Source organism: uncultured Sneathiella sp., assembly GCF_963973085.1.
Lineage (GTDB): Bacteria > Pseudomonadota > Alphaproteobacteria > Sneathiellales > Sneathiellaceae > Sneathiella.
The window spans coordinates 625,643-740,431 of sequence record NZ_CAXAXA010000001.1 but is presented as its reverse complement, the minus strand read 5'-3'; the positions used below and the strand labels follow the sequence as shown (position 1 = coordinate 740,431).

108 protein-coding genes and 1 pseudogene (2 of these 109 only partly in view) are annotated in these 114,789 nt (G+C 52.4%); 58 read left to right on the top strand and 51 right to left on the bottom strand.

Annotated elements, in window-relative coordinates:
- On the bottom strand, nt 1–941 hold the 5' portion of the coding sequence (locus tag AACZ19_RS03465; protein WP_339631165.1) for a type IV toxin-antitoxin system AbiEi family antitoxin. It extends 160 nt beyond the left edge of the window; only the first 941 of its 1,101 coding nucleotides appear in the window; the start codon lies at nt 939–941; the stop codon falls past the left edge of the window.
- A 641-nt stretch (nt 942–1,582) separates the two neighbouring features.
- Entirely contained in the window at nt 1,583–2,281 is a 699-nt protein-coding gene (locus AACZ19_RS03460; protein WP_339631163.1) for an IS6 family transposase, read from the bottom strand.
- 380 nt (nt 2,282–2,661) lie between these two features.
- Here AACZ19_RS03460 and AACZ19_RS03455 point away from each other — a divergent pair, with 380 nt between their 5' ends.
- Nucleotides 2,662–3,393, top strand: a complete 732-nt coding sequence (locus AACZ19_RS03455; protein ID WP_339631161.1) for a transglutaminase family protein — start codon at nt 2,662–2,664, stop codon at nt 3,391–3,393.
- A 91-nt stretch (nt 3,394–3,484) separates the two neighbouring features.
- Nucleotides 3,485–4,294: an enoyl-CoA hydratase/isomerase family protein gene (locus tag AACZ19_RS03450; protein WP_339631159.1), complete on the top strand. Its 810-nt coding sequence runs from the start codon at nt 3,485–3,487 to the stop codon at nt 4,292–4,294.
- An 82-nt stretch (nt 4,295–4,376) separates the two neighbouring features.
- Here the strand turns inward: AACZ19_RS03450 and AACZ19_RS03445 are convergent, their stop codons facing one another.
- The 7 genes from AACZ19_RS03445 to AACZ19_RS03415 all read right to left on the bottom strand — a co-directional run bounded on the left by AACZ19_RS03445 (nt 4,377) and on the right by AACZ19_RS03415 (nt 13,223).
- The gene (locus tag AACZ19_RS03445; protein ID WP_339631157.1) at nt 4,377–5,333 is read right to left on the bottom strand and encodes a hydroxymethylglutaryl-CoA lyase; all 957 of its coding nucleotides are present in this window, start codon (nt 5,331–5,333) and stop codon (nt 4,377–4,379) included.
- Nucleotides 5,330–7,345: a biotin carboxylase N-terminal domain-containing protein gene (locus tag AACZ19_RS03440; RefSeq protein ID WP_339631155.1), complete on the bottom strand. Its 2,016-nt coding sequence runs from the start codon at nt 7,343–7,345 to the stop codon at nt 5,330–5,332. Before AACZ19_RS03440 ends, AACZ19_RS03445 begins: the two co-directional genes overlap by 4 nt.
- A gap of 11 nt (nt 7,346–7,356) precedes the next feature.
- A complete protein-coding gene (locus AACZ19_RS03435; RefSeq protein WP_339631153.1) occupies nt 7,357–8,964 on the bottom strand; it encodes a carboxyl transferase domain-containing protein in 1,608 nt (535 codons plus the stop codon).
- Nucleotides 8,965–9,045: 81 nt separating this feature from the next.
- A complete protein-coding gene (locus tag AACZ19_RS03430; RefSeq protein WP_339631151.1) occupies nt 9,046–10,206 on the bottom strand; it encodes an acyl-CoA dehydrogenase family protein in 1,161 nt (386 codons plus the stop codon).
- Nucleotides 10,207–10,238: 32 nt separating this feature from the next.
- The gene (locus AACZ19_RS03425; RefSeq protein ID WP_339631149.1) at nt 10,239–11,015 is read right to left on the bottom strand and encodes an enoyl-CoA hydratase/isomerase family protein; all 777 of its coding nucleotides are present in this window, start codon (nt 11,013–11,015) and stop codon (nt 10,239–10,241) included.
- Nucleotides 11,012–12,193 carry an acyl-CoA dehydrogenase family protein gene (locus tag AACZ19_RS03420; protein WP_339631147.1) on the bottom strand — a complete coding sequence of 394 codons (1,182 nt, stop codon included), beginning with the start codon at nt 12,191–12,193 and terminating at the stop codon, nt 11,012–11,014. Before AACZ19_RS03420 ends, AACZ19_RS03425 begins: the two co-directional genes overlap by 4 nt.
- A gap of 265 nt (nt 12,194–12,458) precedes the next feature.
- Entirely contained in the window at nt 12,459–13,223 is a 765-nt protein-coding gene (locus AACZ19_RS03415) for a glucose 1-dehydrogenase (protein WP_339631145.1), read from the bottom strand.
- Between the two features lie 131 nt (nt 13,224–13,354).
- On the opposite strand from AACZ19_RS03415, the gene AACZ19_RS03410 reads away from it, so the two are divergent.
- From AACZ19_RS03410 to AACZ19_RS03370, 9 genes are all read left to right on the top strand, one after another.
- Complete coding sequence (locus AACZ19_RS03410) at nt 13,355–14,680, top strand: TetR family transcriptional regulator (RefSeq protein WP_339631143.1); 1,326 nt, start codon at nt 13,355–13,357, stop codon at nt 14,678–14,680.
- Between the two features lie 220 nt (nt 14,681–14,900).
- Nucleotides 14,901–15,782 (top strand): SDR family oxidoreductase, encoded by an 882-nt coding sequence (locus tag AACZ19_RS03405; RefSeq protein ID WP_339631141.1) that lies wholly within the window; start codon nt 14,901–14,903, stop codon nt 15,780–15,782.
- A gap of 50 nt (nt 15,783–15,832) precedes the next feature.
- Nucleotides 15,833–16,624 carry an ABC transporter ATP-binding protein gene (locus tag AACZ19_RS03400; protein WP_339631139.1) on the top strand — a complete coding sequence of 264 codons (792 nt, stop codon included), beginning with the start codon at nt 15,833–15,835 and terminating at the stop codon, nt 16,622–16,624.
- Complete coding sequence (locus tag AACZ19_RS03395; RefSeq protein ID WP_339631137.1) at nt 16,614–18,554, top strand: AMP-binding protein; 1,941 nt, start codon at nt 16,614–16,616, stop codon at nt 18,552–18,554. The genes AACZ19_RS03400 and AACZ19_RS03395 overlap by 11 nt, the downstream gene beginning before the upstream one ends.
- Entirely contained in the window at nt 18,555–19,442 is an 888-nt protein-coding gene (locus tag AACZ19_RS03390) for a branched-chain amino acid ABC transporter permease (RefSeq protein ID WP_339631135.1), read from the top strand.
- Between the two features lie 3 nt (nt 19,443–19,445).
- Nucleotides 19,446–20,519: a branched-chain amino acid ABC transporter permease gene (locus AACZ19_RS03385; protein ID WP_339631133.1), complete on the top strand. Its 1,074-nt coding sequence runs from the start codon at nt 19,446–19,448 to the stop codon at nt 20,517–20,519.
- Nucleotides 20,520–20,527: 8 nt separating this feature from the next.
- A complete protein-coding gene (locus AACZ19_RS03380) occupies nt 20,528–21,352 on the top strand; it encodes an ABC transporter ATP-binding protein (RefSeq protein WP_339631131.1) in 825 nt (274 codons plus the stop codon).
- A 38-nt stretch (nt 21,353–21,390) separates the two neighbouring features.
- Nucleotides 21,391–22,653 (top strand): ABC transporter substrate-binding protein, encoded by a 1,263-nt coding sequence (locus AACZ19_RS03375; protein WP_339631129.1) that lies wholly within the window; start codon nt 21,391–21,393, stop codon nt 22,651–22,653.
- 146 nt (nt 22,654–22,799) lie between these two features.
- On the top strand, nt 22,800–23,996 hold the full coding sequence (locus AACZ19_RS03370; RefSeq protein WP_339631127.1) for a hypothetical protein: 1,197 nt from the start codon (nt 22,800–22,802) through the stop codon (nt 23,994–23,996).
- Nucleotides 23,997–24,175: 179 nt separating this feature from the next.
- Here AACZ19_RS03370 and AACZ19_RS03365 read toward each other — a convergent pair.
- Nucleotides 24,176–24,863: pseudogene (locus AACZ19_RS03365) on the bottom strand (IS6 family transposase).
- Nucleotides 24,864–24,989: 126 nt separating this feature from the next.
- Between AACZ19_RS03365 and AACZ19_RS03360 the strand changes: the two are divergent.
- Nucleotides 24,990–25,451 (top strand): IS6 family transposase, encoded by a 462-nt coding sequence (locus AACZ19_RS03360; RefSeq protein WP_339631125.1) that lies wholly within the window; start codon nt 24,990–24,992, stop codon nt 25,449–25,451.
- Between the two features lie 94 nt (nt 25,452–25,545).
- On the opposite strand, the gene AACZ19_RS03355 is transcribed toward AACZ19_RS03360, so the two are convergent.
- From AACZ19_RS03355 to AACZ19_RS03340, 4 genes are all read right to left on the bottom strand, one after another.
- On the bottom strand, nt 25,546–28,065 hold the full coding sequence (locus tag AACZ19_RS03355) for a thiamine pyrophosphate-dependent enzyme (RefSeq protein WP_339631123.1): 2,520 nt from the start codon (nt 28,063–28,065) through the stop codon (nt 25,546–25,548).
- Nucleotides 28,066–28,335: 270 nt separating this feature from the next.
- A complete protein-coding gene (locus AACZ19_RS03350; protein WP_339631121.1) occupies nt 28,336–28,827 on the bottom strand; it encodes a hypothetical protein in 492 nt (163 codons plus the stop codon).
- 536 nt (nt 28,828–29,363) lie between these two features.
- On the bottom strand, nt 29,364–29,567 hold the full coding sequence (locus AACZ19_RS03345; protein ID WP_339631119.1) for a hypothetical protein: 204 nt from the start codon (nt 29,565–29,567) through the stop codon (nt 29,364–29,366).
- A gap of 75 nt (nt 29,568–29,642) precedes the next feature.
- The gene (locus AACZ19_RS03340; RefSeq protein ID WP_339631117.1) at nt 29,643–30,170 is read right to left on the bottom strand and encodes a DDE-type integrase/transposase/recombinase; all 528 of its coding nucleotides are present in this window, start codon (nt 30,168–30,170) and stop codon (nt 29,643–29,645) included.
- A gap of 360 nt (nt 30,171–30,530) precedes the next feature.
- Here AACZ19_RS03340 and AACZ19_RS03335 point away from each other — a divergent pair, with 360 nt between their 5' ends.
- A complete protein-coding gene (locus AACZ19_RS03335; RefSeq protein ID WP_339631115.1) occupies nt 30,531–31,703 on the top strand; it encodes an MFS transporter in 1,173 nt (390 codons plus the stop codon).
- A 213-nt stretch (nt 31,704–31,916) separates the two neighbouring features.
- Here the strand turns inward: AACZ19_RS03335 and AACZ19_RS03330 are convergent, their stop codons facing one another.
- Together AACZ19_RS03330 and AACZ19_RS03325 are read right to left on the bottom strand one after the other, a co-directional pair.
- On the bottom strand, nt 31,917–32,552 hold the full coding sequence (locus AACZ19_RS03330) for an IS6 family transposase (RefSeq protein ID WP_339631113.1): 636 nt from the start codon (nt 32,550–32,552) through the stop codon (nt 31,917–31,919).
- Nucleotides 32,553–32,613: 61 nt separating this feature from the next.
- Complete coding sequence (locus AACZ19_RS03325; RefSeq protein ID WP_339631111.1) at nt 32,614–33,222, bottom strand: TetR/AcrR family transcriptional regulator; 609 nt, start codon at nt 33,220–33,222, stop codon at nt 32,614–32,616.
- Between the two features lie 213 nt (nt 33,223–33,435).
- Here AACZ19_RS03325 and AACZ19_RS03320 point away from each other — a divergent pair, with 213 nt between their 5' ends.
- From AACZ19_RS03320 to AACZ19_RS03295, 6 genes are all read left to right on the top strand, one after another.
- A complete protein-coding gene (locus tag AACZ19_RS03320) occupies nt 33,436–34,995 on the top strand; it encodes a long-chain fatty acid--CoA ligase (RefSeq protein WP_339631109.1) in 1,560 nt (519 codons plus the stop codon).
- A gap of 33 nt (nt 34,996–35,028) precedes the next feature.
- The gene (locus AACZ19_RS03315) at nt 35,029–36,210 is read left to right on the top strand and encodes a lipid-transfer protein (RefSeq protein ID WP_339631107.1); all 1,182 of its coding nucleotides are present in this window, start codon (nt 35,029–35,031) and stop codon (nt 36,208–36,210) included.
- A 68-nt stretch (nt 36,211–36,278) separates the two neighbouring features.
- Complete coding sequence (locus AACZ19_RS03310) at nt 36,279–36,722, top strand: MaoC family dehydratase N-terminal domain-containing protein (RefSeq protein ID WP_339631105.1); 444 nt, start codon at nt 36,279–36,281, stop codon at nt 36,720–36,722.
- Nucleotides 36,723–36,730: 8 nt separating this feature from the next.
- Entirely contained in the window at nt 36,731–37,150 is a 420-nt protein-coding gene (locus AACZ19_RS03305) for a MaoC family dehydratase (protein WP_339631103.1), read from the top strand.
- 29 nt (nt 37,151–37,179) lie between these two features.
- On the top strand, nt 37,180–38,004 hold the full coding sequence (locus AACZ19_RS03300) for an SDR family NAD(P)-dependent oxidoreductase (RefSeq protein ID WP_339631101.1): 825 nt from the start codon (nt 37,180–37,182) through the stop codon (nt 38,002–38,004).
- A 22-nt stretch (nt 38,005–38,026) separates the two neighbouring features.
- Complete coding sequence (locus tag AACZ19_RS03295) at nt 38,027–38,791, top strand: enoyl-CoA hydratase-related protein (RefSeq protein WP_339631099.1); 765 nt, start codon at nt 38,027–38,029, stop codon at nt 38,789–38,791.
- Between the two features lie 144 nt (nt 38,792–38,935).
- Here AACZ19_RS03295 and AACZ19_RS03290 read toward each other — a convergent pair whose 3' ends face one another.
- The gene (locus AACZ19_RS03290) at nt 38,936–39,445 is read right to left on the bottom strand and encodes a MarR family winged helix-turn-helix transcriptional regulator (protein ID WP_339631098.1); all 510 of its coding nucleotides are present in this window, start codon (nt 39,443–39,445) and stop codon (nt 38,936–38,938) included.
- Between the two features lie 303 nt (nt 39,446–39,748).
- On the bottom strand, nt 39,749–40,540 hold the full coding sequence (locus AACZ19_RS03285) for an SDR family NAD(P)-dependent oxidoreductase (RefSeq protein WP_339631096.1): 792 nt from the start codon (nt 40,538–40,540) through the stop codon (nt 39,749–39,751).
- A gap of 566 nt (nt 40,541–41,106) precedes the next feature.
- Here AACZ19_RS03285 and AACZ19_RS03280 point away from each other — a divergent pair.
- From AACZ19_RS03280 to AACZ19_RS03225, 12 genes are all read left to right on the top strand, one after another.
- Nucleotides 41,107–42,297 (top strand): ABC transporter substrate-binding protein, encoded by a 1,191-nt coding sequence (locus tag AACZ19_RS03280; protein ID WP_339631094.1) that lies wholly within the window; start codon nt 41,107–41,109, stop codon nt 42,295–42,297.
- A 76-nt stretch (nt 42,298–42,373) separates the two neighbouring features.
- Nucleotides 42,374–43,231, top strand: a complete 858-nt coding sequence (locus AACZ19_RS03275) for a branched-chain amino acid ABC transporter permease (protein ID WP_339631092.1) — start codon at nt 42,374–42,376, stop codon at nt 43,229–43,231.
- Nucleotides 43,228–44,175 (top strand): branched-chain amino acid ABC transporter permease, encoded by a 948-nt coding sequence (locus AACZ19_RS03270; protein ID WP_339631090.1) that lies wholly within the window; start codon nt 43,228–43,230, stop codon nt 44,173–44,175. The genes AACZ19_RS03275 and AACZ19_RS03270 overlap by 4 nt, the downstream gene beginning before the upstream one ends.
- Entirely contained in the window at nt 44,172–44,936 is a 765-nt protein-coding gene (locus tag AACZ19_RS03265) for an ABC transporter ATP-binding protein (protein WP_339631088.1), read from the top strand. The genes AACZ19_RS03270 and AACZ19_RS03265 overlap by 4 nt, the downstream gene beginning before the upstream one ends.
- Nucleotides 44,933–45,634, top strand: a complete 702-nt coding sequence (locus AACZ19_RS03260) for an ABC transporter ATP-binding protein (protein ID WP_339631086.1) — start codon at nt 44,933–44,935, stop codon at nt 45,632–45,634. The genes AACZ19_RS03265 and AACZ19_RS03260 overlap by 4 nt, the downstream gene beginning before the upstream one ends.
- A gap of 17 nt (nt 45,635–45,651) precedes the next feature.
- The gene (locus tag AACZ19_RS03255) at nt 45,652–46,890 is read left to right on the top strand and encodes a thiolase family protein (protein ID WP_339631084.1); all 1,239 of its coding nucleotides are present in this window, start codon (nt 45,652–45,654) and stop codon (nt 46,888–46,890) included.
- A 21-nt stretch (nt 46,891–46,911) separates the two neighbouring features.
- Nucleotides 46,912–48,462 carry an AMP-binding protein gene (locus AACZ19_RS03250; protein ID WP_339631082.1) on the top strand — a complete coding sequence of 517 codons (1,551 nt, stop codon included), beginning with the start codon at nt 46,912–46,914 and terminating at the stop codon, nt 48,460–48,462.
- Between the two features lie 73 nt (nt 48,463–48,535).
- Nucleotides 48,536–50,068, top strand: coding sequence for an AMP-binding protein (locus tag AACZ19_RS03245; protein ID WP_339631080.1), 1,533 nt, complete (start codon nt 48,536–48,538; stop codon nt 50,066–50,068).
- Between the two features lie 425 nt (nt 50,069–50,493).
- Nucleotides 50,494–50,895, top strand: coding sequence for a 4-carboxymuconolactone decarboxylase (pcaC, locus tag AACZ19_RS03240; RefSeq protein ID WP_339631078.1), 402 nt, complete (start codon nt 50,494–50,496; stop codon nt 50,893–50,895).
- A 10-nt stretch (nt 50,896–50,905) separates the two neighbouring features.
- Complete coding sequence (gene pcaH / locus AACZ19_RS03235) at nt 50,906–51,646, top strand: protocatechuate 3,4-dioxygenase subunit beta (RefSeq protein WP_339631076.1); 741 nt, start codon at nt 50,906–50,908, stop codon at nt 51,644–51,646.
- On the top strand, nt 51,646–52,260 hold the full coding sequence (pcaG, locus tag AACZ19_RS03230) for a protocatechuate 3,4-dioxygenase subunit alpha (RefSeq protein WP_339631074.1): 615 nt from the start codon (nt 51,646–51,648) through the stop codon (nt 52,258–52,260). The genes pcaH and pcaG overlap by 1 nt, the downstream gene beginning before the upstream one ends.
- Nucleotides 52,261–52,325: 65 nt before the next feature.
- Nucleotides 52,326–53,384: a 3-carboxy-cis,cis-muconate cycloisomerase gene (locus AACZ19_RS03225; protein ID WP_339631073.1), complete on the top strand. Its 1,059-nt coding sequence runs from the start codon at nt 52,326–52,328 to the stop codon at nt 53,382–53,384.
- An 86-nt stretch (nt 53,385–53,470) separates the two neighbouring features.
- Here AACZ19_RS03225 and AACZ19_RS03220 read toward each other — a convergent pair whose 3' ends face one another.
- Nucleotides 53,471–54,298 carry a helix-turn-helix domain-containing protein gene (locus tag AACZ19_RS03220; RefSeq protein WP_339631071.1) on the bottom strand — a complete coding sequence of 276 codons (828 nt, stop codon included), beginning with the start codon at nt 54,296–54,298 and terminating at the stop codon, nt 53,471–53,473.
- 163 nt (nt 54,299–54,461) lie between these two features.
- Here AACZ19_RS03220 and pobA point away from each other — a divergent pair, with 163 nt between their 5' ends.
- Nucleotides 54,462–55,643 carry a 4-hydroxybenzoate 3-monooxygenase gene (pobA, locus tag AACZ19_RS03215; protein WP_339631069.1) on the top strand — a complete coding sequence of 394 codons (1,182 nt, stop codon included), beginning with the start codon at nt 54,462–54,464 and terminating at the stop codon, nt 55,641–55,643.
- A gap of 151 nt (nt 55,644–55,794) precedes the next feature.
- Complete coding sequence (gene fahA, locus AACZ19_RS03210; protein ID WP_339631067.1) at nt 55,795–57,132, top strand: fumarylacetoacetase; 1,338 nt, start codon at nt 55,795–55,797, stop codon at nt 57,130–57,132.
- A gap of 273 nt (nt 57,133–57,405) precedes the next feature.
- On the opposite strand, the gene AACZ19_RS03205 is transcribed toward fahA, so the two are convergent.
- From AACZ19_RS03205 to AACZ19_RS03190, 4 genes are read right to left on the bottom strand one after another with little or no spacing between them, the layout of a single operon-like run.
- Nucleotides 57,406–57,711 carry an antibiotic biosynthesis monooxygenase gene (locus AACZ19_RS03205; protein WP_339631065.1) on the bottom strand — a complete coding sequence of 102 codons (306 nt, stop codon included), beginning with the start codon at nt 57,709–57,711 and terminating at the stop codon, nt 57,406–57,408.
- 2 nt (nt 57,712–57,713) lie between these two features.
- A complete protein-coding gene (locus AACZ19_RS03200) occupies nt 57,714–58,388 on the bottom strand; it encodes a class II aldolase/adducin family protein (RefSeq protein WP_339631063.1) in 675 nt (224 codons plus the stop codon).
- Nucleotides 58,385–59,677, bottom strand: a complete 1,293-nt coding sequence (gene otnK / locus AACZ19_RS03195; RefSeq protein ID WP_339631061.1) for a 3-oxo-tetronate kinase — start codon at nt 59,675–59,677, stop codon at nt 58,385–58,387. The genes AACZ19_RS03200 and otnK overlap by 4 nt, the downstream gene beginning before the upstream one ends.
- Before the next feature lie 18 nt (nt 59,678–59,695).
- Nucleotides 59,696–60,796, bottom strand: a complete 1,101-nt coding sequence (locus AACZ19_RS03190; RefSeq protein WP_339631059.1) for an isocitrate/isopropylmalate family dehydrogenase — start codon at nt 60,794–60,796, stop codon at nt 59,696–59,698.
- A 400-nt stretch (nt 60,797–61,196) separates the two neighbouring features.
- Here AACZ19_RS03190 and AACZ19_RS03185 point away from each other — a divergent pair, with 400 nt between their 5' ends.
- The 8 genes from AACZ19_RS03185 to AACZ19_RS03150 all read left to right on the top strand — a co-directional run bounded on the left by AACZ19_RS03185 (nt 61,197) and on the right by AACZ19_RS03150 (nt 71,362).
- On the top strand, nt 61,197–62,219 hold the full coding sequence (locus AACZ19_RS03185) for a TRAP transporter substrate-binding protein (RefSeq protein ID WP_339631057.1): 1,023 nt from the start codon (nt 61,197–61,199) through the stop codon (nt 62,217–62,219).
- A gap of 79 nt (nt 62,220–62,298) precedes the next feature.
- Nucleotides 62,299–62,844, top strand: a complete 546-nt coding sequence (locus tag AACZ19_RS03180; RefSeq protein ID WP_339631055.1) for a TRAP transporter small permease — start codon at nt 62,299–62,301, stop codon at nt 62,842–62,844.
- Nucleotides 62,841–64,124: a TRAP transporter large permease gene (locus tag AACZ19_RS03175; protein WP_339631053.1), complete on the top strand. Its 1,284-nt coding sequence runs from the start codon at nt 62,841–62,843 to the stop codon at nt 64,122–64,124. The genes AACZ19_RS03180 and AACZ19_RS03175 overlap by 4 nt, the downstream gene beginning before the upstream one ends.
- A 10-nt stretch (nt 64,125–64,134) precedes the next feature.
- Complete coding sequence (locus AACZ19_RS03170) at nt 64,135–65,112, top strand: SMP-30/gluconolactonase/LRE family protein (RefSeq protein WP_339631051.1); 978 nt, start codon at nt 64,135–64,137, stop codon at nt 65,110–65,112.
- Complete coding sequence (locus AACZ19_RS03165) at nt 65,105–66,133, top strand: Gfo/Idh/MocA family oxidoreductase (protein WP_339631049.1); 1,029 nt, start codon at nt 65,105–65,107, stop codon at nt 66,131–66,133. Before AACZ19_RS03170 ends, AACZ19_RS03165 begins: the two co-directional genes overlap by 8 nt.
- Before the next feature lie 68 nt (nt 66,134–66,201).
- On the top strand, nt 66,202–66,897 hold the full coding sequence (locus tag AACZ19_RS03160) for a GntR family transcriptional regulator (protein WP_339631047.1): 696 nt from the start codon (nt 66,202–66,204) through the stop codon (nt 66,895–66,897).
- Between the two features lie 46 nt (nt 66,898–66,943).
- Entirely contained in the window at nt 66,944–69,709 is a 2,766-nt protein-coding gene (gene ppc / locus AACZ19_RS03155; RefSeq protein ID WP_339631045.1) for a phosphoenolpyruvate carboxylase, read from the top strand.
- Between the two features lie 246 nt (nt 69,710–69,955).
- Nucleotides 69,956–71,362: a CoA transferase gene (locus AACZ19_RS03150; protein ID WP_339631043.1), complete on the top strand. Its 1,407-nt coding sequence runs from the start codon at nt 69,956–69,958 to the stop codon at nt 71,360–71,362.
- A gap of 56 nt (nt 71,363–71,418) precedes the next feature.
- Here the strand turns inward: AACZ19_RS03150 and AACZ19_RS03145 are convergent, their stop codons facing one another.
- The 9 genes from AACZ19_RS03145 to AACZ19_RS03105 form a co-directional block, all read right to left on the bottom strand.
- Complete coding sequence (locus AACZ19_RS03145) at nt 71,419–72,312, bottom strand: CoA ester lyase (protein ID WP_339631041.1); 894 nt, start codon at nt 72,310–72,312, stop codon at nt 71,419–71,421.
- Nucleotides 72,309–72,761 carry a MaoC family dehydratase gene (locus AACZ19_RS03140; RefSeq protein ID WP_339631039.1) on the bottom strand — a complete coding sequence of 151 codons (453 nt, stop codon included), beginning with the start codon at nt 72,759–72,761 and terminating at the stop codon, nt 72,309–72,311. The genes AACZ19_RS03145 and AACZ19_RS03140 overlap by 4 nt, the downstream gene beginning before the upstream one ends.
- 33 nt (nt 72,762–72,794) lie before the next feature.
- Nucleotides 72,795–74,000, bottom strand: coding sequence for a CoA transferase (locus AACZ19_RS03135; RefSeq protein ID WP_339631038.1), 1,206 nt, complete (start codon nt 73,998–74,000; stop codon nt 72,795–72,797).
- 19 nt (nt 74,001–74,019) lie between these two features.
- On the bottom strand, nt 74,020–74,415 hold the full coding sequence (locus tag AACZ19_RS03130; RefSeq protein ID WP_339631037.1) for a Zn-ribbon domain-containing OB-fold protein: 396 nt from the start codon (nt 74,413–74,415) through the stop codon (nt 74,020–74,022).
- Nucleotides 74,412–75,584, bottom strand: a complete 1,173-nt coding sequence (locus AACZ19_RS03125; protein WP_339631035.1) for a thiolase domain-containing protein — start codon at nt 75,582–75,584, stop codon at nt 74,412–74,414. Before AACZ19_RS03125 ends, AACZ19_RS03130 begins: the two co-directional genes overlap by 4 nt.
- A 44-nt stretch (nt 75,585–75,628) precedes the next feature.
- Complete coding sequence (locus tag AACZ19_RS03120; RefSeq protein WP_339631033.1) at nt 75,629–76,795, bottom strand: acyl-CoA dehydrogenase family protein; 1,167 nt, start codon at nt 76,793–76,795, stop codon at nt 75,629–75,631.
- Between the two features lie 58 nt (nt 76,796–76,853).
- Nucleotides 76,854–77,693, bottom strand: a complete 840-nt coding sequence (locus AACZ19_RS03115) for an IclR family transcriptional regulator (RefSeq protein WP_339631031.1) — start codon at nt 77,691–77,693, stop codon at nt 76,854–76,856.
- A 67-nt stretch (nt 77,694–77,760) separates the two neighbouring features.
- Complete coding sequence (locus tag AACZ19_RS03110) at nt 77,761–78,534, bottom strand: SDR family oxidoreductase (protein ID WP_339631029.1); 774 nt, start codon at nt 78,532–78,534, stop codon at nt 77,761–77,763.
- Between the two features lie 221 nt (nt 78,535–78,755).
- Nucleotides 78,756–79,781, bottom strand: coding sequence for a helix-turn-helix domain-containing protein (locus tag AACZ19_RS03105; protein ID WP_339631028.1), 1,026 nt, complete (start codon nt 79,779–79,781; stop codon nt 78,756–78,758).
- 345 nt (nt 79,782–80,126) lie between these two features.
- Here AACZ19_RS03105 and AACZ19_RS03100 point away from each other — a divergent pair, with 345 nt between their 5' ends.
- Nucleotides 80,127–80,342, top strand: a complete 216-nt coding sequence (locus AACZ19_RS03100; RefSeq protein WP_339631027.1) for a hypothetical protein — start codon at nt 80,127–80,129, stop codon at nt 80,340–80,342.
- Here the strand turns inward: AACZ19_RS03100 and AACZ19_RS03095 are convergent.
- Genes AACZ19_RS03095 through AACZ19_RS03085 form a run of 3 tightly spaced genes read right to left on the bottom strand, consistent with a single transcriptional unit; the run spans nt 80,339 to nt 82,283 of the window.
- Nucleotides 80,339–80,809: a hypothetical protein gene (locus AACZ19_RS03095; RefSeq protein WP_339631025.1), complete on the bottom strand. Its 471-nt coding sequence runs from the start codon at nt 80,807–80,809 to the stop codon at nt 80,339–80,341. The two genes, AACZ19_RS03100 and AACZ19_RS03095, sit on opposite strands and share 4 nt — an antisense overlap.
- Before the next feature lie 10 nt (nt 80,810–80,819).
- On the bottom strand, nt 80,820–81,974 hold the full coding sequence (locus tag AACZ19_RS03090; protein ID WP_339631023.1) for a HigA family addiction module antitoxin: 1,155 nt from the start codon (nt 81,972–81,974) through the stop codon (nt 80,820–80,822).
- Between the two features lie 12 nt (nt 81,975–81,986).
- Nucleotides 81,987–82,283 (bottom strand): type II toxin-antitoxin system RelE/ParE family toxin, encoded by a 297-nt coding sequence (locus tag AACZ19_RS03085; RefSeq protein WP_339631021.1) that lies wholly within the window; start codon nt 82,281–82,283, stop codon nt 81,987–81,989.
- 109 nt (nt 82,284–82,392) lie between these two features.
- On the opposite strand from AACZ19_RS03085, the gene AACZ19_RS03080 reads away from it, so the two are divergent.
- From AACZ19_RS03080 to AACZ19_RS03060, 5 genes are all read left to right on the top strand, one after another.
- A complete protein-coding gene (locus AACZ19_RS03080; protein ID WP_339631019.1) occupies nt 82,393–83,274 on the top strand; it encodes a DDE-type integrase/transposase/recombinase in 882 nt (293 codons plus the stop codon).
- Nucleotides 83,275–83,277: 3 nt separating this feature from the next.
- Nucleotides 83,278–83,499, top strand: a complete 222-nt coding sequence (locus tag AACZ19_RS03075) for a hypothetical protein (protein ID WP_339631017.1) — start codon at nt 83,278–83,280, stop codon at nt 83,497–83,499.
- A gap of 445 nt (nt 83,500–83,944) precedes the next feature.
- Nucleotides 83,945–85,348: a hypothetical protein gene (locus tag AACZ19_RS03070; RefSeq protein ID WP_339631015.1), complete on the top strand. Its 1,404-nt coding sequence runs from the start codon at nt 83,945–83,947 to the stop codon at nt 85,346–85,348.
- 125 nt (nt 85,349–85,473) lie between these two features.
- Nucleotides 85,474–86,238 carry a hypothetical protein gene (locus AACZ19_RS03065; protein ID WP_339631013.1) on the top strand — a complete coding sequence of 255 codons (765 nt, stop codon included), beginning with the start codon at nt 85,474–85,476 and terminating at the stop codon, nt 86,236–86,238.
- Between the two features lie 157 nt (nt 86,239–86,395).
- Nucleotides 86,396–87,931, top strand: coding sequence for an acetyl-CoA acetyltransferase (locus AACZ19_RS03060; RefSeq protein ID WP_339631011.1), 1,536 nt, complete (start codon nt 86,396–86,398; stop codon nt 87,929–87,931).
- Nucleotides 87,932–87,995: 64 nt separating this feature from the next.
- Here the strand turns inward: AACZ19_RS03060 and AACZ19_RS03055 are convergent, their stop codons facing one another.
- The gene (locus tag AACZ19_RS03055) at nt 87,996–88,499 is read right to left on the bottom strand and encodes an Lrp/AsnC family transcriptional regulator (protein WP_339631009.1); all 504 of its coding nucleotides are present in this window, start codon (nt 88,497–88,499) and stop codon (nt 87,996–87,998) included.
- 71 nt (nt 88,500–88,570) lie between these two features.
- Here AACZ19_RS03055 and AACZ19_RS03050 point away from each other — a divergent pair, with 71 nt between their 5' ends.
- On the top strand, nt 88,571–89,407 hold the full coding sequence (locus tag AACZ19_RS03050) for a PhzF family phenazine biosynthesis protein (RefSeq protein ID WP_339631007.1): 837 nt from the start codon (nt 88,571–88,573) through the stop codon (nt 89,405–89,407).
- A gap of 44 nt (nt 89,408–89,451) precedes the next feature.
- Here the strand turns inward: AACZ19_RS03050 and AACZ19_RS03045 are convergent, their stop codons facing one another.
- From AACZ19_RS03045 to AACZ19_RS03000, 10 genes are all read right to left on the bottom strand, one after another.
- Nucleotides 89,452–90,519 (bottom strand): TauD/TfdA family dioxygenase, encoded by a 1,068-nt coding sequence (locus AACZ19_RS03045; RefSeq protein WP_339631005.1) that lies wholly within the window; start codon nt 90,517–90,519, stop codon nt 89,452–89,454.
- A gap of 209 nt (nt 90,520–90,728) precedes the next feature.
- Nucleotides 90,729–91,355: a hypothetical protein gene (locus tag AACZ19_RS03040; protein WP_339631003.1), complete on the bottom strand. Its 627-nt coding sequence runs from the start codon at nt 91,353–91,355 to the stop codon at nt 90,729–90,731.
- 302 nt (nt 91,356–91,657) lie between these two features.
- Nucleotides 91,658–92,449, bottom strand: coding sequence for a TIGR03084 family metal-binding protein (locus tag AACZ19_RS03035; protein WP_339631001.1), 792 nt, complete (start codon nt 92,447–92,449; stop codon nt 91,658–91,660).
- 17 nt (nt 92,450–92,466) lie between these two features.
- Nucleotides 92,467–93,624, bottom strand: a complete 1,158-nt coding sequence (locus tag AACZ19_RS03030) for an acyl-CoA dehydrogenase family protein (protein WP_339630999.1) — start codon at nt 93,622–93,624, stop codon at nt 92,467–92,469.
- Nucleotides 93,625–93,666: 42 nt separating this feature from the next.
- Nucleotides 93,667–94,029 (bottom strand): MaoC family dehydratase, encoded by a 363-nt coding sequence (locus AACZ19_RS03025; protein ID WP_339630997.1) that lies wholly within the window; start codon nt 94,027–94,029, stop codon nt 93,667–93,669.
- Between the two features lies 1 nt (nt 94,030).
- The gene (locus tag AACZ19_RS03020; RefSeq protein ID WP_339630995.1) at nt 94,031–94,417 is read right to left on the bottom strand and encodes a hypothetical protein; all 387 of its coding nucleotides are present in this window, start codon (nt 94,415–94,417) and stop codon (nt 94,031–94,033) included.
- A gap of 10 nt (nt 94,418–94,427) precedes the next feature.
- Nucleotides 94,428–94,826, bottom strand: coding sequence for a Zn-ribbon domain-containing OB-fold protein (locus tag AACZ19_RS03015; RefSeq protein WP_339630994.1), 399 nt, complete (start codon nt 94,824–94,826; stop codon nt 94,428–94,430).
- A 2-nt stretch (nt 94,827–94,828) separates the two neighbouring features.
- On the bottom strand, nt 94,829–95,980 hold the full coding sequence (locus AACZ19_RS03010; protein WP_339630992.1) for a thiolase family protein: 1,152 nt from the start codon (nt 95,978–95,980) through the stop codon (nt 94,829–94,831).
- A 13-nt stretch (nt 95,981–95,993) separates the two neighbouring features.
- A complete protein-coding gene (locus AACZ19_RS03005; RefSeq protein ID WP_339630991.1) occupies nt 95,994–96,809 on the bottom strand; it encodes an enoyl-CoA hydratase/isomerase family protein in 816 nt (271 codons plus the stop codon).
- A 4-nt stretch (nt 96,810–96,813) separates the two neighbouring features.
- On the bottom strand, nt 96,814–97,950 hold the full coding sequence (locus AACZ19_RS03000) for an acyl-CoA dehydrogenase family protein (RefSeq protein ID WP_339630990.1): 1,137 nt from the start codon (nt 97,948–97,950) through the stop codon (nt 96,814–96,816).
- 190 nt (nt 97,951–98,140) lie between these two features.
- On the opposite strand from AACZ19_RS03000, the gene AACZ19_RS02995 reads away from it, so the two are divergent.
- The 3 genes from AACZ19_RS02995 (at nt 98,141) to AACZ19_RS02985 (ending at nt 101,189) form a co-directional block, all read left to right on the top strand.
- Nucleotides 98,141–98,674, top strand: a complete 534-nt coding sequence (locus AACZ19_RS02995; RefSeq protein WP_339630988.1) for a TRAP transporter small permease — start codon at nt 98,141–98,143, stop codon at nt 98,672–98,674.
- Nucleotides 98,667–99,974: a TRAP transporter large permease gene (locus tag AACZ19_RS02990; protein WP_339630986.1), complete on the top strand. Its 1,308-nt coding sequence runs from the start codon at nt 98,667–98,669 to the stop codon at nt 99,972–99,974. Before AACZ19_RS02995 ends, AACZ19_RS02990 begins: the two co-directional genes overlap by 8 nt.
- A 72-nt stretch (nt 99,975–100,046) precedes the next feature.
- Nucleotides 100,047–101,189, top strand: a complete 1,143-nt coding sequence (locus AACZ19_RS02985) for a C4-dicarboxylate TRAP transporter substrate-binding protein (RefSeq protein ID WP_339630984.1) — start codon at nt 100,047–100,049, stop codon at nt 101,187–101,189.
- Nucleotides 101,190–101,232: 43 nt separating this feature from the next.
- Here AACZ19_RS02985 and AACZ19_RS02980 read toward each other — a convergent pair whose 3' ends face one another.
- On the bottom strand, nt 101,233–102,018 hold the full coding sequence (locus AACZ19_RS02980) for an IclR family transcriptional regulator (RefSeq protein WP_339630982.1): 786 nt from the start codon (nt 102,016–102,018) through the stop codon (nt 101,233–101,235).
- Between the two features lie 294 nt (nt 102,019–102,312).
- Between AACZ19_RS02980 and AACZ19_RS02975 the strand changes: the two genes are divergently transcribed.
- From AACZ19_RS02975 to AACZ19_RS02950, 6 genes are read left to right on the top strand one after another with little or no spacing between them, the layout of a single operon-like run.
- A complete protein-coding gene (locus AACZ19_RS02975) occupies nt 102,313–103,302 on the top strand; it encodes a thiamine pyrophosphate-dependent dehydrogenase E1 component subunit alpha (RefSeq protein ID WP_339630980.1) in 990 nt (329 codons plus the stop codon).
- 2 nt (nt 103,303–103,304) lie between these two features.
- Complete coding sequence (locus AACZ19_RS02970; RefSeq protein WP_339630978.1) at nt 103,305–104,279, top strand: alpha-ketoacid dehydrogenase subunit beta; 975 nt, start codon at nt 103,305–103,307, stop codon at nt 104,277–104,279.
- A gap of 18 nt (nt 104,280–104,297) precedes the next feature.
- Nucleotides 104,298–105,083, top strand: a complete 786-nt coding sequence (locus tag AACZ19_RS02965; RefSeq protein ID WP_339630976.1) for an enoyl-CoA hydratase-related protein — start codon at nt 104,298–104,300, stop codon at nt 105,081–105,083.
- Between the two features lie 2 nt (nt 105,084–105,085).
- Nucleotides 105,086–106,297 carry a dihydrolipoamide acetyltransferase family protein gene (locus AACZ19_RS02960; protein WP_339630974.1) on the top strand — a complete coding sequence of 404 codons (1,212 nt, stop codon included), beginning with the start codon at nt 105,086–105,088 and terminating at the stop codon, nt 106,295–106,297.
- A 14-nt stretch (nt 106,298–106,311) separates the two neighbouring features.
- Entirely contained in the window at nt 106,312–107,484 is a 1,173-nt protein-coding gene (locus tag AACZ19_RS02955) for an acyl-CoA dehydrogenase family protein (protein ID WP_339630972.1), read from the top strand.
- Nucleotides 107,485–107,516: 32 nt separating this feature from the next.
- Nucleotides 107,517–109,007 (top strand): AMP-binding protein, encoded by a 1,491-nt coding sequence (locus AACZ19_RS02950; protein ID WP_339630970.1) that lies wholly within the window; start codon nt 107,517–107,519, stop codon nt 109,005–109,007.
- 105 nt (nt 109,008–109,112) lie between these two features.
- On the opposite strand, the gene AACZ19_RS02945 is transcribed toward AACZ19_RS02950, so the two are convergent.
- Nucleotides 109,113–109,970, bottom strand: a complete 858-nt coding sequence (locus tag AACZ19_RS02945; protein WP_339630968.1) for an alpha/beta hydrolase — start codon at nt 109,968–109,970, stop codon at nt 109,113–109,115.
- A 103-nt stretch (nt 109,971–110,073) separates the two neighbouring features.
- Between AACZ19_RS02945 and AACZ19_RS02940 the strand changes: the two genes are divergently transcribed.
- A complete protein-coding gene (locus tag AACZ19_RS02940; RefSeq protein WP_339630966.1) occupies nt 110,074–112,524 on the top strand; it encodes an FAD-dependent oxidoreductase in 2,451 nt (816 codons plus the stop codon).
- A 98-nt stretch (nt 112,525–112,622) separates the two neighbouring features.
- Here the strand turns inward: AACZ19_RS02940 and AACZ19_RS02935 are convergent, their stop codons facing one another.
- The 3 genes in view from AACZ19_RS02935 to AACZ19_RS02925 are tightly spaced (at most 15 nt apart) and all read right to left on the bottom strand, a layout consistent with a single transcriptional unit that may run on beyond the window.
- Entirely contained in the window at nt 112,623–113,111 is a 489-nt protein-coding gene (locus AACZ19_RS02935; protein ID WP_339630964.1) for a universal stress protein, read from the bottom strand.
- 15 nt (nt 113,112–113,126) lie between these two features.
- Entirely contained in the window at nt 113,127–114,410 is a 1,284-nt protein-coding gene (locus tag AACZ19_RS02930; protein ID WP_339630962.1) for a TRAP transporter large permease, read from the bottom strand.
- Nucleotides 114,411–114,422: 12 nt separating this feature from the next.
- A protein-coding gene (locus AACZ19_RS02925; RefSeq protein WP_339630960.1) for a TRAP transporter small permease crosses the window boundary here: on the bottom strand, nt 114,423–114,789 show its 3' portion. Its footprint extends 218 nt past the window's final position; 367 of the gene's 585 nt are visible here — the last part of the coding sequence; its start codon lies off the right edge, out of view — the gene reads right to left on this strand; its stop codon occupies nt 114,423–114,425.

Genomic DNA, 114,789 nt, shown 5'->3' with positions numbered 1-114,789 from the left:
TCGAGATTGGCACCTTCATTCACGGGCTTTGCTTCCAGTTCTGCATACAGATCGCTCACCCGGCTGCTGTATGCCAACCGACACGTCACCCGCGAAACGGAGGTAAGAAACGGCGCATAGGTCTGTGCCGCACTTTGCTCCGTCAGCGCATAATTCAGTCCAAGCTGTTCGCAAATATCCGAGAAGCGGTGCGCAATATCGTCAGGATTGCTACCCGAGACGTAGAAACGGCGATGTGGTTGTTTCCGCGTTGCGGCCAGTGTTTGCTTTTGCCACTCATCCAGCAACGCACCGGGATCAGTGAGCCGTCTCTCCTTGGACGGCCCTTGACCTCTCACCGTCAGCCACTCAAAGCGCTCGAGCGCTGACAGCGTTTCAGAGGCCGTTGCAGGGGAGACCTCCGCAATCTCCGCGAGCTCCTTCACGCCGAACCATTCTTCGTGTCGGATCAGCAGCGCATGCAGCACCTGAGAGCGTTTGCCTTTGAACAGTCCCCGGACTGATTTTTGAAGCGTCTTCGGGGGCGGCTTTTCAATAAGGACGTATGCACCGCGGGCTGGGATGAAGAGGCTTCCCCCAGTGTCGAAAAATCCACAATTTTCGCTCTTCAGAAGATCCTTGGCACCCGGCGAGATTGATTCGGCCGCCAGAAGAGGCACAACTTGCTGTTTGCGATCTGAGGGGCCTGCGGCCATATAACGGTCGAGCAGCCAGAGAACCTGTTGCGCATCGCGCGGATAGACCGATTTCTTGATTTCAATGAGTAGGAGGTAGCGCTTACCTCCTGCGGTGAACTCAATCTCGGCGTCGATTCCACGGTCACCGTGGGCCGCCGGTTGCATTACCGGCTCATGAGCGTCCACGTCCGGCAGCTCCCGAAGGGCCTTAAGAAGCCTTTCGATCGTTTCCATTTCAAGCTTGTAGCCTTCAAAAGTCGCCATATTTGCCGCGTTCTCTGTTCAGTGAATATGCCTAAAATAGAGAATATTCGTGAAAATGTCAATATTCACTGTCCGGCGAATATGCCTTATTTTCCGACTTTCAGCCAGCCAAAATCCGTCCCTAGCGCCATTTCTGGGCTATCACAGGTCTATGCTCGTAAGAAAGAGGGAGTGGGCGCGTCCGGCGGGGCTGAACCGGGCTCTACTACCGCATCCGGCGCTCCCAAATCTCAAGTCCAAGCCATTGACAGGTTCCGAAAACGGAACTTAAATAAGGCGGACGGTATCTAGGCCGCGCCTCTCAGGAGAGAAAGATGTCGGCTATGGAAGCATCATATGCGGTTGTTTGTTCCTATCTTGGCTTAACGGCCCGCGACCTTGCCGAGGTCGGCGATTTCTCCGAAAGGTTCGCCCGAGACCTTCTCGCAGGTCGCAGACCTTTTCCAAAAGACGTACAAAGCAAGCTTGTGGAGTTGCGGCGATACGTAGCCATGATCCTTGAGGCTATGTATCAAGACGTCGTATCAGGAGATACGACCATCTACATTTATCGGACGAACCAACAACTACGGTGTTCGCCGGTTGGGCGGTGTTGTCAGAGGAAAGTTGTTAGGCGAAGTAAAGAGGAAAGATGACGATCCTTAAGCGGCAAGCTGACGCCACTCCATAAGAGCGGCTTCACGTTTCAACTTGAAATTTTCGTGGCTATGGAGATGACGTTCGTGATTGAAATAGTTGTGGATTGACGAGTGAATAGAGACAAACTTCTGTAATGATTTTGTACTCCTGAATTTGATCATCGCGCGTTCTCGTCGGCGGAACGGTTGATACGAATTTTCAGCCCGGTTGTTCAGCCATCGACCAGTTTCCTGATGATCCGAATTGCCTATTTCTTTCATTGCCGCTCGATAGGAGCGAAGTTTATCCGTCACAATAATCTTCGGGCTGCCATATCGTTTCATGGCTTTCTTCAGAAACTTCAAGGCAGCGCTGCGATTGCGCCGCTTAGATACGAAGGCTTCAAGAATTTCACCTTCGTGATCAACGGCTCTCCAAAGATAATGGATCTCGCCATTGATCCGCACGAAAACTTCATCCAGATGCCATCTCCACTGAGATGAGTTATGGAAGGAAACGGAGCGGGCTTTTCTGATTTCTGTCGCAAACACTGGCCCGAAACGATTCCACCATGCTCTGACTGTTTCATAGCTGACGTCGATGCCCCGCTCATGCAGGAGGTCTTCCACTTGACGCAATGAAAGCGGATATCGAACATACATCATAACGGCCAGACGGATGATTTCTGGAGACGTTTTGAAATAACGGAATGGATTTTTCATGAGGCAACCGTAATTTTAGCGTCATATAAGCTCAAGCAGTTTTCCTCTGACAATGCCAACCCGAGGTGTGGTCCGGGCTTACAGCCCGATAATGTGACAGGGTATCGATCCATCGGACTCCATCAAGGCCAGCGGTCATCGGCACCGCGTAAACAGGCCGGATAGATGACTGCAAACCCACAGTGCCAACAAATCAGAAAACTCTTGCATTTCAGGAAGCGTCCATAGATGACAATGCCGTCATTGGCACTCAATTTCTTCGTTATGGAGCAAAATAATTTTACTGAAAAAGTCTCTATCAGATTGACAGATACATATTAGTACAGTAATCTAACAAATGTTAGAAATATTTCTATATTTCATTTGAATTAGGAATGAGAATGCCGTCACATATTGATACCCACCCGGTCGAGGCTGCGGAGTTTCTGTCGCCGGCGGAATTTGTGAATAGCGACGCACCTGAAATTCAAGCTTATGTTGCGGAGGCATTGAAGGCTCTGTCTGAAGATGCATCCGTTACCGAAAAGGCAATCCTGTTGTTCGAGACGGTACGCGATGGCCTACGATATGATCCTTATAATTTGCCCCTAGAACCCGATCTCTATCGTGCCAGCGCTATTGCCAAAAGCGACTCAGGATTCTGTGTTCCGAAGGCAATTTTGCTCGCTGCCTGTCTCAGGGCGGCTGGGATACCGGCAGCCCTTGGTTTTGCGGATGTTCGCAACCACCTCAATACGCCAAAGTTGGCGGAATTGATGGGGACGGATATTTTTATCTATCATGGCTATGTACAGGTCTGGCTGGATGGGAAGACGTACAAGATAACGCCCGCCTTCAATTCGAGTATGTGCGATCACTTTGGCGTCAAGCCGTTAGTGTTTGATGGCAAGTCGGATGCGCTTTTCCACGAGTTCAATCAGCAGGAGCAGCGCCATATGGAATATGTGAACGATCGCGGCCTGTTCAAGGATATCCCGATTAATGAATTCCTGAAGGAGTTTTATACGATCTATCCGGGGTTGATAGCCTATAATCAGGGTCGCGCCGAGAAAATGTATTCAGACGAAATTGATGACGAATTTACAACCGGCAACGAGGACGCCAAGGCATGAAATTGTCACTGACACTGGAATGTAACTAAACTCCGGCGGGCGCTTTAGGCCTACCTAGAGAACAATAAATCTTAAAAAGGAGACATCCAGAATGACTGACCGCTATGCTGCCTATACTAAACTGAGGTTCGACTATCCAGCCGAACGAGTTTTACGTATTACTTTTGATCGGCCTGAAAGCTTTAATTCCGTTGATGCCGAAACGCATACTCAGATGACGGATATCTGGCGGGACATCGATCGTGATCCGGACATAAACGCTGTTAACGTAACGGGCGCAGGGAGGGCATTTTCTGCGGGTGGTGATTTCGGGTTGATCGAGAAAATGACGGGTAATTTCGATGAGATCATGAAAACCTGGAAGGAAGCGAAGGATCTCGTTTACAATATTATCAATTGCAATAAGCCGATCATTTCTGCAATTAACGGTCCTGCAGCCGGGGCAGGACTGGTCGTCGGTATTCTGGCCGATATTTCGATCGCGGGTAAGCGCGCGAAAATTGTTGATGGCCACCCCCGGCTCGGCGTTGCGGCCGGCGATGTAGCTGCAATCGTCTGGCCACTGTTATGCAGCATGGCAAAAGCCAAATATTACTTGCTGACCTGCAAGCCGGTATCGGGTGAGGAGGCAGAGCGTATTGGCCTTGTTTCCATGTGCGTTGAAGATGAAGAATTGCAGGAAACAGCGCTAGGTATCGCAACGGACCTTGCCAATGGTTCTCAAAGCGCAATCCGCTGGACAAAATATTCGCTTAATAACTGGCTGCGTCAGGCAGGACCGATCTTTGATGCGTCTACTGCGCTTGAAATGCTTGGCTTTATGGGGGATGACGTGAAAGAAGGGGTTGCCTCGCATCGCGAGAAGCGGGCCCCGAATTTCCGCAAAGACTGTCCGATCTAGGCACTGTTCGAGAATCAATGCCGATTTTTCGGCCCGGTAACGGGTAATTTCCGATTTCCGGGCCGTTTGTTTGTGAAGGCGCCTAATCTTTACGGTATTTATCGAGGCCGCCGGAATGCATCACCCGGCCCATCAGTGGCGCGCTGATGATCGCCTCGGCGCGGCGGGAGGCGATGATCAGCCTGTCGAGATCGATGCCGGTTTCGATGCCGAGCTCATGGCAGAGAAACACCGCATCCTCGGTGCAAACGTTGCCGGCGGCGCGGCTGCTGCCATGATCGGCGAAGGGGCAGCCGCCCAGCCCGGCGACGGAACTGTCGAACAGATCCACCCCCATGGACAGCGCCGCCTGCAGGTTGGCAATCCCGAGCCCGCGGGTATCGTGAATATGCATGCCGATGCGGGCCTCTGGCGCAAGGTTGCGCAAGGCTCCGATCATCCGCTTGACGCTGTCCGGATTTCCCCAGCCCATAGTATCGGCAAGTATGAGGTCCGGGACGGGGATTTCCTCCTCCGCCGCGAGGTTTAGGATAAAGCGAAAATCATCGAGAATGCGTTCTTGCGGAATATTTCCTTCGAAATTGCAACCAAACGCCGCCATCACATAGGCCCGTTCAACCGGTAGGCCTTCCTGCTTGTAAAGCCGGACCCAGTCGCGCTGCTTCTCTCGCATTTCCATCGCCGACAGATTGTTGTTCTTGCGGCTGAAACTGTCGGAGGCATAGAAGAGAAGCTGCGCCTTGATATCGACGTTATGGGCGCTGAGCGTCTTGCGAAAGCCCTGCTCATTCAGCCAGAGCGCGGTATATTTGACGCCATCTCTGCGCCGGATGCGTTTGAACAGCTCCCTCGTATCCTGCATCTGGGGCACATATTTCGGGCTGACGAAGGAGCCGACCTGGATATGTTTGAGGCCCGTTTCGCTGAGCAGATTGATCAGTTCGATGCGTTCCTCAATGGGGTATATTGTCTTTTCAATCTGAAAGCCCTCACGCGGGCCTTCTTCGTGGAATTCAACGAATTTCGGATAATCACTCATGCCTCGGCCTCTTCCTTTTCCGCGATTTCAACGATGGCCTGCCCCCGGTCGACCATGGCCCCTTCGGTGACCGAAATATTACGGGCCCGACCCGTTGTTGCTGCCTTGATGGATATCTCAAGCTTCATGGATTCCAGAATGGCGACGGTATCGCCAATCTGAACGTCGTCCCCCTCCGAGACAAGCACCTTGATCATCAGGCCGGTCAGCGGGGAGGTCAGGATCCGCTCCGCCCCCACATCGCCGGATGCAAAGGCAAGCGGCGGTGCCGCCTCAAAAAGATGGCAGGCGTCGTTCGTTCCGATCTCGACCAGCGTATTTCGTACTTTCGCGCGCACGATCAGGCTCTCCCCGGCGTGGGTCACCCGCCAGCTTTGTGGACCGATCTTCTCGGCGGACAGGGAAAGCGGCGTATCCTCGGCATCATAGACAATAAAATGGCCACCCCGGTGGATGGGCGTTACACGGAGGTCACACGCCGTCTCGCCAAGCCTTGCAAGGCTGACACGTTGGCAGGCCTCAGTCAGATCATCGCCGAGCCCGAGCCGCCAGCCGGTAAAGACATCGCGGTTCCGCCACGGATTGCCGTCATCATCCCGCCGTCTCTGCATCACATAGAGAACAGCCGCGAGCGCTTCGAATAACCGGCTGCGGGGATCGGCAGTTGTGCGGGTCAGTTCCTCAAGATGGGCGTCGATCCAGCGGGTGTGAACAGCCATTCCGGCAAAATCCGTATTTGACACGAGCGCCGACAGAAAGGCGCGGTTGGTCTCAACGCCCGCAACGGCAGTGCGGCGGAGAGCGCGGGCAAGCTCAATCAGCGCCGTCGCCCGGTCCGGGGCATGGACGATCAGCTTGGCGATCATCGGGTCATAAAAGGAGCTGATGCTGTCGCCTTCCTCAACGCCGCTGTCGAGGCGGATGTCGTCGGGGAGTGAAAGATGTGTAATGTCGCCCGTCGAGGGCGCGAAACTCTCGCCGGGATCCTCGGCATAGAGCCGCGCCTCGATCGCATGGCCGGTGCAAGTGATATCCTGCTGCGCGAGGGCAAGCCCGCCGCCTTCCGCAATTTTGAGATGGAGCGCGATGAGATCGAGACCGGTAATCGCTTCGGTCACCGGATGCTCCACCTGAAGGCGGGGGTTGACCTCAAGAAAGAAATATTCTTCCCCGGGGACCAGAAATTCGACAGTGCCCAGCCCCCGGTAATTCAGGCTTTCCCCGAGTCGGACCGCATCCGCCGCCATCCTGTCCACCAACGGGCGCGGCAAACCGAAGGCAGGCGCTTCTTCTATGACCTTCTGGTGACGGCGTTGCAGGGTGCAGTCGCGTTCAAAAAGATGCAGGACCTTGCCGTCGCCATCACCGATGATCTGGATTTCCACATGGCGGGCATCGGTGAGAAAACGCTCAAGAATCAGTCCTTCCGAGCCGAAGGTCGAGCGTGCCTCACGCAGCGCACCTTCGATATCCGCCACCAGCGTCGCCTTGGCTCGGACCAGCCGCTGGCCGCGTCCGCCGCCGCCGCCGACCGCTTTCAGCAATACGGGAAGGCCCATGCGCAGAACTTCCGCGCGAATGACGTTGGGGTCCGATCGGGCACCTTCGCTTCCCGGAATGACGGGAATATTCGCGGCAATTGCCGCCTCCTTGGCGCTCGCCTTGTCGCCGAACCGTTCCAGTGTTTCGGCGGTCGGACCGACAAAAATCATTCCGGCGGCCTCCACGGCACGGGCAAACTCCGGATTTTCGGACAGAAAGCCATATCCCGGATGAATGGCGTCGGCGCCGCTGCGCTGTGCGGCGTCCAGAACGGCAGCGATATTGAGATAGCTTTCGCTCGCCGGACCCTTGCCGATCAGGATCGAGCGGCCGATCTCGCGCACATGGCGGGCGGTTCTGTCTGCCTCGGAGTGAACGGCAATCGGGGTTATTCCTAGGGCGCGGGCTGTTCTCGCAATCCGGCAGGCGATTTCACCGCGGTTGGCAATCAGCAGGGTTTTAATTTTCATTCTTTTCCCCATCAGAAGCGGAAGACGCCGAAATTGGTGTCCACCTTCGGCCTGCGGACGGCGACATCAAGCAGGAGGGCGAGGACGTCGCGGGTCTCGCCCGGCTCGATCACCGAATCAACCCAGAGGTTGGAGGCAAAGTTGTAAGGATCCTGAAAGGTCTGATACTCCTTCCGGATCGGCGCCTTGAAGGCTTCTTCTTCCTCCGGCGCCCAGCTCTTCCCTTCGCGGTCATTGATCTGGCTGCGTACCTGGGCGAGGACGCTGGCGGCCTGCTCCGGCCCCATGATCGCCGCCCGCCCGCTTGGCCAGATGAACATGGCATCCGGCTGAAACGGCCGCCCGAGCATGGCGAGATAACCCGCGCCGTAGGAGCCGCCGGTGATGACGGTGAATTTCGGTACCCGCGCCGAGGACATGGCGGTGATCATCTTCGCGCCCGCCTTGGCGATGCCCGCCTGTTCCGCCTCCCGCCCGACCATGAAGCCGTTGACATCGGCAAGGAAGAGGAGGGGGATATCGCGCTGGACGCAGAGATTGATAAAATGCGCTGCCTTCAGCGCCGATTCAACGAAGAGAACGCCGTTGTTCGCAAGCACGCCGACCTCATGGCCGTGAATGCGGCCCCAGCCGGTCATCAGCGTATCGCCATAGAGTGGCTTGAACTCATGAAATTCGCTGCCGTCGAGCAGCCTCGCAACAACCTCGCGATTGTCGGTCGGTACTTTCGCATCGCGGCTGACGATCCCGTAAATTTCCTCGATCGGGTAGGCGGGCGCCTTCGGCGTCGCCGGGGTTTTACGCGGCAGCGCCGCTTCACCAAGATGCAGGACGATTTCCCGCGTGAGGGCGAGGGCATGAGCATCGTTTTCCGCGAGATGGTCGGTCACGCCGGACACGGAAGAATGCATTTTCCCGCCGCCGAGGGTTTCGGCATCGACTTTCTCCCCCGTCGCGGCAAAGGTCAGCTCCGGCCCGCCGAGATACATGAAGCCCTGACCGCGCACGATCACCACCTCATCGCAGAGGGAGGGGATATAGGCCCCGCCCGCCGTGCACGGCCCCATGACGACGGCGATCTGCGGGATGCCGTCGCCGGACATCCCGACCTGATTGTGAAAGATGGAGCCGAACTGCCCTTCATCGGGAAAAATATTCTCCTGATCAGGCAGGAACGCGCCGCCGCTATCGACCAACGTGATGACGGGCAGGCGGTTGTTCCAGGCAATGCGCTGTGCCCGCACATGTTTCTTTGTCGTCATGCCGAAATAGGTCCCGCCCTTGATCGTCGCGTCATTGGCGATGATCATGCAGTGACGGCCGGAAACCATGCCGATCCCCGTGATAATGCCCGCACCCGGCGGCACGTCGTTATACTTGCCAAGCCCGGCCAGCTCCCCCAGCTCCAGAAACGGAGTGCCGGGGTCGATCAACCGCTCGACCCGTTCGCGCGGCAGCATCTTGCCTTTGTCGGTATGACGGGCACGGATCTTCTCCGGCCCGCCGATACGCTGCTCGCGCCGCAACGCATGAAGCTCGTCGATCCGGTGGCGATAGTGAGCGTCATTCTCGGCGAATTCGGTCGTCGCCGTATTGAGAGTAGTTTTCAGGATCGTCATGATTTGTTCGTATCTTCTCGCAAATGAGGGTGGCGCTTCACGTCCCGAAGGCGCCTGAACCCTGAAATCGTCCGTTTTATTCTAGTAGGAGCGCGGCAGCCCCATGACCTTTTCGCCAATGAAGCTAAGGCATAGCTCCCGGTTGACGGGCGCGGTCCGCAAAAGCCGCACAAGCGGGTACATCTCGTAGATGCCGGTGTCCTCCATAAAGCCGGATCCGCCATGGGCCTGCAGGGCCGCGTCCACGGCTTCAACCCCGGCTTCCGCCGCCGCATATTTCGCCATGTTGGAGGAGCCGCCCGCGGGCAGGCCGTTGTCGAACTCCCACGCCGCACGCCGTCCCATCAGGCTCGCCATTTCAACATTCGTATAGGCCTTGGCGAGCGGATGCTGCACACCCTGATGACCACCGATCGGCTGACCGAAGACGTTGCGTTCGGACGCATAGGTGACGGCCTTGTCGAGGGCGAAGCGACCAACGCCGCAACAGATGGCGGCGACCAGAATACGCTCCGGATTGAGGGTGTCGAACAGGATGGAAAAGCCGTTGTCGATTTCGCCGACGATATCTTCGGGGCCAAGATCAACATCATCAAAGAACAGCGTCCATTGTTCCTCCGGCAGCGGTATGGAGATGCGGATGCGCTGCATATCGATGCCTTTTTTCTTGAGGTCAACGGCGAAAAGCGTGAAGCCATCGGTCTTTTTCGCGACCTGATCATGCGGCGTGGTGCGGGCAACGACAAGGCAATAGTCGGACTGATCGGCACTGGTGATGAATGTCTTTTCGCCATTGAGGGAAAAGCGATTGCCCTTCTGTTTGGCGATGGTCGTCATCTTCATCGAGTTGGACCCTGCGCCTGCCTCGGTAATGGCAAAACAGAATTTGATATCACCGCGGCAGGCCGCGGGCAGCAGTTCCCGCCGCTGGAACTCTGACCCATGTTTGGCGAGATGCGAAAGCGACATGCAGGGGCCGACGACAATGCTGAGAAGCGGAATGCCGTGATTGGAGGTTCCCTCCATGAACAGGGCCATTTCCGTGAGGCCGAGGCCTGCGCCGCCATATTCCTCCGGCACCATCAGCCCGAGGAAGCCGTCTTCGGCGATCTTCGCGAACATTTCCCGGGGAAAGGCCTTGCGGCGAGCATGTTCCAGCCAGTAGCCATTGTCGAATTTCTGCGCAAGCTGCCCGCCATACTCATAAATCTGCCGCTGCTCGTCATTCAGTGTAAAGTCCATTTTCCTGTCCTTTGCTAGCGGCCTTGCGGCGGCTAATTGAAATTGGGGGTGCGGCGGTTTTCAAAGGCATCCAGCCCCTCCGCCGTATTTGTGCCCTGAAGGTGACGGACGACCGCGCCGCGCTCCAGATCCATCGCGTCGGCGAGCGGCAATTCAATGCCGGAGCGGGCGAGCCGCTTCATGGCGGCCAGGCCGTCCCGTGATCGCTTCGCCAGGGTTTTGGCATAGTCGAGGGCACGCTCCTGCAACTCCTCATCCGCCACCAGATAATTGACGAGGCCCATAGCGACGGCATCCTCCGCCGTCAGCCAGCGCGCGGAGAACATCAGATCAAGCGCCCGGCGCAGTCCCACGAGACGCGCCAGCCGCTGACTGCCTCCCCAGCCGGGAATCAGGCCGAACTGCGCATGCTGATCGCCGAATTTCGCGGATTTTGAGGCAAAGCAGACATCGGCGGCGAGCGCCAGTTCCAGCCCGCCCGCGAGGCAAAGGCCCTGAACCGCGACGATGATGGGCAGGGGGCTCGCCTCCAGCCGCATCAGAACGTCCATTCCGGAGCCGATGAAATGATCCAGCGCCTCCGTATCTTTGAGGCTGCCCTTCACCTCGGCGAGATCAGCGCCGGTGCAGAAATGCTTGCCGGTGGAGCGGATCAGAAGGGCCCGGACCTCCGGGTTCGCTTCGAAGGCGGCGCGGGCCTTGTCGATCAGCTCATGGACTTCCAGTGACAGGCAGTTGAATTTTTCCGGGCGGTTAAGCTCGATAATGCCGACGGCCCCTTCGATAGTTGTCGTTACTGGAGATGTCACGCGGCGCCTCCTTTCGCCTGCTTGTCATATTGCAGGGCAACGCGGCCAACCTTCTCGCGAGCGATGACCAGCTTCTGGATCTGGGCCGTGCCATCGCCGATCTGCAATCCGAGAACGTCGTTATAGCGCTGATGAAACGGCAGGTCTGTGGTGTAGCCGTAATGGCCATGCAGGATGAGGCACTGATGAATGATCTCGCAGGCGGTTTTGGGCACATACCATTTGCACATGGCGGCCTCGGCGGTGTGGGATTTGCCGCTATCGCGGAGATTCAAGGTATAGTAGCAGAGCTGGCGCATCATGGTGAGCTGGGTTTCCGCTTCGGCGAGCGGAAAAGTTACGCCCTGATACTGGGCGAGGGGGGCGCCAAATGCCTCCCGCTCCTGGATATAGGCCCAGGTTTCATCGACCGAAGCCTGCGCCGGGGCGATACATTCCAGCCCGATCAGCGCACGGCTGAAATCGAACCCGGCCATGATGGTGCCGAAGGCCCGGCCTTCCGTCGCCATGAGACATTCCGGCGGGATAACCACATCGTCAAAGAAGACCGATCCGCGCCCGACGGGTTTGGTGCCGATATCGTCGAAATGGGTGCGGCTGATGCCTTTTTCAGTGAGATCGACAAAAAAGGCGCTGACCCCGTTGGAGCCAGTGGTACTGTCTTCGGTGCGGGCGAAGATGACGGCGGCATCCGCCTGATCGGCGGCGCTCATCGACGTTTTCTCACCGTTCAGCCGCCAGCCATTGGCCGTTTTCTCGGCTTTCAGTTGCAGGCTCGCCGCATCGGAGCCGCCGCGCGGTTCGGTCAGGCCGAGGCCGATGATCTTTTCCCCTGCGATAACCTTTGGCAGCCATTCCGCGGAAATATCCCGCCCGGCATGCTGCGCGACCATCCCACCCATCAGGGAGGCGAGAAGCTGGATATAACTGATATTGAAATCGCCATAGGCGATCGCTTCCGTCATCAGGCCTGCCGTTGTGTAATCCAGGCCCATACCGCCGAATTCTTCGGGCAGATCGGGTCCGATCAGGCCAAGCGCCCCCATTTCGCACACCAGTTGTCTGTTAAGGGTGTGGATCCTGGCGCGCTGGAGATAGGTGGCGGCCAGCTTTTCACGGGCAAACCGTACAGCCGTGTCACGAAATGCTAACTGGTCTTCGGTCGGTAGAAAGTTCATGCGTGGTCTCCCTTCCATGATGGGCGGGCCCATCTTTTTAAAAATCCTAACAAATGTTAGAAATTCTAGCAAGCAGTTAAAACCGGATTTTGCTGATTGTTCAAATTGATGCTTAGAAGGACGGAAAGCAGCGAATAGAAAACGGTAACATTCTAAGCGGGTCAGCAATATTCGGTGGAACGGGTGGTATAATAAATGAGCGACGGGAAATGATATTTGCCATCGCTCAGAAGTGATGCCGAAGAAGCGACTATTAGGCGACGCTTTAACCGTGCATGGTCAGTCCGCCAGAGACTGAAATTGTCTGCCCGGTAATAAAGCCTGCATCGTCGGAGCCGAGAAAGCAGACAATGCCGGGAAAATCGGCTGGCTGCGCGAGGCGTCGCATCGGTATCGCCCGCTTCAGGCTTTCGGCAATCTTGCTCCCGCCTTCTTCGCCCCCGGCAATTTCCGCAAACAAAGGGGTATCCGTCGGACCGGGGCAGACGACGTTCAGCTGGATGCCGGAGCGGGCAAGCTCCCGGGCAACTGTTTTGGTGAAAGAGATGATGCCCCCTTTGCAGGATGAATAAACAGCCTCGCCGGAGGAGCCAACACGAGCGGCGTCCGAACTGATATTGATCACCCGGCCTCCACCGTTTTTCACCATGCCGGGAAGTACTGCGTGGTGCATATGCAGCGGACCGTAGAGATTTATATCGATGACCTTTTTCCAAAGATCTACATCCGAATCAAGGAAAGAGACAATCTTGTCCCAGCCCGCGTTATTGACCAGAATGTCAACTGGGCCACTGCTTTCCACTAGCTTGACCGCCGCATCAATAGCAGCGCGATCCGTAATATTTACGATATATGAAGTGGCCCTTCCGCCGTTTGCTTCGATTAAGCTGACGGTCTCGGCAGCCCCGTCTTCGTTCACGTCAAAAACCGCAACCTCGGCGCCTTCTTCCGCGAAACGGCGGGCAATTTCCCGACCGATTCCGCTGCCACTACCGGTAATAATAACGCGCTTTCCCTTAAGTCCTCGCATTTGATCCTCTCCTGTATTAATGATTATTTATGAGTGTTAATTTGATTTTCTCTTTCAATTAAGTGTAAAATCGAATGATTGTTAGATTTATCGCATTTTTCTTTGTGTTGTCTAGAAGAAATAAGAAACCCATGAGTTCGAAACCACTTATTTCCGAACCTCTAAAGGCGTTGGTGAGCAAGTCCGAGCAGACCCGCTCCCTCATCCTCGCCGCCGCCGCACGCCTGTTTCGCGATCAGGGATATACGGCATCGACCCTGCGCAAGATTGCCGCCGCGGCGGGTATCGAGGCGGGCAGCATCTACTATCATTTCAATTCCAAGGATGAGATTCTGGACGAAGTGCTGGACTTGGGGCTGCGACAGGTTTTCGAGGCGGTAAAAGAAACACGGGCGGCATGCGAAGCGCAGGGAGAGGGGTTTAGGGAAATCTTCGCGGCGATGGTCCATACCCACTTGACCTATCTGCTTCAGGCCAGCGATTTCACATCCTCAAACATCCGGAATTTCTCGATGTTGCCGACCGCGATGCGCGAACGTCACCGGCCGTTGCGCCGCGCCTATGCCGATGAGTGGGACGATGCCCTGGGAAAAGCGCTGGCGGCAGGCAGTATCCGGTCCGATATCAAGATTGTTCCGCTTCGGCAGTTTGTAATTGGTGCGCTCAACTGGACGGTTGAGTGGTTTGATGCCAATCGTTATTCCATAGAAATTTTCTCCAACAAGGCGACGGAGTTGATTCTCGACGGCATGCTGACCGAACCGGGAAAGCCGGTTGTCGAGAAAATATTTCCCGAGGGTGATCAGGTTAATTTGCTGATGCCGGAAGGATCAAAAGCGGTACAAACTCGCTCTCACATCCTCTCTTCCGCAGCAAAGGTGATGCGCAACCGCGGTTTTAAAGCATCGACAGTGCGTCATATTGCCGATGCGGCAGGTATGGAAGCGGGCGGCATTTATTATCACTTCAGTTCGAAGAGCGAAATTCTGGATGAGGTTCTCGACCGTGGTCTTCGGGATTTATTCGAGGGCGTTGCCAAGGTGCTGGCCGATGAAACGCACTTTCCCGATCACCGCGGTCGGATCGCCGCAGCTATCCGGACTCATATGATGTTTCTTTTTGCCCGCAGCGAATTCAGTTCTGCGAACCTCCGCATATATGGCCATCTACCGGAAAAAATACGCGCCCGGCACCGGCCTATTCGTCACGATTATTCGCGGGTCTGGGATAAAAGCCTCAATATGGCAAGGGAGGCCGGTAAAATCCGTCCAGATATAGAGATTGTGCCGCTCCGCCAGGTCATGCTGGGTGCCCTGAACTGGACGGTCGAGTGGTTTGATCCGGCAGAAGGCGAGAGGGCTGGGTTTTATACACTTCAAAAGATGATTGTGATGTTGCAGACGTTGTTGCTGGATGGTATCGTTCGTCATGACGCGGATCGCGGTTCCGGCGGATAAAATGTTGTCATTATTTTTTCCAAGACATGACATTGGCTTAGGGGCGGTACAGGGAAACCCGGGAAATTCATCATGGCAAATCGGCCGCAGCACTTAAAAACAAGACCGGGATTTCATTTTCTTCTGACAATAGAAAATATAGCTTGAAGAGAATTCTAACAGGTGTTAGTTTTTATAAAAGGCGGGAGAACATCGTCTGAAAAGGGGGAAAATGGGAGAGGTGTCTGTTCGTAGTTTCGGATTTTCCGAAACTCAACTTAGGGAAAACCCGACTGTATTCAAGTCTAATCTGTTTGCCGGGCAGGTAGTTGTCGTGTCTGGGGCGGGCAGTGGTCTTGGCCGTGCAATTGCGGCCTTGTTCGCGCGCCTGGGCGCCGATCTCGCCATCTGCGGCCGCAACGCGGAAAAACTGGAGGCTGCGGCGACGTTTCTCGAAAGTTTCGGCGGCCAAGTTATGATTGCTCAACTCAATATCCGTGATACGGAGCAAGTTAACGGCTTCATTGACGATATTCATGCCCGGTTCGGACAGCTGGATATTCTGGTCAACAACGCTGGTGGCCAGTTCCCGCAGGCCGCCCTTGATTATACCCCCAAAGGCTGGAACGCTGTGATTGACACCAATCTGAATGGCACCTGGTGGATGATGCAGGCGGCGGCCCGCAAATGGGTTGAACAGAAACGGCCCGGTGCCATTGTTAATATCACCGCCGATATCTGGCGCGGCATGCCGGGGATTGCTCATACCGGCGCGGCGCGCGCCGGGGTGACCTATCTGTCCAAATCGGTCGCCGTTGAATGGGCGCCTTACGACATTCGCGTGAACTGTGTTGCTCCCGGCTGCTGTGAGAGCACGGGCTTTGCCAACTACCCGCCCGAAGGATCGGCGACGTTCAAGGATTCCAACCCGATGCGGCGTGCCGGTGATGAATGGGACATTGCGGAGGCCGTGGTCTATATGTCGGCGCCGTCCGGCAAGTTTATTACCGGGGAGGTCCTGACGGTCGACGGGGGGCAGCAGATGTGGGGAGACCCTTGGCCGACAGGCCGTCCGGAGTATTTTGAGCCCGATAATCCGCGCGCACGACAGTCGCAGGAATAACCGGGAAAAGGGAGGAACGGATATGACTTTTGACGGGGAAAATAAGTAATATGAGTTCTAACAGGGAGCGTGAGCCGTTGCTTGAATGCCGATCAGTCGAGCGTCGTTTCGGCGGTCTGGTTGCGGTGTCCGGCGTTGATCTTGATATACAACGGGGTGAAATCTTCGGTCTGGTCGGCCCGAACGGAAGCGGCAAGACAACCTTGACGAACGCCATCACCGGCTTTTATCCGCCCAATACAGGCAGCATAACGCTGAATGGCAAGGATATCACCGGGACGTCGCCGCACAAGGTTGCCCGTCTCGGCGTTGCGCGGACGTTTCAGAACCTTGCCCTGTTCAACGGGATGAGTGTTCTCGACAATATTCTGCTCGGTCGTCATATCCATATGCGTTCCGGCGTATTTCGCACGGCTTTATACTGGTGGCTGGCGCGGCCTGATGAGATGGTCAATCGCGAGATTGTCGAGGAAATGATCGAATTCCTGCAACTCGAAAGCATCCGTCATGAACTAGTGGACGGCATTCCGATCGGGCTTAAAAAGCGGGTCGAGCTGGCACGCGCCCTTGTCGCGGAGCCGGATCTGCTGATTCTCGACGAGCCGATGGCGGGCATGAATCAGGAGGAAAAAGAATATATGGCGCGGTTCATTCTCGATGCACGCGTAGAACGGGGAGTGAGTGTTTTGCTGATCGAGCATCATATGGATGTAATCGTCGGGATTTGTGACCGGATGCTTGCCCTGAACTACGGCGAGATGATTGCCAGCGGCATCCCGAAGGACGTTATCAAGGATCCCAAGGTGATCACTGCCTATATTGGAGATGGTCATGGGGAATAACATATCGACATCGCCCGTTGCGTCGCTGGACCAGACTCCGCTTGCCGGGAAAACCCTGTCGCAATTGCTGATGCGGAACGCCACCGAGCATGGAGCAGAAATTGCCATGCGCGAGAAGGATCGCGGCATCTGGCAGGAAATGACCTGGGCCGAGTATGCCGAGGAAGTAATCAAATGCGCCGCCGGTCTTGACGCTCTCGGTGTTGGCGAAGGCCGCGCAATGCTGGTGCTTGGTGACAACCGGATCCGGCTTTACGGCGGGCTGACAGCGGCGGCCATGGTGCGGGGCTTTGCCATGCCGACCTATTCAGGGGCGACACTGGCGGAATTGAAGCATTTCGCCGACGAAGCGCCCATGGCGGCTGCGCTGGCCGAAGATCAGGAGCATGTCGACAAGGTGATGGAGCTGCGCGCCGCCGGTTGCGACATTCCCTATGTCATCTATGACGAGGAGCGGGGCCTGAATGACTATCAGGCGCCGGGCCTGCTGTCCTGGACCGAGCTTTTGCAAAAGGGAGAGGAAAATCTTGCACAGAACCCGGATTTGCGGGACCGCTTGATCCATCAGTCGACACCGGACGATCCGGCGGTTTTCCTGCATTCCTCCGGCACGACAGGTAACCCGAAAGGGATTGTCCTCAGCCAACGCAACGTCATCTCCGCAGCATGGAGCGCCCGTGAAGGCGGCAGTTACGGCGAGAAGGAGGAAATTCTCGCCTATCTGCCGATGGCCTGGGTCGGCGATTATGCCCTGACCGTCGCGGCGGCCATCACCTACCGCTTTACGGTAAATGTGCCGGAACGGCAGGAGACGGTGCTGCGGGATTTGCGCGAGATCGCGCCGACCTATTATCTAGCCGCGCCGAGAAGCTGGGACAATATTCTGACCACCATCCAGGTCGGCATTGAAAACTCCACCAGGTTGAAACAATGGCTCTATCATTTCTTCATGAACAAGGCGGTGGCGGCGGAACGGCGCAAGCTTGAAAGAAAGAATGCGGGCAGTTTCGAATGGCTGTGGCGGCGACTGGGGGAATGGACCGTCTTCGGTCCGATCAAGGATCAGTTCGGTCTCAACCGTGTCGTTCATGCCTTTACCGGCGGCGAGGCGATGGGCGAGGATACCTTCGTCTTCTACCGCGCCCTCGGCATCAAGCTGCGCCAGCTTTATGGCCAGACGGAAAACAGCGCCTTTAACGCCATTCAGTCTGCGGATGAGGTGCAGCTTCATACGGTAGGCCGCCCGCTGCCCGGTGTGACAATCAATATTGCGGATGACGGAGAAATCCTGATCAAGGCCAGCAGCGTATTTGCCGGTTATTTCAATAATCCGGCAGCCACAGCCGAGGCCATCAAGGACGGCTGGCTGCATTCGGGAGACGCTGGTTATCTTGAGGAAGACGGTCATCTGGTTGTGCTGGGTCGTGTTTCGGAAGTGGTGCGCACGGCGGCCGGAGAACGGTTCGTGCCGAACTATATCGAGAACCGCCTGAAATTCAGCCCCTATATCCGCGATGCCGCGGTTGTCGGTGCAAACCGGGATGAGCTGGTGGCCATGGTCTGTATTGATTTTGAAGCGGTCGGCCACTGGGCGGAAGTCAACGGGGTGCCCTATGTGTCTTATGCGGATCTGTCGCAGCGCAAGGAAGTGGCGGCAATATTGAAGGAGGCGTTTATCCGCGTAAATGCTGCCCTTCCGGAGACATTGAAGCTGTACCGGTTTGTCAGTCTCCACAAGGAATTCGATCCGGACGACGGCGAGATTACCCGCACGCGCAAACTCCGCCGCAAGGTCGTCGAGGAACGCTATGCGCCGGTGATCACCGCGCTGTATGACGGGTCGAGCGAGGTGCATATGACGGCGATTGTGACTTATGAAACAGGGGAGACGAGCAGTGTGGAACGTACATTGCTTGTATGGGAGGTTTGAATGGACTGGATTTTTCTGGCTGAGCTTTCAGTCAATGGCGCGCTGACAGGTCTTTTATACTCATTGTTCGCGATCGGGCTTGTGCTGGTGTACAAATCCTCCTCGGTGCCGAATCTGGCGCAAGGGGCGCTGACCATGCTCGGCGCCTATATCGTGCTGGCCTTCTCGCTGAGCCTTGGCCTGCCGCTTTGGGTCGCCATTCCGATCTCAATCATCATCATGTTCTTTGTCGGTCTCGGGATCGAGAAGGTGGCGTTGCGTCGTCTGGCGGGCCGCCCGATCGTGATGATCCTGATGATGACACTGGGCCTCGATATCTTTATCCGCGGCACGACAATGGCTTTCTGGGGCGGGACCTCGCGGCCGATGGATCTGGGGGTCAGCTACGATCCCTTCTTCGCGGGGCCGTTGCTGCTCAGCCGTATTCATATGATTGGCGCGGGAGTGTCGGTCGCTCTTTTCATCGCGATTGTCTTCTTCTTCCGCAGCCGTCTCGGCATTCGCCTGCGTGCAATTTCGGACGATTACATGGCCTCATGGTCAGTCGGTATTTCGGTGGAACGCGGGGTCGGGCTCTCCTGGGCGCTTGCCTCTGTCGTTGCCGTGATCACCGGCGTCATCTGGGGCGAGATTCAGAGCGTTGACCAGTCCTTGTCACTACTGCTGCTGAAAGGATTGACCGTGGCCGTTCTCGGCGGGCTGGACAGCATATTCGGCGCGGTTCTCGCCGGAATCCTTCTCGGCATTCTCGAAAATGTCGGCGCGGCCTATCTCGATCCTCTGGTGGGCGGCGGCAGCCGCGATCTGGTGGTTGCAATTGTTCTGATTCTCACTGTCATGGTGCGGCCACACGGTCTGTTTGGCCGTCACGATATCGAGAGGGTTTAAGGCATGTTTTATCGTCAGGCCGGTATTCGGCATCGCAGTTATGTTTCTGACAGCAAGCTTTTCCCGATCCCGACGGACCGGAATCTGATCTGGTTTCTGGTTCTTCTGGGCATTGTTGCACCGTTGGTCGTCGACAGTCTTTATCTGAACAGCTATGTGCTGCCCTGGCTGATTTGGACCGCAGCGGCGCTGGGTCTCAATCTGGTGACAGGCTGGGCGGGGCAGCTTCATCTCGGCTATGCCGCCATCATGGCGGTGGGGGCCTATTCCGCTGTTCATGCCGCCCGCTTCGGTGTTCCCTGGGAATTTGCCTTGCTGATTGCTGGGGTTTCCGCCGCGGCCATCGGCACGGTTTTCTCCTTTGCAGCTATGCGGGTGAAGGGGCTCTATCTTGCGCTGACGACGCTCGCCATGCAATTCGTCATGGACTGGGTTCTCTCGCACGTACCGGCGGTCACGGGCGGGTCCCATGCCTCCCTGCAATCGCCGACCTTCAAGCTGCTAGGCCAGCCGATCACGTCTGATGCAGGGCTTTATTATGTCGCCTTCGGCTGGTGCGTGATCGTGACGATTTTCATTCTCAATATGCGCCGGACCGGTCTCGGGCGGGCGCTGGTTGCCGTTCGTGAAAAGGATTACGCAGCCGCCATTCTGGGGGTCAACAGCTTCTATTATAAGATTGTCGCATTCGCGACGTCGTCCTTCATTGCCGGGATAAGCGGCGCCCTGCTGGTCGCCACCTTTTTCTTTCTGGCGACGCCGGAACAGTTTTCGGTTAATGTTTCCATTCAGGTTCTGGCGATGGTCATCGTCGGTGGTCTTGCCAGCATTATCGGCAGCTATTTCGGTGTTGCCCTTATTCTGCTGATGCCGGGAATTACCAACAGCCTGTTTTCGGCCTTCGCCGATTATCTGGGGCTACAGCTCAATCCGGAAACCCTCGCTCATATCCCGACGGCGGTTTATGGCGCGCTGATCATCATCTTCCTGATGGTCGAACCGCTGGGGCTGGGCAAGATTTATAACAATATCCGTGATTATTTCCTGGTCTGGCCGTTTGACCAGATGAAAAAATAGGATCTGCCATGAACAGCACTAACGAGACAGAAGCCGCCAAGGATCCGATCCTGACCCTCAACAGCATTGAGGTTCTCTATGATTCCGTTCTGCTGGCGATCAAGGGTGTGTCACTGGAAGTTCCGAATGGCGGGATGGTCGCGCTGCTGGGTGCCAACGGCGCCGGAAAGAGCACGACGTTGAAAGCCATCAGTGGGCTTTTGAAGGCGGAGCGGGGCAAGGTCAGCCGCGGCGAAATCAGGTTTGATGGCCAGGTCATCGGCGATAGCCCGCCCCAGGACCGGGTCGGGCTTGGCATTTGCCACGTGATCGAGGGACGCCGGGTTTTCGAGCATCTGACGCCGGATGAAAATCTTGAAGCGGCGGCGCCGATATCCATGTCGCGGCAGAGGCTCAAGTCGGAGAAGGAGCGGATCTACAGTTATTTCCCGCGTCTCGCGGAACGGAAATCTGCGGAAGCAGGTTATCTTTCCGGCGGGGAGCAGCAGATGCTCGCTATTGGCCGGGCGCTGATGACACAGCCGCGTCTGCTGATGCTGGATGAGCCGAGCCTCGGTCTGGCGCCGTTCCTGGTTGTCGAAATCTTCGACATAATTCAGAAAATCAATCGCGAGCAGGGGCTTTCGGTTCTGCTGGTTGAACAGAATGCGGTCGCGGCGCTTAAAATCGTCAGCCATGGCTACTTGATCGAGAACGGTCGGGTGGTGATGCATGATACGGCGGCGGCATTAAAGGCCAACTCAGATATTCAGGAGTTTTACCTGGGAGGAGGTGAAGCAAAGAATTTTCATGACATCAAGCATTACAGAAGACGCAAGCGCTGGTTGACCTGATCACTCGCGCCTGTCCAGTTAAATCAATGGAGGATATAATGGTTTCGATAAGAAAATATGCAAAGGGATTGGCGGCAGGGGCTGTCTTGGGGATTGCGGCACTTTCCTCGTCCACGTCCATGGCGCAGACCGCCGACCCGATTAAATTCGGCATGTGCTATGATATCAGTAAATCTTACACGTTCGTCAGCCCGCAGATCATCCAGGCTGCCCGGGATCTCGCCGAACTGACCAATATGAAGGGCGGCATTGGCGGTCACCCGATTGAACTGGTCGTGCAGGATCATGGCAATGAACCGCAACGGGGCATTGAATGCTATGAAAAGCTGAAGCGCGAAGGCGTGTTCGTTTTTGACATGCTTTCGACTCCCGTATCCATTGCCGTGCTGCCACGCATCATGAGTGACAAGAATATTCTTCTTCAGTCCCTCGTCGGACGCGGTGACGCCATCGACGGTAGCGTTTTCAGCCAGGTTTTCCCGGTTGGCCCGACTTATTGGGGGCAGGCTGCCAACGATATCGAATATATTCGTCAGCAGAATAATGGCTCATTGGAGGGCGTCAAGGTCGCGTTTGTTTATGTCGATTATCCCTTTGGTCAGGAACCGATTGAAATCCTGAAAACCCTCGCCGAAAAAGAAGGTTTTGAACTCGGCCTATTCCCTTATCCGCTGCCGGGCAGTGATCAGTCGTCCGCCTGGACGCAGGTTCGTCGTTTCCAGCCCGATGCGATCATCAGCTGGTCCCTGTCGAAAATGCATGTGGTTGCCTCCCGTGAAATGAAGCGGAATGGCATTCCCATGGAGAAGTATATTTCCGTCAACTGGCTCAATGAAACCGATATTGCGAATATCGGTCCGGCAGAAGCCAAAGGCCTGAAGCGTGGCACGAACGTCGCGGGTGGTCAGGATATTCCGATCATCAAGGAAATCATTGCCGAACTGTATGATAAGGGCAAGGGTAACGGGGACATCAAAAGTTTACAGGACGTGTATTATAATACCGGCCTTGCCATTTACTCTGTTGCTTTTGAAGCGGCTCGTCTGGCCGTTGAAAAAAGCGGCGAACCCCTGACGGCGGCGGCGATGAAAGACGGCCTGGAAAGTATCAAGAATTATGATGCCAACGGTCTATTTGCTCCGGTTACCGTGACCGAGGACGATCATGGCGGCGGCGGCAAGACCCGCATTGAAATGTGGGATGGTGAAAAGTGGGTGCCGCAGACAGACTGGATCGGTGCCTATAACGACATCGTTTGGGAAGTCGTCAAGGAAAGCTCCAAGTCTTTTAAAACCGAGTAATTCTATCGGTTTTGCCGGGGTCATTCTTCCGGTGAATTTGGACGCGATGAGGTGCAGGAGGGCATGGTGCAGGCATGCCCTTCTGCTGCTTTTGTGAAGAGGCGGTTGTTGGCGCCACAGGCGCTGGTTAATTTGAGGATGAAATCATGATTTTTTATGATGAACTGGAAATTCGTAGTGTCGATGAGCGCGTTGCGGCTCAATCTCGGGCTTTACGTGAGATACTTGCCACGCTGCAAGGCCGGGAGGCGGACCTGGATAGAGCCGACCAGGTTCAGACCATAGAGGACCTACCTAAATTGCCGGTCTTTCGCAAGTCCGGCTTGAGCAGCAGGCAGACGCAGACGCCGCCTTTTGGGGGTATGCTGGTTTCCAACTCTACCCATGTGTTTCAATCACCTGGACCGATTTACGAGCCGGGCAGAGCCAGTCGTGATTGGGGGCGCCTCGGCCGGTTTTTGCATGCCGCCGGGATTGGCGCAGGCGATATTGTGCAAAACTGCTTTTCCTATCATCTGACCCCCGCCGGCATGATGTTCGACAGCGCGGCTCAGGCGATTGGAGCCATGGTTTTGCCTGCCGGTACGGGGCAGACGGATTTACAGGTGCGCGCGGCAAAAGATGTGAAATGTACGGCCTATGCGGGGACGCCGGATTATCTAAAGATCATCCTGGACCGGGCGGATGAACTGGGCGTTATGCTGCACTTTAAACGCGCTGTTGTCGGCGGCGGCGCCCTGTTTGCCTCGCTACGCCAGGAATATGCCGACCGCGGAATTCTGTGTCTGCAAAATTATGCGACGGCGGATCTCGGGAATGTTGCCTATGAAACCGATGCTCAGGACGGCATGATTGTGGATGAACATGTTATTGTGGAAATTGTGACACCCGGCACCGGAAATCCCGTTGAGGCGGGCCAGGTTGGCGAGATTGTCGTTACCTGCCTGAACCGGGATTATCCGCTCGTTCGCTTTGCGACCGGGGATATGTCGGCGGTCTTACCCGGACAGAGCCCCTGCGGGCGCACAAATATGCGGATAAAAGGATGGATGGGACGGGCGGATCAGGCGACCAAAATCAAGGGCATGTTCGTCCGGCCGGAGCAAGTGGCGGAACTCGTGGAACGTCATCCGGAGGTTAAAAAGGCGCGGGTCGTTGTCACCCGTCAGGGAGAAAAGGATGAAGTATCGGTGCTGCTGGAATCGGAAAAGGGGACTCTTTCCGGGCAGCGGGAAAGTATATCGGCCATTTTGAAATTGACTGTTGCCGTGGAAGTGGTTGTGCCGGGATCTCTGCCAAATGATGGCAAAGTCATTGATGATCAACGTGTTTATGATGCCTAAATTGGCTAAGCGCTGAAAAATGATTTGTCGAAGTTTCAGGTAGCGAGTTGACGCCATTCGGCATTGTCATCTATGGACGCCTCCTGAAATGCAAGAGTTTTCTGATCTGAGGCACTGTGGGTTTGCAGGCATTGTCACATTAATTTGCTATAGGCGCAGAGAAACCTCAGTGGATATATTTAGGCAGCTTTGCTTGCAGCCGTCCAAATACCAAATGCTTCAGCGCGACATTGCTTGAGATGAGATCGGTTTATTAGGTGACGTTGAAGGTAGAAGCTGTTGTAAGTCGCCGAGTGAACGTTGAGAAAACTTTGAGCAGATCCAGGAGACTTGAACCGCTGCATTTTTCGCTCTCTTCGCTGAACAGGAAGGTGCGAGTTTTCCGTTCGATCGTTTGTTGTCAGTATGCTCGGCGTTCAAGCCCAGGGTTCGAAATGCCTTGCGATACGATTTCAGTTTATCCGTTACTATCTGAGTAGGCGCATAGCCCCGCTTTTTCAATAGCTTCCGCATTAGCTTTAAGGCTGCCTTGGCATTTCGTTTCGGTTGCACAAGAAAATCCAGGACTTCTCCTTCGCTATCAACAGCGCGCCACAGAAAATGACGTTTTCCTCGGATGACGATGACCATTTCATCCAGATGCCAAATATCGTTGGGAGTAGGGCGGCTGGACCTCAGATTTCTGGCAATTGGTTCGCCAATCTTCAGAGACCATCTTCGAACGGTTTCGTAAGAAATATCCAGGTCTCGTTCCGCTAACAGATCTTCGATATCCCGATAGCTCAACGTAAATCGAGCATAAAGCCAAACGGCATACTGAATGATATGAGATGGAAATCGGTGCGGGGAATAAGAGAGATATTGCATCGAAGAAGACTAATTCAACGCCAGATCCTTTTCCACGAAGTTAATGTGACAACACCGAGCAGTGCCGCCGGCTTTGTCAGAAGAAAACTGCTTGATGGGTATTTGCTCGTTGACTAGCCTCCGAGCATGACAAAACAGAACCCCTTCCGGTATTTCAAAACCTCACCTGAGATCATCCACTTGGCCGTGATGATGTACGTCAGGTTTCCCCTTTCATTTCGCAATGTCGAAGTCCTTCTTCATGAACGAGGTATCGATATCTGTCATGAAACAGTCCGCTATTGGTGGAACAGATTTGGGCCATTGTTCGCCAATGAGATCCGGAAGAAACGTATTTTCCCTTCCCAGAATTATTCCAACTGGTGTTGGCATCTGGACGAAGTCTTCGTAAAGATCAATGGTGAAACACATTACCTGTGGCGTGCCGTCAATCACGAAGGAGAAGTTCTGGAAGACTTTGTTTCCAGGCGGCGAGATCGTAATGCTGCGTTGAAGTTCCTCAAGAAAATCATGAGCAGAAATTCGTCTCAATTCAAGCTTCAAAGAAATGCCGCACTAGCCAAGTGGCGACAAATTGGTGCGGCATAATAGTGGTGCCTTATTGGCAATTTACGCCAAACAGAAAATACTTCGCATTGGTCTGACAGCACCGAAATTAGCATTCGTGCAACAGCAATCATTGTCAGGTTACAGGTGATTTCTTCGTCACAACATTAATGTAACTATGCTCATCAAAGGGTCTATCGCTGAAAAGCGCTGTGTTGATCACGTCCTTCAAATGACGGTCATCCCAACTTTTGGGACCTGACGCCGCTGCAGGGTTTTCCGGTCGGGTCACCAAACGCCACGGGCGTCCTGAAATCTTCTCAAGCCGTGGGGAAAGCCAGTGGAAATATCCCATATTTTCGGGCTCTTCCTGGGCCCAGACCAGGTCAGCGTCCGGGTAACGCGCAAGTATCGTTTGAAGCGCTGCTGCGGGGAAAGGATAGAACTGTTCGAGCCGCAGCAACGTGACATCACTGTCCTCGGCTTCAAGCAGAACCGCAAGTTTGCCGGTGGACATGACGACACGTTTGACGTCACCTTTGCGATGAATGACGGGTACAAATTCCGCGGAGAACTCTGACAGGGCAGACTTGGCCGCGGGATGGCGGAGCAGGGCTTTCGGAGCGAGTACAACCAAGGGTTTGCGCCAGTCGGCCAGCACCTGTCGCCGCAGCGCATGAAAGAAATTTGCAGGAGTCGAAGGGTTGATGACCTGAATATTGCCGCGTGCGCAAGCCATCAGTAGCCGCTCTGGATGGGCCGTCGCGTGATCCGGGCCACCCCCGTCAATTCCGTGCGGGAGCAGCATGACCAAATTGCTTTCCAGTAGCCAGCGGTCTTCACCACAAATGATGAATTGATCAAAGATCGGCTGGCAAACGTTCAGGAAATCCCCAAACTGTGCTTCCCAAATCGTGAGGCCGGCTGTTTTGCCGGTGCTGTAACCGTACTCAAAACCAAGCACCGCGGTTTCGATCAGAGGTGTGTTGTGAATCTGCGGTTGGGTGCCAATGCCGTCGAAAACGAAATGAACCTCTTCACTCTCATTGCAGTGGATATTCATATTCCGTTGGGAAAACGCGCCGCGCACCGTGTCTTGTCCGCCAAAACGGACCGCGCAGCCCTCAGCAGCAAGAGAGGCGATTGCCAAAGCCTCGGCAGTGGCCCAATCGATGCCGGTGTCGTTTTTAAGCGCGCTTCGACGTCGGGTCAGAAATTGTTCAATCTTTGGATGCGGCCTGATACCTTCTGGCAGCTTTGTAAGCCGCATTCCAAGATCGATAAGCAGGCTGGCGGACAGGCCCGTTTTGATCGGGGTCAGCATACGTTCTGTGATATCTTTCCTCAATCCTATGGGAGCGGCGGGCTCATTAGGGCGCCAGTTCCTTGCAAGAGAAAATGCTATGTCGAGTTCCGATCCAAATTCGGTCAGGTCCGTTTCCAGCCCGTAGGCCTTGGCCAGTCTTTGCGACAGTGGCGTCATTTCGTCGATGCGTCGATACATGTGAGGTTGGGTGGACCTGGGTTCATCAATTTCGTTATGGCCGCGCCGACGGTAGCCGATACAGTCCACCACCACATCAGCCTTGAAACGGTTTCGATAGGCGACGGCAGCTTTCGCAGCCCGGCACAGCGCTTCCGGGTCTTCACCGTTTACATGCAGGATAGGAGCTTCAACCAGCTTGGCGTAATCCGCGCAGCTGCGCGAAGTGCGCGCGTCGTCCATGTCAGTTGTGAAGCCAATCTGGTTGTTCAGAATCAGATGCACTGTACCTCCCACTTTGAAGGCAGGCAGTTCAGAGAGTTGGAGCATTTCACCATTCACACCCTGCCCGGCAAAGGCAGCATCTGTATGCAAAGCGATCGGCATTACCTCATGACCGGCGTCCCTGGCGGCTCTCGCCCTGCCAAGGGCAACCGGCCCAACGATGGAAAGGTGCGAGGGATGCGGCGCAATCCATATCTGCGGTCCCATTGGCGAGCGACCCTGCCATCCGAGATGATAAGGGCTATCCGAAGAAGCACCATAGTCGTCCGGAAATTCGGGCACGCCTTGCGCGTCGGCGATAACCTGCGCCAGTGGCTTTCCAAACAGGAGTGCCATTTGGGTCAAACGTCCGCGATGCATGCCTCCAATGAATACATCGTTTATTCCAGAACTCTGAGCGGAGCGCAGAACTTCAGCCGTTAACACCAAATATCCTTCCGTACCTGCAAGTCCAAAGGTCTTGGCGGCCGGCATCCGTTTGCCGCATGTTGCCTCGAACAGTTCAGCCTGCGCGATCAGATCAATGGACTGTTGAATATTGACGGGTTCTGCCTCTGCTTCGGCCTGTCGTGACAGCCAGTCGCGCCGTTCAGTGTTCTGGATGTGACCAATTTCCCATCCGATTTTTCCGCAATAAGATAGTTGCAGGTGCTGTGCATCCGCGGGTAGAAATCCATAATCACCCGGGGTAAGGTGAACCGGTTTTAGGTTCGGGGTCAAAGAGAGCGGGTCCAGGTCCGCGGCTAACCAACCCCAGCGGCGATACGCCTCCACCATTGCCTCAAACGCCGCCCGGCGCGAGACGTTGTTCATCATCGTCTCGACAGCCGATGGATCGCCCGAGCCTAAAGCAGAACTGAAGTAAAGCGGCCTTTTTTCTGTCGTCATGTTACGCAGTCTTTTCATATATTCAGCAGCGTTATTTGGCAAACGTAGCAGGATTTCAGGAATTGTCAGAAGAAAATTGCTTGTTGCCCAATCCGTCGTTGCCTATCTTCTGTGAATGACAAAACAGACGGCATTTTCAGAGGAAAGTGGCTTGAGCAAAGGTAATTTAAGACTTACGCGCTGCCGATGAAAAATTCGTTTCGCTATTTCAATATATCACTTGGGACTATTCCACTAACCGTGAAGTTCCCTCTCAATATTCCGGGAAAATCAGACCATGCTTTTCAACTGATCCCACTGAAGGCGTAATTTTCTCGAGCCTTTGCCCGGTAAGTTTTTTCTATCCACGAAAAGGCTGCTTACCTCATAATCCCTATTGATCTTCACAATAAAAAGCTTATTGAAATTGCCTGCTAGATTAATCTCAACCGTGTCATACTTTTTGAATGGGGTGATTGTTTTTACTTCGACAAAATCGTTTCCCAAACGCGCGTCTGAGCCTTGGGCATAGTTCCGGTGAAGCTTTAATCCAAGTGAAATTGCACCAAATAGTTCACCTATATCGCCAAACACCTGGAGATGCTTGTTGGTGAGTTGATGGTATTCCTCGGCGATAGATAGCAATGACTCGAAAATTGGAACCAGTGAAAGATCTGCATCTGGATATTTAACACGCCATTCCTTGTATTGGATCTGGTTGCTGATATCTTCCCAGCTAACCCATTCCCCGTCATCCCATATTAAATCTTCATTTTCCGGCATATAACACTCTTTTTATTAGCAACAAACTATATTTCTAACGCCAAAAGATTACATATTCGTTTCCGAAAGCGATCTGGCTTCAGAAAACCTTAAGTTACTTTACTCCGGCAGTATCCAATTTAACGCGGGAGGCTAGAAACGATGATAGTTTCCCTGTTTTCGATATTTACTTCCCTGCTCTTTTAATAATTTTCCCTGTTATTTTTATTAGAGAAAATGCATAAAAACTTAATAAAAATAGGTAGTTACGGCCTGTTCCAGGTTAAAATCAGCCGAAAATGGCCAAGAATCCCTGTTTTTTCACTGTTAAACAGGGAAAATGACGGAGACGGGTTCGCTCAAGTCTGCTTCCACCACCACTAACACTGAGGCGAACCTGGATCCAGTCCAGGTTCGCCCCTGAACCCCGCAGAACCGGGGGCTTCGGGGTTATCCGGTGATGGCAGAGACACTCTATAGTAGCCACATTCTGTAGATTTCCCCATTCGTCTCTGCCGCCCTGTTTCAGGGTCCAGTTCATGGGATATTACGATGCGCTATTGATGGAAACCGAGCCGTTTTCGCTGCTCATTCCAGTCGGTCGGGAGCGGATTTATTCTTTTGAGGGATTTGACATTCAACGTCTCCGGCTGACGGCCGTAGAGAATATCCTCAATGATGGAGGGCGCCAGAAAGGCGAGGGGAAGGACCAGGGTTATCTCAGTATCAAAGACCTTTTCGCACCTGGCGATTTCCTTCACTGATCCTGCTTCCCCTGATGCCGGCATTGTCAAAGGAAAGTCGGTAGGCAATGAAAAAAGGTGAGGCGTCGTTGGTTAAGCGGCAAGCTGGCGCCATTCGGCAAGGGACGCTTCACGTTTGAACTCGAAGTTTTGGCGACTTTGGAGATGGCGTTCTTGATTGAAATGATTATGGACTGACGAGTGAATTGAGACGAATTTCTGTAATGATTTAGCGCTTCGAAATTTGATCATCGCTCGCTCCCTACGTCGGAATGGTTGATGTGAGTTTTTAGCCCTGTTATTGAGCCATCGCTTGGTCTCTTGATGGGCCTTGTTGCCTATCACTTTCATTGCAGCGCCGTATGAGCGAAGTTTATCCGTCACAATGACTTTCGGATTGCCGTATTTCTTCATGGCTTTCTTCAAGATCTTAAGCGCCGCCTTGCGATCCCGTCTCTTGGTGACAAAGGCCTTAAGAATTTCTCCTTCGTGATCGACAACTCTCCTTAGGTAATGAGTTTCACCATTGATCCGCACGAAAACTTCATCCAGATGCCATCTCCACTGAAGTGAGTTATGGAAGGAAACGGAGCGGGCTTTTCTGATTTCTGCCGCAAACACTGGCCCGAACTGTTTCGTAGCTCACGTCAATACCCCGCTCATGCAGGAGGTCTTCGACTTGACGCAGTGACAATGGATATCGAACATACATCATGACTGCCAGACGGATGATTTCAGGTGAAGTCTTAAAATAACGGAATGGATTTTTCATCGGCTGACCGTAAATCCAATGCCCCTATTGCTCAACCTAATTTCCTCTGACAATGCCGATCAGAGAAAGTGGGCATGAAGGGTAACAGGTTCACTGAGGAGCAGATTATCGGAGTCCTTTGCGAGCAGAAAGTTAACAACGCAGACGCGGCATTGAATCGATTTGTTTTTGGTGGAGCCTGTGTTTAGACTACGCTGGGGAGGGCTCGTATGAACCGTCAGACTTTAAGTATGGTCTTTCTTTTCGTCGCTACGCTCTCGGGGATGTCCCTGTGGTTCATGGCGGCAGCCATCGTCCCTGACATGGCAGCCGAGTCGGGACTTACTGAAACTGAACTCGCGTGGCTATCCAGCGTCGTTCCAGCAGGGTTTGGTATCGGCGCACTCGGCTTCGCGCTCCTCGGCCTGCCGGACCGTGTAGACCCACGCTATTTGTTCGCCTGCTGCACCTTCGCCATCGCTCTGCTAAACCTTCTTTTGCTTTCCTTGCCAATTGGTGGGCCCACGGCGATTGCGATACGCTTCGCCTCCGGGGTTCTGATGGCAGGGACATGGCCCGTGTCAATGAAAATCGCAGTCGGATGGACTATCCGTCGGCGCGGCGCGCTCATGGGCAGTCTGGTGGCCGCTTTAGTGGCTGGTCAGGCGGTGCCATATCTGCTGGCCTGGTTCGGGGGTGCCGACTGGCGGTTGGCCATTATGTTCGGCTCAGCGGTTACCGCCTTAGGCGGCGGCGCGATTCTCCTGTCCGCACTTGGCCCGCATCACGCTAGGGCCGCTGCGTTCCGGACCCGCGCCATAGCGCTGATCTGGACCGATCGGCGGATTCGTGCCGCCGTCCTCGGCTATCTCGGCCATATGTGGGAGTTCATCGCCTTCTGGGCCTGGGTCGGAGTGTTCGCCTCCGTGTCGTATTCCGCCAGCCTTGAACCTGGCGCGGCTGTGAGTTTGGGAAAGCTATCCGCCTTCCTGTGTATCCTCGCGGCGGCCCCAGCCTGCGTTCTGTCCGGGTTCATCGCTGACCGCGTGGGCAAGGGACGCGTGGCTGCAACTGCTCTCGCGGTCAGCGGGTCCGCATGCGTCCTGACCGCACTTACTTTCGGCGGACCGGTCTGGCTAACATTTATCCTATTGATTGTCTGGGGTGCGGCGGTAGTACCGGATTCGCCACAGTTCTCCGCACTCGTAGCTGATTTCGCCCCGCCCGAATTAGCTGGAAGTCTGATGACCTTCCAGGCTTCTCTCGGTTTCCTGATGACAACAGTTACAACCCAGGTGGCGCCTCAGATCGCCGATGTCCACAGTTGGCCGGTCTTAATCGGCCTTCTGGCTCTGGGCCCAGCCTTCGGGCTCTTCTTCATGCGGCCCGTCCGCCTCGTTTGAGGCAACAGCGTTTGAAACTTCCTATATGAAGTAACAGATTTGAAAAATAAGATTGTGTAATGGCATTGTCAAAGGAAAGTAGCAGCGTGTCAAAAAGGTGTTGTCCGAGGAAAATTGTTAGGCGAAGTAAAGAGGCAAGATGACGATCCTTATGTGGCAACCTGACGCCACTCCATAAGAGCCGCTTCACGTTTCAACTCAAAATTTTCGCGGCTATGGAGATGGCGCTCGTGATTGAAATGGTTGTGGATTGAAAGAGTGAATAGAGGCAAATTTCTGTAAAGACTTTGTGCTTCGAAATTTTATCATTGCTCGCTCTCGTCGCCGGAACGGTTGGTGCGAGTTTTCGGCCCGATTATTCAACCATTGTCCGGTTTCCTGGCGATCCGCGCTGCCTATATCTTCCATTGCCGCTCGATATGAGCGCAGTTTATCCGTTACCATCGCTTTCGGGTTGCCATACTTCTTCATGGTTTTCTTCAAGAACTTCAGGGCAGCCTTGCGATCCCGTCTCTTGGTGACAAAGGCCTCTAGAACTTCACCTTCGTGATCAACGGCTCTCCAAAGATAATGGATCTCGCCAATGATCCGCACGAAAACTTCATCCAGATGCCATCTCCACTGAGATGAATTATAGAAGGAAACGGAGCGGGCTTTTCTGATTTCTGCCGCAAACACTGGCCCGGACCTGTTCCACCATGCCCGGACTGTTTCATAGCTGACGTCGATACCCCGCTCATACAGGAGGTCTTCAACCTGGCGCAATGAAAGCGGATACCGAACATACATCATCACCGCTAGACGAATGATATCAGGTGAAGTCTTAAAATAGAGAAATGGATTTTTCATGTGCCGACCGTAAATCCAGCCTCAACACGGCTCAAGCCATTCTCCTCTGACAACACCTCCGTTAGTTGCGCGCGCGTAGACCTTCCAGGAAAATGGTGAGGAAATTATCGGCGATATCCGCATAGGCGTCGCGGTCCCCCTCAATATTCCAGTGCGGGACCCAGTTGAACGCCCCGAAAAGGGCCGCAGTGGCAAGTTTTGGTTCACAGGGCGCGATGGTTCCGTCTGCAACTCCCTGCTCGATCAGTTCGCGGACGGTCTGATCAAGCGCGCGCCGCCCGCTGTGGAGTATTTTCTGGCTGTCGTTGGACAGTACCCGATCCTTCGACAGGACAAGGCAGGCGCCAAACTCGTTGGAGAGCAAATCCATATAGCTTCGCATGACGATGGCGAGCCGATCCAGGGGTGGCATATCCAGGTTCTTGCTATTATCCGTGGCTTCCTGCATGAATTCGAGTGCGAGCCGACTGCATTCGAACAGGATGTCATCTTTATTTTTGACGTAATAATAAAGCGTCCGCTTGGAGACATTCAACTCGGAGGCAATATCGTCAAGCGACGTCCGGTCAAATCCGCGGGCGTTGAAGAGACGTGCCCCGGTGCGCAAAACCGCCATGCGTTTCTGCTCTCGCGGATCATCCCTGTTCAAAGTCACGTCAGTCCAAACCATCGTTCCTGCCTTATCTCTTCACCGTTATCAGTTATCCCCTAAACAACCATGCCCCGAAGGGCAAGCCTTAAAGTCTGATCAGTATAGACCATTTATATTGACATGTAACCCACTAGTGGGTTACATTGAAAAAAATTGATAAATGCGCCTTGAGTAAGGCTATAAACAGGATCGATCGGCGGCCCGGTAAAGATTTTAATGGGAGATAAAATCATGCAGTTAACCTCCACGATAAGACGGGCGGCCCAGGCGAACCCGAAAGCAATGGCGACGATCTACAAGAACCGGCAGCATAGCTGGTCAGAGTTTGTAAAGCGCACGGCGAAGCTGGCAGGCGCGCTTCAGAAAGTCGGAATGAAGCCCGGGGACCGGGTCGCCATGCTGGCGCTCAATTCAGACCGCTATCTTGAATATGTCTTCGGTGTCCTCTGGGGCGGCGGGGTTATTGTCCCGATGAACCTGCGTTGGTCACCGGCGGAAAATGCCTATTCGATTGATGACTCCGGCACGGAGATCATGTTGGTGGACGAAAATTTTGCCGGTATCATCCCAGCGATACAGGAGAAATCGAGCTGCCTGAAAACCCTGATTTTCTCCGGCGAAGGAGAAACGCCCGAGGGCATGTTAAATTACAGTGACATTATTGAGGCGGCGGACCCGGCTGAGGATGCGGGTCGGGGCGGGGAAGATCTCGCGGGTATCTATTACACCGGCGGCACGACCGGGTTTCCAAAAGGTGTCATGCTCTCCCACCGGAGCCTTTACATCAGTAACCTGTCGAACTGCCGGGAGTTCTGCATGCAGGATGGCGCCCGGTATCTGCATGCGGCGCCAATGTTCCACCTTGCCGATGGCGCAGGGTCGCTGGCTGCGACCTTTGCCGGTGGCACCCATATCATGATTCCGAGCTTCTCTCCCGCGGCCATGCTGCAGGCTTTGCAGGACCACGGGCCGACGCATGTCCTACTGGTTCCCACCATGATTCAAATGCTGGTGCAGGATCCGGATTTCGACAAATATGACACGTCGTCCCTCGAGACGATCATGTATGGCGCCTCCGCGATCAGCGAGGCCGTGCTTGTTGAGGCCATGAGCAAACTGCCGCAGACAAAGTTTGTCCAGGCATATGGGCAGACCGAGTTGAGCCCTGTGGCGACAATCCTTGCACCTGAATATCACACGCTGGAAGGGCCGAATGCCGGACGGCTTCGGTCCTGCGGCAAGGCCGTCAGCACCTGCGAATTGAAAGTTGTCGATGAGGACGGGGATGAGGTGCCAACCGGTACCGTGGGGCATATCGCGGTTAAAGGTCCGATCACCATGCTGGGCTATTGGAACAAGCCGGAGCAAACGGCGGAGTCTCTCAAGGACGGCTGGGTCTATACCGGCGATGGCGGTTATCTTGACGAGGAGGGGTTCCTTTATATCGCGGACCGGCTGAAAGACATGATTGTCTCTGGCGGTGAAAATGTTTTCTCTGCGGAGGTGGAGCAGGCTGTCACGCAGCATCCCGCCGTTGCCGAATGTGCGACAATCGGCATCCCGAATGAGAAATGGGGCGAAAGTGTTCATGCGATTGTCATCCTCCGGCCCGGGAAAACGGCCACGCAAGACGATATCATAAAGCATTGTCACAAGCTGATCGCGGGATACAAATGCCCGCGCAGTGTAGAATTCCGCACCGAGCCTATGCCTCTGTCGGCGGCGGGCAAGGTGCTCAAGAAGGATTTGCGTGCGCCCTATTGGGGGAACGCGGAAAGAAACGTCAATTAGAGCTATTCTTAAACTTTCAGGAAAGAAAAAATCATGAGCAAGAAAGTAGTTGTTGCGGGCGTCGGGATGACGCCATTTGTTAAGCCAGGTCAGAACGAAGACTACACTGTCATGGGCGGGAAAGCGATCAACATGGCGCTTAAGGATGCGGGAATTGACTATGACAAGATTCAGCAGGCCTATGCCGGCTATGTCTATGGCGATAGCACCTGCGGACAGCGCGTTCTGTATGAAGTCGGCATGACGGGCATTCCGGTTGTCAATGTCAACAACAACTGTTCAACAGGTTCCTCCGCGCTATTCCTGGCGCGTCAGGCCGTTGAATCCGGTGCAGTGGATTGTGCCCTGGCCGTCGGGTTCGAGCAAATGACCCCCGGCGCGCTTGCGGAGCACTGGACAGACCGACCAAGCCCGCTCGGCAGGTTCAACAAGCTGACGGACGAACTCACGCAGGATTTTACCTCGCCGATGGCGCTTAAAATGTTCGGTGGCGCAGGTATCGAACATCAGAAGAAATATGGCACGAAGAACGAAACCTTCGCGAAAATCCGCGCCAAGGCGAGCACCCATGCCGTTCACAACGAAAAAGCGATTTTTCGGAAAGAAATTTCCGTTAAGGATGTCATGGAATCGCCTGTGGTTGCAGGCTTCTTGACGCGGCTGCAATGCTGCCCGCCGACATGTGGCGCAGGTGCGGCAATCGTCTGCACGGAAGAATTTGCCAAAAAGCATGGGATAAACGCCGATGTTGTTATCGCCGGACAGGCCATGACATCGGATTTTGCCTCGACCTTTGGCGACAATGACATGATGCGGGTTGTTGGATATGACATGACCGCCGCAGCCGCCAATAAGGTGTATGAAATGAGTGGCGTCGGTCCGGATGATATTGATGTGGTGGAGCTTCATGACTGTTTTACCGCAAACGAGCTGATTACCTATGAGGGGCTCGGTCTGGCTCGCGAGGGTGAAGCCGAGAAATTTATCTGGGATGGCGACAATACCTATGGTGGTAAGGTTGTCACCAATCCGTCCGGTGGGCTGCTCTCCAAGGGTCATCCGCTCGGTGCAACGGGTCTTGCGCAATGTTTCGAGCTGGTGAACCAGCTGCGCGGCAATCTCGGTAACCGGCAGGTCGAGGGCGCGAGAAACGCGCTGCAGCATAATCTTGGACTTGGGGGCGCCTGCGTAGTTACACTTTACCAGTCTGCCTGAACCCTTCCTCCTACGGGGGCGTTTTGCTTTGGCGAGGCGCTCCTGACCTCTTATAAATGAGTATAACAATGATTGATCGCAGCCATATTGGGCGCGAATTCGGCGTCCACACGGCCGATATTGAGAAGGGCCGCCTCCGGTTTTTTGCAAAAGCCACCGGCGAGACCAATCCGATCTATTTTGATGAAGATGCGGCGAAAGCAGCGGACCTGCCGACCTTGCCCTCCCCGCCGACCTTCCTTTTCTCGATGGATATGGAAGTGCCCGAGCCGTTCGGGATTCTTTCAGTTCTGAACGTTGACCTTGGAAAAGTTCTTCATGGCAATCAGGCATTTGAATATTTTAAGGATGTCTATGCCGGAGATGCGATTACTTTCAGATCTGAAATCACGGACATTTTCGATAAAAAAGGCGGTGCGCTTGAGTTCATTGATGTGAAAACACGCGCCACAAATCAGCAGGGCGATCTTGTTGCCGAGATGGCGCGCACATTTGTCGTCCGGAACGGATAGGGGGAAGAATGTCAGAGATTACCTATGCATCCGTCAAGGTCGGCGACGTTATTCCGGCGTTGACGAAGGATGAAATTATCCGAACAACCCTCGGCCTGTTTGCTGGCGCCTCCGGTGATCATAACCCGATCCATATCGATATTGATTTCGCGCGGGCAGCGGGGATGGAGGATGTGTTCGCCCATGGCATGTTATCGATGGCCTACCTTGCGCAGATACTCACAAACTGGGTGCCGCAGACCGCGTTGCGGAGTTATGCAGTCCGGTTCACCGCGATTACGCACCTAAAAGACAGGATTAGCTGTTCCGGAGAAATAACTGAAAAATTTCAAGAAAATGGCGAAACCCGTGTTCGCGTTGCCGTTAGGGCCGTCAATCAGGACGGAGATGTCAAGCTTGCGGGTGACGCCGTTGTCGCCCTTCCATAATCTTATTATAACAAGCAGAGTTTAAACATATGAGCAAACTAGATGGAAAAGTCGCCTATGTGACCGGCTCGGGTCGGGGAATAGGCCGCGCTGTCGCCCTTAAACTGGCACGTGAAGGCGCAAAGGTCGTGGTCAATGATTTGGATCAGGAACCGGCCGATGAAGTGGTCGGCGCGATCGAAGCGCTTGGCGGGGAAGCCATTGCCGTAGTCGGCAGTGTGACGGACGCGGATTTCGGTGACAAATTTATCAAGGCCGGGATTGAGGCGTTTGGCGGGGTGGATATCATCGTCAATAATGCGGGCTACACCTGGGATGCGCTGGTGCATAAGATGGGCGATAACCAGTTCGATGCGATGATCGACGTTCACCTGAAAGCGCCCTTCCGGGTCATTCGTGCGGCGTCCGGCTTTATCCGCGCCGAGGCCGAGAAGGAAGCGGCGGAAGGCCGGGAGGTTTTCCGTAAGATCGTCAACATTTCCTCCATCGCCGGAACGGGCGGCAACGCCGGTCAGATCAACTATTCCTCCGCGAAGTCCGGTGTTCTCGGGATGACCAAAACCATGGCGAAAGAGTGGGGGCGGCTGAAGGTAAATGTTAACTGCGTTGCTTTCGGCTTTATCGAGACCCGCCTGACGGAAGCCTCGGACGAGAAGAAAACCATTGTTGTCGAGGGCAATGAAGTCGGCATCGGTATTCCGAAAAAACTGGTGGCGGGCATGCAGATGATGATCCCTATGGGACGCGCCGGAACGCCAGAAGAGGCGGCAGACGGTGTTTATCTCTTCTGCGCACCTGAATCCAACTATGTCAGCGGACAAACCCTGATTGTCGGCGGCGGCCTTACGATCTAGCGGAAATCGAAGGGATATTACTATGGAATTTGAAGATATTTCGCTGGAGATTGCAGACGGCATTGCGAGAATCACGATGCGCCGTCCTGACAAGCTGAATGCCCTCCGGGATCAGACAGGGGATGAGTTGCAGGCCGCTTTCGATGCGGTCGAGAATGATCCTGACGTCCGCGTCGTTGTTTTCACAGGTGAGGGCAGGGCGTTCGGGGCGGGATATGACCTTTCCGTCATCGAACCCGATGTCGTCCCGGACCTCGCCAGAGTTCTGGAGGAGCATTTCAATCCGCTGACCGTGAAAATGCGGAAATCCCGATTGCCGATCATCAGCGTTGTCAACGGGCCTTGCGCGGGGGCATCCGTCGGGCTGGCGCTATCGGGCGATATCGTCATCGCCGGGAAATCGGCCTATTTTTATGAGCCTTTCGTCGGATTGGCGCTGACGCCCGATGCCGGGAATACGATCTTTCTGCCCCGTATCGTCGGCCGGATTCGCGCTGCCGGAGCCATGTTCCTCGGCGATCGGATTTCCGCGGAGGAGGCCCTGTCCTGGGGCATGGTCTGGCGAGTTTACGAAGATGAAGAGCTGATGGCCAAGGCGGACGAGATGGCGCAAAAGCTCAGCGGCCTGTCGCCAAAGTCGCTGGCCCACACAAAAAACCTGATCTTCGAAGCCTCCGAGCAGGGGTTATCAAGGCATCTGGATCTGGAGCGGGACGCCCAGGGCGATGTGTGCAAAGGGCCGGAAATGAAAGCCTCTATTGCCAGTTTTTTTGCCGCCCGGCGATAGATTATCTCATGATGTTTAAGTTGCAAGGCGGTGGAGAACAAATCTGATGCAGCCAGCCCTATTTTCGTTAAATAAAGACAACTGCCGCGGCGACATGGATAATATTTGGCCGGTTTAACTCCTGCCTGCCACCCTAATGGCAGTTCAGCCCTTTAAATCTTCAAGGAAAAATGTCTCATCCTTCCAAACAACGTCGAGCTGTCGCCGGCCTTTCTCATTTATCATGGCATAGGCTGTTCGGGCATATCCATTTGCATTCTGAAAGCCCACACTCTTATAAGCCTGCTCCAGATGTGCCTGTTGGCATTCAATGACACCCTGCCAGGCCGCCAGACCTTTTTTCGTTAAATAAAGATGGCGGCTGCGGCGGTCTTTAAGGTTTTCTTTTTGTGTTATGTAGCCGTCCGCCATCAAGGTCTTGATTGTAGGGCTGAATGACTGTTGCGTGACACCGAGAAAAGCAAGAACTTCTTTCACGGTTGCGCCCGGTTTGCGCTGGATGACATAGATTACCCGGAAGTGCGGGCGGCGCAGGCCGATAGATTCGAGATGAGCATCGCCCGCTTCGAGCATGCTGTTATAGCCAAGATACATGACCGCAAACAGCCAGTGTGCATGTTCTTCCGGGCAAAGGCTGTCTTCGTCTTGCGTCATTTCGACGGTTACTCCTTGTTATTGTCGGGCATTTATATCTGAACTTTGCCCATACTATTCATTCAATTGATTGTATGTTGATTATGACTAATTACACTATAGCACGAGACTAATTTTAAGAAAGTGGCTTGATTCATTTGATAAATTTCATATGACAACAGAAATTAAGCTACGAAAAAGTGATAACTATTATTCCCACGAGAATTCTATCCTGACCGGGCCGCATTTTTTGGGTCCCATATGCTTTGTCAGCCGAGGAGCTGAGCCCTTTTAAGTAGTTCATATTTCTCCTGGAAGGCGACATCACTTGCTTTCTCTGCTTGTCATGTCCAGCTTTCCTGTTTGGGTCATTCCAGATGAAAAATACCCTCCATCAACGGTTAGTATCTCGCCGTTTACGTATCCGGATTTGGGGTTCGCCAGATAGCAAACTGCATCGCCGATATCCGCGCAGCTTCCGAAACGACCTACCGGGATCATCGGCAACAGGCGGGAAATGGTCTCTTCCGTATAATTAGCTTCTACCAATGGGGTCATTATGGGGCCCGGAGCAATGGCATTTGCCGTTATGCCATGAGGCCCCATCTCAAGAGCAATTTGGCGGGTCAGACCAATTATCGCCGCCTTCGATGTCCCATAGGCTGTCCGTCCGACGCCGGCCCGAAGACCGCTGACAGACGCCATATTAATAATCCGTCCATAGGATTGCTTTGCCATTTCCCGCGCGGCGCGCTGGGCGCACAGGAAGCTGCCGGTAAGGTTGACCTGCATTACCTGATGCCAGTCGTGGGCGGTATAGTCGAGGAATGAATGGATATTGACAATCCCGGCATTATTCACCAGCACATCCACGCATTTATCCCAGCTTTCTGCGGCTGCAAAAGCGGCATCGATATCATCCGAGTTGGAGACGTCGAGTCTTTTTCCGAGCGCCTTGCCGCCCTTTTCTTCAATTTTATTTATGGTATCCGAGATACCCGCTTCGGAAATATCGGTGACGACGACCCGCGCTCCTTTTTCGGCAAGGAGCATAGCTGTCGCTTGACCGATCCCTGAACCAGCGCCGGTAACCAATGCTACTCCGTAATCTTCCATGGCGGTTTCTCCCTAGTTTTGCAATTACTTCAGTTACATATTTTCCGAAAGCGATCTCGTCGAAAATTATCCATTATGACTATGAGTCATTGAGTCGATTGAGCAGCTTATAACCATCATCTGGCGAAATCTTTTCGTTGCCATTTTCGATCCCTGACACTGACTTTCTTGTTTGGATTGTCCGTTTCCTTATTGATATTCGGACATGTTGTTTTTGTTGGTCTTATCCCTAAAGTCGCTCAATAATTAATAAACAGCATACCTTATTAGATCAAGATATTTGTTATATTTTATGTATGGAAAGAAACTGCGCATATTGTTACTAATCCGGACTTTTGCATGGGTCAGATGCGCCGCGGAATTGTTGATAGAGGGCGGGCGGCGGCATTCTTTGTGACCTTAAAAAACAAGGTCTATGCATATAACAAATAAATTGACTAGAACAGTTATCCTGTTATATAATTGCGCCAGCTTTGGGGAAGGCGCGGTGCGGATGTTTGGCGCACGTAAAAAATTTAAAAATTAAAACGGTTCGGTAAAAATACCACCAAAGAAAGGGAGACATAATGAATATCGTAAAATCCACCATTCTAGGTGCGGCTTGTGCTGCGCTCATTGGCGTTGCCGGGAGTTATCCTGCGTATGCGGAAGAGGCGGACACATTCAAGATTGGCGCAGTGCTGCCGTTCTCCGGGCCCTACGGGATTATCGGGAAAGGCATGAAGCAAGGCGCTCAGCTCGCCATTGAAATGCGCGGCGGAAAAGTTCTCGGCAAGCCGGTTGAGGTAACCTGGGAAGACAGTGAAACAAAACCACAGCCTGCCGTACAAAAGGCTACACGATTGATTTCCTCTGGCGCACAGATGATTTTTGGCGCGGCAAGCTCTGCATCGACAGCGGCGCTTCAGGGGATTACGGAACAACGTAAAATTCCGCTTCTGGTTACCATCTCCGCCGATGATAAAATCACGCGCGCCAACGGATACCGTTACACCTTCCGGACATCCAACACGCTTGGTATGGAAATCCGCATGGCGATGGAATTCACCAAGGCGGCGGGTCTGAAGAAAATCTATGCGGTTGGCGCGGATTATGCCGTCACCCGTGATGGTCTGGAAGCCTACAGCGCTGCAGCCAAGGAAGCTGGCATCGAGATTATAGGCGTTGATTACGCTCCACTCGGAAATCGCGACTATTCCGTCATTATTGATAAGATTTCCAAGACGGACGCCGATGGTGTTGTCCTTATCGTGACGGGCAGCGATGGCGTCACGTTCCTTAAACAGGCTGGTCAGGCCGGTCTCGGCAAGACCAAGACCTTGTTTGGTCCGGTTCTGCAGGATGAAGTTCTTGCAGCTGCGGTTGGGCCAGATGCCGTGGGTGCCGCCTCAGGTGTCCGGTATCACTATTCTATTGATAACGCCGCCAACAAAGCCTTTGTTGAGGCATACCGCGCGAAATTCAACGAATGGCCGGATAGCTTTGCCGGAGAAGCATTCGATGGCATGAGCTGGTTTCTGGATGCCGTGGACAGCACCGGTTCCTGGGATCGGGAAGAATGGGTCAAAGCCTTTGAAGGAAGTGTCCGTGAGAATTCAGTAGAAGGCCGAAAGGAAATGCGTGCCTGTGATCACCAGGCACTGCAGGTCGGTCTCTGGGGTGTCGTTGAAAAGGGTGAAGCCCCTTACCCTGACCTGAGAATGAAGATCACGAACGTCTTTCAGCCGGAAGCACTCTTCCCCGAGTGCGCAGAATAGGCTGACTTAAAAGACCGGGCGGTCGCGAGCAAACTCCGACCGCCCTCATTTTAATTGCAGGTTAGGTGATCCGGTTATGTCCACCATTGTGATAGGCCTTTCTATGGGCATGCTGCTGTTTTTGTTGGCGGCGGGATTGACCCTTATTTTCGGCATGTTGCGGGTAATTAACTTTGCGCATGGTTCGTTATATATGCTTGGTGCATATCTCTCATTTCAGATGGTGAACCTCACCGGTAATTTCTGGGTCGGGTTGGCCGTCGCACCGATTATCGCCGCGATTGTTGGTGGCTTAATGGAGCGCATCGCTCTTCGGCCGGTTTATGACCGTGACCATGTGTATCAGCTCTTGCTGACCTTCGGGTTCATTTTGGTGCTGGATGAGGCTGTGAAGATTATTTGGGGGCTTGAGTACAAGCAGATGTATCCGCCGGAACTGTTTTCTGGTGCGATCGAGATGTTCGGCAGCTCGGTGCCGAGTTACCGCCTGTTTATTATCGGTTTTGGTGCCGCTGTTTCTGCGGCTCTGTTTTTCATGCTTGATCGCAGTCGATACGGCATGATCATTCGCGCGGCCAGCGGCGATCCCGAAATGGTGCGGACCCTCGGCATTAATGTTTCTTTGGTCCGTACCGGAGTTTTCTCCTTCGGCGCTGGCCTCGCGGCCCTTGGCGGCGCGGCGGCAGGCCCGCTGTTTCCGATCGAGCTCGGAATGGGCTTTAACATTATCATCGACAGTTTTATCGTCGTGATTATCGGCGGTCTTGGCAATATTCGCGGGGCCGTCATGGCGGCGCTGTTGATCGGGATGACGCGGGCGCTCGGATATAGCTACGCGCCGAGCTGGGTCGATTTTCTCACCTTTATTCTGTTGATTGGAACTCTCATCCTCCGGCCGGAGGGATTGTTCAGTCGCAAGGGGCGGACGGCATGAACGCGCAACGCTTACTGGCACTTCTTGTCGCCATTATTATTTCTGCGCCTTTACTGCTCCCGGACGGGCAGGGTGTCGGCTTGGTGAACGCCATATTGATCTGGTCAATATTTGCGATCGGCTTTGATCTTGTATTTGGTGTCGCCGGAATGCTCTCGTTCGGGCATGCGGCGTTCTTCGGCGTCGGCGCATATACGCTTTCACTCCTGACAATGCGTATGGGCTGGGACTTTATTCCCTCCCTCGGAGCCGCCGGTGTGGTTGGCGGGGCGGTGGCGCTGGTGTTCAGTTATTTTGCAATCCGGGTTTCGGGGCTGTTCTTCGCACTTTTAACGCTCGCTTTATCGCAACTGATCTACATCATGGCGGGAACGAAGCTGCGGATGCTGACCGGTGGCGTTGATGGTATCGCCGGAGTGCCGCGCCCGGACCTGTTCGGTATCGATTTCTATGACGACGGAAATTACTACTTTTTCCTGCTGGCGTTGTTTGTCCTGGCCCTGCTTATTTCCGGACTCATTCGGATATCGCCTTTGGGTCAGGCGCTGAAAGCCATCAAATCCAACGAGGTGAGGGCGGAGCAGATCGGCTTTAATGTCCAGCGTTTGCAGCGGTCAGTCTTTACCATTTCCGGTGTTTACGCTGGTGTCAGCGGAGGGCTGTTGGCGTCGCTGATTTTCTATGTCGGTCCGCAGATGCTCCATTGGACGACTTCCGGTGACGTTGTCATTATGGTCCTGCTCGGCGGTATGGGTACCTTGTTCGGACCCATTCTCGGCGTTGCCATTTTCGAGATTATGCGGGAATGGCTGTCGACCCAGACATCGCACTGGTACGGCATACTGGGTCTCATATTCATCATTTGCACAATCGGAATGCCAAAAGGTATCGCGGGTCTGATTACTCAGCTCTGGGACCGTATCATGCCGGGAGGCAAGTCATGAGTAGCACAGCAGAAGCTAAACATGTACTGCGCTGTGAGGATATTGAAGTGTCCTATGGGGCCTTCAAAGCCGTCACCAATGTCACCTATGAGTTTAAGCCCGGCCTTCTGTATGGGTTGATCGGCCCTAACGGTGCAGGGAAAACGACGCTTATGAATGCGTTGTCGGGCCGTGCGCAGCTCAGCAAGGGGCGCGTGTTTCTCAATGACCAGGAGATTACGAAGCAGTCGCCTCATGCCCGGACGTGGGCGGGCCTTGGCCGGAGTTTCCAGATTACGCAGATATTTGCCGAGATGACAGTCTTTGAAAACCTGCGGCTGGCCGCACAGGCGCACCGTTTCAGGTTGCAGCCATTCTGGCGCCCGGTTGGAAAATTCAGAGAGATCGCGAATGACGCAGAGAAAGTTCTGAGTGAAATCGGTCTGGAGAGTTTCGGTCATGTCAATGCCGGGAGCCTCTCACATGGGGATCAGCGCGCCCTCGAAATCGGACTGGCGTTGCTTAGCGAGCCGAAAGTCCTGCTGCTCGATGAACCGCTGGCCGGCGTCGGGCATGACGTTGCGGAAAAGGCCGTTGAACTGATCCGTCGTGTGTCGGAAGGACGGACGGTTCTGCTGATTGAGCATAACATGGACGTTGTCATGGAAATTTCCGACGAGATCATTGTCATGCTCGCGGGTGAAATTCTGGCGTCCGGTGAAGCCGAGACAATCAAGCAAGACCCCCGTGTTCGAACCGCGTATCTGGGAGAGGAAGAATGAGCCTTCTAGAAATGCAGAATTGTAATGTCTTTTATGGCAAGGCCCAGGCATTACACGATGTCTCGATTTCGGTTGAGGACGGGGAGGTTGTTTCCCTGATTGGCCGGAACGGTGCTGGTAAAAGCACATTGCTGAAAGCGATCATGGGACTGAATCCGATAAAATCCGGCACCCGCATGTATGAGGGCCGTGATGCGACAAAAATCTCGACTGAGATGCTGGGGCGGTCCGGTATCGCCTATGTGCCCGAGGACCGGCGGATTTTTGCGACCTTGAGTGTTGATGAGAACTTGCGGATTGCAACAGTAATGGGTCGGAAGGGCGCCTGGGATCTGGAACGCGTCTATAATCTCTTCCCGCGGCTTAAGGAACGGACAAACTCTCGCGGGGACACATTGTCCGGCGGAGAACAGCAAATGCTCGCCGTCGGTCGCGGACTGCTCACTAATCCGAAGCTATTGCTGCTGGACGAGCCGACGGAAGGCCTCGCTCCCCTGGTCGTTGCGGATCTGGTCAAGGCTATGGAGCTGATCAACGCGGAAGGCGTGGCAATTCTTCTTGTCGAACAGAATTTGAAAGTACCGCTCAAACTCGCCGAGCGGCAATATCTGATTGATAACGGGCATATCCGCTGGTCGGGAAAAACAGAAGAACTGCTGGCCGAGCGGGAAAAAATCGAAGCACTCATCAGCCTCTAAACTCGGGAGTAAAGCGAATGTCGGATGTGTATATCATTGGAATAGGAATGTCGCAGTTCGGGAAGTTCTTGGACCGGTCTGTCAAGGATATGACTGCTGAAGTTGTTGAAGAGGCTCTGAAGGACTCCGGTCTGGAGCGGGAAAGCATTCAGGCCGCCTTTTTTGCAAACGCCTCCCAGGCGGCAGTTGAGGCGCAGTATCTGGTGCCGGGGCAGATTGCCTTGCGATCCGCTGGTTTCGAGGGGATTCCGATTACAAATATCGAGAACGCCTGCGCCAGTGCCAGTACTGCTCTTAACTCAGCCTGTGCCTTTGTTCAGTCAGGGCAAGGGGATATTGCGCTTGCCATTGGAACCGACAAGATGAACTCGACGGACCGTGCCCGTTCCTTTGCGGTTTTCGACGGTGGTTGGGATGTTCATGCGGCAGAGGAATCCATTGCCCGGTTGCTGGATATGTCAAAGGGCATGGAGTTGCCGCCTGAAGCTGAGGATAATGGCGGGCAGCGTAGCGTCTTTATGGATGTCTATGCGTCACTTGCCAAGAACCACATGAAGGCTTTCGGCATCACTCAGGCTGAAATAGCGGCGGCTTCGGCAAAGAACCATACACATTCCTATCATAATCCGAAGGCGCAATACCGGAATAAAATGACGGTAGAGGAGGTTCTCAACGATCGTCCGATCGCCTGGCCGCTCACCCTTGCGATGTGCGCGCCGATCAGTGATGGCGCGGCGGCGGCTATTGTGGTTTCAGAAGAAAAGGCGCGGCAACTTGGCTTGGGGCGAGCTGTGCGCGTCGCGGCCTCCGTGCTGCGGTCAGGCACGAACCGCAAGGCTGATGAGTTCCACAAGCAGATTACGCATCTCGCCGCAAATGCGGCTTATGAAAAATCCGGTCTCGCGCCAAAGGACATGGATGTCGCCGAAGTTCATGATGCGACGGCCTTTGCCGAGGTCCTTCAGGTTGAAGCGCTGGGCTTTTGCGATTTCGGGGAAGGCGGTCGGCTGTCTGCTGAAGGACATACAACCGTTGGCGGCCGTATCCCCGTAAATCCGTCCGGCGGGCTTGAATCCCGCGGTCATCCCATTGGTGCGACCGGCCTGGCTCAGGTCTATGAGCTGGTAACCCAGCTGCGCGGAGAAGCAGGCCCCCGTCAGGTGGACGGGGCACGGACGGCGATCGCCGAGAATGGGGGCGGCTTTATTGGCTATGAAGAAGCGGCTGCCTGTATCACAATTTTACAGAAAAACTAATCAATTACGGGAGAGAAGTTCGTGCGAGTCATTGATTATTTCGACCGGGGTGTTGCGCTGGATCCAGAGAGAGTTTGTCTGAAAGATAGCGGTATCTCTCTTAGCTATGCGGAGGTGCAGGAACGCAACTACAGAATTGCCAATGCCGTTATCCGGCTTGGAGTCAAGCCTCAAACGAAAGGCGCAGTTTTCAGCTCCAATGCCGTGCCGGCCTTCGAGTGCTGCCTGGGAATGTTACGCGCAGGTGTTGTCTGGGTGCCGCTCAACGCTAAAAATGAAACCAAGGAAAATGCATATATTCTCGACAACTGCGATGTTGAACTACTTTTCTATCACAGCTCTTTCGAAGAAAAAGTAGTAGAGTTCGCCAACCTTTGTCCAAAATTAAAGCACTTCATCTGTATCGATAAAGCAGGGGGACGCGGCGTCTATCTGGAAGATTGGATTGACGGAGAGGAAAATACCGATCCCGATATCGATGGGGATCAGGGTACACTCGCGTCGATCTTTTCATCCGGCGGCACGACCGGGCTGCCCAAAGGCGTCCTATGGACCAACCGTGTATGGGATGCCATGGTGACGGCTTTCTACACGACCATGCCGGCGAAAAAGCCACCCGTTCATCTGGTCGTCGCTCCAATGTCTCATGCGGCGGGTGTGCTCGCCATTCTCTCAATGGCGAATGGTGGAACGCAGGTCATTCTGCCGCAGTTTGATGCGGAAATGGTGGCGAAAACGATCGAGAGTGACGGGGTGACGCATTTGTTCCTGCCCCCGACGGCCATCTATATGCTGCTGTCCTATCCGGATGTAGGGAAGTATGACTATAGCAGTCTGGAGCATTTCATCTATGCAGCGGCGCCGATGTCTGTCGACAAGCTGAAGGAGTGCCTGAAAGTTTTCGGACCGGTTATGACCCAGTCCTTTGGGCAGGCCGAAGCGCCAATGTTCTGCACCTATCTTTCACCTGAAGATCATCTCGTAATCGGCAGTAATACAAAAGAAAAACGTCTGGCAAGTTGTGGGCGCCAGACGATGCAGACCCGCGTCCGGATTATGGATGACGAGGGTAATCTTCTGCCGCCGAATGAACGCGGGGAAATCGTTGTCAACGGGAACCTGGTGATGATGGGTTATTACAAGAACCCGGAAGCGACGGAAGAAGTTTCCACCTTCGGCTGGCATCATACCGGCGACATCGGCTATATCGACGAAGATGGGTATGTCTATATCGTCGACCGCAAGAAGGACATGATTATCACCGGTGGCTTCAACGTCTATCCAAGTGAGATCGAGCAGGTGATCTGGGGTCATCCTTCCGTTCAGGACTGTGCGGTCGTCGGCGCGCCGGATGAAAAATGGGGAGAAGCCGTCAAGGCGGTGATCGAATTAAAGACCGGCTGCACGCTCGAGGAAGACGAAGTCATCAGCCTCTGCAAGAAAGCCCTCGGTAGCGTGAAGGCGCCGAAATCAGTGGAATTCTGGAAAACTCTGCCACGTACACCGGTCGGGAAAGTCCGTAAAAAGGATATTCGCGCAAGCTTCTGGAAGGAAGGTGAGCGGGCGATCTAGGGTTTCGGCAGGAAGAGTGGGACGGTCCCATCATATGACCCTGTCATAACAATAAGAACGAGGGACGTGAGTAATGAATATTGCAGATTTCCTGCCGCGTGTGGCGGCAGCTTACGGCGATAAACCGGCCATCTCCCTGGGAACGCGGCGGCTTCATACCTATCAAGAGTTTGCAGACCGCGCGCGTTCTCTCGCCGGGGGCCTTCGCGGTGAGCTCGGGCTGAGCGAGGGTGACCGCGTCGGTCTCGCCATGACGAACACGCCGAAATATATGGAAATCCTCGTTGCCTGTTGGCATGCAGGGCTTTGCGCTGTTCCCATGAATGCCAAACTGCATCCCAAAGAGTTTGCCTTCATAATCGAGAATGCAGGGGCAAAAGTCTGCTTTGTAACCGAAAACCTGACCGCGGGTATCAGTGAATTCATGGAGACCATCGATGGGTTCGAGCGGGTATTCTGCGTCAATGATGATGATTATGAGGCCCTGACGACGCATTCTCCGATAGGGATAGTTGATGTATCGGAGACTGACCCCGCCTGGATCTTCTATACCAGCGGGACGACAGGGCGGCCTAAAGGGGCGACGCTCACACACCGGACCCTGCTGGCCATGACATTGCGGTATTACGCGGATGTCGATCAACCCTCGCCGGAGGATAGCTATTTCCACACGGCCCCGATGTCTCACGCCGATGGCCTTTATGCTATTCCACATCTTATCAAGGCATCGCACCATGTCGTGCCGGAAAGTGGCGGTTTTAACGTGGAGGAAATATTCGGACTTCTTGAAACCTACAAGAACGCAACCTTTATGGCCGCGCCAACGATGCTGACACGAATGACGAACCATCCGAAGGCAAGCGAAGCGAGGTCCGAGAATATCAAGACGATCTATTATGGCGGGGCCCCCATGTATCTGGAGGATACGAAGCGCGCCATTGCTACATTCGGACCTTGCATAATGCAGATTTTTGGACAGGGCGAGTCGCCAAACACCGGTACCATCCTTAGCAAGGATTTGCACGCTGATTATGATAATCCGAAATACGAGAAGCGGCTCTCAAGCGTCGGATTGCCGCGCACAGGCGTTGAAGTTCGCATTTTCGATGAGAATGATAAGGAAGTGCCAACCGGAGAAGTCGGTGAGATTGTCCTCAGGAGCGATGTCGTCATGGCGGGCTACTGGAATAACCCGGAGGCCACAAGCCGGACGATCCGGAACGGCTGGCTCCATACCGGCGATGTCGGGTTATTGGATGACGATGGATTTCTTACCCTGAAGGATCGCTCGAAGGATATGATCATCAGTGGTGGAACCAATATATATCCCCGCGAGATCGAAGAAGTGCTGCTGATGGACAGCAGGCTGGATGAGGTGTCTGTGGTTGGCCGTCCGGAACCCGACTGGGGCGAGGAAGTGGTTGCCTTCGTCGTAATTCGTGAAGGGGCGTCCGTTACCCCGGAAGAGCTTGAAGAGCTGTGCCTCAACAATATCGCCCGTTTCAAGCGACCCAAGGAGTATTTCTTCGTCGATCAATTGCCAAAAAGTAACTATGGGAAGATCCTAAAAACTGAACTCAGAAAACACTTTACCCTGACAAATTAATAGGCGCATGGCATCAAATAAATTTACAGGATGATCGCTAATTTTGTTTCCCTGTTTAACAGGGAACGTGTCAGAGACGCGTTCGCATGTGACTTCTAACACCACCACTCATTCTCAGGCGGACCTGGATCCAGTCCGGGTTCGCCCCTGAATCCCACAGTATGGGACCCTTGGCGATATCCGATGATAGGCGTTGTCGCTCTAACTTCCTGTGAACATAGATAAGAAAACTTTTTCTTCGACTGAAATTAGACGGGTATAGATTTCCCCGCCACTAAGTTAATGTGACAACACAGCGTTATAGAAGTAAAGTGGACAAGCGCTGTTGAGTGGGTTCAAGTCAAATTTCTGCGATGACCGAGCGGATGCCGTCGTCCCTATTTTGAGGGATCTTACGCACCTACACCTGCAAAGGGAGGCACTAAATGACCAAGACTGGCCAGAGGTTAGAGAGATATAAAACGGGAGCGGCCACGCGGCGAGCTGTTCTCGGAGATAAACATGTGAGTCAGTCTGACAAAGGAAAAACGGAATTTGACGCTCCGTTTCAGGACCTGATTACGGAAGGGGCATGGGGGCAGGTCTGGTCACGCCCGCATTGGAGCAAGCGGGAGCGCTCCATGGTCACCATTGCTCTCCTGGCTGCTCTTGGTCACCATGAGGAATGCGCCATGCATGTACGGGCCACGAAAAATACGGGGGCAAGCCGCGAGGATATTTGTGAAGCCATGCTGCATGTGGCAATCTACGCCGGTGTTCCAGCCGCTAATTCGGCCATTAAAATCATCAAGAAGATCTTCGAGGAAGAAGATACAGCAGAAAGCTGAGGGAGAGGGAATGAGCAACCGAAAGCCGAACACTGGCGCCTTTTTTGGACGGGACTTGAATTGGCACCCGCCCGCTTTTGCGCCCGCTTACAAGACCAGTGTATTACGGTCTCCGAAAAAGGCGCTTCTCTCGCTCGACAATACCCTTACGGAAATCACAGGTCCGGTTTTTGGCCACTCCGATCTTGGGGAGTTGGATAATGACCTGCTGCTCAACTATTCGCAAGATGGCGGATTGCCGGTGGGGGAGCGGATCATTGTCCACGGCCGTGTGCATGACGAGCGCGGCCTGCCGGTGCCGAATGCCCTGATTGAGGTATGGCAACCGAATGCCGGGGGACGCTATCGCCACAAGAAAGAAACCTATATCGCACCACTCGATCACAATTTCGGCGGATGCGGGAGAGTGCTCACCGACGAAAACGGCGCCTACTCCTTTCGCACTGTGAAACCCGGACCATATCCATGGCCCAATGGAGTGAATGACTGGCGTCCCTCCCATATACATTTTTCCATTTTCGGAAGCGGGTTTGCCCAGCGGCTGATTTCTCAGATGTATTTCGAGGGCGATCCACTTATTTGGCGATGCCCTATCGTCCGGTCAATTCCCGATGAGAATGCAGTGAAACAATTGATTGCGCCGCTTGACACGGCGAATACGATCCCAATGGACAGCATTGCCTATAAATTCGATATTATCCTCAGAGGACGCCGTTCGACCCTGTTTGAAAACCGGCTGGAGGGGAATTGATGACTCAACCGCTCACATACTTCAAGGAAACTCCGTCCCAGACGGCCGGCCCTTATGTGCATATCGGCCTTACCCCGAACTTCACCGAGATCAAGGGCATCTATGACGAGGATTTGGGACATAATCTGGTCAATGATCTCACGGAGGGGGAGCGCCTTACCGTAAAGGGCCGGATATTCGACGGCATGGGAGTCCCTTTGAAAGACGCACTGGTCGAAATATGGCAGGCGGATTCAAAAGGACTGTACAATAGCCCATCCGAACTCCGGGGGCAGGCGGATCCTAATTTTACCGGTTGGGGACGGTGTCCCTCTCATATGGAAAGCGGTGTCTTCACATTCGAAACCATCAAGCCCGGGCCCGTCCCCTTTAAGGATGGTCGCCTGATGGCGCCCCATATCGCATTCTGGATTGTGGCGCGGGGTATTAACCTCGGCCTGCACACCCGCATGTACTTCTCCGATGAGGAAGCAGCAAATGGGGATGATCCGGTTCTCGCCCATATCGAGCATCGGGATCGGGCTTCCACACTAATTGGCGATCGCAAAGGCAATAAAGTCACGTTCGATATTCATTTGCAGGGTGACAGGGAAACAGTATTTTTTGATCTGTAAGGCAATTAAGGAATGTTAATATTCCAGTCCTTTCACGATGCTGAGCAGGAGAGGCGGATTAATCCATGACAGTTTCAGCTTTCGAGCATCCGTTTCTCGCTGGCATAGCCGGGCGCGACGAGATTACTGATCATCTCGGGGCAGAGGCGGAAATCCGCGCCATGTTGGCCTTTGAAACCGCGCTCGCCCGGGCGACAGCAGACGCTGGATTAATCCCGGATGGATCGGCGTTGGAAATCGAGACGGCCGCGTCCGCCTATCAGCCGGACTGGGCAAGGCTGAGGGAAGGAGTGATGCGCGATGGTGTTGTCGTGCCGGAGCTGGTTTCAGCCCTGAAAGAAACTGTAAATGAGGAAACCCGCCCTGCCGTGCATTACGGCGCCACGAGTCAGGATGTCATTGATACTGCACTCGTACTGCGATTACGCCCCATTCTCGATTTGTTTCGTGCCGACATTGAGGGTCTTCTGGTCCTTCTGCGTGACTTGACTGAAAGATTTGGACAGGATGAAGTAATGGGCCGGACTCGGCTTCAAGATGCCCTGCCTATTCTATTTCATCATCGTCTTGGAAACTGGCGCTCTCCCCTCTCAGGGTTGCTCAGGGATCTGGAAGGGGTGGAAAAATTACTCCTAAAGATACAGTTTGGCGGCGCCGTTGGCACACTGGACAGATTTGACGGTAAAGGAAAAATTATCCGGGCAAAATTGGCTCAACAACTCTCGCTTGCGGATACCGAATGTTGGCATACAGACCGCCGCTCCCTAGGCGCATTCGCAAGTTGGATGTCATCGGTAACTGCGGCGCTTGGCAAGATCGGAACAGACATAGCTCTCATGAAGCAAAACGGGCTGGATGAAATACGGTTATCCTCAGCGGGCGGCTCATCGGCCATGGCGCATAAAAAGAACCCTGTGCAGGCAGAATATCTGATGAGCTTTGCGCGTTTTACCGCTGGTCAGGCCGGAATATTCTCTCAATCGGCGGTTCATGAATTTGAGCGATCCGGTAGCAGCCTTACTCTGGAATGGTTGGTTTTGCCTCAGATGATTCAGGCTACCGGCGCAAGCCTGTCTCACGGCAAGGCATTGTTGGGCAGCATAACAGGGGTGGGCGCTCGCTGAACGGTTTCTATGGCATCTACCCATAGCAAGATTCCGGTTGCGTACTTTCTGATCACACTTTTTCTGACGTGGCTTCCATACTGACTCTAGATTTCCGGTTCCAAATTTTGTCGAAAGGCGTTGGGGGACAATCCCATGTTTTTACGGAACAGGCGGGAAAAGTGAGCTGGGTCCGTAAATCCCAGGGAATAGGCGACTTCCGAAACAGTCATTCTTGTATAGGCGAGGGAACGCCTCGCCTCCAGCATGAGCCGCTCCTGGATGAGATCTGACGTTGTTCGACCTGTTACCTGCCGACAAAGACGATTTAAGTGCTGGGTTGTGATCCCGATGGCTGCCGCGTACCCGCCTGCGTTATGACACTCGACAAACCGTTCTTCCAGAAGCGCCAGAAACGTTTGCAAATGTGTTTTTTCTGTCGATCCCTTTTTCTGAAGTTCAAAGCGGTTTTGCTCAAGTGCTCGCGCAAAATCAATAGCCAGGATTCCGACAAGATGCGTCAGATATCCCCGTCGGTTTTTCCTTGGATGACTATGCTCCCTGTCGATCCGCATAATAGAGGCAGTAATTTCCGGCGTAGCTAAAACCACTGCGGGAGTTGAAAGCTCCTCACCAAGATCTGGGGTCGATTTCAATACCTCATCCAGTACTTGTTGCGGCACAGTAATGACCCACCCTTGTGTCTCCCGTTGAAACTGGAACCCGTGTACTGTCAGAAGCGGTATTGTGATTGCTACTGGCGGGGTCAGCTCATAAGTCTGTCCATCCATCGCAATTGAACCGCCGCCGCTTTCAAGAAGAAAGAACTGGTGCAGTTGGTGATGTCGATGCGGGGCTATCTTCCAGTCCAGCTGCCGGGATCTGGAGGCGATGGACTCACAATGCAGTGTATCGGGAAAGTGCGCAGGTCCCACTTCCCCGTAAAGCGCATAGTTGGGAATATCCGGCTTCTGCGCTCTATGTTCGATTTGTCCAATTATTTTTATGATCCGTCCATTCCAGATACGCTGAATTGCTATAAATTTTAATATATCAGAGACAGGGTCGTGTTTCAAAGCGACAAGAGGGGAGAATAACTTGCGAACCCAGGTGGCTATTATCGGCGGCGGTCCGGCCGGTCTGCTACTATCCCAGATTCTCGATTTAAAAGGAATTCGTTCCGTCATACTGGAACGCAAAAGCCGGGAGTATGTACTTGGACGGATCCGTGCCGGTGTACTGGAGCAGGGGCTCGCCGATATGTTGCGCGCAGCCGGGGTAGGAGATCGCATGGACAGGGAAGGCCAAATCCATGAAGGAACGGACATCGCCTTTGCCGGAAAACGCCATCGCATTGACTTTGCCGGACTTACGGGGGGGGAAACTGTCATGGTGTACGGCCAGACGGAAGTAACCCATGATTTATACGATGCCCGGGATGCTCTAGGCGGTTCCATTATCGACGAGGCAAAAAATGTAGAAATAAATGGAATTGATACACATACTCCCTCCGTCGTTTATGAAAAGGACGGTCAGATACATACTCTACATTGCGACTTTATCGCGGGTTGCGACGGTTCTCATGGGGTATGCCGCACAAGTATCCCGGCTGACATCCGGCGTGAATATGAAAAGGTTTATCCTTTTGGTTGGCTAGGTGTGCTGTCTGAGACCCCTCCGGTCTCACGGGAGCTTATCTACAATCATCACCCGGAAGGTTTCGCTCTTTGTTCCATGCGCAGCAATAGCCTCAGCCGTTATTATGTCCAGGTGCCACGGGAGGAGAAGATTGACGACTGGGGTGATGAACGGTTTTGGGAAATGCTGAAACGTCGCCTTCCGGAAGAAATTTCTGCGTCACTCGTCACAGGTCCGTCCATTGAAAAAAGCATCGCACCGTTGCGTTCCTTTGTATCCGAACCGCTTTCTTACGGACGGCTGTTTCTGGCAGGGGATGCGGGGCATATCGTCCCGCCAACCGGCGCCAAAGGCCTTAATCTCGCCGCATCGGATGTTCATTATCTGTCAGACGCATTGATCAGCTACTATCGGACGAATGATGAAGACCTGTTGCGCCGTTATTCAGAAACGGCTTTAAAGCGTGTCTGGAAGGCGACCCGTTTTTCATGGTGGATGACCACATTACTGCATCACTTTCCGGAGAACGAAGGCTTTGGTGATCGAATCCAGCAAACCGAGCTGGAGTATCTATTCTCGTCTAAAGCTGCACAAACGGTCCTAGCCGAAAATTATGTGGGACTTCCCTACGAACCTTCCTGATGACCATTTTCTCTTCGGCCAGCTTTCAAGAACGACAAAAAAGGTAGTTGCCAAGGTAAATAAGATCGGTCGCAAAGTCCGCCGGATGGACGTAGAGTAGTGTCATCCAATGGTTGGGATGGATTTTGGTCAGATGCAAGAGTGGATGGAAATGACGTTACTGAACGAAACACATGACCCAAATAGTATGAGTTGGGTTGAGTCTGCAAATGAACAGGGGAATCCCTTTCCGCTTCAGAACCTGCCATATGCGGTGTTTCGTAGGAAAGGGTCAGATGAACCGTTTCGTATCGGTGTGGGGATTGGCGACAAAATTCTGGACCTGACAACGTTGGGCCAATCGGGAGTCGCGCGGCCCACTCAACTGGATATTCCGGAGAGTTTGTACGCATCCACTCTCAACCGCTTCATGGCGGAAGGAAACATCATCTGGACCCGTACCCGAAAAATATTGTTTGAGGTTTTAAGGCAAGGGAGCCCTTATGAGGGTAAAGTTCTGGATTGCCTGATAGATCAGTCAAAAGCGGAGTATGGGCTTCCGGCGACGATAATGGATTATACGGACTTCTATGCGTCGATTGACCATGCGACGAATATTGGAAAGCTGTTCCGGCCGGATAATCCATTAATGCCGAACTATGAATGGGTGCCGATTGCGTATCATGGCCGTTCGTCCTCGATTGTCGTTTCGGGGGAGCCGATTGTTAGGCCGAACGGCCAAATCCGACCTTCCATTGATACCCCACCATACGTATCAGCGTGTAAAAAGCTGGATTATGAAATGGAGGTCGGACTTTTAGTCGGGACCGGCAATCAACAGAATGTTCCAATTCCCATTGATGAGGCGGAACGTCATCTCTTCGGCATTTGCCTTCTTAATGACTGGTCGGCGAGAGACATTCAGGCATGGGAATATCAACCGCTCGGGCCGTTTCTCGGCAAGAACTTCGCAACGACACTCTCTCCCTGGATTGTGACCATGGAGGCGATCGCTCCGTTTCGTACTTCTGAGAAGCGGGCAGGGGACAGAACCCTCCTCCCTTACCTTAATTCGGAAAAAGAAGGGGCAAATCTTGGCATTGATATGTATCTGGATGTTTCCATACAGTCATCGAAAATGAAAGAAGAGGGCCTTCCGCCCAAATGCCTTGGCCTGAGTAACTTCAAATATTCATACTGGACGCCGGCACAGATGGTCGCTCATCATACGGTGAATGGATGCAATCTGCGGGCAGGGGACCTGTTCGGAAGTGGCACCATGTCGGGCCCGGGAGCAGATCAAACCGGTGCTCTGATAGAATTGACGCAAGGCGGCAAGCTCCCTATCCAGATTTCAAACACAGAAAACAGAAGTTTCCTGGAAGATGGGGATACGGTCTTCATGACGGCCTGGTGCGAAAGGGACGGATATCGGGCAATCGGGTTCGGGGGGTGCAACGGGACTATAATGTCCGCAGCTGACCCGGTAGACAGAAAATATGGAGGATAACTTGAAAGCTGCAATTATTGGCGAAGATGAGGACGGGCGTTCAACTAGCACCAAACGGGTCTCGTGGCCTGCTTTCACTGGGCATGGAGGAGGCGTTGCTGAAGGTTGGAACTGAAACCACGGGTAAGACAATTTACCTTGGGGTGCTTCCGAAACTCGCGATTTCAGGCTCCTTGGAGAAGAAAATCAGTCTGGGGCCCCATACCCGCTCAGCCGAAATAAGGCTGGAGGCGTTGCCTGAGGTTCAATCTCTCTTCCTTTATTGATGCCTAGTCATTTTGCACTGGAAATGCCATTCACTTGGTTGAGCGTGCGGACCGACTTCTCAAGGATCCAGCCGCGGATGGTTTTGTCAAAATTCAGAAAATGTGACGACGTCAGGTGGTTCTGAAAGGAACGCTGGTCAGAATATAATTCATACAGCGTAAATTGCGTTGGGTCGTCCGGGTCGCAACAGACATCAAATTGATGACAGTCCGCTTCTTTGGTCAAGGAATCCTGCGCTTGTTTGACAAGGGCATTCTGGAAAGGTGTAACGAACTCTTCCTTCGCTTTAAAATCCACAAGAACGACAAACATTTTTATTGCTCCGGGTTGGGTAGAAAAGACTTGCCAGTGCCGTAGCCCTTTCTAAACTTACTGATCGCCTCATCCATCTGCTTTTTAGTCAGGATAGTTGGCCCCCCCACAGCTAATGTCCGACAAAAAACGTCGCACAATGTTTCCACTTCCTGTGCCATAGAAAGTGCCTGCTTTAGCGTGCCACCCAGGGCGATTTGTCCATGATTTGCCAGCAAGCAGGCTTTTCGGTCCTCAAGGGCAATTAGCGTGACATCCGACAACTCCTGTGTTGCAAAGGTCCGATAAGAAGCACAGCGGACTGAATCTCCCCCCGCAACGCCGATCATATAATGAAAGGCAGGCAGATCGCGATTAAGACAGGCAACAGTCATAACGGCCTTGCCATGTGTATGAACAACGGCATTGACGTCCCGCCGGGTTTTGAGGATATCCTCATGAAACCGCCATTCGCTTGAGGGTTTGCGGAGCCCGTTGGGACACTCATAGTCGCCTGCGAACTTTTTGAAAACAATATCTTCCGGGGTCATGTCGTCGTAGGCCATGCCGGATGGCGTAATCAGATACCCGTTCCCTTCGCGGATAGATGCATTTCCTGACGTACCCTGATTTATGCCCAGCGCATTCATTTGCCGAACCGTCTTTATTAACTCCCGTCGAGCGTCAAGATCGTTCATGACCGTATTATTTCCATGGAATTAATTTGCACTGATGCTTTAAGAAAGAAATCCCGGGCGCCGAAGTTGCCGGATTTGAGAGCGAGTGCCATTGGCTGCCCTGAGCGGCTCAGTGTCCAAGGGACGCCGGGGTCAATTTGCGGACCTATCTCAAGGACCTGTATCGCGAGAGCATGGATTACCGCGCCGGACGTCTCTCCGCCAGCAACAATAAACCGGGTGAAGCCGGAGGCCTGAAGGGCAGAGGCTAATTGACCCAGAGTACCCTCAATGAGAGTACCGACCGCAACCCGATTTTTCTCATCTTGAAGTGCTATAACTTCTGTCGGAGATGCAGAGGTGTAGATCAGGATCGGCCCGTCTTCCCGCGTATTCTTGCTCACCCATTCCAATGTTTGACGGAGGACCGGTTTATCGTCGAGTATATCCTGAGGATTGATCTTCAAGGTCGGCATCCGGGACTTGGCATAGTCTATTTGCTCTAACGTCGCCTCCGAGCAACTCCCGGACAAGATGACGGTTCGTCCTTTCGGCGCATCGAAAGGACTATTCAGGTTGGGGGAGCCCAGAAGTCCTTTTTCCCGAAAGTTGTCCGGCAGTCCCATGGCGACAGCGGATCCTCCCGTGATCAGTTTCAGATCCTTGCAGGCTGAGCCGATGGATTTCAAATGGTCGTTGTTCAAGCCGTCCATAACGAAAATGGTTGTGTTGTCCGGATTGTGTTGATCAAATATTTTCCGGATTTCCTTATTTCCGAGATCGACGCTTTCAAAGTAAATATTCGAAATATGGTTGTCGCTCTGTCGGGACAATACCCGATTGAGGTTGGAGTCAGTCATGGGTGTAAGCGGGTGATTTCTGAGTGAAGACTCCGACAACAATGTATCATTAACAAATAAATGACCCTTATAAACTGTCCTTCCATTTTCGGGAAACGAAGGGCAGGCGATGGTATAGGGGCAGTCAAGATAATCCATCAACGCGTCGGCAACCGGACCGATATTCCCGTCATCTGTTGAATCAAATGTTGAACAGTATTTGAAGAAAATCTGTTTTGCTCCGCCGTTCAGCAACCACTCGCATGCGGCCAGAGATTGTTGAACCGCTTCCGCGGCGGGAATGGTTCTCGATTTGAGTGCAATCACAATTGCATCGGCGTCAGGTTTCGGCGTTGTTTCGTCCGGTACCCCGATAATCTGAACCGTCTTCATCCCTTCGCGCATCAGGATCATGGCAAGGTCAGTTGCCCCCGTCAGATCATCTGCAATACATCCAAGTACGATAGTCATTGATTTGTCCTCGGTCTCTCAGGAGTTTATTTGACGAATGATTTCCTGGGTTACCGCCCTCGTTCCCATGTCACCGCCAAATTCAGCCGGCCGTATGGTATTTTGAAAAAATCCCGAATGTATGGCGTCGGTAATGACATCTGCCGCATCCGACAAGGCTTGGCTTCCCGCTTTATCCGCAAGATAATCCAGCATTAATGAACCGCTGAGAATGGCCGCCAGCGGGTTGGCTTTATCCAGGCCCATAATATCGGGTGCTGTTCCGTGCGCCGGTTGGAAAAGACCATGATTGTCTCCAATTTCTCCGCAGGCTGCCATTCCCATCCCCCCGACAAGGCCGCCGGCGAGATCTGACAAAATATCTCCAAACATGTTCTCCATCACCAGGATATCAAAATCCCAAGGTTTTCTGATTAGGTCCAGCGCTTGCGCATCGACATAGTTATATCCCTTTTCAATATCGGGAAATGCGCGGCTCCTTTCGTCAAAGATTTTTCGAAAAAAGGCCATAGATTTGAAAACATTGGCTTTATCGACGCATGTGACAATGCCTCTGGATCCTTTTTCCTTACGTTTTCGGGCCATGTTAAAGGCAAAATCATGTAATTTTTCGGTCGTCTTGCGCGTAATTCTAAGTGTGTCTTGCACTTCATCATCGGTTTCCACGGGACATCTGTCGTGAACGGCTGCCGAATAAAAAAGCCCTTCGGTCGACTCCCTGAGGATAATCATGTCGATTGCCGCGGCTCGGTCATCCGATAATTTTTGCGGGATATTTGGGTAGGCCTTTATCGGGCGAATGCCAGCATAGAGTTGAAAGCGATCCCGCAAGCGCAGGTGAGGGGAGATTTCCGTACCATTCTCATATCGAACGGATGGGAGGCCGATTGCGCCCAGAAATATTGCGTCCGCCGCACCAGCCATTTCCTCTCCTTCAGCCTCAATATCAAGTCCTGTCTCTTGGTAGTAGCCGGCACCTGCCAGAATTTGCCGATAGCGAAGAGAAAAACCGCCTACTCGGCTTTGGGCTGCATCAATTACGGCTAAAGTTGCGTCCGTAACATCTATCCCGATCCCATCCCCCTTGATGGTTGCGATTTGAAAAGACGGAATGGCCATAATTGATAATCCTGCAATGATTCACTTAACGGACGAGTTCGCAAGTTATGCGATTTGGTGGGTTGAGAAATAGTTGATGGAGCTTATCACAGCCAACCAACAAGGTTACGTCTTTTGAAAATCTCATTTCCTGTGATGGTGGAATTATCCCGCATCAATCACCCTGACTAACATTTTGTTTTTTTTACGACTTATTTGGTTCAAACAGTAGGGATCCTAATGACCCGACGCATGTATTTAATATGGTATTATCAAATATGTCAATGTATACATAAAAAAATACATTGACATATTTATTACCGAATATACTGTACTGATGAAACTGGAGCACGGCAGGTTCTCTGGCCTGGCTGTTTTGATAAACGACGGTAAAAAATCACCGTAACAAGGGAGATATATTATGTTAAAAAATGTCAGTAGATTCACAACAGGGGCGTTGGTAGCTGTAACGGCGTTGTCTGGCGCCCTGTTGTTTTCCAACAACGCGTCTGCCGAAAAAGTACTGCGTTTCAGCCATACGGATAACCCTGGCGGGTCGCGCCAGGCCGCCGCAGAGGTATTTGCAAAGAAAGTGGAGGAATATACGGAAGGCCGGTACAAAATCCGGATTTACCCTGCCGGGCAGCTGGCAAATGATCCCAAAGCCATTGAGCAGCTCCAGCTGGGCGGTGTCGATTTCACGGTGTCAGCCACAGGAAGTTATGCAACGCATCTGCCCAGCCTGAACCTTACAGCCATGCCGTTTCTTGTTGACACATACGAGCAGGGTTGGGAATTTTACGATAATTCGGAGTGGCTCAAGAACGAATTCTCCAAGCTCCCCTCAAAGGGTTTTCGTGTTTTGTCTACATGGGAAGCAGGTTTCAGAAGCTTCACGACTCGCATGGAGTTGAAATCACCCGCGGATGCAAAAGGGCGCAAAATGCGTGTTTATCCGAATGACATGATCCGCTGGACCATGGAAGCGATTGGGTTTCAGACAGTCGTAATGCCGATTACCGATGTTTACCTGTCTATTCAGCAGGGCGTTGTGGATGGCCAGGAAAATCCGGTTGATACCATTAAGTCTTTGCGGTTCTATGAAGTTGCTCCGTATATTACATTGACGCGTCACGTTTACAGCCCACTTCCTCTGACCATTTCTGAAAATACATGGCAGTCCTTTTCGGATCCTGACAAGGCTGCCGTAAAAAAAGCTGCCGACGAGGCCGCCACTTTCAGCCGCAATCTTGTCAGGGATTCCGTCAACAGCCAGCTTGATGAAATGAAGGCTGCCGGGGCGAAAATAAGCACGCCTGAAATTGGACCGTTCAGAGACGCTGTTGCCTCTGTCTATGAAAAAGCGAAAGGCATCTATGGTGAAGACGTCGCAAAAGTTTTGGCGGATGCGGCCGATATTCGCAAAAGGCTCCCAGCTAAATAAGCACGAATGAAATCAAACAGGCCCGCCTTAAACTGCGGGCCTGCCTCATTTCATCGTCATTAAAGGGGAGTGCAAGTCGATGGACTACCGCAATCGCTATCCCGCTTTCATAAAAATGTTAAGCCGCTTGATTGATCTGTTTCTGGTGTGTGGGGGCTTCTGTGTCCTGACATTAATCTTCGCCAATGCGGTGCTGCGGGGAGCCGCGGGCTTCGATCTTGCCTGGTCTCTGGAAGTAACCGCGTTTTTATTGCTCTGGTTGACGTTTTTAGGATGTGCAGCAGCGGCGGCCCGAGGCGCACATATGCGCGTAACCGAAGTCGTCTCCTATCTTGTTCCAGACAGGCTGAAACCGGTTCTGGAGTTCATTATAAGCATTACGATTGCCGTTTTGTTGATTTCGCTAATATTTCAGGGCTTTCAGATTTCTCAACACACATGGGCACAGAAAACGACCGTTCTGTACTGGCCTGTCGGACTTTTATATGCCTCCCTTCCTGTCGGCATGGCCCTGACATTCATCTTTCATCTGGCGAACACGATTTTTGACGTTCGGGATGGTTTCAACCCACCCGGAGATCCTTTCCGGAAATCTGATGATCCGGCATGGAAGGATTTCGAATGATTTTGCTTTTTATCTGCGCCGTATTTCTCTTCACCATAATGATCGGTGTCCCGCTTGTCTGGGCAATATTGATAACGGCAATTCTTCCCATATTCGTGTTTGATTTAGGGTATCCCCTGCAAGCCGTTTACCTGAACCTGATTGGGGGCGTGGAGCCCAATCACTTTATCGCAATTCCCCTGTTTATTGTTGCCGGCGAACTGATGGGACGCGGAGGTGTGGGTCAGCGTATCATCAATTTTGCAAAAGCCGCGTTCGGGTTTCTTCCCGGCGGGCTGGGCTGCGTGGTCGTTGGTGCCTCTATGTTGTTTGGTGGTATCTCCGGCTCAGCCATCGCCGACTCGGCGGCAATCGGATCGGTCATGATCCCCAATATGGCAAAGCAGGGCTATTCGAAGGGATTTGCCGGTGGTCTGGTCGCCGCGGCGGGAACCATTGGTATCATTATTCCTCCCTCTATTCCCATGTTGATCTATGGATTTGTCGGCAATGTCTCTGTCGCCGATCTGTTCCTTGCCGGGGTCGTGCCCGGCCTTATCTTCGGTTTCCTCTTCATGGCCGTCTGTTATTACGTCGGTAAAAAGACGAAATGCGATCCCGGCGGCGCGACATCAACTCCTAAAGAACTATGGAATGCGTTTGTCGCGTCGGCGCCCGCGCTCTTTATGCCCGTCCTTATACTGGGTGGTATATTTGGCGGAATTGTAACGCCAACTGAGGCGGCAGCGGTTGCCGTGGTGTACGGCTTCTTTGTTACTGTGATCATATATCGCGATTTTAAGCTGAGCCAGCTTCCCGCGCTGTTTGTCGATTCATTCGTGACAAGCGCGATTGTCATGGTGGTGATCGGGGCGACCAGTGTGCTGGGATGGTTGATTACCCTGGAGCAGCTTCCCCAGATTCTTGTTGGGTTTGTCCAGAGTGTCTCTTCGGATCAGATCACCTTCTTGCTATTGGTGAATTTGGTGATGCTCATCCTCGGGCTCGTTCTGGATCCCGTTCCGGCGATCCTGTTGACGGCACCGCTCTTTATTCCCACAGCAATGACTTTCGGCGTTGATCCCGTTCATCTGGGGGTTATCATGACATGTAATGTTGCTGTTGGCTTGTTCACACCGCCGGTCGGGGCAACTTTGTATGTTGCGTCCCGAATTGCCAATGTAGGGGTTCTTACAATCGCCCGTGCGATGGCGCCGCTTTATCTGGCCGCATTGACGGCGCTGCTGCTGGTGACGTATTTCCCGGCAATTTCCATGACATTGGTCCATCTTTTCAGATAAGAAGAACGTCATGATTAGCTTAAATGAAATAGGACGTGTCGGCAGTGGATTGAACCGCCCGGAATGCGTACTGACCACCGCAAATGGCCGGATTTATACGGCCGATTGGCGCGGCGGTGTTGCCGTCACAGAAAGAGATGGATCAAGCTGGTGCCTGCTTTCAGATGAACCGGGTCTTGACATCCGCCCCAACGGGATTTGTCTGATGCCCGACCGGGGCTTCCTGATTGCTCATCTTGGCGATACGGACGGAGGGATTTATCATATAGCCGAAGACGGGCATACAACAGCATTTTGTACTGAGGTTGACGGTGTTTCTCTACCACCCAGCAATTACGTGCATTTGGACCAAAAAGGCAGAATATGGGTGACTGTCAGTACCCGCCATATCCCGCGGTCATTGGGATATAGCCGGTCGGTGAGGGACGGCTTTGTTGTGTTGATTGACGATGGTCTGGCGCGCATAGTTGCAGATCACCTTGGTTACACAAATGAATGCCTGGTACATCCTGACGGTACCAGATTGTTTGTAAATGAAACCTTTGCCCGTCAATTGGTCAGCTTTGATATTGCCGAAAATGGTGATCTGTTCAACAAGACCGTTGTTATGGAATTTGGTCATGGAACTTATCCGGACGGCATGACATTCGATGAAATAGGTGGGATCTGGATCACGTCTATTGTGAGCAACCGTGTTATCCGTATTGCGCCTGATGGCAAGAGTGAGGTCTTTCTGGAAGATTGTCATCACGAGCATCTTGACTGGGTGGAAGAGGCCTTTCAGACCGGGCAGATGGGGCGACCGCATCTTGACATTGCCCGAAGCCAAAAACTTAAAAATATTTCAAGTCTGGCCTTTGGGGGTCCAGATTTGTCGACAGGATATTTGGGATGCCTGCTCGATGATTGTATCTATACGTTCGAGTCACCGGTTAAAGGGTACGCGCCGGTTCACTGGAATTTTGAGGGGCCGCGACGCCATGGATAAAATTAAAGTTGCTGCCGTCGGAACGGGGTACTTCAGTCGATTTCAATATTCCGCCTGGGATCGAATTCCGGAAGTACACCTCGTCGGGATATGTAATCGCACGCGATCTACAGCGGAGGAGCTGGCTGACCAATATCGCATCAACACTGTCTATACGGACTTTCGGCAGATGCTGGAAATGGAGAAACCGGATCTGGTCGATATCATAACGCCGCCGGTGACCCATGTGGATTATGTGACAACGGCCGTAGAGCTTGGTATTCCTGCCATATGCCAGAAACCGTTTACGTCTTCTGTCTCCGACGCACGAAAACTTGTTGCCATTATTGAGGACAAGGGCGGTAAAGTTATTGTGCATGAGAATTTCCGTTTCCAGCCCTGGTATCGAAAGATCAGGGAAATACTGGATGAGGGATGGTTCGGACAGCTTTATGAGATTTCATTCGCATTGCGGCCCGGAGATGGCCAGGGAACAGCCGCCTATATGGATCGACAGCCGTATTTTCAGGAAATGGAACGCTTTTTGGTGCATGAAACAGCGGTTCATCTGATAGATGTGTTCCGATATTTATTTGGGGAAATCGGAGCTGTCTACGCCGATCTGCGCAGAGTGAATCCGGTCATCAAAGGAGAGGATGCCGGATTTCTTCTTTTCGATTTTCTAAACGGCGCCAAAGGCCTGTTTGATGGCAATCGCCTGAGTGACCATTGTGCGGATAACCGTCGACTGACCATGGGCGAGATGCGGATAGAAGGAGAAAGGGGCACTCTGACTCTGGACGGAAATGGCGGGTTGCGCTGGCGGGAGCATAGCCAGAATGAGTTCAAGGTGATTTCCTACGATTGGATTGACCGTGATTTTGGAGGAGATTGCGTGTATTCATTGCAGCGGCATGTGGTCGATCATCTTCTTTATGGAAAAGAGCTGATGAACACAGCTAAAGAATATCTTGCAAATGTGGAAATTGCAGAAGCATCTTATGTTTCAAATGAAAAAGCTGTCAAAATAACTCTGCGATGAGCAACCTTCGGGTTACTATTGCGAGATCCGGTGAGACAGATAATAGATAGTTGGGAGTGGTAACGATTGTGGCTGTGAAAGAAATGAAAGGTACAAGCAAGTCGCCCAAGATATCTATTGCAGAGCAAGCCTATGCGGAACTTAAACGCCTGATTCTGGAAAACGAACTTCCGGCTGGACACCAGTTGATGGAGGGTGAAATCGCAGAGTTGCTTGATATAAGCAGAACGCCTGCGCGTGAAGCCATGATGAAACTGGAAGCAGAAGGGCTGGTGGAAATCCGTCCTCGTCATGGAATGAAAGTGAAGCCGATTTCCGTGTCTGACATGCGGGAAATTTATGCCTTGCTGACGGGCCTGGAATCTACCGCCGCATGGCAGGCCGCGTCGCTGGACCATGATGATGCTGAAATCCAAAAGTTGCGGGACAGTGTTGAGAAGATGGACAAGGCGCTGAAGGCGCAGGATTTACAAGGTTGGGCCGACGCCGACGAATCTTTTCATCGTCAACTGGTTGCCATGAGCGGTAATAAACGATTGATAGAGCTTGTAGATCGATTTATCGATCAATCTCACAGAGTACGTATGCTCACGCTCAGTTTTAGGCCTCCGCCTCTGCAGTCGAACGAAGACCATGCCAACGTCGTTGACGCGATTTTGAAAAAACAGCCGGACGAAGCGCGCAGACTTCACCGAATTCACCGTGAAAATGCCGGGAGGTTATTGGTGGAGCTTTTGGAAAAGCATGGCCTTACTCAGCTGTAACCAAGCTATGGTCAAGTATTGAAAAGAAGGACTGATTGTAGGACCAATGAAAACTGACGCCGAAGAACAAGTGGCAGAAAAAGACGCGCCTTTACAGGATGATATCCGGTTGTTAGGGCGCCTGCTTGGCGATACAATTCTGGAGCAGGAAGGAGAGGCCATTTTTGGTCTGGTTGAGGCCATCCGGCGTTCGTCCATACAGTTTCAGCAGGGTAATTCCGTTGCAGACCGCGAAGAACTTGAGAGCATCCTCAATAAGCTTTCGACGGAGCAGGCGGTTTTGGTCCTCCGTGCTTATAGTTATTTTCTTCAGCTTGCGAATATCGCCGAAGATCAGCACCATCTCCGGCGAAACCGTTTTCATGAAATCGCTGGCTCACTCCCGCGCCCGGGGACCATGTCCCACGCGTTGACAAAGGCAAAGCATGAAGGCGTGACGGCAGAGCAGCTCGACCATTTCTTTAAAACAGCTCTAGTCAGTCCTGTCCTGACGGCGCATCCGACGGAAGTCCGGCGCAAGAGCACAATGCGGCGGGAAATGTCGATCGCAGAATTGCTGGAAAAACGGGAGCGCGTCGATTGGACAAATAAGGAAACTGACCTGATCGACAAAGCCCTTCGCAGGGAGGTTCTGACGATCTGGCAAACCGATATTCTGCGCCGGACAAAATTACAGATTTCGGACGAAATACAAAATGGCTTGTCTTACTATGACCAGACTTTTTTCGCCGAACTTCCAAGATTTTATGCCGACCTGGAAGAGGAGTTAGAGCAGCAAGAGCTGAACCCGAAACCTGTTGAAATTCCTTCGTTTTTACGGATGGGCAGCTGGGTTGGCGGTGATCGGGACGGGAATCCGTTTGTAACGGCGGATGTGCTTCGCCAGACGCTTCGGCGGCAGAATGCATATGCGCTTAATTTCTATCTCGAGGAAACGCATCAGCTTGGAAGCGAATTGTCGATTTCAACGAATATCGTTGAAATGTCACCAGACTTACTGGCGCTTGCCGACAAATCGCCTGATCATTCGCCGCACCGGCAAGGGGAACCCTATCGGCGGGCGATATCGGGTATTTATGCGCGACTTGTCGCAACTCTGACAGAATTTGGATCGGCTGCACCTGCACGTCCACCACTCGGGCTTGCGCACGCCTATGCAAATGCGGATGAATATCTGGCCGATCTCGATGTCATACATGCCTCGCTCATGGAACATGAATCGCAATTGATTGCCGAGGGTAGACTCAAGCGGCTACGGCGGGCTGTCCGTTGTTTCGGTTTTCATTTGGCGACGTTGGATTTGCGGCAGAACTCGGATGTGCATGCTCGCTCAATCGCCGAGCTGTTGAGTGCGGTCGATCAGGATATCCAGTATGAAAATTTGGCGGAAGCGGAGCGGGTGGCGCTTCTCACCTCCGAATTACGTTCTGGCCGGCCTTTGCTCAGGCCCTACTGGACCTATTCGGACGAAACGTCGTCCGAGATAGAAATCCTGAAGCTGGTGACTATGGCGCACCAACAATATGGCGAAGATGCCATAATGACGGCTATTATCTCGAATACGCAAAGCGTCTCGGACCTTCTGGAACTCGCGGTGCTTCTCAAACAAGTCGGGCTTGTCTCTCCCGAAGGTCAAAGCAAGATCAACATAGTTCCCCTGTTTGAAACGATTGAGGACCTACGCAACTGCATTGGGATTATGGATGAGTTGCTTTCGATTCCGGAATATCGACGATTAGTCGATACGCGCGGCGGCGTACAGGAAGTGATGCTGGGCTATTCCGACAGTAACAAGGATGGTGGGTTCGTCACATCGGGATGGGAACTTTATAAAGCAGAAACGGCCCTTATTGAGCTCTTCGAGCGACACGGCGTTGGATTGCGCCTGTTTCATGGCAGGGGGGGGACAGTCGGGCGCGGCGGGGGGCCGAGCTATGAGGCCGTTCTCGCTCAGCCAAAGGGAGCGGTGCAGGGGCAGATCCGGGTTACGGAACAGGGAGAGACCATCTCCTTCAAATATTCGAAGCCGGAGCTCGGTCGCCGTAATCTCGAAAGCCTGGCGGCGGCGACGTTTGAGGCGTCGCTACTTGGCGACGACCGGAAGCCCATTCCGCCGCATTACATTGAAACGATGGACGCCTTGTCGGAAGAGGCTTTCAAGGCCTATCGAAATCTGGTCTATGAGACGGAGGGTTTCGAAGATTACTTCTGGGACTCGACGGTTATCAATGAAATTGCCACCCTGAATATTGGCTCGCGTCCGGCGTCGCGCAAAAAAACGCGTCGGGTGCAGGATCTGAGGGCAATTCCCTGGGTGTTCAGCTGGGCACAATGCCGGTTGATGCTACCGGGCTGGTACGGGTTTGGAACATCCGTCAAGAACTGGCTTGAGACGCATCCAGATAAGGGCCTGACTATCTTGAGGGATATGTATGTAAATTGGCCTTTTTTTCATACGCAATTGTCGAACATGGACATGGTGCTGGCGAAAAGCAACATTGCGATAGCCTCAAGATATGCGGACCTCGTGCCGGACGTTAAGTTAAGAGAGGCCATCTTCGGACGGATAAAGGCCGAGTGGCAGAGTTCAATTGATGCTCTTCTCAGCATTGCCGATCACGATCAGCTATTGCAGGAAAATCCTTTGCTGGATCGGTCAATCCATAACCGTTATGCCTATCTGGATCCGTTAAACCATATTCAAGTGGAACTTCTGAAACTAAGTCGCAGCAATGCTGATAATCCAAGGCTGTTACGCGGTATCCATATCGCCATCAACGGGATAGCCGCTGGCTTACGCAACAGTGGATAAGGAGAGATTAAAGACGCGAAGGGCTGTTGTTTAAGTTGCCTTTGCAATGAAATTAGGCGTTGCCGGATGGTCAATTATGCGGCAATGCTTGCCATTGTGCGAAAAACACTAAAAAATACAAATTCGAGAGTGTCGTTTTCAATAAGTTTAAGGCATACCGGCTTTCGTCAATATATGAATTTTGCCGGTCGTTGGGTTGTTGTGGCGGCATCTTTTGTAAAATAAAAATATCTGGGGAACAGAAAGATGAATACCGCTTTTCAGGAATTGCTTGAAATTCGAAATCGTGCCGACATGCCGACGGTGAAGATAACCGGGAGTGATCCGGTATATTCCTCCCGGTTCAAGATCGCGGAAACGGGGGCAGCAGTGCTGGCTGCGACGGGTGTGGCGATTTCCGATATCTGGGAGATGAAAACCGGCCGACCTCAGGATGTTTCCGTTGATGTCCGTCATGCGGCGGCTGCCTTGAATAGCGTTGCCCACCTGATGCTTCGGCAACCGGACGGAGCCTACAAGGTATATGGAGACTCTCCGCTGGCCCAGATGGCCTATGATACGATCCGAGCCTATCCGACAAAGGACGGACGCTGGTTCATGCCGCATTTCGGAATGAAGCAGTTGAAAGAGCGAGTACTGGAGATTCTTGACTGCGAGCAAACACAGGAAAGCATCGCTAAAGCGGTTGCAAAATGGGACGCTGAGGATTTGGATCAAACTATTGCTGCCGCCAATGCGTGCGGCGGTATCGCCCGCACGGAGGAAGAGTGGCGCAACCATCCGCATGGCCGAGCGCTTGCGGCGCAGGCTGTGGTTGAGATAGAAAAGATCGGAGATAGCGCGCCTGAGCCGTTTCCAGAGGGTGGTCCGGCGCTTCAGGGGGTGCGGGTTCTCGATCTCACACGCATACTCGCCGGTCCTGTCGCGGCCCGCACGATGGCCGAGCACGGGGCAGATGTCCTGATGGTGAGTGCACCTCATGTGCCCCAAATCAAGAAATTCGTTCTTGAACTCTCCCACGGCAAGCGAAGCTGTTTCCTTGACCTCAACACATCGGAAGCAGCCGCCAGACTGAAAGATCTGGTGCGCGGAGCCGACGTCTTCTCGCAAGGCTATCGCCCCGGCGTTCTTGAGGCACGCGGGTTTGGTCCGGAGGAATTGGCGAGGGAACGCCCGGGTCTCGTCTATACGTCGATCAACTGTTATGGATCGGGTGGGCCGTTAAGTAATCGGGGAGGGTGGGAACAGATTGCCCAGACCGTGACCGGGATCAGCCAAGAAGTCGGCAATCCGCCCGAACTGCTGCCGGTCTATTTCTGTGATTACAGCACCGGCTATCTTGGCGCTTACGGCACGTTGCTGGCGCTGGCCCGTCGGGCGGTCGAGGGAGGCAGCTATCACGTCAGGGTATCGCTATGCCGATCGGCGATGTTCCTGCAGGATCAAGGGCGGATCGATTATCCAAGTGAGGGAATGGGTATTCCGGATGAGGAAGCGAGATCATTGCAGATGGACAGTGAGACAACCTACGGTCAGGTTCGCCACTTGGGTCCTGTCATCCGCTTTTCGGAAAGTACTCCCGGATGGTCCTGGCCGTCACCGGCCCTTGGCGCAGATAAGGCGGAATGGCTCCCCCGAGATATGGCAAGGTAATACCGCCGAGTAGGGGTTGAGGCAACTTGTTTTAAACTCAGAGGTTGCCTCAATTTTCAGATTCTTGCTTTCACCTGCTCCGCGAGCGCCATGACATTGCGTGCCTGTTTCAAATGCGGCATATCAAGCATCTTCCCATCAAGGCCTACAGTACCGAGCCCCGGATTCTGCTCAAAGACATCGATAACCTTCTGAGCACGGTCAATTTCTTCCGCCGATGGTGTGAAGGCCTCGTTGATGATTTCGGATTGTGCCGGGTGGATGGCAATTTTGCCAATGAAACCTGATTGCCGGTCGCGCAGGCAATCTTCCTTCAGCGCATCAAGCGCACGGTAATCAACGAAAACAACCCCGACCGGCTGGACATCAATAGCGCGTGCGGTTGCCAGGCAAAGGGATCTTGCGAGCAGGAAAGGATTGTCATAGTCTCCCGTTACCGGATTGCGGTTAGTGCTGGCGCCGAGTGCGGCGGCAAGATCCTCGCCGCCCCAGGTCATCGCAATCAATCGGTCGCTGATATTATCAAGATAGGTATGGAACGTCAGAAGAGATGCGGCTGTTTCTGTGGCAACGCAGTGTATTTTCGTAGAGCCCTGCTCAATACCTTCGCGAACCTCTAACACCGATAGATATTTATCGAGCGTATTTACCTCTTTCGCCGAATATACTTTCGGCAGAACGATGCCATCGGGCTTGCCCGGCATGACAGCCGTCAGATCAGGCAGAGATAGAGGATTATCAAGCGGATTTATGCGCACCCAAAGCTGCTGCCGGGAGCGATCCTGATTGACCTTCAAATACTCGCATACCATCTCTCTGGCAATTTCCTGTCGGTTGTCGGCAACTGAATCCTCAAGATCGAGAATGAGGGCGTCCGCAGGGTTATCAAGGCCCTTGCTGAGTTTTCGTTCGTTATCTCCCGGCACGAATAGCCATGAACGGATTATCATGACGGCTTCTTTTTCATGAGACCGGTCCGCACCACATAGGCAATCTCTTCATCGCGCTGGTTGAGGCCAATATGTTCAAAAACGACGAGGCCTGTCGTTGGCCGGGAGGCGCTCTCTCGCATTTCCTTTATGCGGGTAACCACGCGAATGGTGTCGCCATGAAAAACCGGATTTTTAAACCGGATATCCGTCATGCCGAGATTTCCAAGCGTTGTCCCCAGTGTGGTGTCGGCGACAGTTACGCCAATAACAAGGCCGAGGGTAAACAGGCTGTTGACAATCCGCTGGCCATACATTGTATCCTTGCTGTATTCCTCATCCAGATGAAGCGGTTGTGGATTATGGGTCATAGCGCAGAACATGACATTATCCATTTCCGTTACAGTTCTTCTCAGCGGATGGTCAAATTCCATTCCGGGTTTGAATTCTTCATAATAAAGACCTGACATAACTTTGACTTTCTCCTGTAGTTTATATGTTAGTTATTTTTTTGGGAGTGCGATGACATTCTTTTCCAGTAAGGATGCGATCTTCTCTTCGCTGTAACCTATTTCGGCCAACACCTCAGCGCTATGCTCTCCCAGCCTTGGTGCGGGCCGGGTTGGAGACGGCTGGGTTTCCGACCATTGACTTGGAACCGCCATATCCACCAACTTACCTTCGCTCGGATGATCGATTGTTTTAAAGAAATTCGTTGCCTTCAAATGCGGATCTTCCAGCAATGTGTCAGGCGTGTGCAATGGCATCGCCGGAATGTCGGCATCATCGAAGAGTTTTAACCATTCGGCCGTTGTACGGGTCAGCATCAAGGCGGATAGTTCCGCATAAATCTGTTTGATGTTCTCGGTCCGTGTGGTCATGCTTTTAAAGCGCGGATCGGCATCAAGTTCGGCTTCGCGTCCAAGGGCCTGATAGAAGGATCGCCAGTGCCGGTCCGTATAGACCATTACGCAGACATAGCTGTCTTTTGTCCTGTAGGGGCGTCGATCAGGGTTTAACATCCTGGCATAACCGATTGCGCCAATAGCCGGATCGAATGTGTGTCCCGCCATGTGATCCGCGAGGACAAAGCTTGCCATCATTTCAAACATGGGGAGATCAATTTTCTGACCCTTGCCGGTGCGGCACTGGTAATACAGGGCGGCGTTGATTTGCCCGACTGCCCATAAACCAACGCCCCGATCGACGATCGCTGTCGGGGCGTAAGTCGGCTCTGCGCCATCCGCCATGTGGGAGAGCCAGGGAATAGAAACCGCGCCCTGGATCAGGTCATCAAAGGCAGGCTTTTTCTCATAAGGCCCGCCTTGCCCATACCCGAACAGGCCCGCATATATTATGCGCGGGTTGACCTTTGCGATTGTCTCATATGAAAGGCCGAGGCGCGCCATAACCTGTGGTCGGCGATTATAGACCAGAATATCCGCATCTTTCAGGAGATCAAGCGCCGTAGCCAGGCCCTCGGGTTGCTTTAGGTCCAAAAGAATACTGCGTTTGCTGCGGTTACAATTCAGGTAAATAGCGCCCATTCCGGCGTTTCGAGACGGACCGATTCCCCGGATGGGATCGCCACCCGGAGCCTCGATCTTAATGACGTCTGCACCCATATCCCCCAAAATCTGAGTTGTGTAGGGCGCCATCAACATGTTGGACAGGTCGATAACCCTGACGCCATCAAGAGGCCTGGTCATAGGGAAGCTCCTTCAAGGCTCATTTGCAAAGCCGGAAAACCGGTAAAGACTGGTTGCCCTCGGTTTTACGAAAGGTGACCTCGACGGCCTTGCCAATTTTCACATCGTCAAAATCGCTTTCAACAATGTTCGTCATCATCGTGACCCCTTCATCGAGGGTCACATAAGCCATGACATACGGTATTTCCGACCGGCGCATGATTGAATAGCTGTATATCTTGCCTTTGCCGCTTGCCTCGTACCATTCGGTATCTGAACTGAAGCAGACCGGACAAATTGCGCGAGGATAAAAATGGGTCTCGCCGCAGGAGTTGCATTTTTTCATCAGCAGCTGGCCGTTTTTCGTGCCTTCCCAATAGCGCTCGGTTTCCATGTTGATGCCGGGTTCTTTATATGTTCGTTCTTGCTGGCTCATGCGTCGTTCCTCCCCAAAATTACGGTTCCTGCTCCTGTACGTGCTGAAATCTGGCCTCCTGTGCCGTGGGCGAGGGCGAGCTTGCAGTCCGGGACCTGGACTTTAGGATGAGCTTCGCCGCGCAGTTGCCTGACAGCCTCAATAACTTTCGTCATGCCGCCGCGGTTGCTTGGATGGTTGTTGCACAGTCCGCCGCCGTCCGTATTAAAGGGAAGTTTGCCAACGCCGGAGATCAGATTGCCATCGGACACAAATTTCCCGCCTTGGCCTTTTTCACAGAAGCCGAGGTCTTCTATGGTTTCCAGAACCGTTATCGTGAAACTGTCATATATGGAGGCATATTCAATATCAGTTGGTTTCAAATTCGCTTCGGTAAAGGCAATCGGACCGGATTTGGCCGCGCCCGTGTAAGTGAGATCAAACCGGCCACCGTTCAAATGCTTAACCGCTTCACCGTGGCCCAGAACCTTGACGCAGCGATCTCCGAGTGACTTTGCGATTTCCGGGCTGACAACAATAAGGGCGCCGCCGCCATCGCTGATAACGCAGCAGTCCAACCGGTGCAGTGGGTCGGAAATCATCGGAGAATTGACAACATCTTCCACAGTCACAACGTCGCGCAGCACGGCATGCTCGTTATACTGCGCGTGATGAGAGGCAGCGACTTTGATCCAGGCGAGCTGCTCACTGGTTGTTCCATACTCGTACATGTGCCGCATCGCCGCCATGCCGTACATATTAGTGATGACCGGCGCATAGGGAATCTCGAAGCCACGTTCCGGCAAATCATCGCCTCGGGCCCGTGCGGCGAGCGATGAAACCCCTTCCGCCCTGGGTCGTCCTGCAAGCGTGATCAATGCGACATTGCATTTCCCTGCGGCAATTGCTTCAACAGCATGACCGACATGTACGACATAGGAGGAGCCGCCGGTTTCCGTCGTATCGGTATAGGTTATGTTCAGACCCATATATTCGGCCATCGACATGCCGCCTAAACCCGGTGCCTCGCCATCACAGAAATATCCATCGACATCGTCTTTTGTCAGGCCCGCATCTTTCAACGCGCCAATAGCAACCTCGGCGTGGAGTTGGGGGATTGTTTTGTCTATGGCCTTGCGGGTGGGGTGTTCATAAATACCCGCGATATAGGCCTTGCTCGTTCGACTCATGGTTTAACCTCTATTTTTATTTTGTTGTGGGTCTCAATTTCTTTTTAATATGATTTTGGAAGATCCAGGGCATTTTCTGCGAGATAACTCAGGATTAGTTGCGGGCTGACCGGCGCAAGCCGATGTATCAGGCATTCACGCATGTACCTTTCGACATGAAATTCCTTGGCATATCCCATACCGCCATGGGTCATGACAGCGTTCGTACAGGATTTGAAGGCGGCTTCCGCTGCGAGATATTTTGCTGCATTGGCCTGCAGGCCGCATTCCTGGCCCGCATCGTACATATTCGCCGCCTGAAAGGCCATGAGGTTTGCCGCCTCGAGCTCCGCCCAGGATTCCGCCAATGGATGCTGGATAGACTGGTTCATTCCAATGGGCCGCCCGAAAACCACGCGATCACGGGCATATTTGCTTGCTTTCCAAAGTGCCGCGCGCCCAAGGCCGACCATGGAGGCCGCAATCAGAATTCTTTCTGCATTCAACCCATGTAGAAGATAGCGAAATCCCTTGCCCTCTTCACCGACCAGGTGATCTTTCGGAATACGCAGCCCATCGATAAATAACTGATTGGAGTCGACACATTTCCGGCCCATCTTGTCGATGGGGCGAATTTCGACATAGTCACGATCGAGATCTGTATAAAATAGAGAGAGTCCGTCTATGGGCCGCTCTGTCTCTTCTTCCCTTTTTGTTCGGGCGATGAGCAGCATCTTGTTCGCGCGAAGTGCCGTTGACGTCCAGATCTTCTCGCCCTTGACGACATAATCCTTACCATCCCACACAGCGCGGGTTTTCAGTCTTGTCGTATCGAGGCCGGTGTTCGGTTCTGTTACGGCAAAACAGGCAACATCCTCCCGTTTTATTATGGGCGGGAGCCATTTTTGTTTTTGTTCCTCTGTGCCGAAAACCACGACGGGATTAAGGCCGAAGATACCGATTATTAGGGCCGCAAATCCGGCATTGGCGGCGCCGGATTCCGTTATAGCCTGTGCCATGACTGCGGCATCGGTAATTCCCAATCCGCTGCCGCCGTATTTTTCCGGCATGGCAATTCCCATAAAGCCCTCATCGACAATTGCCTGGCAAAATTCCTCGGGAAATTTTCCATCCGTGTCTCTTTGCAGCCAATAATCATCTCCGAATGGTTTGCATATTCTTGAAACACTATCTTTGATTTGCTGTTGTTCGGCGGTAAGCGCGAAGCTCATGTCCTGTCCTTACTCTTTATTTTTTTAATTGCTTTGGTACGAAAGTATGATTACTTCTTTAGTTAGTTCTCCCCGGCCCTGGCAAAGACGCCTCAAGTGCAATGCCGCCAGTTACTTTGGTGCATTCTTCCGCCGCCCGGAGGACAAACTGTTCATTCTGAACGGCGTTTGCGCGCATGCGCTCAGATGGTCCCGCGATCGAAATCGCAGCTATGACGTCACCAGTATTTGAATAGATCGGTCCGGCTAGCCCGCTTGAGCCCTGAACCTGTTCATCCGACGTTCTGGCAATGCCTTCCCGGCGTATTTTTTTAATCTCCGCCATGATCTCGGCCTTGCCGGTAAGTGTAGTGTCCGTAAAGCGCTTGCGATGATGCGAACGCAGATAAGTCTCTAGCTGATCGGTCTCGAAAAATGCGAGAAGGAGCTTGCCGCCAACGGTACAATATAGTTCGCGGTTTTCACCAAGGGGAACGGAATAGCGTATGGAATTGGTGCTTTCCACTTTATCAAGATAGGTCACCATGTCACCTTCAGGGTTTAGTGCGGCGATCACAGCCGTCTCGCCGGTTTGGCTTGAAAGAGCCGAAAGAGTAGGGTGCACTAGTTTCAGAAATTCCCGCCCTGACACAGCCCGCATCGCGAGGGTGATAAATCGCGGGCCGAGATAATATCGACCGCTTTCGTCCCGTCTCAGGCATCCTTCTTCCGTTAATCCGGCCAGCAGCCCGACGAGGCTTGTTTTCGGCGCAGATGCCGACACAGCCAGTTGTGACAATGTTGCGCCGGCATCGGTAGAGGCGAGAAATTCCAGAATGGAAAGAATGCGTCCGACGGACTGCGGACCGCTACGCGACGCCGTTGTCTCAAGATTTCTATTTTGGCTTTCCGCCGTCATATTCTTCTTTTCCGTATGAGGAGCGAGCGCAGATACATAAACCTAGTCGCCCATCCCAAAGTTTGGGCTAAACACCAATCGTGTATCCGCCATTTACGGATAAATGCTGTCCGGTGATATAGCTGGCGGCGGATGAGAGGAGGAAACACACGGGTTGAGATACTTCGTCCGGCGTTGAAAAGCGCCCCATAGGGACTTGAGCCATTATGCCATCGCGGAACTTGTCTGAGCGGATTGTCTCGGTCATCTCGGTCTCGACGACACCGAAGCAGATCGTGTTGACGCGAATTTGCTTCGCCGACCATTCACGCGCGGCGCTCATCGTCAGGCCCATAACCCCCGATTTGGCGGCACCGTAATTAATTTGCCCAATTGTACCACGGCGGCCGGCATCGGACGAAATATTGACGATAGACGCCGGGCTTGTATCGCCATCCTGTGCGCGTTGATACATATGCCGACCCACGGCTTGCAAACAATAAAACACCCCCGACAAGTTGACGTCGATCACCTGTTGCCATGTCTCGATCGGCATTTTTGTTGCCATGGCGGCACGGACAATACCGGCATTGTTGACCAGACCATGAATTGCACCATTCCGCGCGACGGCTTTTTCCACCATATCCTGAACGAATCCCGGTTCTGCAACCGAACCGACGTACACTTCCGCGTTATCGCTTCCCAAATCATTGGCGATGGCATTTACCTTGTCTTCCTGAAGATCGACCAAAATTGCCTTGCCGCCGAGATCGACGACAAGTCTGGCAACGGCCTCCCCAATTCCCTGCCCCGCGCCGGTTACAATTACGTTGTGATTTTCAAGTGACATTGGATTTTTCATTTTATTTTTTTCTCCATCTGTTGAAATTCCTGTCGGGATTGCCCGCGCGTCAGAACGTGTTTGGGTGTCAGGAAAATATCAATATTCGTACGTGATACGCATATTGATATTTTTTATTTTTATGTCTGTCAACATCCCTCCTCCAAAAATATAGCTTTTTGGCGAGCAAAGTAGATCACCAAGAGCGAGGCGGCATGCTTAGTGCGCTCTGAGTAAATCGCTTAAAAAGTTGATATATCTTTGAAACGCAGACGGTACCGGTTTGGGCTTACACCGGTTGTTCGTTTGAATAGTCGGCGAAATGAGTTGGGTTCGTCATAGCCAACAGACTCGGCGATATCGTCTATCGCCTCATCCGACGTCTCCAACATTTGTTTTGCTTCTTCAATGCGCAAGGTCTGCACATACTCCAAAGGTGTATAACCCGTCGCAGATTTGAAACGCCGTTTGAAAGTCCGGGCGTTCAGACCAGACAGAAGGGTCATTTTAGCAACCGGATTTGTTTCTTCGTAGTTTTCCGCAATCCAGGTTTGGCTATGTGCAATAGTGGCGTCTTCATGCTGTTTCGGGCGCACCATAGCCGCAAATGGCAATTGACCGTCGCTACGGTCGCCAAAAAGAAAAACTTTCGCAATGTGACGAGCCTCATCTTCTCCGCAAAACCTAGCGATTAGATACAAAGAAAGCTCATGCCATGAGGATGATCCGCCGGAAGTGACAAGTTGATGTCCAGCGCCCGACGGAACGAGTATTCGATCTGGCTTTAACATTACATTGGGATAGCACTGCTTAAAATAGTCATTAGCGCTCCAGTGAGAGGTTGCTTCAAGATCATCAAGCAATCCGGCCTCTGCTAACATCAGGGCCCCGGTACAGACAGAGCAAATTATGGCGCCCTTTTGGTGTTGATCCTTAATCCATGAGACGGCTTCTTCCCATTTACCAATTGGATCCAACCCTGAGAGGACATCCAGGTCCCCGACAATTACTACGTCCGAACGATGCGCCTCTTTGAAACTATGATCAGGAACAATTGTTGCGCCCAATGTCGTGTGTATGGGGTCTGTCGAAGATCCAACAATTCTTGGGATCATGCGACCGCAATTAGCTTTTACGCCAGTCAGAGCCTCCCAAGCGCCACCAACACAGGAGAAAACTTCATGCATTCCGTAAACGATCGCCGCAGACATTTCCGGCACCGCCACCAGGCTGACAGAGATATTTTTTGAATGAAATGAACGAGGCATATTGAAATAATGTCATATTTGACCCGTTATTGTCAATACTGAGACTAACGGAAACCTCTTTCATGTGTAATTAAGTCCTCCAACAGCGAGCAGCACTGAATTTATTCGCTCGCCCGAGGAGACGAAAATGATGAGTTTTAACACAAAAGAACTGGACACATCTGTCCTGATCAGCCTGCCAGAAAATGATGGCAGGTTTAAATCAATCCACACTCAAACCCCCGAGTCGCATGAGAGCAGTATTAGTTGTCAAGCGGACGGGAAATTTGGTAGTGGGTCACTTTGAAATTTAGCGTCTGAAAGCTATCAATTGAATATTTATCCATCCAGTGCCATATTTAAAGCATGACAGATAAACCTAAAAGACCCAGAGACGCTAACCAGCTTGCGCATATGATTGCGGGCATCGCAACGGGTGAGGACGTAAGGAGCGAGACCGATACGTCAGCACAGAGTAAAGGCGGTAAAAAGGGCGGAGAAAGAAGAGCTGCGTCGCTAACGCCGGAACAGCGAGAAGAGATTGCACGGCTTGCTGCGGAGGCTCGCTGGAAAAAAGGCTAAGCCGCCTCTTCTCCACCAAATTTGCGTTCTTCTATGTCGTCCCGGAAGTCGAATAACATTTGAATTGGCTGTTGATCTATATGAATCGCATTATAAGCCTCAACATCAGTGTTCAATTGAACACAGTCGCCAACAATTTGACCCCGCCGCTGAATGAAAGCCTTTTGCATGTGCTCTCTAGCCGCATCCTTCATGATGGCCCAGAAAGTATATTGCACGCCGCCCTTGGTTACACGAACCGCGTGATTTAAGCGATACCTCCTGCCGTCTTTGTCTGTCGCATACTCTTCACGAAGAGCAGTCGACATATCCGACGCTAGCTTATCTAACGGGTCAACCTCCGGCATTTCGATCATACCTTGAGAAATCCCCCAAGCCACCGCTTCTCGCGCCGTTGCAGGAACCGATCCGTGTTCAGCCTTGTACTTGTGCCAGACCCGTTGCAGTTGCTCTTTATACTTGGCCATTTTGCCCTCCTTACAAGCTCACAGGTGCGGGTTCGCCCCACCCATCCATGATTACATTGCCGTTAAGAAAGTGCCTGATTTTGACTTTGTGTTTTGCCAACCATTTGTATCTATTTTCCTTGTATTGACGCTCCATTTTGTACTGGAGTTGCCCCACTACAATACCCGGGTGACGTTGTAACCGCCGCGCAAGACCAAGCGTATCGCGTTCTGACATATAGGGGTATTTTCGGAGAATGAAAGAATCCAGCGTACCTTGATCCGCACAGAATTGAGACGCTGCTTGGTTGGCGAGAATTTCCGATTGCGGCAGGCCTGCCGCCTCAGGATCAATATCAACGTCTACAATTTCTGACGATAATTGGTCTTCTTGCCCGTCCTTGTTTAGCAAATGTTCAATCTCATGGCGCAACACGAACCAGAAGTTATCAATTCTGTCTTGACGACAGGTCATTCCGATAACAGGGGACTTTTTGTCCAGCCAAAAACAAACTCCATCAATGTTCGCATTCGGTAAAGTTTCCACAACAACAAACCTGATGCCCGCATCCGATAGGACGCGAGGAACATGACGGATTTCTTCCGGTTCAACCAAGAAGCGCTCCAGTTCTCTTAGCGCGTTTTCCAATTTTGCCTCGGAGTAGGCGGGAACCACGACTTCCGCCGCGATCTGATTGACACGATACAACCATGCCCATTGAAGTGGCGTGGTTTCGGAATAGTCCCCACCTTTCTTCGCGTTGTGTGCGAGGCAGGGAACTTGATCCAGAGAATTTGTCTGAAAAAACCTCATAACCTGTGCTTCAAGAAGCGACACATCTTGAGTTTCCTCAAACCAATTGCGCTTGATCATTTCCCGTATCGGAAACACGGATTGCAACTTCGCCCTCCGTTCGATTGCAGGGTCCGCCGCGCGCGCAGTGGAAAGCTCATAAGCCTTTTGAAGATTGAGAAAATACTCCGCAGAAATTCCAAACGCCTTGGAAAGCGACTGGGCCATATCTGGGCTAATCCCTCTTTTGCCGGACATTATGGGGTTAATGGCCTGTTCTTTTACACCAAGAATATAGGCAAGATCACGCTGCGCCCATCCACGTGATTCCAATTCATCTCTAATAAACTCCCCTGGATGAGGGACTTCGTTCAACAATGCTGCAATGCTCATCGAGTACCCTCCTTAGTGCGGGTCACCAATAAATGTGACGGTTGCTATGGCACCGGCTCCTTCGCCTGAAACCGTGAAGAAAATTCTATACTGCTTGTTCACGCGGACCTGCCTTGTTTCATTGTCGCTTCCCTTGCGAATTTTGTAATCCAGCCCACCGATGTTGAAGAGGTCGCTTTCATATTTCGCCGCCTCTAACTTCACCAACGTTTTTTGAGCGGCCTTAATCACGACAATTGGTAACCCCATCTTGTGGGCTTCATCTGTGCATATCCGTGCCAGATCATCGTTTGCGAACTTCACTTCCATGCTGATTCTAAGTATATCGAGTATGCGCCTATGTCAATACACAACTTAACGTCAGGCATTTATTTTAATATATGCTTGACTATTGGTCATTTTGAATTATATTCGAATTATGAACAAGCTAGACATCAAAACCCGCACTCTAATCATTCGCCTTTTGGTCGAAGGTAACAGCATACGCGCCACGTCACGAATTGCAGACGTATCAAAAAACACGGTCAACAAGTTATTGATCAATGCAGGCCGGGCTTGTTCAAAATACCACGACGAACACGTTCGCAACGTCAATGCGTCTGTTATCCAATGCGATGAAATCTGGAGTTTCACTTACGCCAAGCAGAAGAACGTTAAGACTGCAACTGCTGCGCCAGAAGGGGCAGGTGATACATGGACATGGACCGCCATTGATAGCGATAGCAAACTGATCTTGTCCTATTTGGTCGGTGGCCGGGATAGTGAGTATGCAATGGCTTTCATGGATGATCTGCGCGGACGCCTTGCTAATCGGGTGCAATTGACCACAGACGGACATAAAGCATACTTGGAAGCAGTAGAGGGCGCTTTCGGCGGTGATGTGGACTACGCGCAGCTAATTAAGATATATGGCGGACCTTCCGGCAATAAGGGACACGAGAAGAAATACTCTCCGGCGGAATGCGCGGGGATCAGAAAGACTTTGGTTGAAGGTGAGCCGGACAAAGCACTGGTATCAACATCACATATTGAACGTCAGAATTTAACCATGCGTATGCACATGCGCCGCTTTACTCGCCTCACCAATGGCTTTTCCAAGAAAGTTGAAAATCACGCTTACGCTGTCGCTCTTCATTTTATGTATTATAATTATGTTCGCGTTCATCAAACTTTGAAAGTTAGCCCCGCAATGCAAGCTGGCCTTACTGACCGTCTTTGGGATATTAAGGACATTGTGGCGTTAATTGATGCTGATGAACCTACACCGAAAAAACGCGGACCATATAAGAAGAAGGGATAAAATATGAATTTCGTGGACTGGATTGTTTTGGTGTTTGGGATGTTGTCTGTCTTCTTTTGGCTGGCCTCAGCATTTGTGAAATGGCCGTTTGGCTATGATATGGATAAAGATCTCGCAAAGGCAGCGAGAAAATCTGGATGGCTCAATGCCATCGCCGCTACCTGTACAGCAATTAGTGTCGCAACTCCCGCTGCTGAGAAACTGATTCAACTAATTTCAAAGTGACCCACTACCGGAAATTTGAGATGTGGAAATCAAGAACGCTTGGTCTTCTCGTGACCTTGGCAAAAAAATTTCAGCAGGCACGTAAGGCCCGTAAGTCATTCGAATGTTTGATGACGATGGATAGTCGGCAACTGGCTGACATTGGTCTCACACGCACTGAAATTCAGGCTTGCCGGAATGGCATCGTAAGAAGCATTGCCAATGGAAACCAGGTTCAGGCAAGTGAAATAAATGACCATAGGCGTGCGGGTTAAATAATTGTGGTCGGCCTGCCTTCACCTCCCGAAATGCAGGTGGGCTGACCACGGTCATTTTTACAAACACACGTCATATTTGACCCGTTATTGTCAAATATGGAACTAACTACTTCCCTCGTTATATGCAAGAAATTCTGAAACGGCGGGCTGTCTCTTTGACCCCTCCCGCTCGCCGAATGGAGATAAATATGTTCGAAACAACAAGACGTAAATTGCTGGGCGCCTCGATAATCGGTGCCAGCGCGGTACTAGGTGGTGCTGGTTTTCCCGCCTCGGCCAGTAAGTTGAATAGGAAAGGAAAAATAATGCTGAACAACCTGCCGGATCTGCCAAAGGGATTGATAGAAGCGACTGAGTTTCCGTTGATCGAAGCAATCCACGGAAGACGCTCCCGGCGTTTCGCCCGCGGGGCATCCATACCTGACGGCCCGTTGGCCTATACGTCAAAACACGCTCCCGCACCGTTGAGCGAGATGGAACAGCTGTTGCTGTTGACGACAGTTGGAGGCAATACAGGCTGGTCAAACCTTATTCCCAATAACCGGTTCTATCTGCCGAAAATTCCGAACTATGCAGGAGCGGCCGGCGGGCGAACATTTCCCTCTGCTGCGGGATTTCATACGACGGAAATCTTTTATACCGATGACAACGGATCGTACTTTTTCCCGACACGAGATATGGCCGCAACAACGGCAAAATCGGCCGAGGGGGCAACTGATCTCAATGCCTATCTCGATGAACATAAGGCTCGAATTGTAAAGCTTTCCGATGGTCGATTAAAGACGCCGGCCTCTCCTTTGCATATGGAGATGCATAACGAATGGTGCGCGAACGTGCCGGGTAGCACGCTCGTCATTCCGGTGGCGGACGTTGCCCAGCATATGATCCTTGTCATGTGTTATCTAGTGCAGAACGGCGCCTGTATATATGACGATGTCAACAATCAGCCGATCCCGGGACTTGAAAAATTCAAGAACCTGGTTGATATCGAAAACCCGTATCCGCTTAGCTATCTTGAACAGCTTGGATTGACGGAAGTGACAGTCGAGCTGTCTACGGCATGCTATGCAGGCGCATTGATGTTGCAGGCGCTGGGGCTTGGCGGATGGATGTATGAGGGTATTAATCCTTTTAGCGTTCTGGGCGCAAGTGGTGATCCGGATGTGCCGGGCCTCGGTTTCCGTTTTGATATGCACGATGGGCAACCTTTGCCCAATATAACGGGACTGGAAGGTGTATTCGAAGGCCATTGCCCGCCGCATTTCAAGGATATGCGGGCAGCCGTTGAATCCGTTGTCTCTCGAAAATTCGGCACCGGCGGACCCTTTAACCCGCAGACAGACGGGCCCTACAAGCAAAACGCAAAAATACGAGGCAGTGCCGCGCCAATCGGTGACGAGTTTGTCGACTGCGTAACCGCAATGGCGCAGTATGTTCATGACAAGTTTGGCCGTTTCCCGGCCACCGTGCCCTCAATCTTCACCTTGATGTATCTGCAAGCTCATCAACTCGACACAGAGTTCTACGATACACATTTCACGTCAGGTGCGTACCTTAGAACGCACGCTGATCACGAGAAGAACTGGGCCTGACCTTATCAAGATAACCCCGGGCGGCGAGCATGGATCCTGGAGTCCGCCGCCCGATATCCTAATAACTATTTGATAACAATATAAATACTGCGCTGGATTTATTCCATCTGCGGAGGAGAATTGACATGATTCAACGATACTCAATTCTAATCTATGCTTTGGGCGCCTATGCCACAGCATCCATCAATCTGTTATATATTATGGGCTTTCTTGCTGAGCTCTATGTTCCAAAGAATATTACTGATGGTACCCAGGGGGAGCTCTGGACGGCAATATTTATCGACGTCGGCCTCCTCTGGCTGTTTGGTCTGCATCATTCTATCACGGCCCGCACATGGTTCAAGAAAATCTGGACCCGGTTCATTCCGCCTCCTATCGAAAGGGCAACATATCTTTATATGACGGCAGTCATGACGGGGCTTCTGATCCTGTTCTGGCGACCAATCCCGATAACCATCTGGCAGGTCGATAACGAAGTGCTTAAGGGCACTATTTATGCCGCATATCTGCTTATTTGGAGCCTGATGCTGCTTGCAATCTTTCAATTTGGCCATTTCGGCTTTTTCGGTCTCAAGCAGGCATGGGAAAGATTTCGGAATAAAAAAGCTGCATCCGCCAGTTTTAGCGCCAGATGGTTCTATGGTGTCGTGCGTCATCCAATAAGCTTATGCTGGATGATAATGCCGTGGATCACGCCACATCTGTCTGTTGGGCATGTTGTTTTTGCGCTCGGCATGACAAGCTACATTTTGATCGCCACCCCGTTTGAGGAAATGGATCTGATCGGAGAACTCGGAGATAAATATCGGCATTATCGAAAAAATGTTCCGGCCTTTATTCCGTTTGCCCGAAAGAAACAAGTGACTGCGCAGATTGAGCCCGCTGAATAACTAAGTATTTCGAGGTTTATCTGGGCAGATTGAGGGTATCTTCTTTTTACGTAGATACCCTTTTTCACTGGCATTGCCAATTGACACCGTTCTCCCGTGCGTCTCATAATCGGATACAAGCTTCGACACTGAATAATAAATAAAAAGAGTTCAGACCATGGATGACAGTCGCACACCGGTTCTGGTTGGATGTGGCCAGATAACGCAGCGGGAACCTGACCCTTCAATAGCCTTAGGCCCCATGGATCTGACGGCGGCGTCTGTCAGCAAGGCGGCCGAGAATGCTGGCGCGGGAGCGGCCCTGCTGGAGGCACTTGATACAATCGTCGTCATTCGTTCGTTCTCGGATACAAGCTGGCGGTTCGCTAGCCCATTTGGCGGCCCTGTGAATGCGCCGAAGTCAATAGCCGATCGAATTGGAAATACAAAGGCTAAAAGGCTCATTTATACATACCCGGGCGGCAACATGTCTCAGTGGTGTGTGAACAGGTTATTTGAGATGGTGACCGCCGGAAAAGTCGAAGCGGCTCTCATTTGCGGGGGTGAAGCGCTTGCCACGCAAAGGAATGCTCAAAGAGCGAAGCTAGAACTCGATTGGTCCGAAAATACGGGTGAAGCACCTGAGCATTGGGGTGTGGCCACCAGGGGCTGGAATGATAATGAAGATCGGCATCGCATGGCGGGCGCCATTTTTTCCTATCCACTTTTTGAAAACGGTATTCGCCATCATTTGAAACGATCGATTCCGGAACATATGGCATCCATGGGAAAGCTGTTTTCCCGGTTTTCGAACGTCGCTAGCGATAATCCGCTCGCCGACCGAAGGGACGGATATTCGGCAGAACGGATTTCTACCGTCGGACCGGACAATCCCTATATCGGATTTCCCTATACAAAGCTGATGAATGCCAATGCCTATATTGATCAGGCGGCGGCCATTATACTGACATCCGTTGCCAAGGCCAAAGAACTCGGTATTCCCGAGGATCGGTGGATTTACCTGCATGGGTGTGCGGACGCGCATGATCACTGGTTTATTTCCGATCGACACAACTACTATTCGTCGCCGGCCATGCGTATTGTGGCAAAGGAAGCGCTGGAAATGGCGGAGATCGATATCTCCGCAATCGACAAATTTGATCTTTACAGCTGCTTTCCCTCCGCTGTCGAGATCGCGTGCAAAGAGATGGGTATCTCCGAGGACGATCCTCGGGGCCTCACGGTTACCGGCGGACTTCCCTATTTTGGCGGCCCGGGGAACAATTACGTTACACATTCCATTGCGCAAATGATGGATGAAGTGCGGAAAGAGCCGGGGAGCCGGGGAATGATAACGGCCAACGGAAACTATGTGACCAAACAATCCGTCGGCATCTATTCTACGGAGCCCCCGGCCAAGCCCTTCAAGCCCAAAGATCCTGCCATTTACCAAAAGAATATTGACGATGATAAGGGACCGGAAGTTGTTGAAAATGCCAACGGGGCATCTGCCATTGAGACCTACACGGTGATGCATGACCGGAACGGCCCGTCATACGCGATCCTGTTTGGTCGGTTATCTGATGGTCGCCGGTTTATCGCCAACACGCCAGACGATCCAACCCTTCTTCAAAATATGATTGATCAGGACTTTATGGGAGCTGAGGGAAAAGTCACGAATAGTGAGGGAAAAAATGTTTTTGAGCCAAGCTAAGGCTTAATTTAGATGTTCAACCAAATGCAAATTGGCACTTTAGATGAAGTCAGGGCAAGGCTGTTTAGCTCGCAGGTGTTCTATTCCTAATAGGTGAAGATTTCACAATGGACGTATTGGTTTCGGCCTTCTCATGAAACGGGTCGAGTAGCTTGTCCAGTTCCTGAATGGATCTAAGCGAAATGCGGGAGATGAAGCAATCATCTCCGGTTACTTTGTCGCAGGACGTGAAGCGGGGCTCTTCGACTATCATTTTTTCCACGAGATGCAAATTTCCCGGCCGGGGCTTTATCCTGACAATTGCTTCCAGGCTGTAGCCAAGCGCATTTGTATCGATATCGATGGTAAATTTTCGGATGATCCCGCGATCTTCAAGGCGCCGGACTCTGTCCTTGACGCTTGGCGCCGACATGCCGACGAGCTTTGCGAGCTCACTCATGCTCAGTCGCCCATTTGATTGGAGGGTGATGAGGATATGGCGGTCGGTGTCATCTATTTTGTTTTCTGAAACAAAGGATATTTTGAAAATTACCTCATAAAATATAAAAAAAATGTAATAATGCCTCACTTAATGTATTAATAATAGCTATATTTATTGTCATATTCAAGGCGTGAAGTTTTGGATATTTGGAGATAGAAATGACTGTTATAAAAATTGCCGCTTTCTCGGACGGCAACATTGGTGGAAACCCAGCTGGCGTGGTCTTGTGTGAGGCGCTCCCGACTCCTCAGGAAATGCAAGCGGTCGCGGCGGAAGTAGGGTTCTCTGAAACGGCATTTGCGGCGGCGGAAGGAGACGGGAAAGATTGGCGTGTTCGTTATTTTTCACCGGAATCTGAAGTGCCATTCTGTGGTCACGCGACCATAGCACTTGGTGCGGCATTGGCAGAAAAATATGGATCCGGCAAGTACATGCTGCGGCTAAATGATGCCGAAATTAGTGTCGAAGGGGAGTCGAGGAAGGGGCGATATGTCGCGGCATTGCAGTCTCCACCGACATGGAGCGAAGTATTAAATGAGGCGGAAATAAATTCGACTTTGTCACTTTTCGGCTATGCTCGATCCCAGCTTGATAACAATATTCTTCCCGCGCGCATTCATGGTGGTGCCGATCATTACGTCATCGCGCTGAAAAGCCGGGACGATTTAGGATCCATGACCTATGATCTGGAGTCCGGTCGTCAGTTTATGCGAAGCCGGGGCCTGATAACCGTAATGTTTGTCTGGCAAGAGGACGAGGAAACCTTTCATGTTCGCAATGCGTTTGCCTCCGGCGGCGTAATCGAGGATCCGGCGACTGGAGCGGCGGCGGCAGCTTTTTCCGGCTATCTGCGGGACATTAATCGGCTTCATAAAGGAAAGATATATATCACACAGGGTGAGGACATGGGCATCCGCTCGATGATAACGGCTGAATTTGACAAAAAACCCGGGAGTTCAATACGGATTTCCGGAACGACCCGTAAAATGGATTGATAATTCTGGTTCTGTTTTTGGCATATTGAATTAACGGCTGTCTATCAACCGTCCGCATCCAGCGGAACATTCAGTTTTGTTCCTTCAACGATAATGCCGCCTCGGTTACCAATCTCGATAGAGCCATAGCGTTGCCGGAAACAATCCGGCAACGGACGGTCGTCCGGCAATGACAGCCATAACCTCAGCAAATGACGCCTTTTGTCCGGCTCTGGCCAATCAACAAAGGCAGTCCGGTCATGCATAAGCGCGTGGTTATAGACAAACTGCATGTCTCCCGGCTGCAGTTGCATAGAGAGATGCAGGCGAGGGTCATTTGCGAGGGAATCAAAGAAATCAAGGGCCTCCAGCTGTGTGCGGGTGAGGCGAGGGGCGTCGGGAAATCGTTGTGCACTGTTGACATATTGTCGTTGATATATCCCGGTTAAGAAGCCCTGATGCCAGTTCAGCACCGGTATCTCGAAATAAGCTTTTTGTCCCGTTGGCACTTCACCCCGGCGATCCGTCGCAACGGATTTGAACAATTCTGCAACCAGATCCGGCCGCTGCCGCTGCATCTCGTTATAGATGGTTACGGTGCTGACCAGCAGGGACTGGCCGCCTTCCTTCGCCGAACGAAGGCACATCAGTCCGACAACATCGGTGGAATCCGTATGAAATGTCTGGCGTTGGGATGTCTGGTAAATCCGCGTTCCTGCATCATTCGCATTCAGGCCCAAATCTCGTACATGTCCGAGGATATGGCCCGCCGCGTTCTGCGAGCGGGGACGCCCCAGATGGGCACCGATGCCACAGAATATTGTTGCTGCCATTTTCTGGCTATAATCCGATACGGGTAAGCCTCGTATAAGCTCAAAGCCGATGCCGTGCATCAGCTTGTCCCGTAGATCCCTTAGTCTGGGCGCCAAAAGCGGAAGCGGAAAATTCTCCTTCGATATCAGTCCGAGATCAAGATCGCCGGACTGGAATTTTACTGCCGCATTTTCCAGTTCAGACACTTCCTCTGCCAACAGGTATGTCAGCCAGATATCCGTGTTCTTCGCCATTTCATGGCCATACCATGCACTCGGCGTGTCAATTATCGACGGAGGGAGTGATCGTTTAGTATCCATTGCCAGGCCCTTTTTGCCGTCATTTTATAGTTTGCTGCAATTGAAGTACAGGGGCTTGCTTGATGCAGGCTATGACTGAGGCAGGCATCAATGGATGAGAGTTAATCTTGGGTGCTAATTTTCTCACGCTAGGATTTGTCCACGAGGAGTTGCTGGCGAAGCCGAGCATGGTCCGATTGGAATTTATTTCCGGCTGTTTAAAAAGAAACCTATTTCAGAAAAGGGTCGGGGTTGAAATCATGCAGTGGGACGTCATCGGTTCCCCAGTTACGGGTGATGGACACCGCCTGAACATCCTGACCGCCTGCCTTTTCGAGGATCGAAATGATTTCCTTTTCATGCTCCTCATCCCTGACTTCTACCCATAGGAGCAGGCCGCCACTGGATAGATGATCCGAGAGGCTGTCCGCCTGTTGCTTAGAGATGGCAAGTGCGGCGAGGGAGCCTATGCCAGCCCCTGCCGCAGCGCCAGCGGCAGCAATCAATGCGGCAAACGCAAGGGTGCCGCCGGAGGCAACGATGGCCATTCCCGCTCCTGCGCCGCCTATATACATTGGTATTCCAACAGCCGCCGCTCTGCTTTCCGCTCTTTCATGCCTGTCGGCGAAAATCTTCCGAGGGATATTCTGAGTATCCTTAAGTTCAGCAATCGATTCATATCTGTGGCCAAGCTTGGTCTGCACCGTGTCATGGCTGGCCATCATGTTGATTGCCGCGCGATCAGTACCTGATTTCTCAATGCTTTCAACGGCATCTTCAAACAGGGTCGTGTCATCAAACCGACCTACGACTTCGCGAACCTTATATGTTTCATTGTCCTTATCAGGTGTAGACATAAAACCTCCTCAGGGCTTAGCAGATAAACGAAATGCATCCTTAAAATGAGGGCGCTGCGCATTCCAGCAACAAAACCTCATTTTATGCCTGCCTGACAATATGCGCCGACAGGCTCCAATCCTTCTATATAAAGACTTATGCGTATTTTCTTGTTTATCAACAGTGGTTTCGTCCCATGGGGGTAATGTACCTCGGGTTTGGGAGTTTCACTTCCATCCGGATCGATAATGATTCTGCGGAACTTGGCAGTGCAGTTGTGCGAAGGAAGGGATGGCAACGAAAGCCTAAAAAATAACTGTTTTTATCCGGCGTAATTTTGTAACCGAACGCCTTTTTCGGGACCAGTTAGGGGAGGGCCGGCAAAACACTGGCAATTCTCCATCCAGAGCATGGCGTCTGAACCGGAAACCTCTAGTTCCGTGTCCTGAATATTCCGTCGCTGTGTCACGACGAGGCAGAACTCCTCTGCCATCCCTGAAATACATGGAAGCCCCGGATGATCGTTCCAGATCCAAGTTGCACCAGACGGAGAAACCAATTCGAGGCGCACTTTCGTCTCCGGCGGTGTCATGTTCCGGTTGGTAAAGGACCAGTCAAATGTGATAACGCCAAGATGGGCAATATTCTTTATGCGATCTGAATTCTCGCGCGTCTGGCCCAGGGCATCGTATATGTCCTGCCCATGCGCCCAGGTTTGCGCGAGACGCGCAGCTGCGAATGACCGTACGCTCATATCCGGGCCAAACCAGGGTAGCCTGCTTATCTCCGGCAGATTATCGAGATGCGCTGAAAGCCGATTGTACCAGCCGTGCCAAACGTCGATCAGTTCTTCGAAATTGTGAATAGCAAGATGTTCATTGACAGTTTCAGCAAGCGGTTTTTCGGTAAATTTTGGTGCTATCTTCTCGGCAAGATTGGCAAAAGCTGAGGGGTCTTCGATGGCAAGAAGCGATACCATATCGAAATAGGCGATATGGCTAAGCTGATCATAGACGCTTCGGGATGTTCCCGGCGTCAGTTTCTCGAAGTCACCCGGGCCGAGTTTTTTTACAAACTGGTCTAGCGCTCGGTATTCCTGGAGCAATTCAGACATGACAGATCCGCAATTAGCTATTTGTGAGAGGGCATGATACCCATTTCCTTGCAGATGACCTGAAGCATAACTTCGTTTGCACCGCCACCGACCGCTGTTTGCCGGGCTTCCCGATATACGCGCGAAATGAAGGTTTCGTTCATAAACCCTTGGCCGCCCCAGAACTGGGTTAATTCAACTGGAATTTCCATCGAAAGCCGTCCGATCAGGAATTTTGCCATGCTCGCGAGTTTGGTGACATTCTCTCCTGCCACATATTTCTCCGTGGCCTGATAGAGCAGGGCGCGTACCGACTCGATCTTGGACTGGAACTCCGCAATCTTGAAGTGAATGATCTGGTTATCGAGCAATGGCTTGCCAAAGGCGACTCGCTGAGAAAGATATTCAACGGTCTCCTCAATTGCTATCTCCAGAAAGCGGATAGAGCGAGCAACGACGAACAGCCGTTCCTCCTGAAACTGCTGCATCTGGTATATGAAACCCTTGCCTTCCTCGCCAATCAGATTTCGTTGAGGAACCCTGACATCATCGAAAAAGAGTAGGGCTGTATCCGAGGATTTGTATCCGACTTTATCGAGTTTCTTGCCAACTGAGACGCCCTTCGTATTTAGCGGGACAACAATCAGCGATTTATTCCGGTGCGGCCCGTTTTCGCTGGAGGTATTGACCAGAAGGCAGATCCAGTCGCCCTGAACACCGTTGGTGATCCACATCTTACTGCCGTTGATAATGTAGTCATCCCCGTCCTTGACGGCAGTGGTTTTGATGTTGGCGACATCTGAGCCTGCGCCGACTTCACTGACGCCGATGCAGCCAACAAGATCGCCAGCGATCGTCGGCGCAAGAAACTCGGCTTTGAGCTCTTCCGAACCATAGTTCGTAAGGGCCGGTGTGCACATGTTCGTCTGGACACCGATTGCGGAGCAAATCCCCATGGTTCTGAGGTTGCCAAGTTCCTCGGCAAAAGCGACTTCAAATGAAAAATCGAGATCCGAGCCCCCATATTCGGTCGGCTTTCCGATCCCCAGCAGGCCCGCTTCGCCAAGCTTTTTCATAACTTGATGGGCTGGAAAGATGCCTTCTTCTTCCCATTGATCGACAAAGGGATTGATATGTTGGTCGATGATCTTGCGTGTAACGCTTCTTAGCTCATCATGTTCATGCGTCCAGATCATGTCTCGGTGCCTTTATTAGTTATGTGAGAAACCATGGGCCGATTACAGCTCGAGCCAGCCTTTGATGACGACATCATCATTTTGCGTCTTTACGAAGACCTCATACCGGTTCGGGTCATCGGTTGACTGGAGGCCGCCCGCTGTGACCGTATCGCCGTTGCGCACGGGTTTTGAGAAGCGAATGTTCAATTTCGCGACGGCGACGGCGTCCTTTCCAAAGCTGCGGGTGGCGGATTGCCATATCAGGGAGAGTGACATTGTCCCATGAGCGATTACATCGCCAAATGGCGTATTCTTGGCAAATTCAGGATCAACATGGATAGGGTTGTAGTCATTCGTGATCTTCGCATATTTCTGAATTGCCGAATGATCAACCGTGAGGCTGCTTTCAATAAGTTTCTGCATCTCACCCTCCCCAGATGATGCCCATGGAACCGCTGAATAATAGCTCGCCGTTCTGGTCATGGGATTGTGTTTCAAAATAGACCCAGTTGTTATTTTTCCAAATTTCCTTTTTCTTACAGAGAGTTGTGGTGATAATTTCATCTCCAAGCTTAGGAAATCTATGAACCGAAAACTCCTGAGTTCCGTGAATATTCCCTTTCGGGCGTTGCTGCACCGTCGCAAGAAAGGCGCGCATGGTAATTGCGGAAATCATGCCAGACGGAAGTTCCGGCAGATCATTTTTATCTTCCGGGAATAGTTCGAGCCAGTCTGCGGCGACTTCATCATCGAAATATTGCGTATTGGTCCCGAGGTTGTCCCCCGGTGTTAATTTTTCAAATGTCAGCATTGGTCTCATTTCAAATTGCTTTTGCCTGGGGAATTTTCTGATCGCCACGCGTTTCGAACGTAAGCTCGATATCCATGCCTATATGAACATCCGTGACATCGCATCCGATAACATTCATCATGGCGCGGACACCTTCTTCCAGATCGATAAGCGCCAGAACATAGGGAAGATCTTCCTTGAAAGCCGGGCTTGGCGCATGGTTTACAATGGTGAAGGTCTTGACTTTCCCCCGGCCACAGACCGGCAGCCAGTCAAGGTCACTGCCATTACAATGCTTGCAGATCGCACGCGGATAGAACTGGTTCTTTCCGCAGGAGTTACAGGTCTGGATAAGGAATTTTTCCTCATTGCAGGCCTTCCAGAATTCAACGGAGTCGGGATTGGGGACTGGAATTGGCTTTTCGGTCATTTTCATGTCCTCCCGAAGACGAGTGAGCAATGGGCAGATAGAATGCCGCCGTCACCATGAACAAAGGCAATTTCGCTGTCCTTGACCTGTCGGTCCTCCGCTTCGTGGCGCAGTTGCCGAACGGCCTCGACAACATGGAACATGCCGCCCGCCGCGCCGGAGTGGCCATAGCTCATCAGGCCGCCATGGGTATTGCAGGGGAGGCGACCATCAAGGTTCAAAGCACCGGAAAGGCAAGCCGGACCGGCTTCTCCGCGTTCAAAGAAACCGATGGATTCCAGCTCTACCAAAAGGGTGATGGTGAAGGAATCATATATTTCAGCGACATCCACATCTTTCACGGTGATGCCAGCTCTCTCAAACGCCGTATGCGACGAGTGTTTGCAACCGAAATCACTAAGTGACGGGGCTGCCATGATATGCTCATGTGTATGCCCCTGACCTGACCCCAGAATCTCGATTGGTTTTTTCGATGCGTCGGCACCGGTTTCGCCTGCGCTGACAATAATTGCCGCGCCTCCGTCCGAGATGAGACAGCAATCCAGAACATGAAGTGGACTGGCGATCATACGGCTATTCAACACGTCCTCGATGGTAATTGGCGTTCTTCTGTGTGCCTTAGTGTTACGCATCGCGTGCTCGCGAGCGGAAACGGATATAGATGCGAGTTGCTCTGACGTAACACCATATTCATGCATGTAATGATTGGCGACCAGAGCGTAAGCGGCCGGGACGGACATGCCGTAGGGATGCTCATACTGGGCGTGCCCGACTTTTGCGAGGGTTGCAACCGCGCCGCCCTTCGGCATGCCTGTCAATCTGTTGTCTCCTGTAACAATAAGGACATTGCGGCACATGCCACTTTCCACAAGGGCCGCAGCCTGCATTACCATGACACAGGCCGTTGCGCCGCCAACTTCAATGGCGGCGTTAAATTTCGGCTGGATATTCATGTATTCGCAGAAAACCGAGCTTAGCATGAGGTGCGGTTCAGTAAACGAATACGCGCAGAGTACACCGTCGATGTCAGACTTCTTAAGTCCTGCATCCGCGATGGCTCCAAGTGCGGCTTCCGCATGCAATCCCATGCAACTGCTGCCGCGGAGTTCGCCGACATCGGTGTCATATGCGCCCGTGATAATAGCTTTTTTCATTTAGGGGGCCTCGTTATTTTATTTTTTCAATGTCCCAGTTAAATTTCAGGGGTTCTTTTTTTAGGAACCGGGAAACGGCATCATGGTGATATTCCGTATCCAGGCAAATAGCCTGTGCATAGCTCTCCATTTCGGAAAGTGCGCGTTGATCCAGCTCCGATGATTTGTTGAGGATTGTCTTCGCCATTCCAATGGCATCCCGGGAGGCGCTCTTGAACTGGCCAGCAAACGCCATGGCATATGCAAGAAGATCATCTTCGGGTACAATCTCACGAACGATCCCGAGGGCTTTTGCCTCTTCCGGCTTCAAAGTTCGGGCGGTGAAAACGATATCCTTCGCTGCTTGCAGTCCGACAATCCGCGGAAGCAGGAAGAAGCCGCCCAGATCCGGCACCAGACCGATCCTGCCAAATACGGCGCAAAAACGGGCGCGCGGTGAGGCAAATACGAAATCCGCGGCAAGGGCAAGGTTAAATCCGGCTCCGAATGCCGGGCCATCGACCGCAGAGATAACGGGAAGCTCAAGGTCGACCAGTTCGCGGAACCATAAATGTAAATCCTGAATTCTGGTGCGGTTGGTTGTTGTTGGCCGCCTGGCTTCGCTCAGAGATTTGAGGTCACCGCCGGCGCAGAAGGCACCGCCTGATCCGGTGATGACAAGGGCGGCAATGTCTGCATTGTGGCGAATATCAAGTATTACCTTAGTCAGGTCTGCACGCATCGGGAGATCCAGTGCGTTCTTGCTTTCCGGCCGATTGAGAGTCACAAGGCCTATATTGTCCTTGATTTCAAATGTCAGGGTCTGAAATTCGGTTGAATTGTCTTTCATTGGGTCAAAGCTCCAAACTGCGGGCAATTATGTTGCGCTGAATTTCGCTCGTCCCTTCACCAATGACATAGACAAATGCATCCCGGTGAAAGCGGCCGACAGGATATTCCCGCATTATGCCTGCCCCGCCGTGAATCCGGATTGCGCGTTCCGTTACCCGGAGCGCAACCTCAGAAGATATTAGTTTCGCTTTCGATGCAATTGCGTTCGTCAGCGTATTTTGATCAACACACCATGCGGCGTAATACACAATCCATTTTGCCGATTCGATCTCCGCGCTCATATCAGCCAGTTTATGCGCTATGGCCTGAAAGTCCCCAACTTTACGACTGCCAATCTTTCGATCGCGTGCATAAGAGATGGACGCATCCAATGCCGCACGGGCAATTCCCAAAGAATTGGCGGCAACGCCAACGCGGTTCTCGGTCAGAGAGTCCAGGATCACGGGGTAGGTGCCTGTTTGTCCACCCAAAAGGCAGTCGTCGGGGACGAAGGCGTCATTGATAAAGATCAGCCCCGTCTCGGAACTGCGAATGCCTTCTTTTTTGAGTTTTGATGTTTCAAATCCCTTATTCGGGATTTCTACAATAAACAGACTGATGGCGTCCGCGGTTTGTTCAGGTGATGTTCTGGCGGCCAATAAGATAAAATCGGCGATTGGCGCATTGGTGATATACATTTTTGAGCCGTTCAGAACCCAACCACCATCAACCTTCTCCGCTCGTGTTTTCAATCCCCGTACGTTGGACCCTACATCCGGCTCGCTCAACCCGAATGCCGCGATTTTCTCACCGGCGAGAGCGGGTTTGAAAAAGCGCTCACGCTGATCGTTCGTTCCTGCTTTCCAGATTGGCCAGATTCCGAGGTGCGAGTGTGCGGACATGCTTGACGCAAAAGCCTGGCTGACATAACTCAGTTCCTCGCGAATAATACAGTCCGTGATTTTATCCATCCCTGTCCCGCCGCTTTCGGCAGGATAACGCGCGCCGAGTATTCCAAGGTCTCCCCATTTTTTAAATATCTCCTTTGGGAAAGTCTCGGTTTCTTCAGCTTCAAAGACAAGCGGTTTTATCTCTGTTTCAGAAAATCGCCTGATTGTTTCGCGGATATGCAACTGCTCTTCTGTGAATGTGAAGTCCATCAGTTTTTGTCCTGTTTTTGTTGGGATGGCTGACTTTAACACCTAAAAATACAAAGTTCTGACCACAGTTTAAAAAGGTATTGTATTCTTTATAAAAAACACTATTCTGTAAAGAGAATTTTTGAGGGGCGTGCCAGAGGCATCTCTAAGCTAGGAATAAATAAATAAAAAAGCGCTGTGGGAGGTGCGGATGATAAAGCGGTTTCTCGACATTATCACGGGAAGCTTCACAATGCTGGCAGGGGCCGCATTGGTTATGATGCTTTTGCAGATAAGTCTAGATGTTTTCAGTAAGTATTTGTTCAACACGCCCTTTCTTTGGACGATGGACGTTGTGGCTTCCTATCTGATGGTTGCCATTGTCTTCCTTCCGTTGGCTCAGGTCGAGAGAGAGAACAGCCATATTCGTGTGGAGCTCCTGACCAATGGGCTCGCGAGTCAGGGTCGCCGCCTGGTTCTGATTTTCTCCACAGTTGTTTCGGCAATCTATTTCGCGGCTCTGACTTGGCGCCTCTGGGGCGACGCGGTCGGTAAATATGAAATCGGTGAATATGTAATGGGTGAGGCACAGGTTACAGTCTGGCCAGGCCGTTTCTTCGTCCCCTTCGGGTGCGGGGCCCTCGTACTGCTGTTGCTATACAAGCTGTGGCGCTACCTCACAGACAGCGCTTTCCATGAAACCGAAGAACAGCAGGCTGCATCGGGAGACCATTTCGATGAGTGATTTACAGATTGGTTTTGTCGGCCTGGCCGTTATGGTCCTGCTGATGCTTCTCTATGTGCCGGTTGGTGTGGCGCTTGGGTTCGTGGGTGCCGTTGGCATTTATTTCCTGCTTGGGTCCGGGGCAATGTGGGGGATCATTACGGCAATCCCATATGACTTTGCAGCTCACTGGACGTTGAGTTCCGTGCCCATGTTTCTGTTGATGGGTTACGTCGCTTACCATGCTCAAATGACAGACGGTCTGTTCAGGACAGCGCGTTTATGGCTGTCGGCTTTGCCGGGTGGGCTTGCAATCGCTTCCATTGGTGCAAGCGCCGGGTTCTCCGCCGTAACCGGTTCAAGCCTGGCCTGCGCCGCGGCAATGGGGAGGATCGCCGTCCCTGAAATGCTGCGCTATAAATATGACAAGGGACTCGCCTCGGGCGTTGTGGCGGCGGCCGGGACCATAGGGTCCATGATTCCGCCTAGCATTATGCTGCTGATTTACGGCGTTTTTGCAGAGGTTCCCATCGGCCAGCTTTTTGTGGCCGGCATCATTCCGGGTTTGCTTACGGCAGTGATGTTTGCCGCGATGGTTGTAATACGTGTGAAAGCAAATCCGTCTCTCGCACCAGATAAAGATCTTCTTCCGACTTGGCATGAGCGATTTTATTCATTGGGGGAGACCTGGCCTTTACTAGTAATCATATTTGCGGTTATCGGTGGGCTATTCATTGGTGTCTTTACGCCAACTGAAGCAGGAGCCGTCGGCGCCTTGCTGTCCTTCTTCGTTGCAGGTATCCGGCGAAAGCTTAATCTTGATTTGATCAAGAAGTCAGTCTCCGAGACATTGGTGAGCACGGCGGCGATTTTTGTGATCGCCATCGGCGCGGCTATCCTGACGCGCTTTTTGGCTTTAACCGGAATACCGGATTTTCTTTCCGACTTCGTCCTAGAGGCCGCCGTTAACCCGCTCACGATCCTGGCCGGAATGGCTGTCGTCTATCTTCTTCTGGGTATGTTTCTGGATCCCATAGGTATCATGTTGTTAACGTTGCCAATCTTTCTACCGGTAGCGGAAGCGGCGGATATCAACCTGATTTGGTTCGGTATCCTTATCGCCAAGTTCCTGGAGATTGCATTGATAACGCCGCCGGTCGGTCTCAATGTTTTCGTCATCAAGGGCATTGTTGGTGATGCAATTTCAACGGTAACTATATTCCGAGGAATTCTATGGTTCCTTGTTGCGGACCTGATCACCATGTCGCTGTTGATTATTTTTCCGCAAATAAGCCTATGGCTGCCGCAGTTGATGAATTGATGGCATCTGGCATTTCGAAAACCTTAACCAGTAAAATTAAACAAAACAAAAAAAGGAGAGGATTAAAGAGTTATGATAAAGAAAATATCCAAATCGTCCGTATTGACGGGGTTGGCCCTTGCGGCCTCGGTTGCCCTGTCGGGTACGGCGCTTGCGAAAGATCAGGGGCGGTTTGCGTCCTTCCTGTCGCCGAAGAATCCTGTTGTGGAATTCGGGGCGGAACCGTTTATTGAACGGGTAGAGAAAGACTCTAACGGAGAACTGACGTTCAAACTTTTCGCAGGCGGCTCATTGCTGGGCGGAAAAAACATGGTGCAGGGGCTGAGTGATGGCGTTGCCGACATCGGGCAGATTGTCTTTGGCTATTATCCGGCCGAGTTCCCCTATGCAAGCCTCGTCGCGGATATGGCGATTTATGGGACTTACCCGCCTGCGGTTTCTGCCGCGGTAACGGAATTTAATTTTCTACATTGTCAAGGGTGCCTGGATGATTACAAAAGGAACGGCATTGTCGTTCTAGGATCTGCCAGTACTTCCGCCTACCAGTTGCTCGGTAAGGAAGACGTAAGTGAACTGGAATCACTTAAAGGCATGAGGATTCGTGCGGCCGGTGCGTTATGGTCCCGTTGGCTGAACTATGTCGGAGCCATTCCTGTTTCGATGCCGTCCAGTGAAATGTATGAATCTATTTCTCGTGGACAGGTTGACGTTGTCATGCAGCCGATCGGCGCCATGAAAAGCCATAGCATCTGGGATATTGCGAAGAAAGCAACAATCCTCAATCTCGGCACATATCGTTCATGGGGCATTTTCTCCGTGAGTGCTAAATACTGGGAGGCGCTCAGCGTTCCACAACGTGAAATCCTTATGAAAAACGCCGCAATCGGCCTGATAGATACATCTGCAGGCTACATGGTAAAGGATGCTGAAGCCGAGGCGATGCTGGAAGAAAAAGGCGTAGAATTGATCGAGCCGTCTGAAGAGCTCAAGAATTCCGTGACTGAGTTCCTGAAAACCGACCGGGCGACAGTGATCGAAACGGCTAAAACAAAATATAAAATTGCGGATCCAGAACCGTTGATGGAGAAGTTTGTTGAGCTGATTGAGAAGTGGGAAGCAAAATACGAGCCCATCAAGGGGGATAATGCGGCGATGGCTGACATGCTTTGGACCGAAGTTTTTGCAAAAGTTGATGCCAAGACATTGGGTCAGTAAAGAATACCGGGATGAACGGGAATTTTCCGTTCATCCTTTCCCTTCAGTTTTTCTGGGGCATTCCCTGAATGGCGGCTGTAACGGTTGAGGCTGTTTGTTTCACTGCCTCCGCGATTTTCTCCAGTTTCTTTTTGTCGAGTTGTGCCGTCACCGCGACGGCGCTGATTGTCATAGCGGGACGGTCCTCGACGTCAAATACGGGTGCAGAAACAGTCGTAAAGCCTTGCGAGAAGTTGCCTTCGTCAATTGCGCATTTACTTTCCCGGACATCGTTCAGACTGTCATACCATTCTTCAAAGGGAGCCGGATTTTCAATACGGATTTTGGAATAGGCTGACTTGAGTTGTTGCTTTGACAGGTCGGAAAACGCGGCAAAGCAACGTCCGAGAGCGCCAACAAAGCATGGCAGGCGCTGACCGACATTCATATTGATACTGATAACAGAACCCGGTCCGGAGTTGGCAATCAGCATAACGCGATCATCCTGCATTTTTTGCCATAATGTCAGGGTCACCTGATTTTCAATCGAAATTTTATCAAGCAGGGGCTGCACCAGCCGGACAAGACTGGCACCATTTAGGGCAGAATGCGCAATTTCGACCAGGCCAAGCCCGATCTGGTATGTTTTTGTATCCGGATTAAAAACAACGAGCCCTTCATGAACAAGTGTCCTGAGCAAATTGAAACAAGTGCTCGGATTAATGTTGAGGTCGCGGGCAACTTGCGTCACGCCAAGTGGAGAATTACTGGCGCTCAAGTAACGCAAGACGCTGATACCGCCGACCAGCGCGCCGACAAGCTTGGTTTGAGGGATTGTTTCACTATCCATAGTACTGGGCTATTCGCATTATTTGCATCGTATTATTTTCACTTAAAACGCAACAATCTTTTTTTCGTTCAGGTATTTCCAAACTTAATTCGTGCTCAACGAACAGCAAACTCTAGCATGTTTGAAATGTAACAAGAAAGCCAATTTAATCCAACTAATGCAGTCGTCCCTGCCGTGAGAATAAACTTGTTTCCGTCGACGATACTTTTTCTTATATTCTCTTGACAGAAAACTATTCTCATATAGAAATATAATCAAGATATTTGTACTGCCTTTTCAAAATAGGGGCCCGGGATGAAATCAACAAAAGCGGGCAAACCTGCTTCCAAATCGCAGTTGCTGGAATTTTACGAGCGTATGCTGCTGGTTCGGGAGGCCGAAAATAAGCTGTCGTCATTATTCGCTGATGGCGAAGTTCCCGGTTTTATACATTTGAGTGTTGGGCAGGAAGCTGTGTGCGTTGGCATCACCTCAGCCCTGGAAAAGCAGGACACTCTTGCGTCCAATCATCGTGGCCACGGACATGCACTCTCGAAGGGGGTTGAGCTTGAAAGCTTTTTTCTGGAAGTCATGGGCAAGGAAGAAGGTATTTGCGGTGGCCGGGGCGGTTCCATGCATGTGGCGGATATGTCGGTCGGAATGCTGGGAGCAAACGGTATCGTTGGCGCCGGTATCCCTCTTGCAATCGGCAGTGCGCTTGCGCATCAGGTAAAAAAGAATGATGCCATTGCCGTTGTATTTTTTGGAGATGGCGCCCTTGCGGAAGGGGTTCTGCATGAGAGTTTCAATCTGGCCTCGCTATGGAAGCTGCCGGTTCTTTTCGTCTGTGAGAATAACGGATGGTCAGAATTTTCTCCGGCAAATCTTCAGTTCGTGGCAAATGTCAAGGATCTCGTCAAGGCCTTTGACATCCCGTCGCAATGTGTCGACGGGAACGAGGTTATGGACGTTCACAAGGCGGCGGATGAACTCGCCAATGCGGCACGCCGGGGTGAAGGCCCGCAGCTTCTTGAATGTATAACGCATCGTGTGCGCGGTCATTTTGAGGGCGATCCACAGAAATACCGCACGGAAGAGGAACTGACCTCAATCTCGGAGCATGATCCGATAACCAAGTTCGAGAAATTGATTGCTACGAAACGGATAACAAAAAAAGAAATGCAGGCCGTCCGGGAAAAGGTGGACCAGAAGATTTCCAATGCAGTTGATGCCGGGCGGGGTGGAAGCGACCCCGATTTCGAGCGTGCCAGAACGGATGTCTATACAGCCGTGGAGGGCCTCTAAGCATGACTGAAGTGAGATTTGCCAAAGCCATCAATATGGCGCTGGACGACGCATTGACAGACGATCCGACTGTTGTTCTGTTCGGTGAGGATGTTGCCCATGCGGGCGGCCCGTTCGGTGTGACGCGCGGGCTTCTGGAAAAGCATGGGGAAGTGCGGGTGCGCGATACACCGATATCCGAGGCAACTATCGTTGGGGCGGCCGTCGGGGCGGCCATGAGCGGGTTGAAACCTGTCGTCGAAATCATGTTCATGGATTTTGTTTCTCTCTCCATGGATGCGCTGGTCAATCAGGCTGCAAAGGCGCGTTTTATGTTCGGTGGTCAATGTTCGGTTCCGATGGTACTCCGTACACCGCATGGCGGTGGCGTCAATGCCGGTCCGCAACATTCGCAGTGTCTTGAAGCCTGGTTCGCCCATATACCGGGATTGAAGGTCGTGGTGCCAAGCAATCCATCCGATGCGAACAATCTGCTAAAGGCCGCTATTGCAGATCCTGATCCAGTCATTTTTATCGAGAATAAGGCGATGTATTCCCTGAAAGGGGAAATGAGTGAAGCCGATAAGGATGTTGCGATCGGAAAGGCGCGCACGGCGCGCGAGGGCACCGATGTTACGATTGTAAGCTACGGTGCGGCTGTCAATACCGCACTTATGGCGGCAGAGACGCTCGCCACGAAAAATATCGAGGCGGAAGTGATCGACCTACGCTCCGTTCAGCCATGGGATGAAGTGGCAGTTCTTGCGTCGCTTTCGCGCACTCACCGTCTGGTTATCCTGCATGAGGCGGTGACGAGTTTTGGTGTCGGAGCCGAGATTGCGGCCCGAATGGCGGATATCGGTTTTGATGAACTGGATGCACCGATCGTCCGTGTCGGGGCTCCATTCATGCCGGTTCCCTTCGCCAAATCACTTGAAAGTCAATATCTGCCGAATGCGGACAATGTCATTGCTGCCGTAGAGCAGGTCCTTGCCTAAATACCCGGAGAAAAAATTATGGCCGAAAACGCTATCCTAATTGAGAAAGACGGGCCTGTTGCGACGCTCACAATAAATCGCCCGAAAACACTAAACGCGCTTGATGTTCCGACCCTGCTGGAGATGGAGGAGGCCATCACAAACCTTGAAAATGATGACACTGTGCGGGTGATCGTTTTTACCGGTTCTGGCGATAGAGCCTTTATCGCAGGTGGAGACATCAGCGACCTCAACTCGCGTCAGGGTCTGGCTCATTATCAGGAGTTTGCAGAAATCATTCACCGGGTTTTCCGCCGGATTGAAAGCTGTGAAAAGCCAACCATCGCGGCTGTGAATGGTTGGGCTCTGGGTGGCGGAACCGAACTTATCCTGGCGCTTGATATCCGCATCCTTTCGGAAAAATCGAAACTGGGCTTGCCGGAAATAACGCTTGGCCTGTTCCCCGGCGCTGGCGGAACGCAGCGTATTATCCGCCAGATTCCTCTTTGCCGCGCTAAGCAACTTATGTTCACGGGTGATCAGATTGGCGCTCAGGAGGCTGTCGATCTTGGACTCGCCAATCAGGTGGTGCCTTCAGAAGAACTGATGAAGACGGTTTATGAAGAAGCCAACAAGATCGCCCAGAAATCACCGCTTGTTCTGAAACTGTTGAAGCGCGGGTTGCTCCATGGAGCAGATATGCCTCTATCGGCGGCGTTACCCTATGAGCAAAGCCTGATCGGTCTTGTTCTGGATTCTGAAGATGCCCATGAGGGATGCACTGCCTTTTTGGAAAAGCGGCCCGCGAACTTCAAAGGGAAATAAGCATGTCGAATGGCGCCGAGTTGATCATGCCAAAGCTGGGGCTCACCATGACAGAGGGGACAATCTCTGAATGGATGATCGCGCCCGGTGACAGCTTTAAGAAAAATGATGTTGTTCTGGTGGTTGAAACGGAAAAGATCGCTAACGAGATCGAGGCGCCAGCAGATGGTGTGCTCCATGATATTCTCGTCCCGGCAGGAGAAACCGTTTCCGTTGGTGTTGCTCTCGCGCAATGGGATGTCGGGAACGCCTCAATCCCGCAGAAGCCTGAGGATGCTCCCTCAGAAGTAGTGGAAAATGCCGAAACAACGCCCGTTTCCGAAAAACCAGTGACATCGGCACCAACAGCCCCGAAAAACGCCGGCTCAAAAAGGATTATTGCGACGCCACTCGCAAAGCGTATCGCAGACCAGAATGATATTGACTTGACCCTCATTGCGGGGTCCGGCCCAAGGGGGCGCATCAAGGCCGATGATGTGCGCAGTGCTATTTCGCATGGAGTTGCGCCGACTACTCCCAGCTCCAGGTCAAGTGAGCGTCGGAATCCATCGTCCTATGAGGCAACAGTTGCCAGACGGCTGACCGAAGCGAAGCGAGATACACCGCATTTCTATCTGTCCACCGAGGTTGACGCCGGAAAAATGCTGACACTCCGGCAACAATTGAATGAAGAGAATGATGGTCTGAAGATAAGTATAAATCATCTTGTTATCGCGGCTGTTGCTCGGGCACTTGAGGATAATGAAAAGGCGAATTGTGTCTGGCAGGAGGGAGAAATCCTGACGTATGAAACGATTGATGTTGGCGTTGCTGTCAGCACCGAAATTGGATTATTTGCGCCTTTGATACGGAACTTGAGAGGGCTTGGTATTGCGTCGATCGCAACCTCCGCGCGGGCCGTAATCGAAAAAACGAGAGAAGGTAAATTATCGTCAGAAGATATGGCGGACGGTGCCACGACTATCTCGAATGCCGGGATGTTTGATGTCACTTACATGAGCTCGATTATCAATCCGGGCCAGTCTTCTATTCTCGGTGTCGGAAGCATTCGTGACACCTTCCGTCCCAACAAGAAGGGCAAGCCGATCCTGAAGCAGGAAATGGGACTGGTCCTGTCCTGTGATCACCGGATTTTCGATGGTGTGAGCGGTCTCGCCTTTCTGAACTCAATCAAATCATATCTTGAAAAGCCGCTTAGGTTGCTGGTCAATTAGAAAAGGAAAAAACAATGGATTTCCGGTTATCCGAAGAGCAAAAGATGATTGCTACGACCGCCTATCGGATTGGCGAGGAGTTTGGCCTGAATTACTGGCGGGAGCTGGATGAGAAAAAGGCCTTTCCGAAAGATCTTTGGCAGGCGGTTTGCGATGCCGGGCTAGCGGGCGTTGCCTTGCCGGAGGAATACGGTGGGGCAGGCCAGGGAATGCTGGAAATGGCATTGATTGTCGAAAACCTCTCCGCCAGCAGTGGTGGGTCGACGCTCGGTCAGCTATTTATGATCAATCCGATTTTCGGGGGCGTGACGATTTCTAAATTCGGTACCGACAAAATGAAGCAGGAGCTTCTGCCGAAGCTGGTTTCCGGCGAGATCAACTTCTGCATGGCACTGACTGAATCAAGGGCGGGAAGCAACAGCCTGGAACTCAAGACATTCGCGGATGAAGATAGTGATGGCTGGCGCCTCAATGGCGAGAAGATCTGGATAACGGCGGTTGACCAGGCCCAGAAGATGCTGGTCATCGCGCGCTCGAAAAAGGTAGAAGACGTTCAAAAGCGAACCGACGGTCTTTCCATGTTCATGATCGATGTGGATCGCGAAGGCCTGACATACCATCCGATCGACAAGGTTGGAACGCGTACCTTATCTTCCTGCTCGGTTTTCTTCGATGAAGTTCGTATTGAACCGGAGGAGCTGGTTGGAACATTACATGGTGGCTGGAAAGAACTGCTTGATATCCTGAATACGGAGCGTATCGTAACAACGGCAGGGTTGGTGGGGGCAGGGGACCTCGCTCTCCGACTTGCCGTTGCCTATGCAAATGACAGAAAAGTATTTGGTGATAAGCCGGTGAGTGCGTATCAGGGAATTCAGTTTCCGCTGGCGCAGGCCAAGGCAGAGATTGATGCCGCCCGTCTATTAAACTATAAGGCAGCTGCCCAGTACGACATCGGTGAGCCTTTCGGAAGTGAGGCCAATGCCGCCAAGCTGATTGCTGCGCAGGCGGTCGCGAATGCGACGGAAAGATCCATGCAGGCCATGGGTGGCATGGGGTATGCGACGGAGTCCCACCTTGAACGGCTCTGGCGGGATGCGCGTTTGTTCCGGTTTGCGCCTGTCTCGGAAGAGATGATTTTGAATTTCATTGCCGTTCATGATCTTGGAATGCCGCGTTCCTATTGATCATCTGGCAAGGTTGAGGAGAGGATTTTAAAATGGTCAATCTCAGCAGCTTTCTGAAATACCATGCGCAACGCTGGCCCGAGAATACCGCCATCGTTTATGAGGATAGCCGCATCAGCTATGGCGCGTTGTGGGAGCGTGTAAGTCAGCTCGCCCGTTTCCTTTCAGAGCAAGGTATCGGCAAAGGAGATGTCGTCGCTGTTTTTATGAAAAACAGCCCAGCCTTTATCGAAATTGCCTGCGCTACCAGCTATCTTGGGGCTGTTTTCCTCCCGATCAACTACCGTCTGGCGACAGATGAGGTTGCTTACATAGTTGGCAACGCAAATGCATCTCTCCTGATCGGAGATGCGGAATTTGATGACATTCTCCAAGTTAATATTCCAAAGCATGTTTTGTCCGATGCGATGCAGGAGAATATCCTTGATTTCACGGGCGTGGAGGATGCTATTCCGGAACCATGTTACCTCCGACCCGATGATCTTTTCCGCCTCATGTACACGTCGGGGACGACGGACCGACCAAAAGGTGTCATGCATAGCTATGACAATTTCTACTGGAAAAGCATGGAGCATGTAGTTGTTCTCGGTTTGAGCCAGCAAACCCGTTTGCTGGTAACGGGTCCACTTTATCATGTCGGTGCCTTCGACCTGCCGGGTATGGCTGTGCTCTGGCTTGGTGGTATGTTGAAAATCCACCGGGAATACGAACCTCTTGCCGTACTTTCGGCAATTGAGACTGAAAAGCTCACTGGAGCCTGGCTGGCACCGATCATGCTCGCGGGTATATTGGAGCTTCCGGACAAGGAAAATTACGATGTTCGCAGTCTCGAATGGTGCATTGGCGGGGGGGAGAAAACGCCGGAAGGGCGAATCCTCGAATTTCAAAAGTATTTTACGAACGGTCGATATATCGACGCCTACGGCCTGACGGAATCCTGCAGTGGCGATACTTTTATGGAGCCAGGCTGGGAGATTGACAAGATCGGCTCCACCGGCCGCGCCACGCCGCATGTCTCTATTAGTATTGTTGATGACGCAGGCAAGCCGCTTTCGCCGGGTGAAGAGGGGGAAATATGCCTGCGCGGCCCGAAGGTGACCGAGGGTTACTGGAACGATCCGGCCAAAACGGCGGAAACGCGGATCGGCGACTGGTTCAAGACCGGCGATGTCGGGCTTCTCGATGAAGAAGGGTTTCTCTATCTTACAGATCGCAAGAAAGACATGATCATCTCCGGCGGCGAGAATATTGCGTCATCTGAGCTGGAACGCGTGATTTATCAGATGCCCGACGTGTTGGAAGCGGCGGTCATTGGCCTGCCGGATGATAAATGGGGAGAGGTGCCGGTCGCCGTCATTGTGCCGAAAGAGGGCGTCACCTTTGACGAAGAAGCCTTCGTATCGCATTGTCGGCAGCATCTCGCCGGGTTCAAGGTGCCCAAGCGGGTGCTATTGAGGGACAGCCTGCCGCGCAATCCGTCAGGCAAGATACTGAAACGGATACTGCGAGACGAGTTTGCATAAAAGGCGGCTATAAAGGGCGATGATATCAGGACGCCGACTTACAGTGAGTTGGCAAACTGGTTGCGGTAAAAGCATGCGAAATAGGGTGTCTGTTGCTTCGTTCGATTAATAAGAATTTTCATGGAAAAATGTGGCCAGGTCCTCCAGGACAGGTGCCTTGGACCGCCAGACCCAAGACATCGCGCCAATTATCTCTATGTGACTAATGTTGGAATAATATTTCGCCTGAACCTTTCCGCCGTTCTCCGCAATCTTTTGCCGTAACCGTTCCAGATTGTAAGGCGCGACAAGCTTATCGTTGCGGCCATACAAAAGCAGGAGCGGCGGCTCACTCCCGTCGATAAAGTTTGTAGCCTGCATCTGCGGGTATTGGGAGGGCGGCCCAAATATTATTTTCACGTCCTCTGCTTCGGGAGTAAAGGAATACGGGCCGGCCAGACCCGCAAACCCCTTGATGGCAGAATTTATCCCGGGCTTCAGGTATCGCTCATCAACAATTAAAAGCGAGGCGATATGCGCCCCTGATGAATGCCCGGACAGAAAAAGCATATCGGGCTTGCCGCGATAGTCTTCGATATTCTCGTGAACCCAGCTTACGGCATCGGCACCGTCTTCCACGAATGTTGGAAACCGGACATCCGGATATTTTCGGTAGTCAGGAATGACGACGATAAACCCCTTTTCCGCAAGGGCGGTCCCGACAAAGGCAAAATCCTCTTTCTCGCCAGTTGTCCATCGCCCACCATAGAAGAAGATAACGACCGGAAGCCTTTCCTCGGTTGCTTGATCCGGTATATAAATATCGAGTGTTTGGGTGCTTTCTTCGTCAAAGACGATGTCTCTGACGATGTTTCCGTCAAAAAAAGGGACGGGTGCATTCGCAACCTTTATGCCGACTGCGGTGCAGGCGCTGAGCGATAGCAAGCCGACAAGGAGGAGGAGTGATCGAAATGTCTGATACATATGCAAACACTATCGTGCATTTCTGCACAATGTCCATTGATATCGCCAACTAAAAAATTGCGGGCGGCGGGGGTTTTGAATTTATTGTTGTGGGGTTCTGGGTATGAATGATCTACCGAAAAAGGCGCGAGCTGTTATTATCGGGGGCGGCGTTATTGGTTGCTCGGTCGCCTATCATTTGGGCAAGCTCGGGTGGAAGGATGTCATCCTGTTGGAGCGGAAACAGCTTACGTCCGGAACAACCTGGCATGCGGCAGGGCTGATCGCGCAGCTTCGCGCTTCGAAAAACATGACTCGGCTGGCAAAGTACAGTCGGGCGCTTTACAGCAAGCTGGAAGCAGAAACCGGCATTGCGACGGGCCTGAAGCAGAATGGGTCGATCACAGTCGCCCTGACAGAAGAACGTAAAGAGGAAATTCTGCGCCAGGCCTCGATGGCGCGGGCCTTCGATGTCGAGGTAGAGGAAATCAGTCCCGCTGAGGTTAAGGCGCGGTATGAGTATCTCAATATAGACGGTGTGAAGGGGGCCGTGTGGCTGCCGCTTGACGGCCAAGGGGACCCCGGCAACATTGCCCTTGCCATGGCAAAAGGGGCGCGCCAGTACGGTGTCCAGATCAAGGAGCGGGTGGCGGTCACACATATCCCGGTCAAGAACCGCCGGGTCCTCGGCGTTGATTGGCAGGATGAAGCGGGCACCACCGGTCATATTGAGGCCGATATGGTCGTCAATTGCGGGGGCATGTGGGGGCATCAGATCGGCCGTATGGCAGGAGTCAATGTGCCCCTGCAGGCCTGCGAGCATTTCTATATCGTGACGGAGAGTATCCCGGGCTTGCCGCAACTCCCCGTGCTGCGTGTTCCCGATGAGTGTGCTTATTTTAAAGAGGATGCTGGGAAATTTCTGCTGGGCGCGTTTGAGCCGGTAGCGAAGCCCTGGGGGATGAAGGGCATTCCGCGGGATTTCGAGTTTGATCAGCTTCCTGAGGATTTTGACCATTTTGAACCGATCCTGAGCAATGCCGTCAATCGCATGCCGGTGCTTGCAGAAGCAGGAATTCATACCTTTTTCAATGGACCGGAGAGCTTCACGCCGGACGATGCTTATCATCTTGGACTTGCGCCGGAGCTTGACAATTTCTGGATTGCCGCTGGCTTTAATTCCATCGGCATTCAATCTGCTGGCGGGGCCGGCATGGCGCTGGCACAGTGGATGGAAGACGGCGCCAAGCCTTTCGATCTTAGCGATGTGGATATCGCGCGGATGCAGCCTTTTCAAGGAAATCGCCATTATCTGTTTGAGCGTTCCAAGGAAACGCTGGGTCTTTTGTACGCGGACCACTTTCCGTTCCGGCAGAAATCAACGGCGCGTGGTATCCGCCGTTCACCGTTGCATCATCACTTGCTGGAGCACGGCGCGGTGATGGGGGAGAGCGCAGGGTGGGAACGCCCTAACTGGTTTGCAAATCCGGGGCAGGAGCGGGAATACAGATATAGCTGGAAACGCCAAAACTGGTTTGAAAATGCGGCGATGGAACATCGGGCCATTCGCGAGAATATCGGCCTCTATGATATGTCTTCATTTGGCAAATTGCGGGTTGAGGGGCCGGACGCAGAACGATTTCTGAACTATGTCGGTGGTGGGGATTTTTCGGTTCCGATTGGCAAGATAGTCTACACCCAGTTCCTGAACCAAAACGGCGGAATAGAGGCTGATGTCACCGTAACACGATTGTCGGAAACGGCGTATCTGGTGGTCACTCCGTCGGTGACCCGACTTGCGGATCAGCGCTGGCTTGAAAAGCATGCAGGTGATCATCGCGTCGTGATCACCGATGTGACCGCGGGGGAAGCCGTTATGGCCGTAATGGGGCCGAACTCCCGCCGACTTCTCAACAAGATCAGCCCTAACGACTTTTCAAATGCCCAAAACCCTTTTGGGACGGCACAGGATATCGAGATTGGAATGGGCCTCGCCCGCGCTCATCGGGTCAGCTACGTCGGGGAACTAGGGTGGGAAATATATGTGTCTACAGACATGGCGGGCCATGTGTTCGAGACATTGCTTGAGGCCGGTGCCGATCTCGAACTCAAGTTATGTGGGATGCACGTGATGGATAGCTGCCGCATCGAAAAGGCCTTCCGCCATTTCGGCCATGATATTACGGCAGGGGATCATGTGATCGACGCAGGGCTGGGTTTCGCGGTTAAAACGGATAAACCGGACTTTATTGGCCGTGACGCCGTGCTGACGCGCAAAGAAACCGGCCCTGTGTCCCGTATCCTGCAGTTCCGCCTGACCGATCCCGAACCCTTGCTCTTTCATCATGAACCCATTCTTCGCGACGGAAAAGTTGTGGGGTATATCTGCTCCGGCAGCTACGGCCATACACTCGGCGGTGCCATCGGGCTTGGTTATGTCCCGTGCAAGGGCGAGAGCCCAGATGATTTGCTAGCCTCTACTTACGAAATCGAGGTTGAAGGACGGCTTATGAAGGCCGAAGCCTCGCTAAAACCGATGTATGACCCGGCGTCGAAGCGGGTTAAGGAGGGTTAGACGTTCAATAAAATGTTCCGTAAAAACTCACAAGCCTGCCGTCAAAAGCAAGCCTTAGCATATCCATAGGAGCTCATTGAAAGATGGAAGGGTAGAGATTAAGCAGTGACCTCTTCCGCACCTTCTACATGCGTCTCTGTTCCTGAGGATTTAACGACCATGACAGGACAGTCTGCCAGGCTGGTTACCTTATGTGACACGCTGCCAAGCAATAATCCTTCCAGATCTCCATGACCGCGGCCGCCAAGGACGATCAGATCAACGTCGTGTTCCTTGGCAAATTTGACGATGGTTCGTGCCGGCTGGCCGCTTTTCACAAATGCCCGGACATTTGTGCAGCCTTGACTTTTCGCAAATTTCTTACTGGCATCAGCGACCTCCTTGCCATACTCCCGGAGGACGTCATCCATATTTTCTGGCGCTTCCGGCCGGACCATGGACATCGAGGTTTCAAGCAGGCTGTGGTGCCGGAAGACGGTGACTATCAGGAGTTCACTGTCGGTCAGTTTCTGCAATTCAGTTGCTTTGCGCAGTGCCTCGAATGATCCCTTGGAGCCATCTGAGGGGACAAGAATAGTTTTGAACATCTTTCTTCCTTTGCCTTAACGAAACGCCAAATCACGCAGGAAAAGAGCAATTTGCGGGAAAAATATGAGGGCGGCGGAAACAAACGCCAAAATCACGGTAAAGGGGAAAATTCCGCGAATAACATCCAGGTAAGGTCGTCGGAATACAGCGATCGCCGTGAAAATGTCGCAGCCGAACGGCGGGGTTGCCGAACCAATCGCGACCTGCAGGGTGATAATTGTTCCCACCAAGACCGGATCCAGATTTACGGCCTCTACGACCGGAACAAATATCGGAACCAGAACGAGGATCACGACAATTGGGTCGACGAACATGCAGCCAATGAAGAAGGCAATCGAGATGACGGCGAGAACACCCTTTGGCCCCATCTGGTCAACACCTACTGCCCCCAGAATTTCCTGCGGGATGTTGGCGAAAGAGATGACCCATGAGAAGGCCGCCCCGGCCCCTACGAGAATGAAGACAACGGCTGTAATTAGCCCCGTGGATTTCGCAATAGGATAGATATCGCTGAATTTCAGGGACCTGAAAACCAGAAGTTCAAGGATCAGGGCATATAGAACGCAGGCGGCGGCGGCCTCTGTCGGACTGAAAATACCGCCATAAATCCCGCCGACAATGATGACCGGAAAGCCAAGCGGCCATATGGCCGACTTCATGGCGGCCAGACGTTCACCCCAGGTTGCCTTTGGCTCCGTTGGGACGCCTTTAACCGTTGCATAGATCATGCTGTAGGCGGAGAAGCAGACAAGCAGGAGAAGGCCGGGCCCGACACCGGCAATGAACAACTCGGAGATTGAGGTGCTCGAAATAACACCATAAATAATCATGCCGATGCTTGGCGGGATAAGAAACGCGATATCGCTGGCGTTGATAATCAGCGCCAGAACAAAGGAATCATTATATCCGGCTTTCAACATGCGGGGGCGCAAAGGGGAGCCGACGGCAACGACTGTCGCCTGCGTTGAGCCCGAGACAGCGCCGAACAACGTACAGGCCGCCGCCGTGCTGACGGCAAGGCCGCCCTTGATATGTCCGATAAATTTCATGACCAGATCAATCAGGCGGTTTGCCGATTGCCCGCGGGTCATGATATCTGCGGCCAGAATAAACATCGGGACAGCTATCAGGGAGGCGGGACGGATACCAGCCAACATCTGCTGGATCATGAACTCCATCTTGCTGAAGCCTGAAAACAGGTCGTAAAAGCCGTAAAACGCTCCGAGAAGGAGGGGAACCATCATCGGAAATCCTGCCAGTAGCAGAACGATCATTATCCCTGCAATTTTAATAGCCATGATCCGCCTACCTCAAATTTCCAGTTCGTCATCGTCATATCCCTCAATAACGTGAGTTGAGAGATAAACATCTTTTGCCGTCAGGTTTTTAACGGCCGTGAGCGCGTATTGAATGCCGGTAACAAAAAAACCGATTGGGACCCAAAGAAAGATTATAAAAACGGGAATTTGAAGAGAGGGGAGGATGCGCCCGGACTCGGCAACCTTGATAATATACCCGACAGAAAAATAGCAAAGCGAGAACATCGTCAGCGCCGTAATGATGGCAATAATGATCATCAGGTTCTTGCGTAATTTGGGTGATAAGGCGTCGAAAATCGCCGACATCCGGATGTGCCGACCATATCTCGCGGCATATCCAATTCCAGCGAAGGTAATA

What these genes read in the sequence shown, in the direction of transcription:
- AACZ19_RS03460 (WP_339631163.1), bottom strand. Translation starts at nt 2,281, where the DNA reads ATGAAAAATCCATTCCGTTATTTCAAAACGTCTCCAGAAATCATCCGT.
- AACZ19_RS03455 (WP_339631161.1), top strand. Translation starts at nt 2,662, where the DNA reads ATGCCGTCACATATTGATACCCACCCGGTCGAGGCTGCGGAGTTTCTG.
- AACZ19_RS03450 (WP_339631159.1), top strand. Translation starts at nt 3,485, where the DNA reads ATGACTGACCGCTATGCTGCCTATACTAAACTGAGGTTCGACTATCCA.
- AACZ19_RS03445 (WP_339631157.1), bottom strand. Translation starts at nt 5,333, where the DNA reads ATGAGTGATTATCCGAAATTCGTTGAATTCCACGAAGAAGGCCCGCGT.
- AACZ19_RS03440 (WP_339631155.1), bottom strand. Translation starts at nt 7,345, where the DNA reads ATGAAAATTAAAACCCTGCTGATTGCCAACCGCGGTGAAATCGCCTGC.
- AACZ19_RS03435 (WP_339631153.1), bottom strand. Translation starts at nt 8,964, where the DNA reads ATGACGATCCTGAAAACTACTCTCAATACGGCGACGACCGAATTCGCC.
- AACZ19_RS03430 (WP_339631151.1), bottom strand. Translation starts at nt 10,206, where the DNA reads ATGGACTTTACACTGAATGACGAGCAGCGGCAGATTTATGAGTATGGC.
- AACZ19_RS03420 (WP_339631147.1), bottom strand. Translation starts at nt 12,193, where the DNA reads ATGAACTTTCTACCGACCGAAGACCAGTTAGCATTTCGTGACACGGCT.
- AACZ19_RS03415 (WP_339631145.1), bottom strand. Translation starts at nt 13,223, where the DNA reads ATGCGAGGACTTAAGGGAAAGCGCGTTATTATTACCGGTAGTGGCAGC.
- AACZ19_RS03410 (WP_339631143.1), top strand. Translation starts at nt 13,355, where the DNA reads ATGAGTTCGAAACCACTTATTTCCGAACCTCTAAAGGCGTTGGTGAGC.
- AACZ19_RS03400 (WP_339631139.1), top strand. Translation starts at nt 15,833, where the DNA reads ATGAGTTCTAACAGGGAGCGTGAGCCGTTGCTTGAATGCCGATCAGTC.
- AACZ19_RS03395 (WP_339631137.1), top strand. Translation starts at nt 16,614, where the DNA reads ATGGGGAATAACATATCGACATCGCCCGTTGCGTCGCTGGACCAGACT.
- AACZ19_RS03390 (WP_339631135.1), top strand. Translation starts at nt 18,555, where the DNA reads ATGGACTGGATTTTTCTGGCTGAGCTTTCAGTCAATGGCGCGCTGACA.
- AACZ19_RS03385 (WP_339631133.1), top strand. Translation starts at nt 19,446, where the DNA reads ATGTTTTATCGTCAGGCCGGTATTCGGCATCGCAGTTATGTTTCTGAC.
- AACZ19_RS03380 (WP_339631131.1), top strand. Translation starts at nt 20,528, where the DNA reads ATGAACAGCACTAACGAGACAGAAGCCGCCAAGGATCCGATCCTGACC.
- AACZ19_RS03375 (WP_339631129.1), top strand. Translation starts at nt 21,391, where the DNA reads ATGGTTTCGATAAGAAAATATGCAAAGGGATTGGCGGCAGGGGCTGTC.
- AACZ19_RS03370 (WP_339631127.1), top strand. Translation starts at nt 22,800, where the DNA reads ATGATTTTTTATGATGAACTGGAAATTCGTAGTGTCGATGAGCGCGTT.
- AACZ19_RS03360 (WP_339631125.1), top strand. Translation starts at nt 24,990, where the DNA reads ATGACAAAACAGAACCCCTTCCGGTATTTCAAAACCTCACCTGAGATC.
- AACZ19_RS03355 (WP_339631123.1), bottom strand. Translation starts at nt 28,065, where the DNA reads ATGACGACAGAAAAAAGGCCGCTTTACTTCAGTTCTGCTTTAGGCTCG.
- AACZ19_RS03350 (WP_339631121.1), bottom strand. Translation starts at nt 28,827, where the DNA reads ATGCCGGAAAATGAAGATTTAATATGGGATGACGGGGAATGGGTTAGC.
- AACZ19_RS03335 (WP_339631115.1), top strand. Translation starts at nt 30,531, where the DNA reads ATGAACCGTCAGACTTTAAGTATGGTCTTTCTTTTCGTCGCTACGCTC.
- AACZ19_RS03330 (WP_339631113.1), bottom strand. Translation starts at nt 32,552, where the DNA reads ATGAAAAATCCATTTCTCTATTTTAAGACTTCACCTGATATCATTCGT.
- AACZ19_RS03325 (WP_339631111.1), bottom strand. Translation starts at nt 33,222, where the DNA reads ATGGTTTGGACTGACGTGACTTTGAACAGGGATGATCCGCGAGAGCAG.
- AACZ19_RS03320 (WP_339631109.1), top strand. Translation starts at nt 33,436, where the DNA reads ATGCAGTTAACCTCCACGATAAGACGGGCGGCCCAGGCGAACCCGAAA.
- AACZ19_RS03315 (WP_339631107.1), top strand. Translation starts at nt 35,029, where the DNA reads ATGAGCAAGAAAGTAGTTGTTGCGGGCGTCGGGATGACGCCATTTGTT.
- AACZ19_RS03310 (WP_339631105.1), top strand. Translation starts at nt 36,279, where the DNA reads ATGATTGATCGCAGCCATATTGGGCGCGAATTCGGCGTCCACACGGCC.
- AACZ19_RS03305 (WP_339631103.1), top strand. Translation starts at nt 36,731, where the DNA reads ATGTCAGAGATTACCTATGCATCCGTCAAGGTCGGCGACGTTATTCCG.
- AACZ19_RS03300 (WP_339631101.1), top strand. Translation starts at nt 37,180, where the DNA reads ATGAGCAAACTAGATGGAAAAGTCGCCTATGTGACCGGCTCGGGTCGG.
- AACZ19_RS03295 (WP_339631099.1), top strand. Translation starts at nt 38,027, where the DNA reads ATGGAATTTGAAGATATTTCGCTGGAGATTGCAGACGGCATTGCGAGA.
- AACZ19_RS03290 (WP_339631098.1), bottom strand. Translation starts at nt 39,445, where the DNA reads ATGACGCAAGACGAAGACAGCCTTTGCCCGGAAGAACATGCACACTGG.
- AACZ19_RS03285 (WP_339631096.1), bottom strand. Translation starts at nt 40,540, where the DNA reads ATGGAAGATTACGGAGTAGCATTGGTTACCGGCGCTGGTTCAGGGATC.
- AACZ19_RS03280 (WP_339631094.1), top strand. Translation starts at nt 41,107, where the DNA reads ATGAATATCGTAAAATCCACCATTCTAGGTGCGGCTTGTGCTGCGCTC.
- AACZ19_RS03275 (WP_339631092.1), top strand. Translation starts at nt 42,374, where the DNA reads ATGTCCACCATTGTGATAGGCCTTTCTATGGGCATGCTGCTGTTTTTG.
- AACZ19_RS03270 (WP_339631090.1), top strand. Translation starts at nt 43,228, where the DNA reads ATGAACGCGCAACGCTTACTGGCACTTCTTGTCGCCATTATTATTTCT.
- AACZ19_RS03265 (WP_339631088.1), top strand. Translation starts at nt 44,172, where the DNA reads ATGAGTAGCACAGCAGAAGCTAAACATGTACTGCGCTGTGAGGATATT.
- AACZ19_RS03260 (WP_339631086.1), top strand. Translation starts at nt 44,933, where the DNA reads ATGAGCCTTCTAGAAATGCAGAATTGTAATGTCTTTTATGGCAAGGCC.
- AACZ19_RS03255 (WP_339631084.1), top strand. Translation starts at nt 45,652, where the DNA reads ATGTCGGATGTGTATATCATTGGAATAGGAATGTCGCAGTTCGGGAAG.
- AACZ19_RS03245 (WP_339631080.1), top strand. Translation starts at nt 48,536, where the DNA reads ATGAATATTGCAGATTTCCTGCCGCGTGTGGCGGCAGCTTACGGCGAT.
- pcaC (WP_339631078.1), top strand. Translation starts at nt 50,494, where the DNA reads ATGACCAAGACTGGCCAGAGGTTAGAGAGATATAAAACGGGAGCGGCC.
- pcaH (WP_339631076.1), top strand. Translation starts at nt 50,906, where the DNA reads ATGAGCAACCGAAAGCCGAACACTGGCGCCTTTTTTGGACGGGACTTG.
- pcaG (WP_339631074.1), top strand. Translation starts at nt 51,646, where the DNA reads ATGACTCAACCGCTCACATACTTCAAGGAAACTCCGTCCCAGACGGCC.
- AACZ19_RS03225 (WP_339631073.1), top strand. Translation starts at nt 52,326, where the DNA reads ATGACAGTTTCAGCTTTCGAGCATCCGTTTCTCGCTGGCATAGCCGGG.
- fahA (WP_339631067.1), top strand. Translation starts at nt 55,795, where the DNA reads ATGACGTTACTGAACGAAACACATGACCCAAATAGTATGAGTTGGGTT.
- AACZ19_RS03205 (WP_339631065.1), bottom strand. Translation starts at nt 57,711, where the DNA reads ATGTTTGTCGTTCTTGTGGATTTTAAAGCGAAGGAAGAGTTCGTTACA.
- AACZ19_RS03200 (WP_339631063.1), bottom strand. Translation starts at nt 58,388, where the DNA reads ATGAACGATCTTGACGCTCGACGGGAGTTAATAAAGACGGTTCGGCAA.
- otnK (WP_339631061.1), bottom strand. Translation starts at nt 59,677, where the DNA reads ATGACTATCGTACTTGGATGTATTGCAGATGATCTGACGGGGGCAACT.
- AACZ19_RS03190 (WP_339631059.1), bottom strand. Translation starts at nt 60,796, where the DNA reads ATGGCCATTCCGTCTTTTCAAATCGCAACCATCAAGGGGGATGGGATC.
- AACZ19_RS03185 (WP_339631057.1), top strand. Translation starts at nt 61,197, where the DNA reads ATGTTAAAAAATGTCAGTAGATTCACAACAGGGGCGTTGGTAGCTGTA.
- AACZ19_RS03180 (WP_339631055.1), top strand. Translation starts at nt 62,299, where the DNA reads ATGGACTACCGCAATCGCTATCCCGCTTTCATAAAAATGTTAAGCCGC.
- AACZ19_RS03175 (WP_339631053.1), top strand. Translation starts at nt 62,841, where the DNA reads ATGATTTTGCTTTTTATCTGCGCCGTATTTCTCTTCACCATAATGATC.
- AACZ19_RS03170 (WP_339631051.1), top strand. Translation starts at nt 64,135, where the DNA reads ATGATTAGCTTAAATGAAATAGGACGTGTCGGCAGTGGATTGAACCGC.
- AACZ19_RS03165 (WP_339631049.1), top strand. Translation starts at nt 65,105, where the DNA reads ATGGATAAAATTAAAGTTGCTGCCGTCGGAACGGGGTACTTCAGTCGA.
- ppc (WP_339631045.1), top strand. Translation starts at nt 66,944, where the DNA reads ATGAAAACTGACGCCGAAGAACAAGTGGCAGAAAAAGACGCGCCTTTA.
- AACZ19_RS03150 (WP_339631043.1), top strand. Translation starts at nt 69,956, where the DNA reads ATGAATACCGCTTTTCAGGAATTGCTTGAAATTCGAAATCGTGCCGAC.
- AACZ19_RS03145 (WP_339631041.1), bottom strand. Translation starts at nt 72,312, where the DNA reads ATGATAATCCGTTCATGGCTATTCGTGCCGGGAGATAACGAACGAAAA.
- AACZ19_RS03140 (WP_339631039.1), bottom strand. Translation starts at nt 72,761, where the DNA reads ATGTCAGGTCTTTATTATGAAGAATTCAAACCCGGAATGGAATTTGAC.
- AACZ19_RS03135 (WP_339631038.1), bottom strand. Translation starts at nt 74,000, where the DNA reads ATGACCAGGCCTCTTGATGGCGTCAGGGTTATCGACCTGTCCAACATG.
- AACZ19_RS03130 (WP_339631037.1), bottom strand. Translation starts at nt 74,415, where the DNA reads ATGAGCCAGCAAGAACGAACATATAAAGAACCCGGCATCAACATGGAA.
- AACZ19_RS03125 (WP_339631035.1), bottom strand. Translation starts at nt 75,584, where the DNA reads ATGAGTCGAACGAGCAAGGCCTATATCGCGGGTATTTATGAACACCCC.
- AACZ19_RS03120 (WP_339631033.1), bottom strand. Translation starts at nt 76,795, where the DNA reads ATGAGCTTCGCGCTTACCGCCGAACAACAGCAAATCAAAGATAGTGTT.
- AACZ19_RS03115 (WP_339631031.1), bottom strand. Translation starts at nt 77,693, where the DNA reads ATGACGGCGGAAAGCCAAAATAGAAATCTTGAGACAACGGCGTCGCGT.
- AACZ19_RS03110 (WP_339631029.1), bottom strand. Translation starts at nt 78,534, where the DNA reads ATGAAAAATCCAATGTCACTTGAAAATCACAACGTAATTGTAACCGGC.
- AACZ19_RS03105 (WP_339631028.1), bottom strand. Translation starts at nt 79,781, where the DNA reads ATGCCTCGTTCATTTCATTCAAAAAATATCTCTGTCAGCCTGGTGGCG.
- AACZ19_RS03100 (WP_339631027.1), top strand. Translation starts at nt 80,127, where the DNA reads ATGACAGATAAACCTAAAAGACCCAGAGACGCTAACCAGCTTGCGCAT.
- AACZ19_RS03095 (WP_339631025.1), bottom strand. Translation starts at nt 80,809, where the DNA reads ATGGCCAAGTATAAAGAGCAACTGCAACGGGTCTGGCACAAGTACAAG.
- AACZ19_RS03090 (WP_339631023.1), bottom strand. Translation starts at nt 81,974, where the DNA reads ATGAGCATTGCAGCATTGTTGAACGAAGTCCCTCATCCAGGGGAGTTT.
- AACZ19_RS03085 (WP_339631021.1), bottom strand. Translation starts at nt 82,283, where the DNA reads ATGGAAGTGAAGTTCGCAAACGATGATCTGGCACGGATATGCACAGAT.
- AACZ19_RS03080 (WP_339631019.1), top strand. Translation starts at nt 82,393, where the DNA reads ATGAACAAGCTAGACATCAAAACCCGCACTCTAATCATTCGCCTTTTG.
- AACZ19_RS03075 (WP_339631017.1), top strand. Translation starts at nt 83,278, where the DNA reads ATGAATTTCGTGGACTGGATTGTTTTGGTGTTTGGGATGTTGTCTGTC.
- AACZ19_RS03070 (WP_339631015.1), top strand. Translation starts at nt 83,945, where the DNA reads ATGTTCGAAACAACAAGACGTAAATTGCTGGGCGCCTCGATAATCGGT.
- AACZ19_RS03065 (WP_339631013.1), top strand. Translation starts at nt 85,474, where the DNA reads ATGATTCAACGATACTCAATTCTAATCTATGCTTTGGGCGCCTATGCC.
- AACZ19_RS03060 (WP_339631011.1), top strand. Translation starts at nt 86,396, where the DNA reads ATGGATGACAGTCGCACACCGGTTCTGGTTGGATGTGGCCAGATAACG.
- AACZ19_RS03050 (WP_339631007.1), top strand. Translation starts at nt 88,571, where the DNA reads ATGACTGTTATAAAAATTGCCGCTTTCTCGGACGGCAACATTGGTGGA.
- AACZ19_RS03045 (WP_339631005.1), bottom strand. Translation starts at nt 90,519, where the DNA reads ATGGATACTAAACGATCACTCCCTCCGTCGATAATTGACACGCCGAGT.
- AACZ19_RS03040 (WP_339631003.1), bottom strand. Translation starts at nt 91,355, where the DNA reads ATGTCTACACCTGATAAGGACAATGAAACATATAAGGTTCGCGAAGTC.
- AACZ19_RS03035 (WP_339631001.1), bottom strand. Translation starts at nt 92,449, where the DNA reads ATGTCTGAATTGCTCCAGGAATACCGAGCGCTAGACCAGTTTGTAAAA.
- AACZ19_RS03030 (WP_339630999.1), bottom strand. Translation starts at nt 93,624, where the DNA reads ATGATCTGGACGCATGAACATGATGAGCTAAGAAGCGTTACACGCAAG.
- AACZ19_RS03025 (WP_339630997.1), bottom strand. Translation starts at nt 94,029, where the DNA reads ATGCAGAAACTTATTGAAAGCAGCCTCACGGTTGATCATTCGGCAATT.
- AACZ19_RS03020 (WP_339630995.1), bottom strand. Translation starts at nt 94,417, where the DNA reads ATGCTGACATTTGAAAAATTAACACCGGGGGACAACCTCGGGACCAAT.
- AACZ19_RS03015 (WP_339630994.1), bottom strand. Translation starts at nt 94,826, where the DNA reads ATGACCGAAAAGCCAATTCCAGTCCCCAATCCCGACTCCGTTGAATTC.
- AACZ19_RS03010 (WP_339630992.1), bottom strand. Translation starts at nt 95,980, where the DNA reads ATGAAAAAAGCTATTATCACGGGCGCATATGACACCGATGTCGGCGAA.
- AACZ19_RS03005 (WP_339630991.1), bottom strand. Translation starts at nt 96,809, where the DNA reads ATGAAAGACAATTCAACCGAATTTCAGACCCTGACATTTGAAATCAAG.
- AACZ19_RS03000 (WP_339630990.1), bottom strand. Translation starts at nt 97,950, where the DNA reads ATGGACTTCACATTCACAGAAGAGCAGTTGCATATCCGCGAAACAATC.
- AACZ19_RS02995 (WP_339630988.1), top strand. Translation starts at nt 98,141, where the DNA reads ATGATAAAGCGGTTTCTCGACATTATCACGGGAAGCTTCACAATGCTG.
- AACZ19_RS02990 (WP_339630986.1), top strand. Translation starts at nt 98,667, where the DNA reads ATGAGTGATTTACAGATTGGTTTTGTCGGCCTGGCCGTTATGGTCCTG.
- AACZ19_RS02985 (WP_339630984.1), top strand. Translation starts at nt 100,047, where the DNA reads ATGATAAAGAAAATATCCAAATCGTCCGTATTGACGGGGTTGGCCCTT.
- AACZ19_RS02980 (WP_339630982.1), bottom strand. Translation starts at nt 102,018, where the DNA reads ATGGATAGTGAAACAATCCCTCAAACCAAGCTTGTCGGCGCGCTGGTC.
- AACZ19_RS02975 (WP_339630980.1), top strand. Translation starts at nt 102,313, where the DNA reads ATGAAATCAACAAAAGCGGGCAAACCTGCTTCCAAATCGCAGTTGCTG.
- AACZ19_RS02970 (WP_339630978.1), top strand. Translation starts at nt 103,305, where the DNA reads ATGACTGAAGTGAGATTTGCCAAAGCCATCAATATGGCGCTGGACGAC.
- AACZ19_RS02965 (WP_339630976.1), top strand. Translation starts at nt 104,298, where the DNA reads ATGGCCGAAAACGCTATCCTAATTGAGAAAGACGGGCCTGTTGCGACG.
- AACZ19_RS02960 (WP_339630974.1), top strand. Translation starts at nt 105,086, where the DNA reads ATGTCGAATGGCGCCGAGTTGATCATGCCAAAGCTGGGGCTCACCATG.
- AACZ19_RS02955 (WP_339630972.1), top strand. Translation starts at nt 106,312, where the DNA reads ATGGATTTCCGGTTATCCGAAGAGCAAAAGATGATTGCTACGACCGCC.
- AACZ19_RS02950 (WP_339630970.1), top strand. Translation starts at nt 107,517, where the DNA reads ATGGTCAATCTCAGCAGCTTTCTGAAATACCATGCGCAACGCTGGCCC.
- AACZ19_RS02945 (WP_339630968.1), bottom strand. Translation starts at nt 109,970, where the DNA reads ATGTATCAGACATTTCGATCACTCCTCCTCCTTGTCGGCTTGCTATCG.
- AACZ19_RS02940 (WP_339630966.1), top strand. Translation starts at nt 110,074, where the DNA reads ATGAATGATCTACCGAAAAAGGCGCGAGCTGTTATTATCGGGGGCGGC.
- AACZ19_RS02935 (WP_339630964.1), bottom strand. Translation starts at nt 113,111, where the DNA reads ATGTTCAAAACTATTCTTGTCCCCTCAGATGGCTCCAAGGGATCATTC.
- AACZ19_RS02930 (WP_339630962.1), bottom strand. Translation starts at nt 114,410, where the DNA reads ATGGCTATTAAAATTGCAGGGATAATGATCGTTCTGCTACTGGCAGGA.